95 protein-coding genes, 2 tRNA genes, 2 rRNA genes and 1 other RNA gene (1 of these 100 only partly in view) are annotated in these 115,343 nt (G+C 64.5%); 73 read left to right on the top strand and 27 right to left on the bottom strand.

What is annotated here, in order from left to right:
- The first annotated feature begins 132 nt into the window (after positions 1 to 132).
- From ACPEE1_RS04635 to ACPEE1_RS04695, 13 genes are all read left to right on the top strand, one after another.
- Positions 133 to 209, top strand: a tRNA-Ile gene (locus tag ACPEE1_RS04635).
- A gap of 148 nt (positions 210 to 357) precedes the next feature.
- Positions 358 to 433: transfer RNA gene (locus ACPEE1_RS04640), tRNA-Ala, on the top strand.
- Positions 434 to 819: 386 nt separating this feature from the next.
- Positions 820 to 3,698: ribosomal RNA gene (locus tag ACPEE1_RS04645) — 23S ribosomal RNA — on the top strand.
- 174 nt (positions 3,699 to 3,872) lie between these two features.
- Positions 3,873 to 3,985: ribosomal RNA gene (gene rrf, locus ACPEE1_RS04650) — 5S ribosomal RNA — on the top strand.
- A 190-nt stretch (positions 3,986 to 4,175) separates the two neighbouring features.
- Positions 4,176 to 4,895 (top strand): DUF4197 domain-containing protein, encoded by a 720-nt coding sequence (locus ACPEE1_RS04655; protein WP_312988728.1) that lies wholly within the window; start codon positions 4,176 to 4,178, stop codon positions 4,893 to 4,895.
- 3 nt (positions 4,896 to 4,898) lie between these two features.
- The gene (locus ACPEE1_RS04660; RefSeq protein WP_312988729.1) at positions 4,899 to 5,306 is read left to right on the top strand and encodes a YchJ family protein; all 408 of its coding nucleotides are present in this window, start codon (positions 4,899 to 4,901) and stop codon (positions 5,304 to 5,306) included.
- A gap of 31 nt (positions 5,307 to 5,337) precedes the next feature.
- The gene (locus ACPEE1_RS04665; RefSeq protein ID WP_312988730.1) at positions 5,338 to 6,033 is read left to right on the top strand and encodes an HAD family phosphatase; all 696 of its coding nucleotides are present in this window, start codon (positions 5,338 to 5,340) and stop codon (positions 6,031 to 6,033) included.
- A 102-nt stretch (positions 6,034 to 6,135) separates the two neighbouring features.
- On the top strand, positions 6,136 to 7,770 hold the full coding sequence (locus ACPEE1_RS04670) for a GMC family oxidoreductase (protein WP_423935385.1): 1,635 nt from the start codon (positions 6,136 to 6,138) through the stop codon (positions 7,768 to 7,770).
- Between the two features lie 141 nt (positions 7,771 to 7,911).
- Entirely contained in the window at positions 7,912 to 9,105 is a 1,194-nt protein-coding gene (locus ACPEE1_RS04675; protein ID WP_116926540.1) for an ABC transporter substrate-binding protein, read from the top strand.
- Positions 9,106 to 9,186: 81 nt separating this feature from the next.
- Complete coding sequence (locus tag ACPEE1_RS04680) at positions 9,187 to 10,107, top strand: branched-chain amino acid ABC transporter permease (RefSeq protein ID WP_116926539.1); 921 nt, start codon at positions 9,187 to 9,189, stop codon at positions 10,105 to 10,107.
- Positions 10,107 to 11,927 (top strand): ABC transporter permease subunit, encoded by a 1,821-nt coding sequence (locus tag ACPEE1_RS04685; RefSeq protein ID WP_116926538.1) that lies wholly within the window; start codon positions 10,107 to 10,109, stop codon positions 11,925 to 11,927. The genes ACPEE1_RS04680 and ACPEE1_RS04685 overlap by 1 nt, the downstream gene beginning before the upstream one ends.
- Positions 11,920 to 12,651 (top strand): ABC transporter ATP-binding protein, encoded by a 732-nt coding sequence (locus ACPEE1_RS04690; protein ID WP_182343634.1) that lies wholly within the window; start codon positions 11,920 to 11,922, stop codon positions 12,649 to 12,651. The genes ACPEE1_RS04685 and ACPEE1_RS04690 overlap by 8 nt, the downstream gene beginning before the upstream one ends.
- Complete coding sequence (locus tag ACPEE1_RS04695; RefSeq protein WP_116926536.1) at positions 12,648 to 14,264, top strand: GMC family oxidoreductase; 1,617 nt, start codon at positions 12,648 to 12,650, stop codon at positions 14,262 to 14,264. The genes ACPEE1_RS04690 and ACPEE1_RS04695 overlap by 4 nt, the downstream gene beginning before the upstream one ends.
- A gap of 43 nt (positions 14,265 to 14,307) precedes the next feature.
- Here ACPEE1_RS04695 and ACPEE1_RS04700 read toward each other — a convergent pair whose 3' ends face one another.
- From ACPEE1_RS04700 to ACPEE1_RS04710, 3 genes are all read right to left on the bottom strand, one after another.
- On the bottom strand, positions 14,308 to 15,936 hold the full coding sequence (locus ACPEE1_RS04700) for an AMP-binding protein (protein WP_182343630.1): 1,629 nt from the start codon (positions 15,934 to 15,936) through the stop codon (positions 14,308 to 14,310).
- Between the two features lie 22 nt (positions 15,937 to 15,958).
- Positions 15,959 to 16,639, bottom strand: a complete 681-nt coding sequence (locus ACPEE1_RS04705; protein WP_116926534.1) for a glutathione S-transferase family protein — start codon at positions 16,637 to 16,639, stop codon at positions 15,959 to 15,961.
- A gap of 118 nt (positions 16,640 to 16,757) precedes the next feature.
- Complete coding sequence (locus ACPEE1_RS04710) at positions 16,758 to 17,801, bottom strand: AraC family transcriptional regulator (RefSeq protein WP_230770387.1); 1,044 nt, start codon at positions 17,799 to 17,801, stop codon at positions 16,758 to 16,760.
- A 152-nt stretch (positions 17,802 to 17,953) separates the two neighbouring features.
- Between ACPEE1_RS04710 and ACPEE1_RS04715 the strand changes: the two genes are divergently transcribed.
- Complete coding sequence (locus ACPEE1_RS04715; RefSeq protein WP_182343626.1) at positions 17,954 to 19,666, top strand: AMP-binding protein; 1,713 nt, start codon at positions 17,954 to 17,956, stop codon at positions 19,664 to 19,666.
- Positions 19,667 to 19,705: 39 nt separating this feature from the next.
- Here the strand turns inward: ACPEE1_RS04715 and ACPEE1_RS04720 are convergent, their stop codons facing one another.
- Positions 19,706 to 21,433 carry a Na+/H+ antiporter gene (locus ACPEE1_RS04720; RefSeq protein WP_116926532.1) on the bottom strand — a complete coding sequence of 576 codons (1,728 nt, stop codon included), beginning with the start codon at positions 21,431 to 21,433 and terminating at the stop codon, positions 19,706 to 19,708.
- Between the two features lie 82 nt (positions 21,434 to 21,515).
- On the opposite strand from ACPEE1_RS04720, the gene ACPEE1_RS04725 reads away from it, so the two are divergent.
- The 16 genes from ACPEE1_RS04725 (at position 21,516) to ACPEE1_RS04800 (ending at position 44,588) form a co-directional block, all read left to right on the top strand.
- Positions 21,516 to 23,123: a carboxyl transferase domain-containing protein gene (locus ACPEE1_RS04725; protein ID WP_423935391.1), complete on the top strand. Its 1,608-nt coding sequence runs from the start codon at positions 21,516 to 21,518 to the stop codon at positions 23,121 to 23,123.
- Positions 23,124 to 23,146: 23 nt separating this feature from the next.
- Entirely contained in the window at positions 23,147 to 23,935 is a 789-nt protein-coding gene (locus ACPEE1_RS04730; RefSeq protein WP_116926530.1) for an enoyl-CoA hydratase/isomerase family protein, read from the top strand.
- A gap of 92 nt (positions 23,936 to 24,027) precedes the next feature.
- A complete protein-coding gene (locus ACPEE1_RS04735; protein ID WP_116926529.1) occupies positions 24,028 to 24,807 on the top strand; it encodes a DUF4126 domain-containing protein in 780 nt (259 codons plus the stop codon).
- 56 nt (positions 24,808 to 24,863) lie between these two features.
- A complete protein-coding gene (locus tag ACPEE1_RS04740) occupies positions 24,864 to 26,873 on the top strand; it encodes a biotin carboxylase N-terminal domain-containing protein (protein ID WP_423935394.1) in 2,010 nt (669 codons plus the stop codon).
- 60 nt (positions 26,874 to 26,933) lie between these two features.
- On the top strand, positions 26,934 to 27,857 hold the full coding sequence (locus ACPEE1_RS04745) for a 2-hydroxyacid dehydrogenase (RefSeq protein WP_116926568.1): 924 nt from the start codon (positions 26,934 to 26,936) through the stop codon (positions 27,855 to 27,857).
- A gap of 41 nt (positions 27,858 to 27,898) precedes the next feature.
- Entirely contained in the window at positions 27,899 to 28,810 is a 912-nt protein-coding gene (locus ACPEE1_RS04750; RefSeq protein ID WP_182343616.1) for a hydroxymethylglutaryl-CoA lyase, read from the top strand.
- A gap of 86 nt (positions 28,811 to 28,896) precedes the next feature.
- A complete protein-coding gene (locus ACPEE1_RS04755) occupies positions 28,897 to 29,397 on the top strand; it encodes a YbaK/EbsC family protein (protein WP_116926526.1) in 501 nt (166 codons plus the stop codon).
- Positions 29,394 to 29,702 (top strand): DUF1289 domain-containing protein, encoded by a 309-nt coding sequence (locus ACPEE1_RS04760; protein WP_232539448.1) that lies wholly within the window; start codon positions 29,394 to 29,396, stop codon positions 29,700 to 29,702. Before ACPEE1_RS04755 ends, ACPEE1_RS04760 begins: the two co-directional genes overlap by 4 nt.
- Positions 29,703 to 29,714: 12 nt before the next feature.
- Positions 29,715 to 30,362 carry a DsbA family protein gene (locus ACPEE1_RS04765; protein ID WP_116926524.1) on the top strand — a complete coding sequence of 216 codons (648 nt, stop codon included), beginning with the start codon at positions 29,715 to 29,717 and terminating at the stop codon, positions 30,360 to 30,362.
- Between the two features lie 256 nt (positions 30,363 to 30,618).
- Positions 30,619 to 32,277: an MFS transporter gene (locus tag ACPEE1_RS04770; protein ID WP_116926523.1), complete on the top strand. Its 1,659-nt coding sequence runs from the start codon at positions 30,619 to 30,621 to the stop codon at positions 32,275 to 32,277.
- A 302-nt stretch (positions 32,278 to 32,579) separates the two neighbouring features.
- Positions 32,580 to 33,557, top strand: a complete 978-nt coding sequence (locus ACPEE1_RS04775) for a porin (protein WP_116926522.1) — start codon at positions 32,580 to 32,582, stop codon at positions 33,555 to 33,557.
- A gap of 317 nt (positions 33,558 to 33,874) precedes the next feature.
- A complete protein-coding gene (gene uvrA / locus ACPEE1_RS04780) occupies positions 33,875 to 39,838 on the top strand; it encodes an excinuclease ABC subunit UvrA (RefSeq protein WP_423935398.1) in 5,964 nt (1,987 codons plus the stop codon).
- A gap of 272 nt (positions 39,839 to 40,110) precedes the next feature.
- On the top strand, positions 40,111 to 40,809 hold the full coding sequence (locus ACPEE1_RS04785) for a response regulator (RefSeq protein ID WP_260718215.1): 699 nt from the start codon (positions 40,111 to 40,113) through the stop codon (positions 40,807 to 40,809).
- 5 nt (positions 40,810 to 40,814) lie between these two features.
- A complete protein-coding gene (locus ACPEE1_RS04790; protein ID WP_423935401.1) occupies positions 40,815 to 42,350 on the top strand; it encodes a sensor histidine kinase in 1,536 nt (511 codons plus the stop codon).
- Positions 42,351 to 42,548: 198 nt separating this feature from the next.
- Positions 42,549 to 43,031: a tripartite tricarboxylate transporter TctB family protein gene (locus ACPEE1_RS04795; protein WP_243419366.1), complete on the top strand. Its 483-nt coding sequence runs from the start codon at positions 42,549 to 42,551 to the stop codon at positions 43,029 to 43,031.
- Between the two features lie 3 nt (positions 43,032 to 43,034).
- The gene (locus ACPEE1_RS04800) at positions 43,035 to 44,588 is read left to right on the top strand and encodes a tripartite tricarboxylate transporter permease (RefSeq protein ID WP_116926518.1); all 1,554 of its coding nucleotides are present in this window, start codon (positions 43,035 to 43,037) and stop codon (positions 44,586 to 44,588) included.
- A gap of 65 nt (positions 44,589 to 44,653) precedes the next feature.
- Here the strand turns inward: ACPEE1_RS04800 and putP are convergent, their stop codons facing one another.
- Positions 44,654 to 46,153: a sodium/proline symporter PutP gene (gene putP, locus ACPEE1_RS04805; protein WP_116926566.1), complete on the bottom strand. Its 1,500-nt coding sequence runs from the start codon at positions 46,151 to 46,153 to the stop codon at positions 44,654 to 44,656.
- A 264-nt stretch (positions 46,154 to 46,417) separates the two neighbouring features.
- Positions 46,418 to 47,335: a cysteine synthase A gene (cysK, locus tag ACPEE1_RS04810; protein WP_182343603.1), complete on the bottom strand. Its 918-nt coding sequence runs from the start codon at positions 47,333 to 47,335 to the stop codon at positions 46,418 to 46,420.
- A gap of 221 nt (positions 47,336 to 47,556) precedes the next feature.
- Between cysK and ACPEE1_RS04815 the strand changes: the two genes are divergently transcribed.
- Positions 47,557 to 47,727: a hypothetical protein gene (locus ACPEE1_RS04815; RefSeq protein WP_423935404.1), complete on the top strand. Its 171-nt coding sequence runs from the start codon at positions 47,557 to 47,559 to the stop codon at positions 47,725 to 47,727.
- Positions 47,728 to 47,731: 4 nt separating this feature from the next.
- Here the strand turns inward: ACPEE1_RS04815 and ACPEE1_RS04820 are convergent, their stop codons facing one another.
- Positions 47,732 to 48,634 (bottom strand): DMT family transporter, encoded by a 903-nt coding sequence (locus ACPEE1_RS04820; RefSeq protein ID WP_260718211.1) that lies wholly within the window; start codon positions 48,632 to 48,634, stop codon positions 47,732 to 47,734.
- 128 nt (positions 48,635 to 48,762) lie between these two features.
- Here ACPEE1_RS04820 and ACPEE1_RS04825 point away from each other — a divergent pair, with 128 nt between their 5' ends.
- Positions 48,763 to 49,560 (top strand): AraC family transcriptional regulator, encoded by a 798-nt coding sequence (locus ACPEE1_RS04825; protein ID WP_116926564.1) that lies wholly within the window; start codon positions 48,763 to 48,765, stop codon positions 49,558 to 49,560.
- 91 nt (positions 49,561 to 49,651) lie between these two features.
- Positions 49,652 to 49,991: RNase P RNA component class A (gene rnpB / locus ACPEE1_RS04830), an RNA gene on the top strand.
- 68 nt (positions 49,992 to 50,059) lie between these two features.
- Here rnpB and ACPEE1_RS04835 read toward each other — a convergent pair.
- From ACPEE1_RS04835 to dapF, 3 genes are all read right to left on the bottom strand, one after another.
- On the bottom strand, positions 50,060 to 50,989 hold the full coding sequence (locus tag ACPEE1_RS04835) for a tyrosine recombinase XerC (RefSeq protein ID WP_423935407.1): 930 nt from the start codon (positions 50,987 to 50,989) through the stop codon (positions 50,060 to 50,062).
- 4 nt (positions 50,990 to 50,993) lie between these two features.
- The gene (locus ACPEE1_RS04840) at positions 50,994 to 51,683 is read right to left on the bottom strand and encodes a DUF484 family protein (protein WP_260718210.1); all 690 of its coding nucleotides are present in this window, start codon (positions 51,681 to 51,683) and stop codon (positions 50,994 to 50,996) included.
- 65 nt (positions 51,684 to 51,748) lie between these two features.
- Positions 51,749 to 52,621, bottom strand: a complete 873-nt coding sequence (dapF, locus tag ACPEE1_RS04845) for a diaminopimelate epimerase (RefSeq protein WP_116926513.1) — start codon at positions 52,619 to 52,621, stop codon at positions 51,749 to 51,751.
- A 174-nt stretch (positions 52,622 to 52,795) separates the two neighbouring features.
- Here dapF and ACPEE1_RS04850 point away from each other — a divergent pair, with 174 nt between their 5' ends.
- A complete protein-coding gene (locus tag ACPEE1_RS04850; RefSeq protein WP_182343597.1) occupies positions 52,796 to 54,493 on the top strand; it encodes an MBL fold metallo-hydrolase in 1,698 nt (565 codons plus the stop codon).
- Positions 54,494 to 54,835: 342 nt separating this feature from the next.
- On the opposite strand, the gene pssA is transcribed toward ACPEE1_RS04850, so the two are convergent.
- Entirely contained in the window at positions 54,836 to 55,459 is a 624-nt protein-coding gene (pssA, locus tag ACPEE1_RS04855; RefSeq protein ID WP_182343595.1) for a CDP-diacylglycerol--serine O-phosphatidyltransferase, read from the bottom strand.
- A gap of 210 nt (positions 55,460 to 55,669) precedes the next feature.
- Here pssA and ACPEE1_RS04860 point away from each other — a divergent pair, with 210 nt between their 5' ends.
- Genes ACPEE1_RS04860 through ACPEE1_RS04870 form a run of 3 tightly spaced genes read left to right on the top strand, consistent with a single transcriptional unit; the run spans position 55,670 to position 59,033 of the window.
- Entirely contained in the window at positions 55,670 to 57,052 is a 1,383-nt protein-coding gene (locus ACPEE1_RS04860) for an aspartate aminotransferase family protein (protein ID WP_260718209.1), read from the top strand.
- A complete protein-coding gene (locus tag ACPEE1_RS04865; RefSeq protein ID WP_243419365.1) occupies positions 57,049 to 58,116 on the top strand; it encodes a GNAT family N-acetyltransferase in 1,068 nt (355 codons plus the stop codon). Before ACPEE1_RS04860 ends, ACPEE1_RS04865 begins: the two co-directional genes overlap by 4 nt.
- Positions 58,113 to 59,033, top strand: a complete 921-nt coding sequence (locus ACPEE1_RS04870) for a hypothetical protein (protein WP_423935410.1) — start codon at positions 58,113 to 58,115, stop codon at positions 59,031 to 59,033. The genes ACPEE1_RS04865 and ACPEE1_RS04870 overlap by 4 nt, the downstream gene beginning before the upstream one ends.
- Here the strand turns inward: ACPEE1_RS04870 and ACPEE1_RS04875 are convergent.
- From ACPEE1_RS04875 to ACPEE1_RS04915, 9 genes are read right to left on the bottom strand one after another with little or no spacing between them, the layout of a single operon-like run.
- The gene (locus tag ACPEE1_RS04875) at positions 58,957 to 60,201 is read right to left on the bottom strand and encodes a DegT/DnrJ/EryC1/StrS family aminotransferase (RefSeq protein ID WP_116926509.1); all 1,245 of its coding nucleotides are present in this window, start codon (positions 60,199 to 60,201) and stop codon (positions 58,957 to 58,959) included. The two genes, ACPEE1_RS04870 and ACPEE1_RS04875, sit on opposite strands and share 77 nt — an antisense overlap.
- 28 nt (positions 60,202 to 60,229) lie before the next feature.
- Positions 60,230 to 60,679, bottom strand: coding sequence for a DMT family transporter (locus tag ACPEE1_RS04880; protein WP_260718207.1), 450 nt, complete (start codon positions 60,677 to 60,679; stop codon positions 60,230 to 60,232).
- Between the two features lie 4 nt (positions 60,680 to 60,683).
- Positions 60,684 to 61,058 carry an EamA family transporter gene (locus ACPEE1_RS04885; protein ID WP_116926508.1) on the bottom strand — a complete coding sequence of 125 codons (375 nt, stop codon included), beginning with the start codon at positions 61,056 to 61,058 and terminating at the stop codon, positions 60,684 to 60,686.
- On the bottom strand, positions 61,048 to 61,983 hold the full coding sequence (locus ACPEE1_RS04890) for an alpha/beta hydrolase (protein WP_116926507.1): 936 nt from the start codon (positions 61,981 to 61,983) through the stop codon (positions 61,048 to 61,050). Before ACPEE1_RS04890 ends, ACPEE1_RS04885 begins: the two co-directional genes overlap by 11 nt.
- On the bottom strand, positions 61,980 to 62,690 hold the full coding sequence (locus ACPEE1_RS04895) for an MtnX-like HAD-IB family phosphatase (protein ID WP_243419363.1): 711 nt from the start codon (positions 62,688 to 62,690) through the stop codon (positions 61,980 to 61,982). The genes ACPEE1_RS04890 and ACPEE1_RS04895 overlap by 4 nt, the downstream gene beginning before the upstream one ends.
- The gene (locus ACPEE1_RS04900; RefSeq protein WP_260718206.1) at positions 62,683 to 63,612 is read right to left on the bottom strand and encodes an HlyD family secretion protein; all 930 of its coding nucleotides are present in this window, start codon (positions 63,610 to 63,612) and stop codon (positions 62,683 to 62,685) included. Before ACPEE1_RS04900 ends, ACPEE1_RS04895 begins: the two co-directional genes overlap by 8 nt.
- Positions 63,609 to 64,343 (bottom strand): ABC transporter ATP-binding protein, encoded by a 735-nt coding sequence (locus ACPEE1_RS04905; RefSeq protein ID WP_116926506.1) that lies wholly within the window; start codon positions 64,341 to 64,343, stop codon positions 63,609 to 63,611. Before ACPEE1_RS04905 ends, ACPEE1_RS04900 begins: the two co-directional genes overlap by 4 nt.
- An 11-nt stretch (positions 64,344 to 64,354) precedes the next feature.
- On the bottom strand, positions 64,355 to 65,500 hold the full coding sequence (locus tag ACPEE1_RS04910) for an ABC transporter permease (protein WP_182343580.1): 1,146 nt from the start codon (positions 65,498 to 65,500) through the stop codon (positions 64,355 to 64,357).
- Positions 65,497 to 66,921: a TolC family protein gene (locus ACPEE1_RS04915; protein WP_423935415.1), complete on the bottom strand. Its 1,425-nt coding sequence runs from the start codon at positions 66,919 to 66,921 to the stop codon at positions 65,497 to 65,499. The genes ACPEE1_RS04910 and ACPEE1_RS04915 overlap by 4 nt, the downstream gene beginning before the upstream one ends.
- Before the next feature lie 237 nt (positions 66,922 to 67,158).
- Here ACPEE1_RS04915 and ACPEE1_RS04920 point away from each other — a divergent pair, with 237 nt between their 5' ends.
- The 26 genes from ACPEE1_RS04920 to ACPEE1_RS05045 all read left to right on the top strand — a co-directional run bounded on the left by ACPEE1_RS04920 (position 67,159) and on the right by ACPEE1_RS05045 (position 96,404).
- Positions 67,159 to 67,884, top strand: coding sequence for a response regulator (locus ACPEE1_RS04920; protein ID WP_116926560.1), 726 nt, complete (start codon positions 67,159 to 67,161; stop codon positions 67,882 to 67,884).
- Positions 67,869 to 69,038: a HAMP domain-containing sensor histidine kinase gene (locus tag ACPEE1_RS04925; protein WP_423935417.1), complete on the top strand. Its 1,170-nt coding sequence runs from the start codon at positions 67,869 to 67,871 to the stop codon at positions 69,036 to 69,038. Before ACPEE1_RS04920 ends, ACPEE1_RS04925 begins: the two co-directional genes overlap by 16 nt.
- A 159-nt stretch (positions 69,039 to 69,197) precedes the next feature.
- The gene (locus ACPEE1_RS04930) at positions 69,198 to 69,953 is read left to right on the top strand and encodes an RNA pseudouridine synthase (RefSeq protein WP_423935419.1); all 756 of its coding nucleotides are present in this window, start codon (positions 69,198 to 69,200) and stop codon (positions 69,951 to 69,953) included.
- Positions 69,954 to 70,273: 320 nt separating this feature from the next.
- Complete coding sequence (locus tag ACPEE1_RS04935) at positions 70,274 to 71,383, top strand: CobW family GTP-binding protein (protein ID WP_116926502.1); 1,110 nt, start codon at positions 70,274 to 70,276, stop codon at positions 71,381 to 71,383.
- Between the two features lie 446 nt (positions 71,384 to 71,829).
- Positions 71,830 to 72,312: an RNA polymerase-binding protein DksA gene (gene dksA, locus ACPEE1_RS04940; RefSeq protein ID WP_027010726.1), complete on the top strand. Its 483-nt coding sequence runs from the start codon at positions 71,830 to 71,832 to the stop codon at positions 72,310 to 72,312.
- A gap of 42 nt (positions 72,313 to 72,354) precedes the next feature.
- A complete protein-coding gene (locus ACPEE1_RS04945; protein WP_423935421.1) occupies positions 72,355 to 74,031 on the top strand; it encodes a hypothetical protein in 1,677 nt (558 codons plus the stop codon).
- 108 nt (positions 74,032 to 74,139) lie between these two features.
- Positions 74,140 to 74,685: an ATP-dependent protease subunit HslV gene (gene hslV, locus ACPEE1_RS04950; RefSeq protein ID WP_116926500.1), complete on the top strand. Its 546-nt coding sequence runs from the start codon at positions 74,140 to 74,142 to the stop codon at positions 74,683 to 74,685.
- 94 nt (positions 74,686 to 74,779) lie between these two features.
- On the top strand, positions 74,780 to 76,096 hold the full coding sequence (hslU, locus tag ACPEE1_RS04955; protein WP_116926499.1) for an ATP-dependent protease ATPase subunit HslU: 1,317 nt from the start codon (positions 74,780 to 74,782) through the stop codon (positions 76,094 to 76,096).
- 386 nt (positions 76,097 to 76,482) lie between these two features.
- On the top strand, positions 76,483 to 76,908 hold the full coding sequence (gene mraZ / locus ACPEE1_RS04960; protein ID WP_021026157.1) for a division/cell wall cluster transcriptional repressor MraZ: 426 nt from the start codon (positions 76,483 to 76,485) through the stop codon (positions 76,906 to 76,908).
- Positions 76,909 to 76,915: 7 nt separating this feature from the next.
- Entirely contained in the window at positions 76,916 to 77,845 is a 930-nt protein-coding gene (gene rsmH, locus ACPEE1_RS04965; RefSeq protein ID WP_423936388.1) for a 16S rRNA (cytosine(1402)-N(4))-methyltransferase RsmH, read from the top strand.
- A 43-nt stretch (positions 77,846 to 77,888) separates the two neighbouring features.
- Entirely contained in the window at positions 77,889 to 78,173 is a 285-nt protein-coding gene (gene ftsL / locus ACPEE1_RS04970) for a cell division protein FtsL (protein WP_116926558.1), read from the top strand.
- Between the two features lie 8 nt (positions 78,174 to 78,181).
- Positions 78,182 to 79,915 (top strand): peptidoglycan D,D-transpeptidase FtsI family protein, encoded by a 1,734-nt coding sequence (locus ACPEE1_RS04975; protein ID WP_409935107.1) that lies wholly within the window; start codon positions 78,182 to 78,184, stop codon positions 79,913 to 79,915.
- Positions 79,912 to 81,447, top strand: a complete 1,536-nt coding sequence (locus ACPEE1_RS04980; RefSeq protein ID WP_182343570.1) for a UDP-N-acetylmuramoyl-L-alanyl-D-glutamate--2,6-diaminopimelate ligase — start codon at positions 79,912 to 79,914, stop codon at positions 81,445 to 81,447. The genes ACPEE1_RS04975 and ACPEE1_RS04980 overlap by 4 nt, the downstream gene beginning before the upstream one ends.
- A gap of 2 nt (positions 81,448 to 81,449) precedes the next feature.
- A complete protein-coding gene (locus tag ACPEE1_RS04985; RefSeq protein ID WP_182345856.1) occupies positions 81,450 to 82,865 on the top strand; it encodes a UDP-N-acetylmuramoyl-tripeptide--D-alanyl-D-alanine ligase in 1,416 nt (471 codons plus the stop codon).
- Positions 82,859 to 84,037: a phospho-N-acetylmuramoyl-pentapeptide-transferase gene (mraY, locus tag ACPEE1_RS04990; protein ID WP_116926496.1), complete on the top strand. Its 1,179-nt coding sequence runs from the start codon at positions 82,859 to 82,861 to the stop codon at positions 84,035 to 84,037. Before ACPEE1_RS04985 ends, mraY begins: the two co-directional genes overlap by 7 nt.
- Positions 84,038 to 84,099: 62 nt before the next feature.
- On the top strand, positions 84,100 to 86,031 hold the full coding sequence (murD, locus tag ACPEE1_RS04995) for a UDP-N-acetylmuramoyl-L-alanine--D-glutamate ligase (RefSeq protein ID WP_423936391.1): 1,932 nt from the start codon (positions 84,100 to 84,102) through the stop codon (positions 86,029 to 86,031).
- Complete coding sequence (gene ftsW, locus ACPEE1_RS05000; protein WP_423935425.1) at positions 86,028 to 87,296, top strand: putative lipid II flippase FtsW; 1,269 nt, start codon at positions 86,028 to 86,030, stop codon at positions 87,294 to 87,296. The genes murD and ftsW overlap by 4 nt, the downstream gene beginning before the upstream one ends.
- Entirely contained in the window at positions 87,293 to 88,357 is a 1,065-nt protein-coding gene (murG, locus tag ACPEE1_RS05005; protein ID WP_116926493.1) for an undecaprenyldiphospho-muramoylpentapeptide beta-N-acetylglucosaminyltransferase, read from the top strand. The genes ftsW and murG overlap by 4 nt, the downstream gene beginning before the upstream one ends.
- Complete coding sequence (gene murC / locus ACPEE1_RS05010; RefSeq protein ID WP_260718202.1) at positions 88,354 to 89,787, top strand: UDP-N-acetylmuramate--L-alanine ligase; 1,434 nt, start codon at positions 88,354 to 88,356, stop codon at positions 89,785 to 89,787. Before murG ends, murC begins: the two co-directional genes overlap by 4 nt.
- Before the next feature lie 8 nt (positions 89,788 to 89,795).
- A complete protein-coding gene (locus ACPEE1_RS05015; protein ID WP_232539439.1) occupies positions 89,796 to 90,758 on the top strand; it encodes a D-alanine--D-alanine ligase in 963 nt (320 codons plus the stop codon).
- A gap of 30 nt (positions 90,759 to 90,788) precedes the next feature.
- Positions 90,789 to 91,574 carry a cell division protein FtsQ/DivIB gene (locus tag ACPEE1_RS05020; RefSeq protein WP_243419361.1) on the top strand — a complete coding sequence of 262 codons (786 nt, stop codon included), beginning with the start codon at positions 90,789 to 90,791 and terminating at the stop codon, positions 91,572 to 91,574.
- A 59-nt stretch (positions 91,575 to 91,633) separates the two neighbouring features.
- Complete coding sequence (gene ftsA / locus ACPEE1_RS05025; protein WP_021026170.1) at positions 91,634 to 92,863, top strand: cell division protein FtsA; 1,230 nt, start codon at positions 91,634 to 91,636, stop codon at positions 92,861 to 92,863.
- 165 nt (positions 92,864 to 93,028) lie between these two features.
- Entirely contained in the window at positions 93,029 to 94,276 is a 1,248-nt protein-coding gene (gene ftsZ, locus ACPEE1_RS05030; protein WP_021026171.1) for a cell division protein FtsZ, read from the top strand.
- 277 nt (positions 94,277 to 94,553) lie between these two features.
- Complete coding sequence (gene lpxC / locus ACPEE1_RS05035) at positions 94,554 to 95,477, top strand: UDP-3-O-acyl-N-acetylglucosamine deacetylase (RefSeq protein ID WP_021026172.1); 924 nt, start codon at positions 94,554 to 94,556, stop codon at positions 95,475 to 95,477.
- 13 nt (positions 95,478 to 95,490) lie between these two features.
- Complete coding sequence (locus ACPEE1_RS05040; RefSeq protein WP_165841206.1) at positions 95,491 to 95,667, top strand: hypothetical protein; 177 nt, start codon at positions 95,491 to 95,493, stop codon at positions 95,665 to 95,667.
- A 251-nt stretch (positions 95,668 to 95,918) separates the two neighbouring features.
- Positions 95,919 to 96,404 (top strand): RcnB family protein, encoded by a 486-nt coding sequence (locus ACPEE1_RS05045; protein WP_243419360.1) that lies wholly within the window; start codon positions 95,919 to 95,921, stop codon positions 96,402 to 96,404.
- A 253-nt stretch (positions 96,405 to 96,657) separates the two neighbouring features.
- Here the strand turns inward: ACPEE1_RS05045 and ruvC are convergent, their stop codons facing one another.
- The 6 genes from ruvC to ACPEE1_RS05075 all read right to left on the bottom strand — a co-directional run bounded on the left by ruvC (position 96,658) and on the right by ACPEE1_RS05075 (position 102,710).
- Positions 96,658 to 97,206 (bottom strand): crossover junction endodeoxyribonuclease RuvC, encoded by a 549-nt coding sequence (ruvC, locus tag ACPEE1_RS05050; RefSeq protein WP_116926489.1) that lies wholly within the window; start codon positions 97,204 to 97,206, stop codon positions 96,658 to 96,660.
- A 33-nt stretch (positions 97,207 to 97,239) separates the two neighbouring features.
- Positions 97,240 to 98,028 (bottom strand): transglycosylase domain-containing protein, encoded by a 789-nt coding sequence (locus tag ACPEE1_RS05055; RefSeq protein ID WP_116926488.1) that lies wholly within the window; start codon positions 98,026 to 98,028, stop codon positions 97,240 to 97,242.
- A 56-nt stretch (positions 98,029 to 98,084) separates the two neighbouring features.
- Entirely contained in the window at positions 98,085 to 98,930 is an 846-nt protein-coding gene (aroE, locus tag ACPEE1_RS05060; RefSeq protein WP_182343566.1) for a shikimate dehydrogenase, read from the bottom strand.
- A gap of 135 nt (positions 98,931 to 99,065) precedes the next feature.
- On the bottom strand, positions 99,066 to 99,938 hold the full coding sequence (locus tag ACPEE1_RS05065; protein WP_423935431.1) for an energy transducer TonB: 873 nt from the start codon (positions 99,936 to 99,938) through the stop codon (positions 99,066 to 99,068).
- 9 nt (positions 99,939 to 99,947) lie between these two features.
- A complete protein-coding gene (locus ACPEE1_RS05070; RefSeq protein WP_116926485.1) occupies positions 99,948 to 102,014 on the bottom strand; it encodes a ribonuclease catalytic domain-containing protein in 2,067 nt (688 codons plus the stop codon).
- 105 nt (positions 102,015 to 102,119) lie between these two features.
- Positions 102,120 to 102,710 (bottom strand): YqiA/YcfP family alpha/beta fold hydrolase, encoded by a 591-nt coding sequence (locus tag ACPEE1_RS05075; RefSeq protein WP_116926484.1) that lies wholly within the window; start codon positions 102,708 to 102,710, stop codon positions 102,120 to 102,122.
- A 151-nt stretch (positions 102,711 to 102,861) separates the two neighbouring features.
- On the opposite strand from ACPEE1_RS05075, the gene rodA reads away from it, so the two are divergent.
- The 9 genes from rodA to ACPEE1_RS05120 all read left to right on the top strand — a co-directional run bounded on the left by rodA (position 102,862) and on the right by ACPEE1_RS05120 (position 113,270).
- Positions 102,862 to 104,034 (top strand): rod shape-determining protein RodA, encoded by a 1,173-nt coding sequence (gene rodA, locus ACPEE1_RS05080; protein ID WP_116926555.1) that lies wholly within the window; start codon positions 102,862 to 102,864, stop codon positions 104,032 to 104,034.
- Between the two features lie 146 nt (positions 104,035 to 104,180).
- Positions 104,181 to 105,671, top strand: coding sequence for a metalloprotease TldD (gene tldD, locus ACPEE1_RS05085; RefSeq protein ID WP_116926483.1), 1,491 nt, complete (start codon positions 104,181 to 104,183; stop codon positions 105,669 to 105,671).
- Between the two features lie 423 nt (positions 105,672 to 106,094).
- Positions 106,095 to 107,249, top strand: a complete 1,155-nt coding sequence (locus ACPEE1_RS05090; protein WP_182343560.1) for a 3-deoxy-7-phosphoheptulonate synthase — start codon at positions 106,095 to 106,097, stop codon at positions 107,247 to 107,249.
- A gap of 59 nt (positions 107,250 to 107,308) precedes the next feature.
- Positions 107,309 to 107,620, top strand: a complete 312-nt coding sequence (locus ACPEE1_RS05095) for a hypothetical protein (RefSeq protein ID WP_423935434.1) — start codon at positions 107,309 to 107,311, stop codon at positions 107,618 to 107,620.
- 196 nt (positions 107,621 to 107,816) lie between these two features.
- A complete protein-coding gene (locus ACPEE1_RS05100; protein WP_260718199.1) occupies positions 107,817 to 108,524 on the top strand; it encodes a response regulator in 708 nt (235 codons plus the stop codon).
- Positions 108,525 to 108,592: 68 nt separating this feature from the next.
- A complete protein-coding gene (locus ACPEE1_RS05105; RefSeq protein ID WP_116926480.1) occupies positions 108,593 to 110,029 on the top strand; it encodes a sensor histidine kinase in 1,437 nt (478 codons plus the stop codon).
- 234 nt (positions 110,030 to 110,263) lie between these two features.
- Positions 110,264 to 111,184 carry a Bug family tripartite tricarboxylate transporter substrate binding protein gene (locus ACPEE1_RS05110; protein WP_243419367.1) on the top strand — a complete coding sequence of 307 codons (921 nt, stop codon included), beginning with the start codon at positions 110,264 to 110,266 and terminating at the stop codon, positions 111,182 to 111,184.
- Between the two features lie 119 nt (positions 111,185 to 111,303).
- Positions 111,304 to 111,747, top strand: a complete 444-nt coding sequence (locus ACPEE1_RS05115) for a tripartite tricarboxylate transporter TctB family protein (RefSeq protein WP_260718197.1) — start codon at positions 111,304 to 111,306, stop codon at positions 111,745 to 111,747.
- A complete protein-coding gene (locus ACPEE1_RS05120) occupies positions 111,744 to 113,270 on the top strand; it encodes a tripartite tricarboxylate transporter permease (protein WP_423935437.1) in 1,527 nt (508 codons plus the stop codon). Before ACPEE1_RS05115 ends, ACPEE1_RS05120 begins: the two co-directional genes overlap by 4 nt.
- An 87-nt stretch (positions 113,271 to 113,357) precedes the next feature.
- On the opposite strand, the gene mpl is transcribed toward ACPEE1_RS05120, so the two are convergent.
- Positions 113,358 to 114,761 carry a UDP-N-acetylmuramate:L-alanyl-gamma-D-glutamyl-meso-diaminopimelate ligase gene (gene mpl, locus ACPEE1_RS05125; protein WP_116926477.1) on the bottom strand — a complete coding sequence of 468 codons (1,404 nt, stop codon included), beginning with the start codon at positions 114,759 to 114,761 and terminating at the stop codon, positions 113,358 to 113,360.
- A 103-nt stretch (positions 114,762 to 114,864) separates the two neighbouring features.
- Between mpl and ACPEE1_RS05130 the strand changes: the two genes are divergently transcribed.
- Positions 114,865 to 115,343 carry the 5' portion of a hypothetical protein gene (locus ACPEE1_RS05130; protein ID WP_116926476.1) on the top strand. It continues 118 nt past the right edge of the window, so the window shows 479 of its 597 coding nt (coding positions 1-479); the start codon lies at positions 114,865 to 114,867; the stop codon falls past the right edge of the window.

Raw genomic sequence — 115,343 nt, forward strand, 5'->3', positions numbered from 1 at the left:
CTTTGTGCAAACAAAGTTAAGTGCCATCGGCACGGCAGGAGCCAAAAAAGCAATCAAGATTGAACGCCCACACTTATCGGTTGTTGGAACACAAGCCAGGTGGCTAGCTCACAAGAGTTAGCTGCGTGGAATGGGTCTGTAGCTCAGCTGGTTAGAGCACTGTGTTGATAACGCAGGGGTCGTTGGTTCGAGCCCAACTAGACCCACCATAGATTCCAACGGATTAGAGGTTGAGCTTATGCCGCTTTAGTTAGTCGATGATTGACTAGAGCCAAGCAGTGCGAGGCGTCTGGTGCGAAGCACACTGATGTGTGTGAGCAGCGGGCAACGAAGCAATGCGCCGGCTATAGGCAATCAGGGGGATTAGCTCAGCTGGGAGAGCACCTGCTTTGCAAGCAGGGGGTCGTCGGTTCGATCCCGTCATCCTCCACCAATACTTTTACTGATAACTTATCACTCAACACCAAAGCGGTTTCGCAAGAGACTGTTTTGTTGTTGATTCCGGATTCCCGGATCAAACGGCTGTTCTTTAAAAATTCATAGAGTCGAAAATCAGCGTTGCTGGTGGAAACTGCACATTCGTAAAGGTTTAGTGCAGACCGTGCCACCAGCAACAATTTGATTGCGTCAAAACGAATGAAACTTTGCGAGAGCAATTTTATTCAGTAATGACGAATATTCTTCAAGAATGTGGATCTGGGCGACCAGGTCTACAGCAAAGATATTCACATTACGGCATAACGCGCGAGGTGAGAGACCTCGCAAAGCAGTTGCTTGGGTTCTTGGCTTGAGATCTAGAGATAGATGTCAAAGTTATAGGGTCAAGTGACTAAGAGCATGTGGTGGATGCCTTGGCGATGATAGGCGACGAAAGACGTGATAGCCTGCGATAAGCTTCGGGGAGTTGGCAAATAAACTTTGATCCGGAGATTTCTGAATGGGGGAACCCACCTAGCAATAGGTATCGGCAACTGAATACATAGGTTGTCGAAGCGAACCTGGAGAACTGAAACATCTAAGTACCCAGAGGAAAAGACATCAACCGAGATTCCGATAGTAGTGGCGAGCGAATTCGGAAGAGCCTTGCAGTGATAGTCAGTGTGTTAACAAAACGGAATGGAAAGTCCGGCCATAGTGGGTGATAGCCCCGTATGTGAAAACGCATTGGTGGTACTAGGCTGCAGACAAGTAGGGCGGGGCACGAGAAACCCTGTCTGAATATGGGGGGACCATCCTCCAAGGCTAAATACTCATCATCGACCGATAGTGAACAAGTACCGTGAGGGAAAGGCGAAAAGAACCCCGGGAGGGGAGTGAAATAGATCCTGAAACCGCATGCTTACAAAAAGTCGGAGCCCTTAGGGGTGACGGCGTACCTTTTGTATAATGGGTCAGCGACTTACATTCAGTGGCAAGCTTAACCGAATAGGGAAGGCGTAGAGAAATCGAGTCCGAATAGGGCGACAAGTCGCTGGGTGTAGACCCGAAACCAAGTGATCTATCCATGGCCAGGATGAAGGTGCCGTAACAGGTACTGGAGGTCCGAACCCACTAGTGTTGCAAAACTAGGGGATGAGCTGTGGATAGGGGTGAAAGGCTAAACAAACTTGGAAATAGCTGGTTCTCTCCGAAAACTATTTAGGTAGTGCCTCAAGTATTACCTGCGGGGGTAGAGCACTGTTTAGGCTAGGGGGTCATGGCGACTTACCAAACCTATGCAAACTCCGAATACCGCAGAGTACAGCTTGGGAGACAGAGCACCGGGTGCTAACGTCCGGACTCAAGAGGGAAACAACCCAGACCGCCAGCTAAGGTCCCTAAAACGGGCTAAGTGGGAAACGAAGTGGGAAGGCTAAAACAGTCAGGATGTTGGCTTAGAAGCAGCCATCATTTAAAGAAAGCGTAATAGCTCACTGATCGAGTCGTCCTGCGCGGAAGATGTAACGGGGCTAAGCCAGTTACCGAAGCTGCGGATGCACAGTTTTACTGTGCGTGGTAGGAGAGCGTTCTGTAAGCCTGTGAAGGTGTCTGGTAACGGATGCTGGAGGTATCAGAAGTGCGAATGCTGACATGAGTAGCGTTAAAGCGGGTGAAAAGCCCGCTCGCCGTAAGCGCAAGGTTTTCTACGCAACGTTCATCGGCGTAGAGTAAGTCGGCCCCTAAGGTGAGGCAGAGATGCGTAACTGATGGGAAACGGGTCAATATTCCCGTACCGATGTGTAGTGCGATGTGGGGACGAAGAAGGTTAGCTCAGCCAACTGTTGGATATGTTGGTTCAAGCCTGTAGTCGTGCTCGGTAGGCAAATCCGCCGGGCTAAGATGAGGGGTGATAACGGGTCTGCTTGCAGACGAAGTGAGTGATACCCAGCTTCCAGGAAAAGCCACTAAGCTTCAGCTACACACGACCGTACCGCAAACCGACACTGGTGCGCGAGATGAGTATTCTAAGGCGCTTGAGAGAACTCAGGAGAAGGAACTCGGCAAATTGACACCGTAACTTCGGGAGAAGGTGTGCCCTCAGTAAGTGAAGTTGTACAAACGGAGCTAAACGGGGTTGCAAAGAATAGGTGGCTGCGACTGTTTAATAAAAACACAGCACTCTGCAAACACGAAAGTGGACGTATAGGGTGTGACGCCTGCCCGGTGCTGGAAGATTAAATGATGGGGTGCAAGCTCTTGATTGAAGTCCCAGTAAACGGCGGCCGTAACTATAACGGTCCTAAGGTAGCGAAATTCCTTGTCGGGTAAGTTCCGACCTGCACGAATGGCGTAACGATGGCCACACTGTCTCCTCCTGAGACTCAGCGAAGTTGAAATGTTTGTGATGATGCAATCTCCCCGCGGAAAGACGGAAAGACCCCATGAACCTTTACTGTAGCTTTGTATTGGACTTTGAACAGATCTGTGTAGGATAGGTGGGAGGCTTTGAAGTGAGGATGCTAGTTCTCATGGAGCCAACGTTGAAATACCACCCTGGTGTGTTTGAGGTTCTAACCTTGGTCCATTATCTGGATCGGGGACAGTGCATGGTAGGCAGTTTGACTGGGGCGGTCTCCTCCCAAAGCGTAACGGAGGAGTTCGAAGGTACGCTAGTTACGGTCGGACATCGTGACGATAGTGCAATGGCATAAGCGTGCTTAACTGCGAGACTGACAAGTCGAGCAGATGCGAAAGCAGGACATAGTGATCCGGTGGTTCTGTATGGAAGGGCCATCGCTCAACGGATAAAAGGTACTCTGGGGATAACAGGCTGATACCGCCCAAGAGTTCATATCGACGGCGGTGTTTGGCACCTCGATGTCGGCTCATCTCATCCTGGGGCTGTAGTCGGTCCCAAGGGTATGGCTGTTCGCCATTTAAAGAGGTACGTGAGCTGGGTTTAAAACGTCGTGAGACAGTTTGGTCCCTATCTTCCGTGGGCGCTGCAGATTTGAGGAAGCCTGCTCCTAGTACGAGAGGACCGGAGTGGACACACCTCTGGTGTATCGGTTGTCACGCCAGTGGCATTGCCGAGTAGCTATGTGTGGAAGAGATAACCGCTGAAAGCATCTAAGCGGGAAACTCGTTCCAAGATGAGATCTGCCGGGGGCTTGACCCCCCTGAAGAGTCGTTCTAGACCAGGACGTTGATAGGTTGGGTGTGGAAGCGCAGCAATGCGTTAAGCTAACCAATACTAATTGCTCGTGCGGCTTGACCCTATAACTTTGATTGGCCCCGCCCTTAGATGGGGCCCAATGCAAAGAACACTGCAACTGCAGTTATGCCCAAAGCGCAATCAAATTTAGCTGATAAGACTCTATGAATTCGCTTCAAAAGCAGCAATGCCCTGATCGACCGATCAGCGCAAAGCCGCCAAGGAGCAAAAAGTTATGCCTGATGACCATAGCAAGTTGGTACCACTCCTTCCCATCCCGAACAGGACAGTGAAACGACTTCGCGCCGATGATAGTGCGGATTCCCGTGTGAAAGTAGGTCATCGTCAGGCTTTTATACTGATCAACCCCTCTACTCCTCCGAGTAGAGGGGTTTTTCTTTTGGCCGGCACCATCTGGTACCCTTCCCAAGCCTCCGGCTGACTATGTTTTGCGCTTCAGCGCTGCCCCGGCAAGCACCTTCGTGCACGGCTGGATGCCGGTGTTTGGCACAATAGCTGGTTTGTGTTTTCAAGGACTGCTATGACCGAGCAAAGCTGTCTGCGCCAGGCGCAGCGCCGCCGTTTGCTGCATCTATTGGCGCTGCTGGGCGGTGCCGGTGCGGTGTCTCCGGCTTTGGCGCTTTCGCTGGCCGATCTGAGCAATACCGATGCCAGCCAGGGCATCAAAGCCGCGCTGACCCAGGGCGCGCAGGTGGCGGTGTCCCAGCTGGGTCAAAGCGGGGGCTTTTTCAACAACCCGCAGTTGCGCATTGCGCTGCCAGGCTATATGGGTGAGGCGGCCAAGATGATGCGCCGCTTTGGCCAAGGCCGCTATGTGGATGAAGTGGAGCAGGGCATCAACCGCGCGGCCGAGCTGGCTGTGCCTATGGGCAAGGATGTGCTGCTGGATGCGGTGCAGCGCATGACGCTGGACGATGCCAAGCGGATCCTGAGTGGTGGTGACCACTCGGTGACCACCTTCTTTATGGAAAAAACACGCCAGCCTTTGACGCAGCGCTTTTTGCCCGTGGTGACCCAGGCGACCGGCCAGGTCGGTGTGGTGCAGCAGTACAACCAGCTGGTGGGCAAGGCATCGAGCTTTGGGGTGTCCAGCGGTGCGCTGGACCTGAACCAATATGTGACTGGCAAGACCCTCGACGGTTTATACGCCGTGATTGGTGAGCAGGAGCGCGCGATTCGCCAGAACCCGCTGGGCAGCGCCAATGCCGCCGTGCGCAAGGTTTTTGGAGCGCTGCGCTAAGCCATGGCGAAGAAACCCCCATCGCCCGCGCAGCCCCCCCTCTGCCCTTGTGAATCCGGTGCGGCCTACAGCGCCTGTTGCGGCCGCTTTATTGCCGATTTTGAGGGTACTCCGGCACCGGATGCCGAACATCTGATGCGATCGCGCTACAGCGCCTTTGTGCGGGAGGAGCGTGCCTACCTGCTGGCCACCTGGCATGCCTCGACCCGCCCATCGCAGCTCGATTTTGAGCCGCAGTGCCGCTGGCTGGGCTTGCAGGTCAAGGCCTTTGAGCTGCTAGATGACAGCCATGCCGAAGTGGAGTTTGTCGCCCGCTACAAGCTGCAAGGGCGCGCGGTGCGCCTGCATGAGCGCAGCCGCTTTGTGCAGGAGCAAGGCCGTTGGTTTTATCTGGATGGTGACCAATTTTGATCGCCACCTGCAATTTTTCGAGGATCCCAAAATGAACCCCAATGCAGGCTTTGAGGCCATGCTGTTTGATTGCGATGGTGTGTTGGTGGACAGCGAAGTCATCACCAACCGGGTGCTGTGCGCGATGCTCAACGAGGCGGGCTGGGTGCTGTCGTCCGAGGATTGCCTGCAGCTGTTCATCGGCAAAATGGTGCGCAGCCAGAAGGACTTGATCGAGGCGAACACCGGCAAGCCGCTGACCGATGCCTGGATGGAAGAGTTCTATGCGCGCCGCAATGTGGCGCTGGAGCAGGATGTCAAAGCCATCGAAGGCGCGGTGGAGGCCATCCAGGCCCTGCATGCCCAGTTCAATGGGCAGATTGCCTGCGCCTCGGGTGCCGACCGCAAGAAGATCGTGATGCAGCTGCGCATTGCCGGTTTGCTGCCCTATTTTGAAGGGCGCATTTTCAGCGGCCATGAGATGCCGCGTACCAAGCCTTTCCCGGATGTCTACCTGGCCGCGGCTGCCGCGCTGGGCGCCGATCCCCAGCGCTGCCTGGTGATTGAAGACAGTGTGACCGGCACCCAGGCCGGCGTGGCGGCCGGCGCTACCGTGTGGGCCTACCACCCGCCAGCGCATGCAGTCTGCTCGCAGGCCGATCTGGCGGCAGCCGGTGCCAGCGAGTTCTTTGAACACATGGCCGATCTGCCCCAGCGCGTGGCCCGCGCATCGGCGCTAGCTGCCTGAGCTTTAAGATCCGCCCCAGACGCAAAGGCGGACACTGAAGCGACAGGCCGGATGCCAGGCTGCACCTAGACTTTTCGTCTGGTTGTGCCACCTGGAGTTGTTATGGGGCCTGTGCATGAGTGGGATGCAGCGTTTGACTTCATCATTGTCGGTGCCGGCATGGCCGGCTGCATCCTCGCCAACCGCCTGAGCGCATCGGGCCGCTTCCAGGTCTGTCTGCTCGAAGCCGGCCCACCCGATCACCACCCCTACATCCATATCCCTGCCGGCTTTATCAAGGTTGGCTACAACCCGCGCTACACCTGGCCTTTCAAGACTGCGCCCGATGCCGCCACCATGGGCCGCCAGGTGGTCGCGCAGCTAGGCCGCACCTTGGGCGGCTCCAGCGCTGTCAACGGTTTCAACTATGTGCGTGGCCAGGCCCAGGACTATGACGACTGGGCGGCCCAGGGCGCCACCGGCTGGTCCTATGACGAGGTGCTGCCGTACTTCAAGCGCTCGGAGCGGCGCCTGGCCATCTGCGATGTGAACTACCGGGGGCTGGAAGGCGAGTTGCCGATCACCGACTGTGACTGGCGCCACCCGCTGTGCGATGCCTTTATCGCCGGTGCGGCCAGCCAGGGCATTCCCTCGGGTAAGGACTACAACGCCGGCAAGCAGGAGGGCGCTGGCTATTATCAGCGCTGGATCCACCGGGGCTGGCGGGTCAGTGCTGCCAAGGCTTTTTTGCGACCGGCCAAGGGGCGCGCCAATCTGCGGGTCATCCCCCGCGCCCAGGTCAGCCGCCTGGTGATGGAGGGCACGCGCGTTGCCGGTGTGGAATACGCGGCCGAGCCCGGCGGCCCGCTGCGGCGCCTGCAGGCCAGCCGCGAGGTGGTGGTGGCGGCCGGTGCCATCAATTCGCCCAAGCTGCTCAACCTGTCCGGCCTGGGCGATGCACAGCGTTTGCAGGACCTGGGCATTGCCGTACAGCAGCACCTGCCGGGTGTGGGCCAGGGCCTGCAGGACCATATGATGCTGCGCTCCATCTTGCGGGTGCAGAACGCGCCGACCTTGAACACCACCGCCCGGGGCTGGCGGCTCTGGGGCCAGGTGGCGCGCTGGCTGGCTGGTAAACCCAGCATTCTGGCCATCAGCCCTTCGGTGGCCTATGCGTTTTCATCGGCGCAAGCGCCAGGCGGCCGGGCCGATTTTCAGTTCCATTTCTCACCGGGCAGCTATGCCTCCGGCATTGCCGGCCAGCTCGATGATTTCCCCGGCATGACCCTGGGCTTTTACCAGCTGCGGCCGCAGAGCCGGGGCCATGTGCGCCTGGCCTCGGCCCATGCCTGGGACAGCCCGGTGATCCAGCCGCACTACCTGCACGATGAGGCCGACCAGCGCCTGGTCGTCGAAGGCCTGCGCCAGGCCCGTCGCCTGCTGCACAGTGCCGCCTTGGCGCCCTATGTGGCCAGTGACGAGGCGCCGTCCTCCCAGCTGCAATCGGACGAGGAACTGCTGCAGTTTGCCCGTGAGCGGGGCAGTACAGCCTGGCACTTCATGGGTACCTGCCGCATGGGCGCAGCCGGCGATGGCCAGTCCGTGGTCGACCCCCAACTGCGCGTGCATGGCATCACCGGTTTGCGGGTGGCCGATGCGTCCGTGATGCCGGCCATGCCCTCGGGCAATACCGGCGCGCCGACGATGATGATTGCCGAAAAGGCCGCCGATCTGCTGCTGGCCGAGCACTGCCACTAAGGGGTTGTAGTTACGAAATCTTACCTAGGAGAAACCCAGAAGAGCGTTTGCGGCATCCGCCGCTATATTGAAGAAGACAAGGGCCTCGTGCGTGCGGTGGAGGCTGACCAAGAGATTTGACAACAAAGCAAGGAGACAAACATGAACAAGCTCGTCTATCGTTTGACGAAGGCTGCGGCGCTGGTGGCTAGCACTTTGGCATTTTCGGCCCAGGCCCAGGACATCAAGATCGGCTACACCGCCGACCAATCGGCCAGCGGCGTGGCCGAGCTGGGCATCTCCGGCCGCTGGGGCTTTGAAGCCGCTATCGAGGACATCAACAAAGCCGGCGGCATCATGGGCCGCAAGCTGGTCGGGGTGGTGCGCGATGACCAGGGCACTCCGCCCAAGGCCATCCAGACCGTGCAGGAGCTGATCGACAGCGAAAAGGTCAGCGGCATCGTGGGCCCGGCCAACTCTGGCAATGCGCTGGCCTGGCTGCATATTCCGCAGCAAAAGAAGGTGCCGGTCATCGTGCCGATTGGTACCGCCACCGAGATCACCACGCGCTACGCCAAGGAGCCGCAGAACTACCTCTACCGCATCTCGATGGTGGACCGCGAGCAGGTCGCGCTGCTGGGCGCCTATGCCGTCAAGGCCTCGAAGGACAAGAAGATCGCCATCCTGGCCGATTCCACCGGCTACGGCCAGGGCGGCATCAAGGATGCGACCGAGATTCTGGCCTTGCACGGCATCAAGCCAGTGGCCGTCGAGAAGTACGGCCCCAAAGACACCGACATGACCTCGCAGCTCAACAAGATCAAGGCGGCAGGAGCTGACACCGTGATCATCTATGGCATTGCCGACGGCGCCGCTCAGGTGCTGCGCAGCATGGAGAAGATCAACTACATGCCCGTCACCTTGGGCACCTGGGGCAACCTGAGCTCTTTGCTGCCCAAGATGGCAGGCACCAAGCTGGCCGAGCACCTGATCATGGCGGCTTCGACGACCGAAGACACCTCGGCCAAGACCAAGGCCCTGGGCCAGCGCGTGCGTGTGAACTTCCCGACCCTGACCACCTTCCCCTGCGCCGCCCAGGCCTATGACTCGGTGATGCTGCTGGCCGCTGCGATGAAGCAGGCCAACAGCACCGATGGCGAGAAGGTCGCTGCTGCGCTGGAGAACCTGAACAGCACCGAAGGCGTGATCAAGACCTATGACAAGCCCTTTAGCAAGACCAACCACGAAGGCCTGAGCGTGGGCGACTTCTACCTCGCCCGCTGGAAGGGCAGCGACGTGGTGCGCTTTGAAGACAGTGTCTACAAGTCGCTCACGCCAGCGGATCTGAAGAAGTAAGGCATCGACTCGTCAGGCCTGCGCCCGCCCCATGCGGCGCGCAGGCCTGGTTTTTTTAGCGGCAATGTGTCTGGGGTGCGTATGCTGGATTCGATACTGCAGGCGGTCTTTAGCGGGCTGGCCTTGGGAAGTATTTATGCCTTGGTGGCGGTGGGTTTCAACATCACCTTCAACACCACCAAGACCTTGAATTTTGGCCAGGGCGAGTTCCTGGTCGCGGGCGCGTTTGTCGCGGTCTCGGCGCTGCTGCTGCTCGCCGGCAAGAACATCACCGACAGCCTGCTGCCCGCCGATGTCAGCCTGTGGCGCTATGTGCTCAGCCTGGTGGGCACGATGGCCGTCCTGGCGCTGCTGGGCCTGCTGCTCTATTACGCCGCCGTGCGGCCCTTTGTGGGGCGCGGCGGCATGGCCTGGGTGATGAGCACCATCGGCTTTGGCATCATCATCCAGAACACGGCGCTGGCCATCTGGGGCCCGGCGCCGCTGGTCATGCCCTCGCCGCTGGGTAGCGAGGTGCTGCGCATCGGCAATGCCGGTGTGCTGCCCCAAGAGGTGCTGGTGCTGGTCTGCAGCGTGGCCGTGCTGCTCGCGCTCGATTATGTGATGCGCCACACCCGCATCGGCAAGGCCGTGCGCGCGGTGGCGCAAAGCGGCAGTGCAGCCACCCTGATGGGCATCAATGTGACAGCCATCGTCGTGCTGGCCTTTGTCATCAGCTCCAGCCTGGCGGGCCTGGCCGGTTTGCTGATTGCGCCCATCACGACGGCATCGGTATTCATGGGCATGACCTTGGCGCTCAAAGCCTTCTCCTCGGCCATTCTGGGCGGTCTGACCAGCCCACGCGGCTGCATGCTGGGCGGCTTTGTGCTGGGCCTGATTGAGGCCCTGGTTGGCCTGTGGCAGGCGGAGATGCGCGAGATCAGCATCTTCTTGCTGATCATCGTGGTGCTGGTGGTGCGGCCCCAGGGCCTCTTGGGCCAGAAGATCGTGGAGAAAGTCTGATGAACAGCGAGATCAAGCACTACGGCTGGCTGGCCCTGGTGGCGGCGCTGGTGGCCGCCATCCCGCTGATGACCAGCAACGACTTCTACCTGCGCATCGTCTTTCTGATCGGGGTCAACTACATCGCCGCCTCGGGGCTGAATGTGCTGGTGAACTACACCGGCCAGAAATCACTGGGCCATGCCGGCCTGTTTGCCGTGGGCGCCTATGCGGTGGCCCTGCTCACCACCCGCTGGGGCTGGAACCCCTGGGCCGCCTTTGCAATGGCCGGTGTGCTGGCCGGGCTGTTTGGCGTGGTGATTGCGCTGCCGGCGCTGCGCGTCAAAGGGCCGGCGCTGGCGATGGTCACCATCGGCTTTGGCATCGTCGTCGAGAAGGTGGTCTCGGAATGGCAGGATGTATTTGCCGGCCAGCAGGGCATCTATGGCGTGGTGCCCTTGAAGCTGGGCGACCAGATGTTTGCCTCCTCGCACTGGGTCTGGTTTGTGCTGGCTCTGTGCGTGGTGCTGCATGTCATGTTCCGCCACCTGCTGGCGGGGCGTTTTGGCCGCGCCTTCATGGCCGTGAACACCGCCGAGGTGGCGGCCGAGAGCGTGGGCGTCAGCGTCTACAAGTTCAAGGTGCTGGCCTTTGTCATCAGTGCCTTCACCTGCGGCATTGCCGGCGCGCTGATCACGCAGCAGAACCAGTACATCAACTCGGACTTCATCACTTTCAATCTGTCGGTCTTCTTCCTGCTGGTGGTGCTGTTTGGTGGCAATTCCGTCTACGGGCCGCTGCTGGGCGCTGTGGTGTTGACCCTGCTCGATTCGCTGTTGTCGCGCTGGCCGGGTGTGCAGCATTTCACCTATGGTGCGCTGCTGCTGTTTGCGCTGTACGCCATGCCCAATGGCCTGGCCGGCACATTGCGCAGCCTGGCGCGCAAATACGCACCGGGCCTGCTGCCCACGCCGCAGCTGCCGCAGGATCTGCCGGCCTGGCAGCTCAAATCGGCCGCGCCGCTGGCCAGCACCGGCGCAGAAGGTTTGCTGGACGGTCGCGGCATCTACAAGGCTTACGGCGGCGTGGTGCCGACCAATGAGGTCGATCTATGCATCAAGCCCGGCCATGTGCATTCGCTGATCGGGCCCAATGGCGCGGGCAAGACCACCTTGCTCAATATCCTGTCGGGCATTGTGGTGCCCGAGCGCGGCTCCATCCAGTTTGCGGGCCAGAGCATCGTCGGTGTCTCGCCCAACCGGATTGCCCGCATGGGCCTGGGCCGTACCTTCCAGAACCTGCGCCTCTTCAGCGATATGACCGTGCTCGACAACGTCAAGGTCGGCTTGCATGCGCATATCCAGGCTGGGTTCTTTGCCAGCCTGATAGGGGTGGGCAAGGCCCGGCGCGCTGAGCTCGCTGCGCGGGATGAGGCGCTGCAGATCCTTGACCGCCTGCAGCTGCGTGACAAGGCGCTGCATACCGCCGGCAGCCTGCCCTATGGCCTGCAGCGCCGGCTGGAGCTGGCCCGCGCGCTGGCCACCCATCCGCGTTTGCTGCTGCTCGATGAGCCGGCCGCCGGCCTCAACCCGCAGGAGACGCAGGAGCTGATCCAGGTGATTGCACGCATCCGCGATCTGGGCATTACCGTGCTGCTGATCGAGCACCACATGGACCTGGTGATGGCTGTGTCCGACCACGTGATCGTGCTCGACTACGGCCAGAAGATTGCCGAGGGCACACCCCAGCAGGTGCAAAGCAACCCGCGCGTGATTGCCGCCTACCTGGGCAGCGATGATGAAACCGAGGACAACGCGATGAACGGAGGCCCCCATGCCTGAGCAAACACCATTGCTGCGTGTCGAGGCGCTGGAGCTGCACTACGGTGCCGTGCAGGCGCTCAAGGGGGTGTCGCTGCAGGTGCATGCCGGTGAGGTGGTCACCATCATCGGTGGCAATGGCGCAGGCAAGAGCACCCTGATGAAGGCCATCTCGGGCCTGGAGCCCACAGCGGCGGGCCGCATCGAGTTCCTGGGCCAGGACATCACCCGCATGCCCGGCCACCTGCGTGTGCCCTTTGGCATTGCCCAGTCGCCCGAAGGCCGCCAGGTGTTTGCCGACCAGAGCGTGCATGACAACCTGCTGCTGGGCGCCTACCACCGCAAGGATGGGTCCGCCGCGATTGCCGCCGATGTGGAGCAGCAGTTCAACACCTTCCCGCGGCTGCGTGAGCGCCGCGCGCAGATGGCCGGCACCATGTCGGGCGGCGAGCAGCAGATGCTGGCGATTGCGCGCGCGTTGATGTCGCGGCCCAAGCTGCTGCTGCTCGATGAGCCCTCGCTGGGCCTGGCGCCGCTGATCGTCAAGGAGATCTTTGCGATCGTGCGCCAGCTCAAGGCGCAGGGGGTGACCATCTTGCTGGTCGAGCAGATGGCCAACCAGGCGCTGGCGGTAGCTGACCGCGCCTATGTGCTGGAGACGGGCCACTTCACCCTGCAGGGCGCCGCGGCCGATCTGCGGCGCGACCCCAAGGTGCGTGCCGCGTACCTGGGAGCCCATGCATGAGCGCGCCGGCAGCCGACCATTTTGACTATGTGGTGGTCGGCAGCGGCGCGGCCGGCGCCATCGTCGCCGCCCGCTTGGGCGAGGATCCTGCGCTGCGCATCTGCGTGCTCGAAGCCGGCCCGCCCGACCACAGGCCCTACCTCAAGCTGCCGGCCGGCTTTATCAAGGTGATCTTCAATCCGGCGGTGGCCTGGCAGTTCAGCTCCGAGCCGACGGAGCGCACGGGAGGGCGGCGCATTCCGCTGCCCCAGGGCAAGACCTTGGGCGGCTCCACCTCCATCAACGGTCTGGTCTACAACCGGGGCCAGCGCGAGGATTTCGATGGCTGGGCGGCGCAGGGCAATGCGGGGTGGTCCTATGACGAGGTGCTGCCGTACTTCCAGCGCAGCGAGCATTTTGTCGATGGCGGCGATCCGGCACTGCGCGGCCACAACGGCCCGCTCAAGGTCAGCCTGCCGCACTGGCCGCACCCGATTTGCGAGGCCTTCCTGGAGGGCGCTGCCGAGCAGGGCCTCGCGCGCAACCCGGACTACAACGGCGCCTACCAGCAAGGCGTGGGCTATTTCCAGCGCAGCATCCACAACGGCTGGCGCATGAGCACGGCGGGCTGCTTTCTGCGCCCAGCGATGCGGCGCCGCAACCTGGATGTGCGGACCGGCGCGCAGGCGCTGCGCATTATGGTCGAGGACGGCCGCGCCTGTGGTGTGGAATACCTGCAAGATGGCGTGCGGCGCCAAGTGAGGGCGCGGCGCGAGGTGGTCGTCAGCGCCGGCGCCATCAACACGCCGAAGCTGCTGCAGCTGTCGGGCATTGGCGATGGCGAGCGGCTGCGCGCGCTGGGCATTGCCACCCAGGTGCATTTGCCGGGCGTGGGTCAGCACCTCAAGGACCATTTCTCGGTGCGGCTGGTCGCGTCGGTCAAGAACGCCACCACGATCAACGAGCTGGCGCGTGTGCCGCGCCTCTGGGGCCAGGCCTGGCAATGGCTGCGCGGCAAGCCCAATATTCTGCAGCTCAGCCCGTCCGTCGTGCACTGGTTCGCAGCCTCGCAGCCAGGGCTCGCGCGGCCCGATCTGCAAGGTGTGTTCTCCCCGGCCAGCTACCGCGAAGGCTATGTGGGCCAGCTCGATGTGTTCCCAGGCATGACCTGCGGCGTCTGGCAGCACCGGCCGCAGAGCATGGGCACGGTGCAGTTGGCCTCAAGCGATCCGCTGGCCGACCCGGTCGTGCAGCCGCGCTATCTGGACGACGAGGGCGACCGCCAGACCTTGATCCGAGGTGTGCGCCAGGCCCGGGCCTTGCTGCAGAGCCAGGCGCTCGCGCCCTACCGGGTGGACGAGGTCATGCCCGGGCCGCAGGTGCAGTCCGATGACGAGATCCTGGACTTTATCTACCGCTACGGTGTCTCGTCCTACCACCTCAACGGCACGGCGCGCATGGGGCCCCGCCCCGAGGCAGGTGCCGTCGTCGATGCCCAGCTGCGCGTGCATGGGCTGCAGGGGCTGCGGGTGATCGATGCCTCGGTGATGCCCGAGATCACCTCGGCCAACACCTGCGCGGCCACGATGATGATTGGCGAGAAGGGCGCCGACCTGCTGCGCCGCGCGGGCTAGGCAGCCGGCCCGCCTTCCAGCACTAGCAGCGGGCCGAGCGCCATTAGCGCTTTTTGTGCGCCCGCATGTCCAGCACCTGGGGCAGGCTGCGCACATCCTGGCCTGCCGCCAAGATCCGGTGCTTCTGGATCTTTTGCGTGCCGGTGGTGGGGATCTCATCGGTGAACCACCACCAGCCGGGCACCTTGTAGTAGGCCATCTCTTGCTGGCAGAACGCAAACAGCTCCTGGCAGATGGCGGTGCCGGGCGCCACGCCGTCCGTCAGCACAATGCTGGCCAGCACCTCCTCTTCGCGGATGTCATCGGGCGCGGCCAGCACGGCCACCTGGTGCACCTTGGGGTGGGACAGCAGCACGGCTTCCACCTCGGCCGCGGCAATGTTCTCGCCGGAGCGGCGGATGATGTTCTTGCGCCGGTCCATGAAGTGCAGCAGGCCATCGGGGTCCTGCAGCACCACATCCCCGGTGTGGAACCAGCCGCCTTCCCAGGCCTTGGCGGTGGCCTCGGGGTTGTCCAGGTACTCGCTGAAAAAATGCTTGCGCGGGGTCTCGGCCGAGTAGCGCACCAGCATCTCGCCAGGCGTGCCGGGCGGCACCGGCTGGCCGCTCTCATCGGCCACCAGTACCTCGAGCCCCGGCGCACCACGGCCAAAGGAGCGTGTGCCTACCTGGCGGTCGTCGCCATGGTCAGAGATGGTGCGCACCACCTCGGTCATGCCCCACAGCTCGATCAGCGGAAAGCCAAAGCGCTGCTCGAAGGCGGCATGCAGCTGCGGCTCCACCCCTGCGCCATAGCCAAAGCGCACGCAGTGCTGCTTTTCCCAGTCGGACGGCGGCTGCTTGAGCAAGAGCGGAATGATCACGCCCAGGTAGTGGACGATGGTGGCGCGGCTGCTGGCAACCTCTTCCCACCAGCGGCTGGGCTGAAAGCGGTCGGTCTGGACCTGGCAGCCGCCGGTGAGCAGCATGCAGTAGAACGACAGGATGGATGCGTTGACATGGAACAGCGGCAGCGGGTTGAACAGGCGCTCGCGGCCTTCCTGGATCGACACATGGCCGGGGTGGGATGCATACCACTTGCCAGCGGCCAGTTCATAGGCATGCGAGAGCACACAGCCCTTGGGCTGGCCGGTGGTGCCCGAGGTGTAGAGGATGCTTGCTGGCGTGTCGGCGCTCAGGCTGCCCGAGGGCTGCGAGCGGGCCGGCGGCAGCGTGATCGCACTGCCATCTTGCGGATCGGTGCAGACCAGGGCCGGCTGGTTGCGCGTGTCCTGCAGGGACTGCTGCAGTGCCTCCAGCCGCTCGGGCAGGCAGACGACCAGGTCCAGCTGTGCATGGTCGATCAGGTAGTTCAGCTCGCGGCGCTTGTAGTCGGGGTTGATGGGCACACAGCAGATGCCCAGGCTGTTCATCGCCAGCTTGTGCCAGAGGTGCTCGGGCCGGCTTTCCAGAAACAGCCCCACGCGGTGGCCCACGCCATAGCCCGCGGCCTGGTAGCGGGCCTGCAGCCGCGCGATATGGGCGCCGGCCTGCGTGTAGCTGAACTCGCAGCCCTCGGGCAGGTAGCTGCGCTTGGGATTGGCCGGCACCGCCAGCAGGCTGTGCTCGGGGTAGCGCGCAATGGCGGCCTGCAAGGCCTGGCCGATGGTGGTGTGGTCGGTGATGGCGATCATGTCGGAGGACTTCAAAGCAGGGTCAGGGCCGGATCAAGGGCGACGGAATGGGGTCGATCTGCTGGTCCAGCGCGGCCTGCTTTTCGACCTCCAGGCTGCGCAGAAAGGCGGCGCGCTGCTGCAGGTGCATCCAGTAGTGCTGGGTGGCCGGCCCCCATTGCGAGGACATGCCCAGGTAGTCCGACAGCATCAGCGCATAGCCCACGGCCACATCGGCCGCGGTAAAACGGCCTGCGCAGAGGTAGGGCAGTTCGGCTGGCATGGCCTGGGCGGCGGTCTCCAGCGCGCGCAGCCGGCCCAGAAACCAGCGCGCATAGTCTTCTGCGACCTGGGGCTGGCGCCGCACGGCAGGCTCAAAGAACTGGTAGCGCAGCACCAGGGTCTGCGGAAAGGTCAAGGTCGTATCGGACATGTACAGCCAGTTCAGGTAGCTGCCATAGGCGGGGTCGCTGGGCTGCACGTCCAGGCGCTGCGCCGGGTCGCGGCTGGCCAGGTACTGGCAGATGGCGGACGACTCGGTCATGCGCGTGTCGCCGTCGATCAGCAAGGGCACGGTGCCCAGGGGGTTGAGTGCCAGGTAGTGCTTGGCCAGTGCGCGGGGCGGAAAGGGCAGCATCTGCAGCTGGTAGGGCAGGCCAAGCTCTTCCAGCATCCATAGCGCGCGGAACGAGCGCGCGCTCACACAGTGGTACAGCTCGATCACGGCAAGTCTCCATCCGATGTTGTGCCGCCATCTTGGCACGAATGGATGTACGTGGCTGCCCTGCAGGTGTCAGCCAGGTTGCAAATCGGGCCGGTCTCAGGCCAGCATCGGCTGCGCCTCAGGCCGGCGGCCGGGTGCTCTTGCGGTATTCGGCCGGGGACATGCCCATCCAGGTGCGAAAGGCCCGGATAAAGCTCTTGTCGTTGCTGAAGCCTGCCAACTGCGCGATCTGCTTGATGGGCCGGTTGCTGCGGTGCAGCAGAGTCAGCGAGCGTTCGCGCCGCACCTCGTCCTTCAGGGCCTGCAGCGATGCGCCCTCGTCCTTGAGCTGGCGGTGCAGGGTGCGCAGTGACAGGTGCAGCTTGGCCGAGAGGCTGTCGGCGCTGTGCATCGCCGAGGGATCGGCAGCCAGCAGCTGGCGCACGCGCTGCACCATCAGCCGGTCGCGCCGGTAGGGGCGCACGGTCAGCGGCAGCGCGCGCTGCAGCATGCGCTGCAAGGCCGCCTCATCGCGGGCAATCGGCAAGGCGAGATAACGCGCATCAAACTGCATGCGCGTGACCGGCGCGCCAAACTGCACATCGCCGGGGAAGAGCAGCGCATACACATCGGCATGGGCGGGGGCCTCGAACGGAAAACTCACCTTGAACAGCGGCAGCGACGAGTCGACAAACCAGCTCGACAGCCCATGCATATTGCGCAGCATGGACACGAGGCAAAACTCGCGCAGCTCGCCCAGGCCCGTGTGCTCGATGATCTCGACCGTGGCCGTCTCGCCCTGCACCTGCAGGCTGAGCGCCAGGTCATCGGTGAGCAGGCCGTGGTGGCGGCACCAGCGCTTGAGCGCCACCCCCAGGTTGGGGCTGGTGAGCGAGGCGCGTGCCAGCATGCCATAGCTGCCCCAGGGCAGGCGCCGGCTGAACCAGCCCAGCGCCTCGTCATCTAGCTCCTGCATCGCCGCATCCGAGAGCGTTTCAAACTGCAGTGCGGTGATGCCGGGGCCGTCCTTTTCAACCGCCAAGGGATCGATTTGCGCCAACTGCAGCGCTCGGTCCGCACTCAGCCCCCGGTGCTGGTAGGCCCGCGCGATGGCCCGGACAAAGGCCATGGGCGTAACGGCGGGATGGTGCACGACGGCAGAGGAGGGCAGCGGTTTGGGCATGGAGGGTGGGGTTTAAAAAGCGCCAAGCATGGCCATTGTACTGGCGACATTTGCAACCATCCTGCCATCATTTGCGCGGCACGCTCGCGTATCCTGAAAGACAAGGAACAGGGCCGCCGACCCGGCTGGTTGAGCGGCGGACAGGAGACACCATGAGCGAGACCAGATTGACCAGCAGCTATGCACGGGGCGCCAGCGAGCCGCGCCTGCTCAACAAGACCATCGGCCAGCAGCTGAGCGAGACAGCAGCGCGCTTTGGCGCGCGCGATGCGCTCATCAGCCGCCACCAGGGCCTGCGCCTCACTTACCAGCAACTGCTGGAGCAATCGCAGCAACTGGCCAGCGCCTTGCTGCGCGCCGGCATTGCCAAGGGTGACCGGGTGGGGATCTGGTCGCACAACAATGTGGAATGGGTGCTGCTGCAGCTGGCCACCGCCCATGTCGGCATCATCCTCGTCAACATCAACCCGGCCTACCGCACCTCCGAGCTGGCCTATGCGCTCAACAAGGTGCAGTGCAAGGCGCTGTTTGTGATGGAGCGCTTCAAGACCAGCGATTACCTGGGTATGGTGCGCGCGCTGGCGCCTGAGCTGGAGACGCAAGCCAGCGCTGCGCTGCAGATTGAGGCCTTGCCCGATTTGCGCCTGGTGGTCTGGATCGATGTCGCAGGCCAGGGCCAGGAGCAGGCAGGCATGCAGCGCTTCTCGCGCTTTATCGCCAGCGGTGATGCGGCCGACCCGCAGGTCGCGCAGATAGGGGCCAGCTTGACGCCCTACGACCCGATCAATATCCAGTTCACCAGTGGCACCACAGGCTTTCCCAAGGGCGCCACCTTGACCCACCGCAATATCGTCAACAACGGCTATTTCATTGGCGAGGCGATGCGGCTCTCGGAAGAAGACCGGCTCTGCATTCCCGTGCCGCTCTACCACTGCTTTGGCATGGTGCTGGGCAATATGGCCTGCATGACGCATGGCGCGGCCATGGTCTACCCCAATGACGGCTTTGATGCGCTGACGGTGCTGGAGACGGTGCAGGCCGAGCGCTGCACCGGCCTGCATGGCGTGCCCACGATGTTCATTGCCGAGCTGGACCACCCACGTTTTGCCGAGTTCGACCTGTCGAGCCTGCGCACCGGCATCATGGCTGGCTCGCCCTGCCCGATCGAGGTGATGAAGCGCGTGGTCAGCCAGATGCATCTGTCCGAGATCACCATTGCCTACGGCATGACCGAGACCAGTCCGGTCAGCTGCCAAAGCTCGACCGACACGCCGCTGGACAAGCGCGTCTCCACCGTCGGCAAGGTGCATCCGCACCTGGAGGTCAAGATCGTCAGCCCCGAGACCGGCGAGACCGTGGCCCCCGGCCAATCGGGTGAGCTCTGCACGCGCGGTTATTCGGTCATGCATGGCTACTGGGGCGACGAGGCCAAGACGCGCGAGGCCATCGATGGCGATGGCTGGATGCACACCGGCGACCTGGCCACGATGGATGAAGAAGGCTATGTGAACATTGTCGGCCGCATCAAGGACATGGTGATCCGGGGCGGCGAGAACATCTACCCGCGCGAGATCGAGGAGTTTCTCTACACCCACCCGCAGGTGCAGGATGTGCAGGTGGTGGGCGTGCCCGACAGCCGCTTTGGCGAGGAGCTCTGTGCCTGGGTCATCGTCAAGGCCGGCCAAAGCCTGGATGCCGAGGCGCTGCGCAGCTACTGCAAGGGCCGGGTGGCCCATTACAAGGTGCCGCGCTACATCGAGTTTGTCGAGGCCTTCCCGATGACGGTGACCGGCAAGATCCAGAAGTTCAAGATCCGCGAGGCGATGATCGAATCGCTGAAGCTGGATGTGAGCAAGACGGCCTGAACCGCGCAGAGCGCCGCCATGCAGCACCCGCCTGAACGATCAATGCCCTTCCAGCTTGGCAGCTTGCTTGGCGGCGGCGCGGCGGGCCACTTCCAGGCGCTTGCGCAAGGTGATCTCGCTCAGGTCCAGCTCCTGGACCAGGCTGCGCAGCGATTCGTCGTTGATGCGGTTGTTGTGCCGCTCGGCGTAGATGGTGTGGCGCTCGACCTTGATGCAGTTGAGCCGCATCTCCAGCTCGGCCACATAGCGCAGGCGGCGCTCCTGCACCGCGTCGGGCGTGGCCAGGTCCTGCACCTCGGCGGTTTCGGGCGTGCGCTCCTCGTCCAGCAGGTCGATACGGTTGCGGTACTCGCGCGCAATCCGGCCTTCGATTTCATGCTGCTGGGCCTGCCATTCGGTGGGCTGCTGGGCGGCATCGTCGTCGCTCATCGCCAGGCTGTTGATCGCAGCGCGGCAGGCTGCAATGCGCGCCTGGCGCTCTTCGCGCACCGATTCGGGCTCGCTCACCGCCTGCACGCGGCGCAGCACCAGCGGCAGGCCGATGCTGCCGATCACCAGGGTGAACAAGATGGTGCCGGTGGCCAGAAAGATCAGCATGTCGCGTGCTGGAAACGGCTGGCCGTTGTTCAAGAGCAGCGGCACGGACAGCGCACCGGCCAAGGTGACCGCGCCTCGTATGCCCGCCAAGGTCGTGGCCAGGTTCAGCCACAGGTCGGGTTTTTTGACCAGCTTGCCGGCCTGGTGGGCCTTGTGCAGGCTGCGGCTGACGCCCAGCATCAGCCAGATCCAGCGCAGCGCCAAAAGTGCGATCGAGATGATGGCCACATAGCCCACCAGAATCCACCAGTCATGGCCGGCATCGCGCAAGGTTACGCCAATGATCGAGGGCAACTGCAGGCCCAGCAGCAGGAAGATCGCGCCGTTGAAGGCCGATTCCACCATCGCCCAGGTACCGGCGGTTTGCATGCGCTCGGAGATGTAGTCGGCGCGGTTCAGGTCGCCAAAATTCGTGGCCACGCCCGCGGCCACGGCGGCCAGAATGCCCGAGACACCAATCTTTTCGCCCAGCAGGTAGGCTGCAAAGGGCAGCAGCACCAAGAGCAGCACCATCTGCGTGGCGGCCACATCGCCCAGGCGGCGGGTGACGGTATCGCGCAGGTAGCTGAAACCCCAGCCCACCGCAGCGCCCACGCCCAGGCCACCCAGCGCAATCCACAGAAATTCCTGCGTGACCTGGGTCCAGGAGAACACACCGGTCAAGGTGGCGGCGATGGCAAATTTCAGCGCCACCAGGCCCGAGGCATCATTGAGCAGCGATTCGCCTTCGAGCACATGCATGGTGTGGGCCGGCATGCCCAGGTTGCGGGTGATGGCCGAGACGGCCACCGCATCGGTGGGCGATATCACGGCGGCCAGCGCAAAGGCCACGGTCAGCGGGATCTCCGGGATCATCCAGTGGATCAGGTAGCCCAGGCCAATCACGGTAAAAAGCACCAGGCCAAAGGCCAGCCGCAAAATAGGGCGGTACAGCGCAAAGAACTCGCGCTTGGGAATGCGCCAGCCGTCGGCAAACAGCAGCGGCGGAATGAACAGCAGCATGAACAGGCCGGGGTCGAAATCGATATGCAGGCCTTTTTGTGGCCAGGACAGCGCCGCGCCCAGCATGATCTGGATCAGCGGCAGCGGTATGGCCCGGATGTAGCGCGCAATGATGCCGGTGACGGCACCGATCATCAGGACGAGCAGGACGGTTTCGACGGTGTGCATGGTGCGGATTCGTTTGGCAGCAGACTATTTTTAAAGAAAACGCGTTTCTGAACGGAACGCTAGAACATTGAAGAGGACAAGCATGAGCAAACTCGCAACCCAGCTGAATGCCCGGTCGGCAGATTTTCAGACCAATGCGCAAGCCATGCGCAGCATTGTGGAGGACCTGCGCGCCCGGTCTGCCAAGGTGGCGCAAGGCGGTGGTGAAGCCGCCCGTGCCAAGCACCTGGGCCGGGGCAAGCTGCTGCCGCGTGACCGCGTGCAGATGCTGCTGGACCCGGGCACGCCCTTTTTGGAGCTGGCACCGCTGGCTGCGCTGAACATGTACAACAACGATGCACCCGGTGCGGGCCTGATCGCCGGCGTGGGCCGCGTCAGTGGGGTGGACTGCATGATCGTGTGCAATGATGCCACGGTCAAAGGCGGCACCTACTACCCGATGACGGTAAAAAAACATTTGCGCGCCCAGGAAGTGGCAGCGCAAAACCGACTGCCCTGCATTTACCTGGTTGATTCGGGCGGCGCCAACCTGCCCAACCAGGACGAGGTCTTCCCCGACCGCGAGCACTTTGGCCGCATCTTCTACAACCAGGCCAATATGTCGGCCCAGGGCATTGCGCAGATCGCCGTGGTCATGGGTTCCTGCACCGCTGGCGGCGCCTATGTGCCGGCGATGAGCGACGAGTCCATCATCGTGAAGAACCAGGGCACGATCTTTTTGGGTGGCCCACCGCTGGTGAAGGCTGCGACCGGCGAGGTGGTGAGTGCCGAAGACCTGGGTGGCGGCGATGTGCACACGCGCCTGTCGGGCGTGGCCGACCACCTGGCCGACAACGACACCCATGCACTGGCGCTGGCCCGCAAGGCCGTGAGCCACCTGAACAAGGCCAAACAGCCCAACTTGGCCGACAAGGCGCCGCAGGCACCGGCCTACCCGGCCGATGAGCTGTATGGCGTGATCCCGGTCGATACGCGCAAGCCTTTTGATGTGCGCGAAATCATCGCCCGCATTGTCGATGGCAGCGATTTTGACGAGTTCAAGGCCCGTTTTGGCGCCACCCTGGTCTGCGGCTTTGCCCGCGTCGAGGGCATGGAGGTGGGCATCATCGCCAACAACGGCATTTTGTTCAGCGAGTCGGCCGTCAAGGGTGCGCACTTCATCGAGCTGTGCTGCCAGCGCAAGATTCCGCTGGTCTTTTTGCAGAACATCACCGGCTTCATGGTCGGCCGCAAGTACGAGAACGAGGGCATTGCCCGCCACGGCGCCAAGCTGGTGACGGCGGTGGCCACGGCCAGCGTGCCCAAGTTCACCATCATCATCGGCGGCAGCTTTGGCGCCGGCAACTACGGCATGTGTGGCCGCGCCTACAGCCCCCGCTTTTTGTGGATGTGGCCGAACGCACGCATCAGCGTGATGGGCGGCGAGCAGGCGGCCAGCGTGCTGGCCACGGTCAAGCGCGATGGCATCGAAGGCCGGGGCGGCGCCTGGACGGCGGAAGAGGAGGAGGCCTTCAAGGCGCCCATCCGCCAGCAGTACGAGGACCAGGGCCACCCTTACTACGCCTCGGCACGGCTGTGGGATGACGGCGTCATCGACCCGGCCGATACCCGCCGCGTGCTGGCGCTGGGCCTGGCGGCCACGCGCAATGCACCGATCGAAGATACCCGATTCGGCGTCTTCCGCATGTAAGGCTCTGAGACAGAGAGGACACCATGAAAAGTACATTTCTGACCGTCGAAGCCGCTGGACCGGTGGCCACCATCACCCTGACCCAGCCCGATGTGCGCAATGCCTTCAGCGATGAGGTGATTGCCGACATCACCCGCGCCTTCAGCTGGGTGGGTGCGCAGGCCCAGGTCCGCGCCGTGGTGCTGGCCGCCGAAGGCCCGGCCTTCTGCGCTGGCGCCAACCTGAACTGGATGCGCGCGATGGCCGATTACACCCGCGAGGAAAACCTGGTCGACGCGGGCAAGCTCGCCGAGATGCTGCGCGTCATTTACACCTGCCCCAAGCCGACGATTGCGCGGGTGCAGGGCGATGTCTACGCCGGTGGCATGGGCCTGGTGGCCTGCTGCGACATGGCGGTGGCGGCCAGCCACGCCGGTTTTTGCCTCAGCGAGGTGAAGATCGGCCTGATCCCGGCCACGATCAGCCCCTATGTGATCCGCGCGATGGGCCCGCGTGCGGCGCACCGCTACTTTCTGACCGGTGAGCGCTTTGACGCCGCCGAAGCGCTACGCACCGGCTTTGTGCACCAGGTGGTGGAGGCTGAGGCGCTGGACAGCGCCGTGGACGGCCTGCTCAAGCACCTGCTGAGCGCCAGCCCGGCAGCGGTACAGGCCTGCAAAAAGCTGGTGCTCGATGTGGCCGGCCGTGAGGTGGACGAAGCGCTGATCGCCGAGACCGTGGCCGGCATCGCCGATATCCGCGCCAGCGCCGAAGGCAAGGAAGGCGTGCAGGCCTTCTTGAACAAACGCAAACCCAGCTGGCTGGGAGGCTGATGCAGCCCTAAAGCGGCCTTGGATGGCAGACAGCAAGCGGGCATTGGCGCTATAAACAGCGCGTTTGCTGACTGGCACTGAGGAGCACCACCATGGATATCTGGAACACCATCGTCAACTGGCTGCACGGCATGGGCCTGCATCTGGACAAGGACACCGCACACACGGTGGGGCAGGCGGCCGACCAGGTCGGCCAGGTGGCCGGCCAGATGGGCCAGGCCATGGCGCAGTGGGACTGGGGCCAGCTGATGGCGCTGGCAGCTGCGCTCGGTTGGGCCAGTGGCTTTCGGCTGTATGCGGTGGTGTTTGTGACGGGCATGCTGGGCGCCACCGGCGTGCTGCAGCTGCCCGGTGGGCTGACGGTGCTGCAGCAGCCGGTGATCCTGTTCATCAGTGGCGCGCTGCTGTTTGTTGAGTTCTTTGCCGACAAGATCCCCGGCGTGGATTCGGTCTGGGATGTGGTGCAAAGCGTGGTGCGGGTGCCAGCGGGTGCGGCCTTGGCGGCCAGCGTGTTTGGCACCGACAACGCGACGATGGCGACAGCTGCGGCCCTGATGGGCGGCACCTTGGCGCTGAGCAGCCAGGTGGCCAAGACCACGACGCGCGCGGCCATCAACACCAGCCCGGAGCCGTTCTCCAACTGGGGCGCGAGCCTGGTCGAAGACGGGGTCTCGATCGGCGCGGTGTGGCTGGCCATCCACCACCCGCTGGTGTTTGCGCTGGCGCTGGCCGTGGTGCTGGTGCTGATGTGGGTGATGACCTGGGTGTTGTGGAAGTTTTTGCGGGCCGTGGTGCGCCGGATTCGCCGGTGGCTGGGCCATGAAGAGCCGGTGGCCCTGGCCGCCACGGGCGCGGATCACCAACGATATTGACCGGGGGCTTGCGAAGGCGGGCTGGGGTCAGGGAAGAAGACTGAGGAGATTGTTCTATGTTCTCGAAAATTTTGATCGCCAACCGTGGTGAGATTGCCTGCCGCGTCGCCGCTACCGCCCGCCGCATGGGCGTCAAGACCGTGGCCGTCTACTCCGACGCGGACGCCCATGCCAAGCATGTGGCCGCCTGCGACGAGTCCGTGCATATCGGTGGAAGCGCCCCCAAGGACAGCTACCTGCGCTGGGAACGCATCATCGAGGCGGCCAAGGCCACCGGCGCGCAAGCCATCCACCCCGGCTACGGTTTCTTGAGCGAGAACGAAGACTTTGCCGTCGCCTGCGCCGCTGCGGGCCTGGTGTTCATCGGCCCGCCGGCCAATGCCATCCGCGCGATGGGCCTGAAGGCCGAATCTAAACAGCTGATGGAAAAGGCCGGCGTGCCGCTGGTGCCCGGCTACCACGGCGCGGGCCAGGACCCGGCCATGCTGCACGCGGAGGCCGACCGCATCGGTTACCCGGTGCTGATCAAGGCCAGCGCCGGCGGCGGTGGCAAGGGCATGCGCCTGGTGGAAAAGAGCGAAGACTTTGCTGCCGCGCTGGAGTCCTGTAAGCGCGAGGCCATCAACAGCTTCAGCAACGATGCGGTGCTGATCGAGAAATACGTGCTGCGCCCCCGCCATATCGAGATCCAGGTGTTTGGCGACACGCAAGGCAACTGCGTGTATCTCTTCGAGCGCGACTGCTCGGTGCAGCGCCGCCACCAGAAGGTGCTGGAAGAAGCCCCAGCGCCGGGCATGACCGCCGCGCTGCGCCAGCAGATGGGCGAGGCGGCGGTGGCCGCTGCCAAGGCCGTGGGCTATGTGGGCGCGGGCACGGTGGAATTCATCGTCGAGCAGCCCGGCGGCTACGACCAGCCCGAGGCGATGAAGTTCTACTTCATGGAGATGAACACGCGCCTGCAGGTGGAGCACCCGGTGACCGAGGCCATCACCGGCGAAGACCTGGTGCAGTGGCAACTGCTGGTGGCCAACGGCCAGCCGCTGCCCAAGCAGCAGGCCGAGCTCAAGATCAGCGGCCACGCGATCGAAGCGCGCATCTGCGCCGAGAACCCGGACAACAACTTCCTGCCCGCCACCGGCACCTTGCATGTCTACCGCAAGCCCGACTGCAGCAGTTTTGCAATCAGCGATGTGCGCATTGACGATGGCGTGCGCGAAGGCGATGCCATCAGCCCCTTCTACGACAGCATGATTGCCAAGCTCATCGTCCACGGCGCAGACCGTGCCCAGGCGCTGGCGCGGCTGGATGCGGCGCTGGCTGCGGTGCGCATTGTCGGCCTGCAGACCAATGTGCAGTTCCTGCGCCATATCCTGGCCACGCCCTCGTTTGGCCAGGCCAAGCTCGATACGGCGCTGATCCAGCGCGAAGAGGCACGGCTCTTCAAGCAGCGCGGCCTGGGCCTGGACACCGCTGCGGCCGCTGCCGTGGTGGCCGAGCTGCTGCAGGAGCGCGCAACCGAGAGCCACGACCCCTTCAGCCGCCGCGATGGCTGGCAATCGCATGGCGTGACCGAGCGCCGCTTTGACTTTGAGTTTGGCGGCGATAAGCTGCAGGCCGCGCTGCGCTATGAGGCCTCTGGCCTGGTGCTGACGGTGGGCGATGCCACGGGCCCGCTGCAGTTCAGCCCCAACGGCGAGCTCGTGGAGCTGCAGTTCAACGGCCAGCGTGACCGGGTGCAGACCTGGCAGCAGGGCGAGGTGGTGCATGTGTTCGCCCCGCGCGGCGCGGCCGAGATCACCGCCATTGATGCGCTGGCCCATGCCGGTGACGCTGGCAGCGAAGGCGGGCGCCTGACGGCCCCGATGCCGGGCAAGGTGGTGTCGTTTGCGGTCAAGGCCGGTGACAAGGTCAGCAAGGGCCAGCCGTTGGCGGTGATGGAGGCGATGAAGATGGAGCACACCATTGCCGCCCCGGCCGATGGCGAGGTGCTGGAGCTGCTGTTTACGCCCGGTGACCACGTCACCGAAGGCGCAGAACTGCTGAAGTTGCAGGTCGCTGCGTCCTAAAGGGTGCCGCTGCGCTGTCTGTGACGGCGCGGCACCCTTTTCTGTGCTGAAATGCCGGCCATGAAAATTCTCGTCTACACCGACAGCGACGACCTGCAGCACTGGCTGGATGCGATTCGCCTGCACCTCCCCCAGGCCGAGGCTCGTGGCTGGACGCCCGGCATGGTGCAGGCCGATTACGCGCTGGTCTGGAAGCCGCCGCAGCAGCTGTTCGACGAGCAAGGCGCCGGCCTCAAGGCGATCTTCAACATGGGCGCCGGCGTCGATGCGCTGTTTGCGCGCCAGCTGCCCGCCGGTGTGCCGGTGCTGCGTCTGGAAGACGCCGGCATGGCCGTGCAGATGGCCGAGTATGTCTGCCATGCGGTGATCGACCATTTCCGTGACCTGGCGCCGTACCGGGCCCAGCAAAGCGCGGGCGTCTGGGCACAGCAGCCCTTGCGTTTGCGCAGCGATTTTCCCGTCGGCGTGATGGGCCTGGGTGTGCTGGGCGAGCGCGTGGCCCAGGCGGTGGCGCAGTTTGATTTTCCGGTGCGCGGCTGGAGCCGCTCGCCCAAGCAGATCGCCGGTGTGCAGTGTTTTGCCGGCAGCGCGCAGCTGCCGGACTTTCTGCGTGCCACGCGTATCCTCGTCAACCTGCTGCCGCTAACGGCGCAGACCGAGAACATCATCAATGCCGGCCTGCTGGCGCAGCTGCAGCCGGGCGCCTATGTGATCAATGTGGCGCGCGGCGCGCACCTGGTCGACGCCGACCTGCTGGCCGCGCTGGACAGCGGCCAGGTGGCAGGCGCCACCTTGGATGTGTTTCGCACCGAGCCCCTTCCCGCCGAGCACCCGTTCTGGCAGCAGCCGCAGATCCGCATCACGCCGCACAGCTCCGCCCGCACCTTGCCCGAAGAGACCTTGCAGCAGATCCTGCACAAGCTGCGGGCCTTTGCTGCCGGAGAGAAGCCTGGCGGCATGGTCTATGCCGATCGCGGATACTGATTCCGCCCCCCGTTTTTAAGAAATACCCCAGGAGACGCCCCATGGCCCGCTACCCCCAACGTGTCCAATTGATTGATGTCGGCCCGCGCGATGGCCTGCAGAACGAGAAATCGCCGGTGCCGGCTGCCGTCAAGATCGAGCTCACCCACCGCCTGCAGGATGCGGGCCTGACCGAGATCGAGGTGACCAGCTTTGTCAGCCCCAAGTGGGTGCCGCAGATGGGCGACAACGCCGAGGTGATGGCGGGGCTGGCGCGCAAGGCCGGGGTGCGCTATTCGGTGCTGACCCCGAACATGAAGGGCTATGAAGCGGCCGTGGCCTCCCAGCCCGATGAGATCGTGGTGTTTGGCGCGGCCAGCGAAGCCTTCAGCCAGCGCAATATCAACTGCTCGATTGCCGAGAGCATCGAGCGCTTTGCGCCGGTGGTGGAAGCGGCCAAGGCCGCCGGCATTGCGGTGCGTGGCGCGATGAGCTGCACCGTGGGCTGCCCGTATGAGGGCGAGATTGCGCCTTCGCGCGTGGCCTACCTCGCCGAGCTGATGAAGGGCATTGGCGTCGAGCGCGTCGATGTCGCCGACACCATCGGCGTGGGCACGCCGATCAAGGTGCAAAAGGCGCTGGAAGCGACCTTGCAGTATTTCAACCTGGACCAGGTGAGCGGGCATTTCCACGACACCTACGGCCAGGCGCTGCCCAATACGCTCGCGTCGCTGGAGCTGGGTATCTGGAACTTCCAGTCATCCATCGCCGGTCTGGGCGGCTGCCCCTATGCCAAGGGCGCGACCGGCAATGTCGCCACCGAAGACCTGGTCTACATGCTGCATGGCATGGGCATCGAGACCGGCATTGACCTGGACAAGCTGGTCGATGCGGGCGTCTACATCAGCGACTTTTTGCAGCGCAAGCCCAATTCGCGCGTGGCCGTAGCGCTGATGAACAAGCGCGCGGGTTGATCGCCCAGCGCGGGCTCGCGAATGCCCGCTGCGCTGCAGCGGAGCCTGCTAAACGGCACAATCGTCGCTTAACAAGGAGTTGAACCATGTGTGGAGCGGAGTTGCTGAGCCTGCCCGAAGGGGTGCAGCGGGTAGCCAGGGTGCTGCAGGACAAGGGCCATCCGCATGGGCCGCAGATGCTGGAAGTCTCGGCGCGCACGGCCCAGGAGGCGGCCGATGCGCTGGGTATTGCGCTGGGCCAGATTGCCAAGAGCATTATTTTCCGCCGCAAGAGCGATGACGCCTGCGTGCTGGTCATCACCTCGGGCGACTGCCGCGTGGACGAGGCCAAGGTGGCGGCGCTGGTCGGCCCGGTGGGCCGCGCGGATGCGGAGTTTGTCAAGGGCCGTACCGGCTTTGCAATTGGCGGTGTATCGCCCGTCGGCCATGTGAGCCAGCCCGTTACGCTGATTGACCGCGAGCTGTTCCGTTTTGAACAGATCTGGGCAGCGGCCGGCCACCCCAATGGCGTGTTTGCGCTGGCCCCGGCCGATCTGGAAGCGCTGACCGGCGCGCCGGTGGCCGATGTGGTCAAGGAGGCGGCATGACGGAACAAATGGATAAGCCGGTGGAGCTGCCTGTGGCCTCGCCCGCGCCGCTGGCAGCCCGCACCAAGCAGGTGCGGGTGACTGGCGCCTTTGCCGCCGATTACAACGATGTCGTGCCATCGCCCTGCGTGTCGCTGTGCAAGATGAATGCGGACCGCAGCCACTGCATCGGCTGCTACCGCTCGATCGATGAGATCCGTGCCTGGTCCAAGGCTGACACCGCAGAGCGCCAGCAGATCTGGCTGCAGGCGCTGGGCCGTGCGGGCCTGGGCAGCAATGGCCGGCCACTGGTGCCGACGCCCTAACAGGAGCCGGGTATGAAAAGCATCGATTTCTACCTGGACTTTGTCTCTCCCTACGCCTGGCTGGCTTTCCATGCGCTGCCGCAGGCGTTGCAGGGCCATAGCGTGCATGTGCGCTACCGGCCCGTCTTGCTGGGGGCGCTGCTGCAGCAGCATGCCAACCCGGGGCCAGCCGGCATTGCCGGCAAGCGCGAATGGACCTACCGCCATGCCAGCTGGCTGGGCCACAGCCTGGGCTGTGGGCTGCAGATGCCCGCCCAGCACCCCTTCAACCCCTTGCCCTTGCTGCGCCTGGCCTTGCGCACGGGCCAGGGCGGCTGCATCAACCGCTTCACGGCCGATGCCATCTTTCGCCATGTCTGGCTGGGTGGCGCCGATGCGCTCGATGCCCAGCGCCTGCCGGCCTTGGAGCAAGCCCTGGCTGAGCAGCTGCGCCATGGCGACGCGGCCGAGCAGGAGGCCAAGCGGGCCTTGCGCAGCAATACCGATGCGGCGGCCGCAGCCGGCGTGTTTGGCGTGCCCAGCATGGTGCTGGACGGCAAGCTGTTCTGGGGCCTGGATGGGCTGCCGATGCTGAGCGCCTACCTGAATGGCGACGCCTGGTTTGCCGATGGCCAATGGGATGCGGCAGCAGACCGCCCCTCCGGTTTGGCCAAGCGCTGATTTCCGGCTTCTGCGCTGCTGAAAATGCCCCTTCCAGCGGTTTTGCCCGCCCTGGGACTTTCCCTTGGTCGCTGCTGCAGTGCAGCGATATTCCGCATCGCAAAACGCTTTGTGCGGGTTGCGCTGGATTTTGTCAGCGAATTGTCAGCAGATTGCAAGCTTGTGTTGGAAAACCGTCAGACTTGGGTCAGCGCTTGCTTGAAGAATGCAGTGTCCGCCAAACAAAAGAGCGGCAACACTACAAGGAGACAACAGCATGGCAACCAGTGCAGCAGCACGGCCGATGACCAAGGAGGAGCGCAAGGTCATCTTCGCCTCGTCACTCGGCACCGTTTTTGAGTGGTACGACTTCTATCTCTACGGCTCGCTGGCGGCCATCATCGCCAAACAGTTCTTCTCCGGACTGGACCCAACCTCCGCCTTCATCTTTGCGCTGCTGGCCTTTGCTGCCGGCTTTATCGTGCGCCCCTTCGGCGCGCTGGTGTTTGGCCGGCTGGGCGACATGATCGGGCGCAAGTACACGTTCCTGGTCACCATCTTGCTGATGGGCGCATCGACCTTCATCGTAGGTATCTTGCCCAACTACGCCAGCATTGGCGTGGCAGCGCCCATCATCCTGATCGTACTGCGCATGCTGCAAGGTCTGGCCTTGGGTGGTGAATACGGCGGTGCGGCCACCTATGTGGCCGAGCATGCGCCGCATGGCAAGCGCGGTGCCTACACCTCCTGGATCCAGACTACGGCGACCCTGGGCCTGTTCCTGTCGCTGCTGGTGATTCTGGGCACGCGTACCGCCATGGGCGAGCCTGCCTTCAATGACTGGGGCTGGCGCATTCCGTTCCTGGTGTCGATTCTGCTGTTGGGCGTGTCGGTGTGGATCCGCATGACCTTGTCCGAGTCGCCTGCGTTCCAGCGCATGAAGGCCGAAGGCAAAACCTCCAAGGCACCGCTGCGCGAATCGTTTGGCCAGTGGAAGAACCTGAAGATCGTGATCCTCGCGCTGATCGGCCTGACCGCTGGCCAGGCCGTGGTCTGGTACACCGGCCAGTTCTATGCGCTGTTCTTCCTGACCCAGCAGCTCAAGGTCGATGCCGTCAGTGCCAATCTGATGATTGCCGTGGCCCTGCTGATCGCCACCCCGTTCTTCGTGATCTTTGGTGCACTGTCCGACAAGATCGGCCGCAAGCCCATCATCATGGCCGGCTGCCTGCTGGCCGTGCTGACCTACTTCCCCGTGTTCAAGATGCTGACCGAAGCGGCCAACCCCGATCTGGCAGCGGCGCAAGCCAAGAACAAGGTCGTGGTCGTGGCCAACCCGGCCGAGTGCTCCTTCCAGTTTAACCCGACGGGCACCTCCAAGTTCACCAGCTCCTGCGACGTGGCCAAGCAACTGCTGGCGGCCAATTCGGTGAGCTATGAAACCGAGGCGGCGCCTGCCGGCACGACGGCCATCATCAAGATCGGCAACGACACCATCCCCAGCTACTCGGCTGCGGGCCTCAGTGGCGACGATCTGAAGGCCAAGGACGGTGCGTTCAAGAAGGCTGTCGCCGAGACCCTGGCCAAGGACGGCTACCCAGCCAAGGCCGACCCCGCCAAGACCAACAAGGTCTTGACTGTGGTGCTGCTGACCTACCTGGTGCTGCTGGTGACCATGGTGTACGGACCGATTGCCGCGATGCTGGTGGAAATGTTCCCGACCCGCATCCGCTACACCTCCATGTCGCTGCCCTATCACATCGGCAATGGGTGGTTCGGTGGTCTGCTGCCCACGACGGCCTTCGCGATCGTCGCGCAGACCGGCAACATGTACAACGGCTTGTGGTACCCCATCATCATCGCCGGTATCACCTTCGTGATCGGTACATTGTTCGTGCGTGAAACCAAGGATGTGGATATTTACGCGAACGACTGAACCGCATGACTGCGAGATGGCCCCGGGTATGCAGATGGCCTGATACCCCTGGCCTTCACCTCCCAACAGCACCTTCGGGTGCTGTTTTTTTCTGGGCGGTTTGGTATCTCATGGTTAATACCAGGGTGTGTCACATAAGTGTGGTAGCGATGCGTCACTCTCGCAAAAACTGCAAGATATTCAGCGCGTTTTCCGGAGTCTGCCGCCTAGAATTAACATTATGTGACGGGCTGAAACCTGCCCCGTGCGGACCCCAACAGCACCGTCCAACCATTTTTAATGACTACATCCCCGAGGACACTATGCGTTCACTGAATCGTTTGATGATTGCCACCTTGGCCGTTGCTGGCTCTACTGCTGCACTGGCTCAAAGCAGCGTGCAGGTTTATGGCCGTGTGAACACCTCGGTGGAACGCCAGAAGGTGGGCGATGTCTCCACCACCGGTTTGTTCAACAACGCATCGCGTATCGGTTTCCGTGGCACGGAAGACCTGGGTGGCGGCCTGAAGGCTGGCTTCGTGCTGGAATCGGGTTTCAACTCGGACGACGGCTCGGGCACCGGCTCCGCTGGTGGCCTGACCTTCCGCCGCCAAAGCGAAGTGAACCTGGCGGGCAACTTCGGTATGCTGCGTCTGGGTACCTTCACCGCTGAGTCCTACTATGCAGTGGCTGACTACGGCGTGCTGGACCAGCCTAACCACGACACTGGTTCGCTGTCGGACGCGCTGTACAGCTACGTGATGCGCGACTCCAACAAGATCGCCTACCGCACTCCCGTGTTCCTGGGCGGCCTGACCATTGAAGGCGCTGCCTCGTTCCACGAAAAGGCTGCTGGCACCAACGACAAGCACGGCTACGACCTGGCTGCCAACTGGGAAAGCGGTCCTCTGGCCCTGGGTGCAGGCTTCACCAAGGTCGGTGGCGACAAGCAACTGGGCCTGCGCGCGCACTACACCATCAACGCCTTCCAACTGGGCGCTTACTACCAACGCTCTGACGAAGAGCTGCGCGGCAAGCGCAATGCAGCGCGCGTGACCGGTATGTACACCATGGGCGCTTCCGAGTTTGTCGCTGGCTTCGGCTGGGCTGGCAAGTGGGACGACGTCAGCAACAGCGGCGCACGCCAGCTGATCCTGGGCTACAACTACAACCTGAGCAAGCGCTCCAAGCTGTACGCTGGCTACACCAAGGTCGACAACAAGGCCAACGCCAGCTACGCCACCGGCATCTCCGGCGCCGACTTCAGCACCTTCGCTGCGGGTATCCGCCACAACTTCTAAGCAAGCCTTGGGCGCCCGGCGCGCCCCTGCTTCCCAACCCGCCTTCGAGAGATGGCGGGTTTTTTTGTGCCGCCCAAGCCTGCGGCTCGGATACATCGCCATTTGCTAATATCTGTAAATATGTACAGTGTTTTGCAGGGCTTTGCCGCGAGCTGATTCAGCCGAGGAATGAACTCCCTAGAATGGTTGCTCACGATCATTTTGCCCCCACGCAGTCGTGTCGGCCTTCCGAGTTTGGGCATCCCTGGCACTGCGCATGGGGGCTTGCTTATCCGGCGGCTGGACTGCGCCAACGAATTACTGGATAGCTCATCGGTATGTCTCAGGAAATCATTCGCATCCGTGGTGCGCGTCAGCACAACCTCAAGAATCTGGATCTGGATATCCGCACGGGGGAGTTGACCGTGGTGACCGGGCCCAGCGGCTCGGGCAAGTCCAGCCTGGTGTTCGACACCTTGTATGCCGAGGGTCAGCGCCGCTATGTTGAAACTTTCAGCGCCTATGCGCGCCAGTTTCTGGACCGCATGGACAAGCCGGCCGTGGACAAGGTCGAAGGCGTGCCGCCCGCCATTGCGATTGACCAGACCAACCCGGTGCGCAGCTCGCGCTCCACGGTGGGCACGATGACCGAGCTCAACGACCACCTGAAGCTGCTGGTGGCACGCGCCGGCCATCTGTTTGACCAGCAGGCCGCCTTGCCGGTGCAGCATGACACGCCCGAGAGCATTTACGAGCAGTTGCTGCAGCGCAGCCAGGCCGATGACCCGCGCATCGTGATCACCTTTCCGGTCGAGCTGCCGGCCAACACCAGCGCTGAGCAGGTCGAGCAGTGGCTGTCGGCCAGCGGCTTTACCAAGGTGCAGGCCGAGCGCGAGGTCGATGTGGTGCGGCAGGCAGCGGCCGTGGACAGCAGCAAGAAAAAGCCCAAGGCCGGCAAGCAGGCCGCGGCCGAGGCGCCCCAGCGGGTCAAGCTGCTCGATGTGGTGGCGGATCGCTTTCGCCTCAGCAAGGCCGAGAAGGCGCGCGTGATCGAGGCCATCGAGGTGGCCCTGAAGCGCGGCAGCGGCCAGATGACGGTGTATGCCGTCGCCGAGGCCGATGCCGACGGCAACACCGCCGAGCCCGCGCTGTGGAAGTTCTCCGCTGGCCTGCACTGCCCGGAAAGCGGCCTGCGCTACCGCGAGCCGACGCCGTCGATGTTCTCGTTCAACTCGGCCGTGGGCGCCTGCGATGCCTGCCGGGGTTTTGGCCGGGTCATTGGCGTGGACTGGGGCCTGGTGATTCCCAACGAAAAGCTGACCTTGCGCACCGGCGTGATCAAGCCGATCCAGACGCCGGCCTGGAAGGAGATCCAGGACGATCTGATGCGCCATGCCGAGGCGCAGGGCATTCCCCGCGACACCGCCTGGGCCAAGCTGACCGAGGCGCAGAAGGACTGGGTCATCCATGGCGAAGAGGGCTACAAGGACGGTAACTGGAGCCGCCAGTGGTACGGCATCCGCCGCTATTTCGAGTACCTGGAAACCAAGTCCTACAAGATGCATATCCGCGTCTTGCTGTCCAAGTACCGCAGCTACACGCCGTGCCCGGTCTGTGGCGGTGCACGCCTCAAGACCGAGAGCCTGCTGTGGCGCGTGGGATCGAAGGCCGATGCCGATGCGGCCTTGCCGCCGGCCCAGCGCTTCATGCCGCGCGGTGTGGCCTGGAGCCGCGAGCAGCTGGAGGCCTTGCCCGGCCTGAGCCTGCACGACCTGATGCTGCTGCCCATCGTGCGGCTGCGCCAGTTCTTTGCCAGCATGGATATCCGCCGCAGCAACGATGGCGACGCGCAGGCGCTGCGCCTGCTGCATGAGGAAATCAGCAACCGCCTGCTCTACCTCTGCGATGTCGGCATTGGCTACCTGACCCTGGACCGCCAGAGCCGCACGCTGAGTGGCGGCGAGGTGCAGCGCATCAACCTGACCACGGCCCTGGGCACCTCGCTGGTCAACACCTTGTTCGTGCTGGACGAGCCCTCGATCGGCCTGCACCCGCGCGATATGGAGCGCATCACCGTCGCGATGAAGCGGCTGCGTGATGCCGGCAACACCCTGGTGGTGGTGGAACACGACCCGGCGGTGATGTTTGCCGCCGACCGCATGATCGACATGGGCCCAGGCCCGGGCGAGAAGGGCGGCCAGATCGTGTTTGACGGCACCCCGGCCGAGCTGCGCCATGCCGACACGCTGACTGGTGCCTACCTGGGCGGCCGCAAGCAGGTGGGCATGGGCGCCAAGCGCATGGTGACCGAGAGCACGCCGCGCCTGATTCTGGAAGGCGCGACCGAGCACAACCTGCAGAACGTGTCGGTGGATTTTCCGCTCCAGCGCCTGGTGGTGGTCACCGGCGTGTCGGGTTCGGGCAAGTCCACACTGATTCAGGACGTGCTGGCCCCTGCCTTGATGCGCCATTTTGGCAAGCCCACCGAGCTGGCTGGCGCGCACCAGCGCCTGCTGGGCGCTGACCACCTGTCCGATATCGTCTTTGTTGACCAGTCACCGATTGGCAAGACCGCGCGCTCCAACCCGGTCAGCTATGTGGGCGCCTGGGATGCGGTGCGCGAGCTGTTTGCGACCGCGCCGCTGTCCTTGCAGCGCGGCTATACCGCCGGCAAGTTCAGCTTCAACAGCGGTGATGGCCGCTGCCCGACCTGTGGCGGCTCGGGCTTTGAGCATGTGGAGATGCAGTTCCTCTCCGACGTCTACCTGCGCTGCCCAGATTGCGACGGCAAGCGCTACCGCGCCGAGATTCTGGAGGTACGCATCGAGCGCGATGGCCGCTTGATGAACGTGGCCGATGTGCTGGAACTGACTGTCAGCGAGGCGGCCGCGCTGTTCGCCAAGGACCGCGAGGTGATCCGCGCGCTGCAGCCCATCGTCGATGTGGGGCTGGAATATGTGAAGCTGGGCCAGCCGGTGCCGACCTTGTCGGGTGGCGAGGCCCAGCGCCTCAAGCTCGCCGGCTTTCTGGCCGAGGCCGCCAAGAGCGCCTCCAAATCCAAGCAAACGCTGGCGCGTAAGGGCACCTTGTTCCTGTTTGACGAGCCCACCACCGGCCTGCATTTTGAAGACATTGCCAAGCTGATGCGCGCACTGCGCAAGCTGCTCGAAGCCGGCCATTCGCTGATCGTCATCGAGCACAACCTCGATGTGATCCGTGCCAGCGACTGGCTGATCGACCTGGGCCCCGATGCTGGCGAAGACGGCGGCAAGGTGGTGGAAGAGGGCACGCCCGAGGAGGTGCGCAAGTCCGGCCGCTCCTACACCGCGCAGGCGCTGCGCGACTACGAGCTGGCCATGCTGGGTGAGCGCGGCGATGGCCAGCCCCACGAAGTGCGCGAGCAGCGGCCGGCCTATGCGCTGGCGCCTGCAGCGCAAGCTGCGGCGCTGCCCGGGCCGGGCAACAGCATTCAGATCATCAATGCCAAGGAGCACAACCTGAAGAACCTGAGCGTGGACATTCCGCGTGGCAAGTTCAACGTCGTCACCGGCGTGTCGGGCTCGGGAAAATCGACCCTGGCGTTTGACATCCTGTTCAACGAAGGCCAGCGCCGCTACCTCGAATCGCTCAACGCCTATGCGCGTTCCATCGTGCAACCGGCGGGCCGCCCCGAGGTCGATGCGGTCTACGGCATCCCGCCGACGGTGGCGATCGAGCAGCGCCTCTCGCGCGGCGGGCGCAAATCCACGGTGGGCACCACGACCGAGGTCTGGCATTTTCTGCGCCTGCTCTACGTGAAGCTGGGCGTGCAGCATTGCACCAAGGATGGCGCAGCGGTCCAGCCGCAAACCCCCGAGAGCATTGCCGCGCAGCTGATGACGCAGTACCGCGGCCAGCTCATTGGCCTGATGGCCCCGCTGGTGGTCGCGCGCAAGGGCGTCTACACCGAGCTGGCGGACTGGGCGCGGCCGCGTGGCTACACCCATCTGCGCGTCGATGGCCAGTTCCTGCCGACCACCGGCTTTCCGCGCCTGGACCGCTTCAAGGAGCACACGGTCGAGCTGCCGGTGGCCAGCATCGAGATCAGGCCCGAGAACGAGGCCCTGCTGCGCGACAAGCTCGCCACGGCGCTGGAGCTGGGCAAGGGCGTGCTGCATGTGCTCTCGGCCATCGGCACCCTGGAAGCGGCGATGCAGACGGGCAGCGACACATCCGCCATTGGCCAGCTGCAGGTGTTCTCCACCAAGCGCGCCTGCCCGGTCTGCGCCACCAGCTATGCCGAGCTGGACCCGCGTTTGTTCTCCTACAACAGCAAGCATGGCTGGTGCCCCGACTGCGTGGGCACCGGCGTCAAGCTGACTAAGGACCAGCGCAAGGTCTATGACGATTCGGTGATGAGCCAGGACAACCGGGGCCGCGAGCAGAGCTTTGAAGAGCCCGAGGCCGAGGATGTGGGCGAAACCACCTGCCCGACCTGCCAGGGCACGCGCCTCAATGCCACCGCCCGTGCGGTGCTGTTCCACGGCCAGTCGATCTCGTCGATCGCCCGCCTGTCGGTCACCGATGTGCGGCTCTGGATCGAGGGCCTGGTGCTGTCGGGCCGCGAAAGCGATATCGCCCGCGACCTGGTGCCCGAGATCCACAGCCGCCTGGCCTTTCTGGAAGAGGTGGGCCTGGGCTATCTGACGCTGGACCGGGGCGCGCCCACCTTGTCGGGCGGCGAGGCGCAGCGCATTCGCCTGGCCGCGCAGCTGGGCAGCAATCTGCAAGGCGTCTGCTATGTGCTCGACGAGCCCACGATTGGCCTGCATGCGCGCGACAACCATATCCTGCTCAACGCGCTGCACAAGCTGGGCGCCAAGGGCAATACGCTGGTGGTGGTTGAGCATGACGAGGACACGATCCGCCGCGCCGACCATGTGATCGACATCGGCCCTAGCGCCGGCAAGCGCGGCGGCCGCCTGGTGGCCCAAGGCACGACGCAGGATGTGATGGATGCGGCCGACTCGCAGACCGGCCGCTACCTGCTGCATGCGATGCGCCACCCCTTCCAGCCGCGCCGCCTGGTGCATGGCGTGGCCGATGCGGTGTTGTCATCGCCCGCAGACGACGCAGCGCCCGTCGCCAAAAAGCGCACCAAGAAGCAGATCGCCGCCGACGCCGCTGCCGCGCTGGCCGCCGACAGCGCCCAGGCCAATGCCGCGCTGGCCGCGCCGGCCCGCGCCGATGCGATGGCGCCGCTGCACTGGCTGTCCGTGCTGGGCGCCCACCTGCACAACCTGCAGAACGTGGATGTGCGCGTACCGCTCAAGCGCCTGGTGGCCGTGACGGGGGTGTCGGGCTCGGGCAAATCCACGCTGGCGCGCGATGTGCTTCTCACCAATGTGGCCGCCTGGGTCGGCCAGCGCGCCACCAAGGCGGGGCGCGATGACATGGATGCCGGCAAGGCGCCGGCGCTCTTGGGCTGCAAGGGCCTGCAGGGCTTTGAGCGCATCGACCGGGTGCTGGAAGTGGACCAGACGCCGATTGGCAAGACGCCGCGCTCCTGCCCTGCGACCTATATCGGTTTTTGGGACACGATCCGCAAGCTGTTTGCTGAGACGCTGGAGGCCAAGGCGCGCGGCTATGCGGCCGGGCGTTTCTCCTTCAACACCGGCGAAGGCCGCTGCCCGGCCTGCGAGGGCCAGGGCATGCGCACCATCGAGATGAGCTTTCTGCCCGATGTGAAGGTGCCTTGCGAGGTCTGCCATGGCGCCCGCTTCAGCCCCGAAACGCTGGCGGTCACCTGGCGCGGCAAGAGCATTGGCGAAGTGCTGCAGATGGAGGTCGACGAGGCGGTGCTGTTCTTTGCCAGCATGCCCAGCATCGCCCATCCGCTGCAGCTGCTGCAGGATGTGGGCCTGGGTTATCTGACCCTGGGTCAGCCGTCGCCCACCTTGTCGGGTGGCGAGGCGCAGCGCATCAAGCTGGTGACCGAGCTGACCAAGGTGCGCGATGACATCACGCGCCGGGGCAACAAGGCGCCCCACACCTTGTATGTGCTCGATGAGCCCACCGTGGGCCTGCACATGGCCGATGTTGACAAGCTGATCCATGTGCTGCACCGCCTGGTCGATGCCGGCCACAGTGTGGTGGTCATCGAGCATGACCTGGATGTGATTGCCGAGGCCGACTGGGTGATCGACCTGGGGCCCGAGGGCGGCAATGCCGGTGGCCGCATTGTTGCTACTGGTACGCCCGAGGACCTGGTCCACGCGGGCACGCATACCGGCAAGGCGCTGGCGCCGGTGCTGGCGCGCTGACTGCGGCGTGGCGGCAGGGCGTTTGCTGACAGCGCGCCCTGCCGGGCCTGGGCACAATCGCAACATCACCTGCAAGGAGCCCTTGATGCATATTGACCCCCGGCACCCGGAAGCCCCGCCTGTCAAAGACCCCGCCCCGGTACAACCACCACCAGTGCCCACGCCCGGCATTCCATCGCCTATCCAGGAGTAGAGATCAAGGGGCGCTGGATACCGCTGCCCAGCGGCGTATGATCGCGGTTTTCTGAGCCCCTGAATTCTGGCGAGCAAGCATGCGCATATTGCTGATTGAAGACGAGCTGGAGATGGCCGCCTGGCTGGTGCGCGCCCTCAAGCAATCGAACATCGAGGCGGTGCATGCCGCGCATGCGGCGATGGCCACGCGCCTGCTGCCCGACGGCCCCTTTGATGTGGTGGTGCTCGATTTGCAACTGCCCGACCAGCATGGCTTTGACTGGCTCTCGGCCATGCGCGGCCAGGGCCGGCGTGAGCCGGTGCTGGTGCTGACCGCGCAAGGGGCGGTGCAGGACCGCGTCGAAGGCCTGCACCGGGGAGCCGATGACTACCTGACCAAGCCTTTCGATGTGGCCGAGCTGGAGGCGCGCCTGGCGGCGCTGCACCGGCGCAGCCAGGGCCGGGTGCAGGCCATGCAGCAATGCGGCTCGCTGCGCTACGACAGCAACCACCGCACCTTCTGGCTGGCCGAGCAGATGCTGGCGCTGACGCCGCGTGAGCATGCAGCGCTCGAAGCGCTGATGGCGCGCACCGGCGCGCCGGTGGGCAAGTCCAAGCTGACGGCCAAGGTCTTCCCGCAGGACAGCAGCGTCAGCCCCGATGCCATCGAGCAGGTGCTGCACCGGGTGCGGCGCAAGCTCGCGGGCGGCGATGTGCATATCGTGACCGTGCGGGGCTTGGGCTACATGCTCGAAACCCTGGTGCCCAAGGGCCCGGGCAATCCACTTTCCTCCTGACCACCATGGGCTGGCGCCTGCGTTCTTCCCCGGGCCTGCGTTTGCGCCTGCTGTGGGTGCTGGTGCCCGTGCTGATGGCCCTGCTGGTGCTAGACAGCTGGCGCGACAGCGTCAGCCTGGCACGCGAGCTCGAGCGCGCCTATGACCAGAGTCTGTTGGAGCCGGCCCAGGCGCTGTCGGACAACCTGCGTTGGGACAGTGACGGCCAGCTGAGCCTGGACGAGCCCCTGCACATCATCTCGATGTTCGAGGTGCTCAGCAGCCGGCGCAAGTTTTTGCGGGTGCAGATGCAAACCCCCGACGGGGCCCAGCAGCGCCTGTTGCTGGGCGCCGCCCAGTTCCCTGAACCCGCGCATGACCCGGCCGACCCCAGCCGCCCATTCCGCGCGGCAGACGATGACACGCGGGTGTCGTACGCCGCTGAAGTGGACCACCAGCCGGTGCGGGTGCTGGCGCTGCTGCGGGTGCTGCATGACCAGTCGGGCCAGGAGTGGCGCGTGCTGATCCAGACCGCGCAGACCAGCGCCGGCATTGAGCGCACGGTGCGCAGCCTGATGTGGGACAGCCTGCTGCGCGATGGGCGCACCTTGCTGGTGCTGGTTCTGGTGGTGTGGCTGGGCGTGGCCTGGGGCCTGCGCCCGCTCCAGGCCTTGCGCCGCGCCGTGCAGCAGCGCCGCAGCGATGACCTGCAGCCGCTGGCCACCGAGGCCGTGCCCGGTGAGGTGCGGCCGCTGGTTGATGCGATGAACCTGCACCTGGCGCAGCAGCGCGATGCGCTGGCCCAGCAGCGCCAGTTTCTGGCCGATGCCTCGCACCAGCTGCGCACGCCGCTGGCCATTCTGAGCACGCAGGCCGCCTATGCGCTGCGCGAGACCGATCCCGAGGCCGTGCGGGCGAGCTTGCGCAGCATGCTCCAGCAACTGCAGCGCGGCCGTCGCGTGTCCGAGCAGCTGCTGGCCCTGGCCCATGCCAGCCAGCCTGCCGTGCAGCAGGCCCGGGAGGGCGAGGTCTGCGACGCCAATGCGGTGGCGCGCGAGGTGGTGCTGGCCTATCTGCCGCTGGCGCTGGACAAGCAGCAGGACCTGGGCTGGATCGATGTGCGCGGCCAGGATTTTGAGGGGGATGCCGAGGGCGAGGCCGACCCGGGCGCCGCGATGGCCGCAGCGGTGCAGGCCCCCGCCACCGCCGTCTATGAGCTGCTGGCCAACCTGGTGCACAACGCGATTGCCTACACGCCGGCCCAGGGCCGCATCAATGTCTCGGTGCAGCGTGACGGGGCCTGGGTGCAGATCCGCGTGCAGGACAATGGCCCCGGCATTGCACCCGAGGACCGCGAGCGCGCCTTTGCGCGCTTTAGCCGCTTGCAGCCTGATGCTGCGCAGGCGCCGGGCGGATCGGGCCTGGGCCTGGCCATTGCCCGGGCCTATGTGCAGCGCTTCTACGGTGAACTGCTGCTGGACGATGGCGAGGCCCGTGATGGCGTTGCCGGCCGGGGGCTGACCGCCCTGGTGCGCCTGCCTGTGGCCCACGACCGAGCCTGAGCGCGCTGTCCTTTGCGGGACTGTTTTCGCTAAGTAGATTTACGTATTTTGCGGCCCCCTCTGACATTTGGCAGGTGTTTGGCAGCTTCGTTTTCTAGACTTTCCGCGCAAGTTGTAAGAAAAGGAGACGAACATGGGTCAACACAGGTCCACCCTTGCGGGTGTGCAGGGGCGCCGGGCGCCCGCCAAGGAGCGGCCATGAGCGCCGGCGGCAAGAACTACAACAAGGATTACTACGGCGGCGCGCTGATGATCCTGCTCGGTGGCAGCGCGGCCTATGCGGCGCAAAGCTACAACATTGGCTCGCTGGCCCACATGGGTCCGGGCTACTTCCCGTTTGCGGTCGGCATTTTGCTGGCGCTCACGGGCGTGCTGATCGCGCTGAACGCCAAGAAAACAGGCCCCGGCGACGAGGCGGCGCTGGTGGGACACAAGCATGAGATTCCCGATTTCCGGGGCGCTGCTTGCATCATCCTGGGCACCATTGCCTTCTACTTCTGTGGCGAATACCTGGGCCTGCTGCCCGCGACCTTTGCCATCGTGTTTATCTGCGCTTTGGGTGACCGCAGCAACAGCGTGATGGCCTGCTTCGTGCTGGCCATGTCGATGATGATCGTCGCCGTGGTGATTTTCTGGTGGGCGCTGCAGGTGCAGATGCCGCTGGTCAGGTGGGGGATGTAAGCCATGGGACAAGCATTGCAAGACCTCTGGTACGGCTTTGGCATCGCCTTCCAGGGCCATAACCTGATGTGGTCGTTTTTCGGCGTGCTGGTGGGCAACCTGATCGGCGTATTGCCGGGCATGGGCGCGCTGTCGGCGATCTCCATTCTGCTGCCACTGACCTACACCATGCATCCGGTGCCTGCGATCCTGATGCTGGCCGGTATCTTCTACGGCTCCCAGTACGGCGGCGCCATCGGCGCAATCTTGCTGAACCTGCCATCGCACCCGCCCCATGCAGTGACCTGCCTGGACGGCTACCCGATGACCAAGAAGGGCAAGGGCGGAACGGCGCTGGGGATCACGATGATCTGCTCGTTCTTTGCGGCCTCGGTTGGCATCATCGTGATGATCTTCGCCTCGCCACTGCTGACCACGATCGCGTTCAAGTTTGGCCCGGCCGAGCTGTTCTCCATCATGCTGCTGGGCCTGCTGGCGGGCTCGACCATGTCGCGCGGCTCGCCGCTCAAGGGCGTGGCGATGACCTTGTTCGGCCTGCTCTGCGGCATCGTTGGCACCGACGTGAACAGCGGCACCTTCCGCTTTGCGTTCGACATCCCGGACCTGAGCGATGGCCTGGAGATGGTGGCGGTGGCGATGGGCTTGTTCGGTATTGCCGACTTCCTGCTCAACGTCAACAAGATGAAGGCGATCACCAGCAACACCAAGATGCGCATCCGTGACATGCGCCCTTCGATGGCTGAGCTCAAGGAAGCCTTCTGGCCGATGGTGCGCGGCACCGCGGTGGGCACCTTGTTTGGCGCCATGCCCGGCACGGGCCCGACCATCACCACCTTCATCGCCTATGCGCTGGAGCAAAAGGTGGCCAAGGACCCGAGCCGTTTTGGTACCGGCATGATCGCTGGCGTGGCAGCCCCCGAGGCCTCCGCGCACTCGAAGACCCAGGTGGACTTCATCCCGACCATGAGCCTGGGCATTCCCGGTGATGCGGTGATGGCGCTGCTGCTGGGCGCGCTGCTGATCCAGGGCATTCAGCCCGGTCCTCAGCTGATCACCGAGCATCCGGACATTTTCTGGGGCCTGATCGCCAGCTTCTGGATCGGTAATGTGATCTTGATGATTCTGAACGTGCCGCTGATCGGCGTCTGGGTCAAGATGCTGGCCGTGCCGTACAAGTACCTGTTCCCTTCGGCGATGTTCTTCATTGCAGTGGGTGTGTTCACCACGCAAAACAGCCTGTTCCATATCTGGGAGGTGCTGGCCTTCGGCATCATCGGCGCCGTCTTGATGGTGCTGGACTTCTCTGTCGCCCCCATCATGCTGGGCTTTGTGCTGGGGCCGATGATGGAAGAGAACTTCCGCCGTGCGCTTCTGCTGTCCCGTGGCGACATGATGGTCTTCATGCAGCGCCCCATCAGCGCGACCTTTGTCTGCATCAGCCTGTTCCTGCTCGCTGCCGTGACCTGGTCGGCCTGGCGCAAGCGCTCGGGCGTGAGTAAGGTGGCCCAGGCCATCGCGCAGGAGACCTCGGACGCTGGCGTGGTGGTGGCCAAGTAAGGCTCGCTGCCCCAAGCAAAAGCCGCTCCTCGGAGCGGCCTTTGCTTTGGGGTACTAAGAGGCGATCAGCGCTGCAGTTGGGAGAACTCGCGCTCTACATCGGCATGGGCCTGCTGCATGGTGGTCGAAGGCGGCGGGCCCATGCGGCTCACGACCACAGCGGCGATCCAGGCGAAGGCAAAACCGGGGATGATCTCGTACAGGCCCAGCCAGCCAAACTGCTTCCAGACCAGCACGGTGACGGCCCCGACGATGATGCCGGCCAGTGCGCCGCCACGCGTCATGCGGCTCCAGAACAAGGACAGGATGATGACCGGGCCAAAGGCTGCACCAAAACCCGCCCAGGCGTAGCTCACCATGCCCAGCACCTTGGCCTCGGGGTTGCTCGCAATGGCAATGGCAATCAGCGCTACCAGCAGCACCATCGCGCGGCCCACCCAGACCAGCTCGGTCTGGCTCGCCTGCTTGCGCACAAAGACGCGGTAGATGTCTTCGGTCAGCGCGCTGGAGCAGACCAGCAGCTGGCAGGACAAGGTGCTCATCACCGCAGCCAGGATGGCGGCCAGCAAGGCGCCGGCAATCCAGGGGTTGAACAGCTGCTTGGTGATCTCCATGAATACGGTCTCGGCATTGGCGTTCACCGCGGCAGCGCCTTCCGGGTGGGCGGCGAAATACGGAATGCCGATAAAGCCCACCGCCACGGCACCGCCCAGGCACAGCACCATCCAGGCCATGCTGATGCGGCGTGCGGCCGGAATGGTCTGCACCGATGAGGCGGCCATGAAGCGCACCAGGATATGCGGCTGGCCAAAGTAGCCCAGGCCCCAGGCCAGCAGCGAGGCGATGCCCGCTACGCTGGCGCCGCGCAGCAGATCGAACTTTTCTGCCGCGACGATGGCATGCAGGTCCTGGCCGGGCTGCAGCTGGCCCTGCACGGCCAGCCAGGCAATCACCGGTGCCAGCAGCAGCGCGGTGATCATCAGCGAGGCCTGGATGGTGTCGGTCCAGCTCACGGCCAGAAAGCCGCCAATCAGCACATAGGCGATGGTGCAAGCTGCGCCCACCCACAGCGCTGTGGTGTAGGGCATGCCGAACATGTTCTCGAACAGGCGCGCGCCTGCGACGACGCCCGATGCGCAGTACAGCGTGAAGAACACCAGGATGACCAGCGCGGTAACGATGCGCAGCACGTTGCTGCGGTCCTCAAAGCGGTTGGCCAGGTAGTCGGGCAAGGTCAGCGCATTGCCGGCACGCTCGGTGTAGAGGCGCAGGCGGCCAGCTACAAAGAACCAGTTGAGGTAGGCGCCGAAGACCAGCCCGATCGCAATCCAGGATTCGGACAGACCGGTGGCGTAGATGGCCCCGGGCAGGCCCATCAGCAGCCAGCCGCTCATGTCCGAGGCCCCGGCCGAGAGTGCAGTCACAAAACTGCCCAGACTGCGGCCGCCCAGGATGTAGTCGGACAGGTTCTTCGTGCCTAGGTAGCCGAGCCAGCCGATGGCGAGCATGGCCACCAGGTAGATGGCGAACATGATCGCCGTGGGATCGTTCCAGGAAAATTGCATCACTGAGCCTCCTTGGTGTTGTGGTATTTCGGGGTGGAAGAGCGGGTGCGTAGCCTTGGCCAGGGGCCGGGTATGAACCCATCGGAATGGCGGCAGAAGAGAGCCGGCAAAGACCCGGGGTGAAAAACGCGCCCGGCCTGCAATATGGCACGGCTGCTCCCCGAAATTAACCAGCCTTATCTATTTTGATGTGACGATAGGTAATAAAAAAGCCCCTGGCCAGGAGGCCAGGGGCAGCAGTGGGCGGAGCGCCGTGGGCGGTGATCAGGCCGGCAGAAAGCCTTCCACCGACAGGTAGCGCTCGCCGGTGTCATAGGCAAAGCCCAGCACTTTGGCGTTGGGGGGCAGATCGGGCAGCTTTTGTGCAATGGCGGCCAGCGTGGCACCCGACGAGATGCCGACCAGCAGGCCTTCTTCGCGGGCCGCGCGGCGCGCGTATTCACGGGCGGGCTCGGCATCGACCTGGATCACGCCGTCGAGCACGCTGGTATCGAGGTTGCGCGGGATAAAGCCGGCGCCAATGCCCTGGATCGGGTGGGGGGCTGGTTGGCCGCCCGAAATGACGGGCGATGCGGTGGGCTCGACGGCATAGACCTTGAGCTGCGGGAACTTGGCCTTGAGCACATGGGCCACGCCCGACAAATGGCCACCAGTGCCGACACCGGTGATCAGCACATCGATGCCATCGGGGAAATCGGCCAGCAGCTCTTGGGCGGTGGTGCGCTCATGCACGGCCGTGTTGGCCGGGTTTTCGAACTGCTGCGGAATCCACGAGCCTGGGGTTTGGGCGGCCAGCTCTTCGGCGCGGGCGATCGCGCCCTTCATGCCTTTTTCCTTGGGGGTCAGGTCAAAGCTGGCGCCATAGGCCAGCATCAGGCGGCGGCGCTCGATGGACATGCTCTCGGGCATCACCAGGATGAGCTTGTAGCCCTTGACGGCGGCGACGAGCGCCAGGCCCACGCCGGTGTTGCCGCTGGTGGGCTCGATGATGGTGCCGCCGGGCTTGAGCGCGCCGGTCTTTTCGGCATCTTCGATCATCGCCAGCGCGATGCGGTCCTTGATGGAGCCGCCGGGATTGCTGCGCTCGGACTTGATCCAGACCTGGGCGCCAGCGCCGAACAAGCGGTTGATATGGACCACCGGCGTATTGCCAATGGTGTGCAGAATATTCTCAACTTTCATGGTGCCTCCAGCGGATCAGGATGAACAAAGGGGTGGAAATAGCTGAACCATTGTGACGCAGTTGATCATTCCGGCTGGAATATCAATATGTCCAAGATGTTCTTAACGACATGGGACTACAGACACCCGCCCACCGGTCTTTCCTTGATGGCTGTCAATACCGCCAGCAGCCCATCGACCGAAGATGGGCACTGAACATCATCGCCGTGCAAGGAGGCCGTTTGCTGAGTTTCAACACCACCCTGGTTCTGCTGGGCGTCTGCTGCGTCAGCCTGCTGCTGGGCTTTTCCTGGCGCGACAAGGTCTGGGCGCCCTGGCTGATGCTGGTATCGGTCTGTGGCCTGCTGGCGCTGATGGCCAGGATCATCTACGACCTTTTGTCGATGGGCTGAAAGGTCAGACCACGCTGCTGGCCGCGTCCCTGGCGCGGCGCAGTGGCGTTTTCCACAGCTCGGCCAGCAGCACGCCCAAAATGGTCATCGCTCCGCCGATCCACAGGTAGCTGTGCAGCTGCTCCTTGGCCCAGGCCGAGGCGATCAGCGCGGTCAGCAGCGGGGTCAGGTTGAAGAACATGATCGAGCGGCTGGGCCCGAGCTTGGCGACAGCCGTCATCCACATCCAGGTGGCCACAATCGAGGCCATGGTGCCGGCATACGCGACCAGGTACCAGTTGTCGGCGTTGAGGCCGACCTTGGGCGAGGCCAGGTAGAACGGCAGTTGGGCGAACATGGCCACCACCATCTGCAGGTACAGCAGCTGCCAGCTGGGCACGCGCGGCATGGCCCAGCGCTTGAGCAGGATGTTGTAGGCCGCATAGGCCAGGCAGGCCAGCAGCATCAGCAAATCGCCCCGGTTGATGCCCTGGTCCAGCAGCGATGCGGGATGCCCTTCGCTGATCACCAGCACCACGCCGGCAAAGGCCAGGACCGAGCCGATGGCGCCGCCGGCCGTCAGCACCTGGCCGAGCAGGCCCACACAGATGCCCAGCACCACCAGCGGCGACAGGGTCAGGATGATGCCCATGTGCGTGGCCGTGGTGTAGGCAGCGGCAAAGTAGGCGCAGCTTTGGTAGACCACCATGCCCAGCACGCCCAGCACCAGGATCTGGCCGGCATGGCCCCGGATGGCCTCGCGGTTGCGCCAGACCGCCGGCAGCAGCACGGGGGTGACCAGCAGCACCGCCAGCACCCAGCGCAAAAAGCCGATTTCAATGGGGGCGATGGCGCCAGCGGCTTGTTTGCTGACGACGGTGTTGCCCGACCAGATCAGGACCGCGAGCAGCGGATACAGGTATTGCATGGGAGTAGAACTTAAAAACGTCTGGCTGCTATCATCGCTGTGGCAGGTTTAAAGCCTATAGCTGTAATCAGACATTTGATGCACCAAGCCAGACATGTTGCGCTGGCCGGATGCTGCAAGGAGCCACGATGGCGACAGGCCAGGCACTGAAGATCTACGACGTGGACCAGGAGACCGCACCCTATCTGGTGCGCTACGACGAGTTTGCCGCCGGCAGTTTTGCCGATGCGCACCGCCACCGGCTGGGCCATCTGAACTACACCTCGCATGGCACGATGACCATCGTCACCCAGGGCCGGCAGCTGGTGGCGCCGCCGCAGTACGGCATCTGGATACCGCCGGCGGTGGAGCACAACTGCTATGTGCCGCAGGCTGCCGTCTACCGCTCGTTTTATGTGCAGCCAGCGCTGTGCACGGGCCTGCCCCAGCAGGCCTGCATCCTGCGCATCAGCGCCATCGTGCGCAGCATCCTGGCCGATCTGGCCCAGCGCGACATACGCCGGCCCGCGGCGCCCGAGGACCTGCGCCTGGCCGAAGTGATGGTGGACCAGCTGCGGCTGGCGCCCTCGGAGCACAGTTTTTTGCCCGCCGCCCAGACCCGGGCGCTCGTCAGCGTGCTCGATGCCCTCAAGGCCGAGCCCGGCAGCCGCCGCACGATGGCCGAGTGGGCGGCCTCGGTGCATATGACCGAGCGCACCTTGGCGCGCCACTGCCACCAGGAGCTGGGCATGGGCCTGGCCGAATGGCGCCAGCGCCTGCGCCACCTTTGCGCGGTGGATGCGCTGGGCCAGGGCCGGACGGTGCAGGAGATTGCCTTTGACCTGGGCTACAGCACGGCCTCGGCCTTTATCGCGATGTTCCAGCGCGCAGCGGGCATGCCGCCCGAGCAGTTCCGGCGTGAGTTCAGCAGCGCGGTGGCGGAGTAGGGCGGCAACACTGCATTTACCCCGGCGGCGGCCTGCAGTTTTTGTGCGGCTCGCGCGGGCAGGCGCCATTCGGTGGAATAATCACGCCTGTGAAGCCTGCCAGACCGCCGCTGGTGCTAGTGCCGAAAGGCCGCACTGGAGGAACGTCCGGACTGCACAGGACAGCGTAGCAGCTAACGGCTGCCCACCGTGAGGTGAGGATCAGAGCAACAGAGACGAGTCCGGGGGGCGTACCGCAAGGTAAACCACTCGGGGTGAAACGGGCAATCTCTACGCGCAGCAATACCAAGTAGGCCAGCGTTGATGTGGTTCCGCAGAGTTGGCGGGTAGGTAGCGTCGAGCCGTGGTGGCGACACCCGGCCCAGAGTAATGGCGGTCACGCCTGGGGCAACCCAGGTGCACAGAATCCGGCTTATCGGCAGACTTCACACTTTGATCTTGAATAAAACGGCCTCCGATGTAGATCGGTGGCCGTTTTGTCTTTTTGAGCTCGGCGGACTCAGTCCTTTTTACGGGCGCGCGGATGGGCCTGGTCGTAGACCTGGGCCAAGTGCTGAAAATCCAGCCGGGTATAGACCTGGGTGGTGGTGATGCTGGCGTGGCCCAGCAGCTCCTGCACGGCGCGCAAATCCTGGCTGGACTGCAGCACATGGCTGGCAAAGGAGTGGCGCAGCATGTGCGGGTGCACGGGGGTGGTTATGCCGGCAACCAGGCTGCGCTCGCGCAGGCGCTGCCAGACGCTGGCGGCCGACAGGCGGGCGCCGCGCACGCCGATGAACAGCGCCGCATCGCAGGGCGCCACCTGGTCGCGCACGGCCAGCCAAGCCTGCAGCGCGGCCAGCGCGGCCTTGCCCACCGGCACCACGCGGCGCTTGCTGCCCTTGCCCAGCACATGGGCCTCGGCTGCGTCCCTATCGATCCAGCCCAGCGCCTGCACGCTGGCGGCGGTATCCAGGCCCACCAGCTCGCCCACACGCAGGCCACTGCCGTAGAGCAGCTCAACCATCGCGCTGTCGCGCGCCTGCACCCAGGGGTCGCCCTGGGCCTGGCTGGATTCGGCAAAGCGCACGGCATCGTCGACCGACAAGGCCTTGGGCAGCGGCTTGGGGGATTTGGGGGCGCGCACATCCTGCACCGGGTTGCGCTCGACCAGGCCTTCGCGGCCGGCCCAGGTAAAAAAGCCACGCCAGCCGCTCAGGATCAGCGCAATGCCCCGGCCGCTGCGGCCAGCGGCATGCATCTGCGCGACAAAGCGGCGGATGTGCTGGGGGCCGAGCTGCAGCACCTCGGTATGGGCCTCGGCGGCCATGGCCGACAGGCGCTGCAAATCCAGCGTGTAGAGCGTGTGCGTGCGTGGTGCCAGCCGCTTTTGCACGCGCACATGCTCCAGGTACTGGAGCATGGGAGCGCTGAGCGCGGCGGTGTCCATGGGACTAGCGCAGGCGGCAGAGCACGCTGGCGGCAATCTCGCCAATGCGCTCGAGCAGGTCGGTGTCCATGTCGGCCTCGAAGCGGGCCGGATCGGGCGAGCCCAGTACCAGCAGGCCCCAGGCAGGCGTGTCGCCCAGGATGGCGCCATCGCGCAGCGGCAGCAGCACCACCGACTGCACCTGGGCGCTGTCGGGCAGCCAGCCGGCCGGCTCGACGCCAACATTGGGGCCGCAGTAGGGGGTGGACAGCGAGCTGGCAAAGCTGCGGGCATCGGCGCTCACGCCCTGGGCAAAGGGCTCGTTCAGGTAGGTCTCGGCCACATCCCACAGACGCAGCGCCACCTGGGGCACCTCGAAGTGCTGCATCAAGCTCTCGGCAATCACCTCGGGCAGCTGCAGCGGGTTGCGGGTCTTGACCACATCGCAGGTCCAGTGGTGGATGCGGTCGATGGTGTGGTGGTTCTGGCTGCCGTTGCGCATCATGTCCATGATGCGGTGCTCCAGGCCCTTGATCTTGTCGCGCAGCATCTCGGCCTGGCGCTCCTGCAGGCTGACGGTGCGGTTGCCGTAGGGGCTGACCATGTGCACGCCGGTCAGTACCTGGGCCTGGCGCTCGAAGAAATCCGGTGTCTGCACCAGGAACTCGGCGATGTCTTCTTCGGTAATGGGGGGAACCTGGTTGTTTGCGCTCATCGGTCTCTCTCGTATCGGCTGTTCGCCGTCTCCTCGTTCGGTCACCGCAGTATGCCGCGCTAAGACTAGTCCGGAATGCTGATCTCACCTTCGAACACCGTCGTGGCCGGGCCGGTCATCATCACCGGGTCGGCGGCCTGGCCGCTCCAGGCAATGGTCAGCAGGCCGCCCCGGGTCTGCACATCCACCGGGCTTTGCAGCAGGCCCAGCTCAATGCCGGCCACCACCGCCGCGCAGGCGCCGGTGCCGCAGGCCAGGGTCTCGCCGGTGCCGCGCTCGAACACCCGCAGCCGCACCTGATGCGCCGTTTGCACCTGCAAAAAGCCGACATTCACGCGCTCGGGAAAGCGCGGGTGGGATTCCAGTACCGGGCCTTGGGATTCGACCGGCGCGGTATCCACATCGTCGACCAGCATCACCGCATGCGGGTTGCCCATGGACACGGGCACGATGAACACGGTAGTTGGATCGACCGGCACCTGCAGCGCCAACGGCCATTTCTGCGTGTGGTGCTGGGCCACCGGCGTGAGGCCGCTGGTGTTGAAGGGGACGTCTTCTGGCACCAGGCGTGGCTGGCCCATGTTGACGGTGACGCGGCCATCGGCCATCAACTCGGGGGCGATCACGCCTTTTTGGGTCTGGACCCGGATCGCCTGCTTGTCGGTCAGGCCCTTGTCATACACAAAACGGGCAAAACAGCGCGCGCCATTGCCGCATTGCTCCACCTCGCCGCCATCGGCGTTGTGGATCAGGTATTCGAAATCGATCCCAGGGGCGGGCGAGGGCCGCACCGTCAGGATCTGGTCGGCGCCCACGCCAAAATGGCGGTCGGCCAGAAAGCGGTACTGGTCGGCACGCAGACCCAGCGGGCCGGCGGTCTCGTCGAGCACGACAAAATCATTGCCGGCGCCTTGCATCTTGGTAAAACGGATGTCCATCTGGCTATTATCGCTTTTTGGGCCCGGTCCGATGCGCAACGGGGCAGAGGGCGCAAGAAGCTGTCAACCGTGGCGTGCGCCGAGGTTGCAGATGCGGACAGTCTGGGGCCTGCGCCAGCCCCGCCCGCCCTGCCGGTGACACAGCCCGGCCATGCAAGTGTTGATAATGGCCCCATGACCCGTTCCAGCCAGCTTCTCCATGCGCAACGCGAGCCCGCACCGGCCCGCGCAGCCGCCACGGCCTTGTTCCTGCGCGATGCGCCAGACCCCCAAGGCGGGCCGGGTGCGACGCGGCTGGAGGTGCTGATGTCGCGCCGCTCCGACCAGGCCCGCTTTGCGGCGGGGCACTATGTGTTCCCCGGTGGCGCCGTCGATGCCAGCGATGCCCTGCACCACGACCTGCTGGCGCGCCGAACGGCGCAGACCACCGAGGAGCTGACCTATGCCCAGGCCGCGATCCGCGAGAGCCTGGAGGAGATGGGCGTGCTGCTGGCCCGCCACGCCGATGGCCGCTGGGCCAGCCAGGCCGAGGTGGCGGGCATGGACCGCAGCCAGCCGCTGCTGCCCCAGTGCGCGGCGCTGGGGCTGACCTTGGCGGCCGATATGCTGTGGCCGCTGGCACGATGGACGGCCGCGCAGGAAATACCGATCCGCTTTGATGTGCCCTTCTTCGTGGCACGCATGCCCGAGGGCCAGGAACCGGTCACCGACGACACCGAACAGTTCGAGGCGCTGTGGGTGCACCCCGCGCAGGCCTTGCAGCGCGCAGCCGATGGGCAGATGACGGTGATGTTCCCCACCCGGGTCACCCTGGAGCGCCTGGCCGCCTACCCCACGGTGCAGGCGCTGCTTGATGTGCTGCAGGCGCTGCAGCAGGTGCAGCCGGGCCAATGGCTGTGGCAGTCGATGCCGCGTGGCGCGATGGTCGATGGCGAGGTGCGGCGTTTTATGGAGCATGAGACTGCCTATGGCGAGCTGGCCCTGGTCTGCCCCGATGGCCAGCTGCACCATGCGCTGGGCTGGCAGAGCGCTCAGCCGGTGCCGCTGTTGAAGAACGTGCAGCGCCTGACGGCCGACAACGGCGGCACGATGACCGGCCCGGGCACCAACACCTATCTGGTCGGTGATGCCGAGACCGGCTACATCGTGGTCGACCCCGGCCCCAAGCCGCAGCCGCAGGACGACCCGCACCTGGCGCGCATCCTGGCCGCCACCGGGGGCGATATCCGCGCCATCGTCTGCACCCATTCGCATCCCGACCACTCACCGGGCGCGGCGCCGCTGCAGGCGCTGGTGGCCCAGGCAGGGCGCAGCAAACCGGTGATCTGGGGGCTGGCTTCTGCCTGCACTGCAAGGGCCGGCAGCCAGTTCACGCCGGACCAGGCGCTGCAGGACGGCCAGGTGCTGCAGCTGGCACACCCTAGCGACCCGGCGCGCAGCCACAGCCTGCGCGTGCTGCACACGCCAGGCCATGCGGCTAACCATGTCTGCCTGGTGCTGGAAGAAGACGGCCTGCTGTTCAGCGGCGACCATATCCTGAACGGCAGCACGACGGTGGTGGACCCGCCCGACGGCAATATGCGCCTCTACCTGGCATCGCTCGCCAAGCTGGCCAGCGCCTGCGAGCAAGGGCAGATCGGCTTTATCCTGCCGGCCCATGGCTATGTGCTGGCCCAGCCGCTGCAGGTGATTGCCAAGCTGCATGCGCACCGCATGGCGCGCGAGGAGAAGGTGCGCGATGCAATGGCCCAGGCGCCCGATGGCACGCCGGAAGACTGGGTGGCGATCGCCTATGCCGACACGCCCGAGCGGCTGTGGCCGGTGGCCAAGCGCTCACTGCTGGCGCATGTGGAGCATATTCGCGGGATGTGAGGCAGGCTTGGGCATTGCGCCCAAGTGCATAGAACCCCTCGCGCCGCGACAGTGTCTTTGTGGGAGGGGATGCTAGGGGGGGCGCCCAGCCGCGCAACACCGCAGCAATAGCCCAGCTATTGCGAGGATTTGCAACAATGCAGACCGCCCCTGCCCGGGCGGCCCTAGTCGGGCACCCCTTGCCGGGCGCCCACAAAGCCACTGTCCCTACGGGTTGGAGTGAAATCGGGCGATTTCTGCGCGCTGGCTCTTGCTTGCACCCCGGTGCAAGCTGCGTTCCACCCCTTCGAACTCATCCCGATTGCACTCCAACGCGGCTGCGTAGGGACTTTGAACAGGTTCTTACAGCTTGGGGATCTTGATACGGCTGATCATCAGCGAGCCCGAGACTGCAAACAGCAGCACCAGCGGGTGCAGGGTAAAGCCGCCGATCAGCACTTTGCCAAACCACAGATCGGCGCGCACCGCGTTCATCACGGCGGCCAGCGCGAGCAGGGCCACCAGCACGATCGAGGTGGGGATGGGGGTGCCTTCGAAATACTTCACCTTGCCCGATGGCCCCTCTGACAGTGATTCTGCGGTCACGTTGTAGCGCGCCAGGCGCGAGACGCCGCAGGCCACAAAGTAGCCCAGCACAATGCGGTCCCACAGGCCTTGCATGCCGCAGGCATAGGCAATGATGGCTGGCGCCACACCGAACGAGATCACATCGGCGAGCGAATCGAGCTCGCGCCCCATCGCCGATGACTTTTGCCGCCAGCGCGCAATGCGGCCATCAAAGATGTCGAAGACCAGCGCGGCCAGCACCAGGGCGGCGGCAAAGTAGATGTGCCGGCGGTCCGAGGTCTCCAGAAAGGTCATCGCCGAGAACAGCGCGCCCACGCCGCAGACGGCATTGCCCAAGGTGAACCAGTCAGCGAGGTGGAACTCGCGAATCATCGAAAAACGTTTGTGTGGACTATTCATGGATAGGATGTCTGCGGCTCAAATGCACGGGCCGCCTCTGGGGGCGCCCTGGTTGCGACCATGGTACACCCAGTATCGGCCAGCGCCAAACCGGGCGCAGGCCGTGCTCCATCAAGCGGGCAAGATCTCCATCAATCCTACAAACAATGTAGGCGGAGCCACAACATTGCAGGGCCAGACTGGCGGCACTCAAAACTGGAGCCCTGTGCCGTGACTTTCAATACCGAACAACTGCTGGCTGACGAAGCCCAATACTGCTCTTTTGGCGACACCGTTCACTACGTCAACCCCCCCAAGATCTTCAGCGGCTGCGAGGGCAGCTACATGTTTGACCAGGCCGGCACGCCTTACCTGGATTTGCAGATGTGGTACTCGGCCGTCAACTTCGGCTACAAGAACAAGCGCCTGGAAGACAAGATGATCGAGCAGTTGCGCGAGCTGCCCCAGGTGGCCAGCCAGTACCTGCACCCGACCAAGATCGAGCTGGCCAAGTTCATTGCGCAAGATGCCGAGAAAAAATGGGGCATGCCAGGCCGCGTGCACTTCAATGTGGGCGGTGCCCAGGCGATTGAGGATTCGCTCAAGGTCGTGCGCAATGCCACCCATGGCAAAAGCCTGATGTTCGCGTTTGAAGGTGGCTACCATGGCCGCACCCTGGGGGCGTCGAGCATCACCTCCAGCTACCGCTACCGCCGCCGCTTTGGCCACTTCAGCGACCGCGCGCAGTTCATTCCCTTCCCCTACCCCTTCCGCCGCCCCAAGGGCATGACCTCCGAAGAATATGCGGAGTCCATCGTGCAGGAGTTTGCGCGCAAGTTCGAGAACGAATACCACGCCGTCTGGGATCCCAAGACCCAGCAGTGCGAGTACGCGGCCTTCTATGTGGAGCCGATCCAGGGCACCGGCGGCTACGTCGTGCCACCGCCCAATTTCTTCAAGGGCCTCAAGAAGGTGCTCGACGACCATGGCGTGCTGATGGTGGTCGACGAAATCCAGATGGGCTTCTGGCGCACCGGCACGCTGTGGTCGGTGGAGAACTTTGGCGTCAAGCCCGATGTGCTGGTGTTTGCCAAGGCGCTGACCAATGGCTTGAACGCGCTGTCGGGCCTGTGGGCCCGTGAAGAGCTGATCAACCCCACGGTGTTCCCGCCAGGCTCGACCCATTCGACCTTTGCCTCCAACCCGCTGGGCACGGCGCTGGGCCTGGAAGTGATGAAGATGACGCACGAGATGGACTTTGGCCGCCAGGTGCGCGAGTCGGGGGCCTATTTCCTCGATGGTCTGCGCCAGCTGCAAAAGCGCCACCCGGAAATCGGCGATGTCGACGGCATGGGCCTGGCGCTGCGCGCCGAGATCTGCACGGCAGACGGCTTTACCCCCAACAAGGCGCTGCTCGACAAGATGGTGGACCTGGGCCTCGAAGGCAAGCTCGAATACCAGGGCCAACGACGCGGCCTGGTGCTGGACGTGGGCGGCTACTACAAGAACGTGATCACCTTCGCGCCATCGCTGATGATCAGCCGCAGCGAGATCGACGAAGCGCTGGTGCTGCTCGACCAGCTGATCAGCCTGGCCAAGCGGTCCTGCGCTTGAGCGAGCCACTGCGCCCTGCGCGCAACCAGTTGGAGCCCTCGGCACTGATCGGGCAGTTTGCCGCGCATCCGCCCGAGGGCTTTGTGGTGCGCTCGGACCGGCCGTTTCCGGCCTTTCGCGCGCCCTTCGATCTGCTGACCACGGCCGACGCGGCCGTCAAGCGCTGGGTGCTACGGCTGCCCGGCGGTGCCTGGCTGGCGCAGCGCTTGCGGCTGCGCACCGATTTTGTCGGCTCGACACTGAGCGAGTACCTGGTGCTGCCCCCGGAGGTGGCGATGGACAAGCTCGCTGGTGAGCTGCGCCGCCACGCGGGGCGCTGCATGCTGACCGTCGTCAAGGACCTGCCGCAGGACTCGCCGCTGCTGCCCCCGGCCGACAATGCCGATGCCCGCCGGCTGGCCCAGGCGCTCCAGCACCAGGGCTTCATCCTGGTCGAAGGCCAGGCGCTGGCCTATGTCCCTATCGATTTCGAGCGCATCGATGCCTACCTGGCGCGGCTGTCGAAGAACCGGCGCTCCGACCTGCGCCGCAAGCTCAAGAGCCGCAGCCAGCTGCAGATCCGCCGCATTCCCACCGGCCCGGCCTTTGCCGACGAGCAGCTGGTCGATGCCTACTACGCGCTGTTCGAGGCCGTGTATGCACAAAGCACGCTGCATTTCGACAAGCTCACACGCAGCTTTTTTGCCGCGGTGCTGCGCGACGCCAGCAACCAGGGCCTGGTGTTCGAGTACCGCGATGCGCAGGATGGTGCCCTGCTGGGCTGGAACCTGTGCTTTGCCCATGATGGGCGCCTGGTCGACAAATACATCGGCCTGTCCTACCCGCGTGCGCGCCAGACCAACCTGTACTTCGTCAGCTGGATGGTGAACCTGGAATATGCGCTCGAATGCGGCCTGTCACACTATGTGGCCGGCTGGACCGATCCCGAGGTCAAGGCGCAATTGGGCGCCAGCTTCACGTTTACCCAGCATGCGGTCTACATCCGCAACCCGCTGCTTCGGGCCTTGGGGCGGCGGTTTTCCCGGCATTTTGAAAGTGACCGCGCATGGCAGGAGCAGCGATGACCCCCTTGGTGCTCGATGTCGATGGCTCTGTCGGCCCCTTGGCCGGCGAGCTGCGGCTGCCGCTGGGCGACTGGCAGGAGGCGATCCGTTTTGGGTCATCGCTGGGCCGCTACCAGCAGTTCCGCCGCCATGTGCAGGCGCAACTGCCCGCGCAGCATGGCACGGCCTGGATGGGCAGTGGCGATTTCCACCACCTGTCCTGGCTGCTGATCGAGCACTGCATCGCGCGCCAGGGCTACACAGCGGCGCGCCCGCTGCGCGTGGTGGTGCTGGACAACCACCCCGACAACATGCGCTTTCCCTGGGGCGTGCATTGCGGCTCCTGGGTACGGCGCATTGCCATGCACCCGGCGGTAGCGCATGTGCATGTGGCGGGCATCACCTCCGCTGACATTGGCGCCGGCCACGCCTGGGAGAACTACCTGGGCCCGCTGCGTGGCGGCAAGCTCAGCTACTGGAGCTGCGGCGTGGACACGGGCTGGGCGCGGCGCCTGGGCCTGTCGGCCGCCTTTCGCGCGTTCCCCAGCCTCGATGCATTGACCGATGCCTTGGCGGCAACCCTGGCGCGCGAGCGCCAAAGCACCTACCTGAGCATCGACAAGGATGTGTTTGCCACCGACGTGGTCACCACCAACTGGGACCAGGGCCAGATGCGCGCGGCGCAGGCGCTGGGCATCATTGCAGCGCTGGAGGGCCAGCTCGTGGGCAGCGATATCACCGGCGATGTGTCTTCGTGGCGCTATGCCACCTGGTGGAAGCGCTGGCTGAGTGCCGGTGATGGGCAGGACACGGCCATGGATGCACAGGCGCTGGCGCAGGCCCAGGCAGGGCAGCATGCGCTCAACCAGCGGCTGCTGGCGGCCTTGTCAGCGTCCGCGTCAGCGCCGCCAGCAGCTGGGCAAACAGCGCATCGCTGAGCCAGGCGCTGTTGCTGATGGCCAGCAGGCGCTGCGCCCAGTCGCGGGCCTGCGGCACCGGGTCGTGCAGGGCCTCGCCCAGCAGGGGCGCGTAGCGCGCGTAGTCGGGCAGCACCTGGCTGAAGGGCAGCGACAGGCCCCAGCCGCTCGCCCAGTGCGCCTGCATCAGCGCATCGCGCTGGGCGGCGCTGGGCAGGCGCAGCAGAATCACCGGCCAGATGCCCTGCGCCTGGGGCGCGGCATCGTCCACCACCTCCAAACCCGGCAGGGCGCGCAGCTGAGTGATGCGCTGCTGCGCCTGCTGCTGGGCCTGCTCCCAGTGCCCACGCAGCCGCACCAGTGCGCGCAGGGCTACGCGCTGGCGCCCGGCGCCCAGGCTGTGCTGCGGGATCTGGCTGTCAAAATCATCGCCGGCCGCCTCCACCCAGTCGCCCCGCGCCAGGCTGCGCCGCAAGGGGGCGCCGTAGACGGCGTCCAGCAGCGCCGGCCGATAGGCTGCGGTGTATCCGAGCAGCGCCAGGCTGCGGCGCAGCTCCCAGGCGAGGTGGGGCCGTATGGATTGCTGGTGCTGCGCGCGCAGCGCTGCCATCAGCACCGGCTCGCGTGCCAGCAGCACGCCGCCTTCATAGGTGCTCAGGCCTTTGCCCACCGCCAGGCTGAACAGCGCGATATCGCCCTGCAAGCCCACGCTGCGGCCGTGCACGCGGGCGCCCAGGGCCTGGGCGGCGTCTTCGATCACATAGGCGCCGCAGGCCTGGGCGCGGGGCAGCAGGCTCGCGACATCGGCCACCCGGCCGCCCAGGTGGGTGGGTACCACGGCCAGGGTGCGGTGGCTGAGCAGCGCGTCGAGCGCGTTGCCATCCAGGTCCAGGCGGTCGGGCGACAGATCACACAGCCGCAGCTGCAGGCCGCACTGCGCCACAGCCATGGCCACCAGCGGGCAGGTGTAGGCGGGCACCACGACTTCGCAGCGCTCGGGGGCCCGCTGCTGCAGGGTTCGCAATGCCAGCATCAGCGCGGAGGTGCCCGAGCACTCCAGCAGCACCTCGTCCACGCCCAGCCAGGTGGCCAGCGCCCGGTCTAGCCGCGGGTCCCCCCAGGGGCGCAGATCGCCCAGCTGCAGTGGCAGGCCGGCGGTGGGCGGTACCGTGATGCGGCGCGCAGTCATCGCTGGGGGCCCTGGCGGTTGCCTGCCATCAGCGGGCGGCCGCGCTGGCGCCTGCCGCGCTGTCCGCCGGGCCCTGTGCCAACTTCTCTGCCGGCTCGGCGGCGCCATGGTCCTGGGCTTCGCTCACCGCCAGGCAGGCAATGCCGGCGATGATGAACGCGCAGCCCAGAATCTGGGGCAGGCCGATGGTCTCCTGGAACAGATAGTGCGACAGCAGCAGCACCGAGATGATCTCCAGGTGCGAGGCGGCAAAAGCCGGGCCGACCGGCGCGCGCCGCAGCAGATGCATCCAGGTGAAGAAGGCGCCGATATAGCCGACCAGCGCGCCATAGATCCAGGGCTGGGCAAACACGCGCCAGAGCCAGGAGGGGCTGAACTCCAGCGGCAGCGCGGCATCGCCCGCCTTCTTGAAGCTCAGCTGGGCCAGCGTGTCAAAGGCCATCAGCACCAGAAAGCCGACCAGGTAGAAGCGCTTCATGCCATCACCCCTTGAGGCCCACGACGGCCACGCCAATGGAGACGAGCACAATGCCCGCGACCCGCATCGGTGCGAGCTTTTCCTTGAACAGAATGCGCCCGGCCACCATGATGGCCACGATGTTGATGCTGCCCAGCAGCACGCCATCGGACAGGGGCACCAGCGACAAAAAGGCCAGCCAGGCGACAAACTCGATCACATAGCAGGCGCCGCCGATCCAGATCCAGGGGCGCACGAGCATGAAGCGCCAGTGCGCCATGCCGGTGGCCGTGCCCGGGGTCTGGCTGGCGGCGGCCTTGAAAGCCAGCTGCCCGCCGCTGTCGACCAGCACATTGACCAGCCACAGGCTGATGACTAGGGGGTTGATCTCAGTGCCCATGGGTGGCGGCCTGTGTTGGTATGCCACCAAGGCGGGCTACAAAGTCATGCACCTTGGCGATCACCGTGCGGCGCTCGCGGTCGATGGTGATCATGTGGTAGCAGTTGTCGAGCAGCACGACCTCGACCTGCGCATGGACGGCGCCAGCGGCGATGTCCTCGGCATTGGAGCGGTGGGAGATGTCGTCTTCCTTGGCGTGGATGGCCAGGCATGGCGCGCGCAAATCCCGCAGGTGGCTGCGGACATGGGCCGAGAGCCTGCGCAGCTCGATGATGGACCACCAGGGATTGCCGGGCAGGCCCGCGGCAGCGCTGTCGCCACCGTGCATTTGCGCGACAACCCTGGCGCGCAAGGCCTCGTCCTTGATGCCGTAGGGCGGTGCTTCCATGAACACGCGGTGGCGGCCAATGCCCAGCAGGCGGAACAGCGGCAGCAAAAAGGCCAGCTTGGTGTAGCTGGGAATGCTCCAGCCGTCATAGCGGAACGTGGTGGACAGCGCAGCCACCCCCGCCACCTGGCGCGGGTGGGAGGTGGCTACCGCCAGCGACAGCAAGGCGCCCATCGACAGGCCGCCGACGACGACCCGGTCGACATGGGGCCCAAAGCGCAGCAGCGCCGACTGCACGCTGGCGAGCCAGTCGGTCCAGCGCGTCTGCACCAGGTCCTGCATGCTGCCGCAGTGGCCGGCCAGTTGCACCGCATAGACGGTAAAGCCTTCGCGGTGAAGGCCCTTGGCCAGCAGGCGCATCTCGGCGGGGGTGCCGGTCAGGCCGTGCACCAACAGCACGCCGGTGCGCGCGGCAGCGCCGGAGCCGGGCATGACGAATTCATGGGGCGTCAGGCACAGCGTCTGCAAGGCCGCTTCTGCCGCTCTTTCCTGGGGTTGGCTGGCCAGATGGCGGGCGAGTGCGTCATTGGCCTTCATGCGAGGGCCTCCTGCTGCTGCATGAACTGCAGGAGCCAGGGCGTGGCATCGCTGAAACCCTGGAACGGTGCATGGGCGATGCCATGGCGCTCGCAGTGACCGATCAGCCGGTACTTGGCCAGCACATAGTCGGCCTCGTGCGAGACGCAGAAGTCCGAGCTGCTGTCGCCCACATACAGCACCCGGCCGGCCAGCGCTTTCTGCGTGGCCAGGCGCTCGCATTTGCAGTTGCCACTGGCACGCTTGCAGTGCGGGCTGGCCCAGGGGGATTCCAGCGACCAGCGGCGGGTGTCCTGCTGCAGCAGGCGGTTGGCGATCACCTCCAGATGGCCCAGGCCGTGGCGTGCCAGCACATGTTCGATGGCGTAGTCGATGCCGTCGCTGACCACTTGCACGCGCAGGCCCAGCGCCTGCGCTGCCTGTACAAAGCCGGGGAAGCCGGGGTCGATCGCAATGCTGTCCAGGTGCGCGTCCAGCTGCTGCTGGCTCATGTCCAGCAGCGCGACCTGGCCTTGCATGCAGGCGCGCGAGCCGATCTCGCCGCGCTCCCAGGCGTCTTCCAGGTCAGTCCAGCCGGGCCGGCCAAAGCGCTGCAGCAGGCTGTCAGTGACATCGACCAGGCTGATCGTGCCGTCAAAGTCGGACTGGACCATCCAGCCCGTGGTGTTGTGGCAAGCGGGCGCCTGCGCAAGCATGTATTTATTCATGGAAGCTCACTCTCACGTTCTGGCCTACACGCACATGGATGGGGGCGGTCTCGAACTCGAGCACGCACTCGACCACGCGCAGCGGGCCGCGCTGGGCGTCGTCCTGCAAGGTCGACGGCCCGTACATGGGGTTGATGCGCAGCACCCGGGCCTCGGGCAGCGCGGTGGCGCTGTCGTTGTCCAGCACCACGCTGGCGCGCATGCCCTTTTGCACCGTGCCGGCAAAGCTCTCGTTGAGCTCGGCGCGGATGCGCAGCGGGCGCAGCGGCAGCAGGCGCATTGCCGCCTGGCTGGTATGTACCTGGCTGCCGACCTGGGCGCGCAGATGCACCACGGTGGCCGCTTCCGGCGCATGCAGCGCATAGAGGCGCTGGCGCTCGCGCAGCTGCTGGGTCTTGGTCTGCATCAGCTGCACCTCGGCCTGTGCCACCTCGGTCTCGGACTGCGCATTGCGCAGCGCGGCCTGGGCGTTGTCCACGTCCTGCAGATCGGCTGCGCCATCGCGGGCGGCGGCCTGCAGGCGCTGGAGCTGGGTCTGCAGCAGCGGCAGCTTGGCGGCCAGGGCCTTGTGCTTGGCCTGGGCCAGGCGGTACGAGGACTGGGCGACGGCCAGCTCGGCGCGCAGGTCTTCGTCATGGACCTTGAGCAGCAGCTGGCCGGCCTGCACCTGCTGGCCCTCGCGCACGGCGATCTGCTGGACGGTGCCATCGATGGCGGTGGCCAGCTCCAGCAGGCCACCGTCGACCTCAATCTTGCCCCGGGCTACGGCGACCGGGCTTTGGTGCTGCTGGCTGGTGCTGGGCGCGGGGGGGCTGTCCGATGCCGGTGAGCAGCCGGCGAGCCCGCCTGCAGCCAGGCAGAGCAGGCCCAGCACCTGCCAGGCCTGCGGCAAGGGCCAGGGGGTTGCGGGAATCTTGGTCACGCGGGGTTCTCCATCAGGGTGTTTTGGCGCCGGTCGCTGTAGACGGCACCGTCTTCCATATTCAGTACGCGGTCGGCGTGCCCGACCAGGCGCGGGTCGTGGCTGACGCACAGCACCGTGGTGCCATGGCTGCGCGCGACGCGGTGAAGGATGTCGATCACCCGTTGTCCGCTCTCGGCATCCAGCGCACTGGTGGGCTCATCGGCGAACAAGAGCTGGGGCGCCTTGGCCAGCGCCCGGGCAATGGCCACACGCTGCTTTTCGCCACCCGAAAGCTCGGCTGGCCGCATGTGGGCGCGGTGGGACAGGCCGACTTCATCGAGCGCATCCTGGGCCCGCTTCAACGTTTCGGCGCGCCGCATGCCCAGGTAGCCCAGCGGCAGCTGCACCTGCTCGAGCGCCGTCAGCGCCGGGAACAGGTTGAAGCCCTGGAACACAAAGCCGGTGTGCAGCAGCCGAAAGCGCTCCATCTCGCGCACGGGCATGGTCGTCAGGTTCTGGCCCAGCGCAAAGGTCTGGCCGTCATCGGGGGTGAGCAGGCCCGACATCAGCGACAGCAAGGTGCTTTTGCCGCAGCCCGAGGGGCCGGATATCAGGGTCAGCTCGCCGGCGTACAAATCTACCGACAGATCCTGCAGGACCTGGATGCGGATGGCGCCCGAGACATAGGTCTTGCGCAATCCGACGGCCTGCAGGCTGGGTGTTGGAGGGGCGGGGATAGGGGAGGGCATGGCGATGTCCTTCAGCGCAGCAAGGTGGCCGGGTCGGTGCGCAGCAGCACGCGCATCGCGCCCAGGCCGGACAGCAGCGCCAACGTGGCCACCAGGGCAGCGCAGGCCAGCACGGCTTGCAGGTTGAGCGCAACGGGCACCCGGTAGACCTGGGCGAGCGAGACCAGGGCCACGCTGGCGATGGTGGTGAGCAGCAGGCCGGCAGCGCCGATCCAGCAGGCCTGCTCCACCACCACCCGGCCCAGCGCCGCGCGGCTGACGCCCAGCGCATTGAGTACCGCGTATTCGCGCACCGAGCCCGCGACCACGCTCTTGAGCGACTGGCTGGTGACGACCGCGCCGACCAGGCAGACGACGATGGCCATGAACAGCACGCCAGCACCCGCGCCGGTATCGAGCATCCAGTAGCGCTGGGAGCGGTGCGCAAAGCTGTCGGCAGTCCAGACCTCGTGCGGGCCAAAGCTGCGCGCTTCGCTGCCCAGGCGCCGCTGCACAGCCTGGTTGTCCACACCTTTGCGCACCCGGGCCAGCAGGTAGGTGCTGCCCTGGCTGGGCGAGCTGCCAGCGATCTGGTGCGCGCTCTCCAGCGATGCCAGCACGTTGACACCGCCCAGGCCGCGCAAGCCATCGACGGCGGCGACCACGCGCACACGGTGGTTGTTGATCCAGGCGGTACCGCCTTCCTGGGTGGCCAGGCTGCCCAGATCGGCGCGGTCGACGATGACGGCGCCGGGCTCGCGCAGTAGCTTGCGCTGCCAGGGCGCAATGACCCGATCGAACACCATGGCCGTGCCGGCGGTGGAAATGCCCGAGAGGTAGACCGACACCGCGCCGGCGCCCTGGCCTGCCTCTTGGTTGGAACGCCAGTCGCCATCGACCCAGACAAAGGGCTCGACGGCTCGGATGTCCGGGTCCATGCGCAGGCGCATTTCCACATCGGGGCCGATGTTGCGGCCAAAGTTCACGCTCTGCGTGCCGGGGTAGCCCACCCAGAGGTCAGCCGAGCTGGCGGTGATGTAGATGGCAGCCGAGCTGAAAATGCCCAGCACCAGGGCGGCCTGCATCACCAGCAGCACACCGGCAAAGCCCACCGCGAAGACCGAGGGGACAAAGCGGCGCCATTCGTAGACCAGGGTTTTGCGGGCCAGCGCAATCATGGCGTGGCCCCTGCGGTGCCGGGTGGGGTTTGCGGCGGCAGTGGGGCGCCGCCCAGCGCCTGGAACAGCGCCACCCAGGCCAGCGCCTGAGCAGCTTGCGCCACGCTCTGCTGGCTTGCGTGCAGCAGCAGCTGGCGGCGGGGCTCCAGCGTATCGAGCTCGCTGGCCAGGCCCAGCTGCTGGCGGCGCTGCCGCTGTTGGGCGCGGCTGCGCAGCAGCGGTGTTTGGGTATCGAGCGATTGCTGGCGTTGCTGCTGGGCAGTGAGGCCGGCCAGCGCGGTTTCCACATCGGCAACGCCGTCGAGCACGCTTTGCCGGTAGGCCTTGACGGCGTTGTTCATCTCCAGCTCGTCGGCATCGGCCTGCGCGCGCCGTCGACCCCAGTCGAACAGCGGAATGTCGATCACCGGGCCCAGCGAGGGCACCTGGTTGGAGCTGGAGCGGCGGTTCTGCGTCAGGTTGTAGGAGTACAGCAATGAGCCCCCCAGCGCAAAGCGGGGGTAGAGCGCCGAGTTCGACAGGCCCGCTGCGGCGGCGGCGCGCTGCACCGCGGCTTCGGCCGCCAGGATGGCCGGGCGGCTGCGCAGCAGCTCGGCGGGCAGTACTTGCAGGCGCAGCGCAGTGGCGCTGGGGATGTGGGGGGTGCTGGAAGTGGCCAGCCAGGCGGCTTCGGGCTCGCTGCGGCCCAGCAGTGCAGCCAGCGCATGCGCTGCGCGTGCCTGGTGCTGCAGCAGATCGGCCTCCTGCGCGCGGCTGCGGTTGAGCTCCAGATGGGCTTGCTGCACTTGCTCGGCGCTGCCCATGCGCTGCTGCACACGCACCTGCTGCAGCTGCAGCCGGCGCGCATCGAGTTGCAGCTGCTGGTCCAGCACAAAGCGTTGCTGCTGCGCCACGCAGATGTCCAGATAGCGCTGCACCACATGGGCGACCAGCTGGACCCTGGCAGCCTGCAACTGCGCCTGGGCATCGAGCAGTTGCGCCTGGCCATCGAGCGCACTGGATTCATAGGCCCCAAACAAGCCGAGGTTCCAGCCCATGTCCAGGCTGGCGTGGAAGTAGGAGTCGAGGGCGGCCACATCCTGCAAGGTGCGCACGCCGGCGCTGAACGCTGGCTTGTAGGCGGCGGTGGCCGTGCCCAGCAAAATGCGCTGGGCCTCAAGCCGGCCTTGCGCCTGGGCAAAATCGAGGTTCTGGGCCAGTGCTTGCTCCACCAGCTTGTCCAGTGCCGGGTCGCCCAGGAGCGTCCACCAGGCGCTCAGGTCGGCGGCCTTGACGGCATGCGCATGGGGTGCGCTGCCGCCCGCCTGGCGCCACTGCGCCGGGGTGTCGGGGTTGAGCGGGGGTTGCGCAGGCGTCATGCAACCGGCCAGCAAAGCGGCAGGTGCCAGCGCCAGCAGTGTTTTGCAGAACAAGGGTTTCACGTGCAATGGAGTCGGTTCTTGGCCGGTGCAGACCGGGGCGGCCTGACCGCAGAGGCAGGACAAATATGCGGCCCATTCAACCCTGCCAAGCTTGCGTAAGCTTGCACAAATGATGGAGAAAACATGGAGGCCGCCAAGGCGTGCAGCGGGTGGGCGGGACGGTCATAATGGCTTGCTTCAACCGCTTTTGGGCGCCCTGTGAGGCGCCGCTGGAACCTACTTGCGATGGTGTCTGCCATGAAACTACCTACGCCACCTGTGGCCGCTCCGCTGGTGCTCGTCGTGGAGGATGAGCCAGGCATTGCCACGATTTTGGTCGCCTACCTGGAGCGCGACGGTCTGCGTACGCTGTTTGCACGCGATGGTGAGCAGGCCTTGCAGCTTTTTCGCCAAAACCAGCCCGACCTGGTGCTGCTCGACATCCACCTGCCCGGCATCGACGGGGTCGATGTGCTGCGCTTCATCCGCGACCAGGGCCAGACCCCGGTGATCATGGTGACGGCGCTGGCCGATGACGTGGACAAGCTCGTGGCGTTGCGCCTGGGGGCCGATGACTATGTGGTCAAGCCATTCAACCCCGCTGAAGTGGTGGCGCGCGTGCGCGCCGTGTTGCGCCGCAGCCAGCCCAAGGCCGCCGCTGCACCGATGGCGCCCATCCGGGTGGGCGCGCTGGAGATCAACCCCGCCGAGCACAGTGCCCGGGTCTACGACGCGCAAGGCCAGGCAACACCGCTGCCGCTGACCCTGACCGAGTTCCGGCTGCTGGCCCTGCTGGCCTCCCAGCCGCGGCGCTGTTTCTCACGCGCGCAGCTGATCGAGCAGTGCCTGCCCGAGAGCGACGCACTGGAGCGGGTGATCGACTCGCACCTGTCCAAGCTGCGCCGCAAATTGCAGCTGGCCGGCCAGGAGGAGCTGATCGAGACCGTGCGCAGCATTGGATACCGCCTATGGCCCGGGGACTGAACCGCATCTGGGTCCGCTTTGGCTTCTGGATTGCCGGCACGCTGCTCAGCACCATTGCGCTGCTCAGCGCCTGTGCCTGGGCCTTCAATGCGGTGCAGTACAACCAGTTCTACCAAAGCCTGCCCAGCGCGGTGCGGGCGGAGCTGGACGACCTGATCGAGCGCGACCTGGACAACAGCCCGCGTGCCATGCAGATCTATGGCGAATACTGGCGTGGCGAGGTGTTCTTTGGCGAGCAGGTGTCGCTGTTCATCGGTCTGCTGGTCTGCCTGCCGTTTGGCCTGGCCATGGGTTTTTTCGTCTCGCGCTATATCACCCGGCCGCTGGCGTCGATGGTGGAGGTGGCGCAGCGCGTGGCGCACGGTGATTTCAGCTCGACACGCGTGGTGGAAGAGGGCGCGCACGGTGAGTTGAAGGAAGTGGTGCACACCTTCAACGCGATGATCGACGCGCTGCAAAAGCTCAATGCCGAGCGCCAGGCGTCGGCCGCCTCCATCTCGCATGAGCTGCGCACGCCGCTGTCGGTGCTCAAGACCCATTTGCATGCCATGTGCGATGGCGTCATTGCGCCCAGCGATCAGGAGTTTCGGCTGCTGCTGGCGCAGACCGAGCACCTGGGCCGCTTGATTGACGACCTGCATACGCTGGCGATGGCCGAGGCCGGTGAGATGTCGCTGCGCAAGGAGCGCCTGAGCCTGGGGGCACTGGTGCGCGAAAGTCTTCAGGAATTGCAGCCCCAACTGCAGCACGCTCAGATGGTGCTGTCGCAAGTGCTGCCCGAGGACGATGCGGTCAGCACCATCCGTGCCGACCCGTTGCGCATGCGCCAGATCATTGCCAACCTGGTGGGCAATGCCGTGCGCCACGCGGCCAGCGGGCACTGGTTGGAGGTGGAGGTGCGCAACCTGCGCGATGCACAGGGGCATATCTGGATCGAGCTGCTGGTCAGCGATGCCGGGCCGGGGCTGCCGCAGGAGCTGCGCACGCATCCCTTCCGGCGCTTTGCGATGGCCCCGGGCCGGCGCAAGCGGGAGGGCTCGGGCCTGGGGCTGTCCATCGTGCAGGCGCTGACCGAGCTGCAAGGCGGGGTGGCGCTGGCCGAGAGCTCGTCGCGGGGCGGCGCGCGGTTTCGCCTGCGTTTTGCGCCGGCCTGAAGTCCCCACCAGGTCAAAGGCAAGGCCGCAAAGCGCCGATCGGGCGCTGGCGATGGGCGGCGATTAAAATGGCGTTTGCGCTCTGTGATTGCAGAGCTTTTGCTATTTTTTAAGGAGCGGATCGCGCGTTGCCGCGCCACGCCGCACAGTTGCTGCCCCATGCAAGCCCAAGACCCCCAAGCCATCCGCCTGTCCAAACGCCTGGCCAGCGACATCGGTTGCTCGCGCGCCGAAGCCGAGCACTATATCGATGCTGGCTTTGTGACGGTGGATGGCCAGATCCAGGACACTCCGGGCGCCCGTGTGCTGCCCAGCCAGACCGTGCTGCTGCAGCGCGGCGCCGATCTGCGCCCGATCCAGCCGGTCACCTTGCTGCTGCACAAGCCTGCGGGCTACAGCCTGCGCGCGCTCGAGCCCGGGCGCCAGGGCCTCAGTGCGCTGGACCTGCTGACGCCCGATAACCTGGCCGATGTCGATACCCCCCAGCCTGCCCGGCCCGTGGCGCGCCATTTTCGCCACCAGCAGTTTTTGCTGCCCATCCCGCGCGCTGCCAGTGGCCTGGTGGTCTACAGCCAGGACCCGCGCATCATCCGCCATCTGAGCGAAGAAGCGGATTTGCTCGAGCAGGAATGCCTGGTGGAGGTGCAGGGGCAGATAGTCGACGATGGCCTGGCCTTGCTGGCCCAGGGGCTGTATGTGGATGGCGAGCGCCTGCCGCCCCTCAAGGCCAGCTGGCAGAACGAAACCCATCTGCGGTTCGCGCTCAAGCGGGTCGCGCCCGAATGGCTGCCGACCATTTGTTCAGCGCTGGGCCTGGAGCTGCTGTCCATGAAGCGTTTGCGCATCGGCCGGATTTCGCTGAGCAAGCTGCCCCAGGGGCAGTGGCGCTACCTGCAAGGCTACGAGCGGTTCTGACGCGCTCGGGGGCGGGACGGTGGCCACAGGCAGCAGCCTGGCAGCGATCTGTTATAGATTTGATAGCAGATTTCTGTTTTGCGGCTTGGGATTGAACCGGTGCATGCCTGAATGTGATCGGCTTGCAAAACATGCCACAATAGCCCGCTGTCGGCATCGCCACAGAAATTACCTGTGGCTGTCTTGATATTGCCTGCCATGGCCCCATATAACGGTGTTTGATACAAAGGCCTGAGCTTGTGCGCTGGGCCGTGGGCGGGCAAGCCTGGCGCGGGGCGCGGCTTGTGATCGCTGCCTTTTGTGTAACTATCAGGGGTCCTATGTCACTCATTCCAGTCACCATCCTCACGGGCTTCTTGGGCTCGGGCAAAACCACGCTGCTCAAGCGCGTGCTGCATGAGTCGCACGGCATGAAGATCGCCGTGATCGAGAACGAGTTCGGCGAAGAGAACATCGATACCGACATCCTCAAGACCGAATCGAAGGAACAGATTCTGCAGATGAGCAATGGCTGCATCTGCTGCACCATCCGTGAGGACTTGCGCGAAGCGCTGCAGCTGCTGGCAGCCAAGCGCCGCAAGGGGCTGGTGGATTTCGAGCGCATCGTGATCGAAACCACGGGCCTGGCCGACCCCGGCCCGGTGGCGCAAACCTTCTTCATGGACGAAGAAATCGCCGAAACCTATCTGATCGACTCCATCATCACGCTGGTGGATGCCAAGCACGCCGGCCAGCAGCTCGACACCCGCCAGGAGGCGCGCCGCCAGGTGGGCTTTGCCGACCAGATCTTCCTGTCCAAGACCGACCTGGTGACCGAGGCCGACAAGGACGCGCTGGTCCACCGCCTCAAGCACATGAACCCGCGCGCACCGATCCGTGCCGTGCATTTTGGCGATGTGCCGCTCAAGGACGTGTTCGATCTGCGCGGCTTCAACCTCAATGCCACGCTCAACATCGACCCGGACTTCCTCAAGGAAGAGGGCCACGACCACGGCCATGTGCATGACGAGCATTGCGGCCACGACCATGACCACGGCGATAGCCACGGCCATGTGCACGACGAGAACTGCGGGCACGACCACGCGCATGGCGAGCACTGCAACCACCCGCACCACCACCACCATGACGATGATGTGAAAAGCTTTGTCTACCGTGTGGACAAGGCCTTTGATCCCGCCAAGCTGGAAGACTTCCTGGGCGCCATTGTGAACATTTATGGCCCGCGCATGCTGCGTTACAAGGGGGTCCTGGCGATGAAGGGCACCGACCGCAAGGTGATTTTCCAGGGCGTGCACCAGCTGATGGGCAGCGATCTGGGCCCCGAGTGGGCTGCCGACGAGCGCCGCCAGAGCAAGATGGTCTTCATCGGAATTGATCTGCCGCAGGACATCCTGCGCCAGGGCCTGGACCAGTGCGTGGTGGAGGCCTGATCGCCCGCGAGGGGCGGCCCGGGGATGAGACCCCGGGGAAACCCCCCGTTGCATCCGGGCTGCATCCACTTGTTGCTGTGCAGCGATGCCATATACAATCGCGGCCCGAAATGCAGCAAAGCAGGCATGCGGCGAGATACGGTTTCCGTGGTTCGTCCTGAAGATTTCGATGAGAGAGCGCAGTGTTTGAGGGGCTTTGGCCTGTTGGACACGGCGCTGAAGGAGAAGGAGGCTTGTGCAAGCGAGCTTTACCCTGCCAGGTGCTGGCCGGGGTGGCCTGCAAGATGACGGAGTTGCGGGCACCGGCCCGACTTCATAGATGTGCCTGGGTCCCTGTGGGACGCGGGCAAGTTGATCAGGGGGCGGAGCCTGCCGGGCTTTGCACCTTTTGTAACGAGACGGACATCCGTCGCATGTAAGAACTGCGCTAGCCAGTCGAGAGAACTATGCCTACCACTACGCAAACCATCCCTAAACGCGACGCCAAGCTGGCCAATGCTTGGAAGTCCAAGACGGTAGACACCCTCACTGACGATGAGGTGCTGTCGATGCCGGAGAGCGAATACATGAACGACATCCAACTGGCGTTCTTTCGCAAGAAGCTGGTGGAGCTGAAGACCGGCATCCACCTCAATGCCGATGCCACGACGGAAAACCTGCGTGAAGACACCGTGGTCGTGCCCGATCCAGCAGACCGCGCTACCATTGAGGAAGAGCATGCGCTTGTCTTGCGCACGCGCGACCGTGAGCGTAAGCTCTTGAAGAAGATCGACCAGTCGATCAGCCGCATCGATGCGGGCGACTATGGCTACTGCGACGAGACGGGCGAGCCCATCGGGGTGGGCCGTCTGCTGGCGCGTCCTACGGCCACTTTGTCGCTGGAAGCGCAGCAGCGCCGTGAATTGAAACAAAAAATGTTTGGTGATTGAGGCTGGGGCAGCGCACCGGACACACAAGGGGAGGGAGTAACCATGAGTGAGGCTCAAAAGCCAACCAAGGGTTTGTTGTCCAAGGTGGTGCGCTTTGTAACCAAACCCACCACGCAGTGGTCGGAGCTGGACAAGACGCCGGAGCCGGAGAACCCTGAAGCGCAGTTTTCCAAGCAGGCGCTCAAGGAGATCATGGAGCGCAAGCGCCGCAATGATTTTGTGCGCAAGCTGGAGTTCGACCAGCTGCGCAAGATCCGGCGCGAAGCCAACAAGTCCAGCAGCGCTGGCGCCGATGGGGCCGCCAGCTCGGCGGCCATGCTCGAAGGCGGGGTGGCGCCCGACGCCGCAGCCGCTGCGGCGGGCAAGCATGCCCATCCCTCGCACACCATCGAGAAAATCAACCAGATCGAGCGGCAGATGTCCAAGCAGTGGTGGTCCGGCGACAACGCCGCTGCGGCTGCGGCCGATCCTGCCGCTGCTGCCCCTGCCGAGGCCACGCCGGTCAGTGCGCCGGTGCCCGCTGCATCTGCTGCGGCGCCCTTATTGGCCGAAGCCGTGCCTGTGGTGCCCGCCGCTGCACCGGTGGCGCTGCCGCCAGCCGCCCCTGCGGCCTTGCCCGCGGCCGCCTTTGATGCCCAGGTCGAGTCGGGCAGGTTCATCCACGATACCGATCTGGAAGAAGCAGCCGTGTTGTTTGCCAACGGCGATGCAGCCGGGGCCGAGGCCTCGCTGCTGGCCCTGGTACAGCAGCGCCGTGGCGATCTGATGGGGCAGCTGACGATCTGGCTGACCTTGTTTGACCTGTACCGCGCTACCGGTGACCAGACCAGGTTTGATTTCCACGCGATTGAATTTGCCAGCAAATATGGGCGCTCAGCACCCGTGTGGTTCTCGATGCCGCAAGAGCTGGGTGCCAAGGCGCTGCAGGCGGGCGACACCTCCGCGCAAGAGGTGCGGCTGCTCAACTGGCAGGCGCCTCCGGTGCTCAGCAGCGCGGCACTCAGCGGCCTGCAAGGCAATCTCAAGCGCTATGCGCCCCCTTGGACGCTGAACTGGTCCCGCGTGACCGAGGTGCGTGATGAGGTGGTCACCGCGCTGCTGGCCCAGTTCCGTGCATGGGCGGACCAGCCCGATGCGCGCCTGGTCTTTGTCGGGGCAGACCATCTGCTCTCGGTGCTGGAGGCGCAAACGCCGGTGGGCGACAACGCGGTGGCCCAGGAGCGCTGGTCGCTGCGCATGGCCTTTTTGCGTTTGCTGCAGCTGGAGCAGGATTTTGAAGCGGCCGCGCTCGATTACTGCATCACCTACGAGGTATCGCCGCCATCCTGGGTCGCGCCCCGGGCCGAAACCAGCAGCGACAGCACACGCTCTGGTGCTCCCGCTGCGCCGGATCTGTCGCTGGGCTTTGATCTGCCCGAGAGAAAGCCGGTGGTCGCCGACAGCCCGCAGGCCGTGCTCGAAGGGATTGTCGAAGGGGATGTCTCCCGGCAGCTCGACACCTTCACGCCGATGGTGGAGCCGGGCATGCCGTTCACGGTACGCTGCGACCGCCTGATGCGCATCGACTTTGTCGCGGCCGGCTCGGTGCTCAACTGGGTGGCCGAATGCCAACAGAAAAACGTGCTGGTGCGTTTTGGCAACCTGCACCGCTTGAATGCCGTGTTCTTCAACCTGATCGGCATCAACGAGCACTCCATCGTCAACCAGCGGGAAAACTGATGGGGCAGCGCGAGTGGGCAACAAACGCACCTGCGGGTGCGTTTTTTTCTGCCTGCTGCGCCGCCTCCGCCTTGGAAAACCCGGGCCAGGCTCCATATAGGCAAGACTATGGAACAGTATCACGGCACAACCATTCTCAGCGTTCGGCGCGAAACGCCGCAAGGCATCCAGGTCGCTATTGGCGGCGACGGCCAGGTCACCCTGGGCAACATCGTCGTCAAGGGCACCGCACGCAAGGTGCGCAAGCTCTATGGCGGCAAGGTGCTGGCCGGCTTTGCCGGCGCGACGGCCGATGCCTTCACCTTGTTTGAGCGCTTCGAGGCCAAACTGGACAAGCACCAGGGCCAGCTGACCCGCGCAGCGATCGAGCTGACCAAGGACTGGCGCACCGACCGCGTGTTGCGCCGCCTCGAAGCCATGCTGGCAGTGGCTGACCATTCGGCATCGCTGATCATCACTGGCAATGGCGATGTGCTGGAGCCCGAGCAGGGCATTGTGGCCATTGGATCGGGCGGCGCCTATGCGCATTCGGCGGCCAAGGCGCTGTTGAACAACACCGATCTGTCGGCCGAAGAGGTGGTGCGCAAATCGCTGGGCATCGCCGGCGAGCTGTGCATCTACACCAATATGCACCACACGATTGAGACCTTGTGAGCGTCTGGCAGGCCGGCGCGCCACCTGCCGCCCCATCTCCCATTGATCGACTGCTGTACCCGTTGCCCGGCGGGTGCCAACCGGATTTTGCACTATGTCCTCGATGACACCCCAGGAAATCGTTTCCGAACTCGACAACCACATCGTTGGCCAGGCCAATGCCAAGCGCGCCGTCGCTATCGCGCTGCGCAACCGCTGGCGCCGCCAGCAGGTCGCTGACGGCCTGCGCCAGGAGATCACGCCCAAGAACATCCTGATGATTGGCCCCACGGGTGTGGGCAAGACCGAGATTGCCCGGCGCCTGGCCAAGCTGGCCGATGCGCCCTTCATCAAGGTCGAGGCGACCAAGTTCACCGAGGTGGGCTATGTGGGCAAGGATGTGGATGCCATCATCCGCGATCTGGCCGAGGTGGCCGTCAAACAGACCCGCGCATCGGACGTGAAGAAGCTGCGCGTGCGTGCCGAGGACGCCGCCGAAGAGCGCATTCTGGATGCGCTGCTGCCGCCCGCCCGGACCGGTGAAGCCGCGCCCGATACCAGCACGCGCCAGGTGTTTCGCAAGAAGCTGCGCCAGGGTGAGCTCAATGACAAGGAGATCGACATTGAGGTGGCCGAGGCCAAGCCCCAGCTCGAGATCATGGGCCCCCAGGGTATGGAGGAGATGGCCGAGCAGCTGCGCGGCATGTTCAGCCAGATGGGCCAGGACAAGCGCAAGGTGCGCAAGCTCAAGATCAGCGAAGCGCTGCAGCTGATCACCGATGAGGAGGCGGCCAAGCTGGTGAACGAGGAAGATGTCAAATCCCGGGCCATCGAGAACCTCGAGCAAAACGGCATCGTCTTCATCGACGAGATCGACAAGGTCGCCACGCGCCAGGAAACCAGCGGCAGCGATGTCTCGCGCCAGGGCGTGCAGCGCGATCTGTTGCCTCTGGTTGAAGGCACGGCCGTCTCGACCAAGTACGGCATTGTGAAGACCGACCACATCCTGTTCATTGCCTCGGGCGCCTTTCACCTGGCCAAGCCCAGCGACCTGATCCCCGAGCTGCAAGGGCGTTTTCCGATCCGCGTCGAGCTCGGCTCGCTGTCGGTGCAGGATTTCGAGGCCATTCTGACGCAGACCCATGCGTCGCTGATCAAGCAGTACGAAGCGCTGCTGGCCACCGAGGGCGTGAAGCTGCAGTTTGAAGCCGACGGCATCACGCGCCTGGCGCGCATCGCTTTTGACGTCAACGAGCGCACCGAGAACATCGGCGCGCGCCGCCTGGCGACGGTGATGGAGCGCCTGCTCGAAGAGATCAGCTTTGGGGCCACCAAGCTGGGCGGACAGACGGTGGTGATTGACGCCGCCTATGTGGACCAGCGCCTGGGCTCGTTGAGCCAAAACGAAGATTTATCGCGTTATATCCTCTAGCCATAAGGTGCGCGGCAGCGCGCATTCTGAACCGCGTGCCCGCCTATGTTGGCGGGCACTTGCTTTTCGGCCAGCCGCCGCATGTGGGCTTGTAGGAGAACATCTAGTTTTGTAACAAAAGACGATCAGATGGTAATCCCTGATGGCGTCAATTTTGCTAAGAGTCTGGATATAGAGGCGATTGTAAGTGCCTATCAAATAAGAAGAATTTCATAGCGGTTTTTGCTTGAAGTGCGTTATAAGTTATTGATTTACTTGTATTTTCATTGCAAATCATTGTGTTGAAGTGTGGCGCGATCTGGAATTCCTGATACAGTGGGGAAAAGTGCAGTTTTGTGGGAAAAAGTGCACTTACTCCCTCCGAAACCCCAACCAGAGTCCACACCGTGTTTCAAGGAGCTTCCTCACTCAGTCTTGATGCGAAAGGTCGGTTATCGATACCGACCCGGCATCGCGACGCGCTGACGAAGCCCGGACCCACGCTCACCATTACCCGCCATCCCCATGGTTGCCTGATGATCTTCCCGCAGGATGCCTGGGCGGTTTTCAGCGCGCGCATGGCGCAGGTCAAGATGGGCGAGCAGGTGCTCAAGCGGATTTTTCTGGGTAGCGCGATGGATGTGGAGATGGATGGCACCGGCCGTGTGCTGGTGTCCCCCGAGCTGCGTGCTGCGGCCAACATCACCAAGGACGCGATCCTGATGGGGATGGGCAGCCATTTTGAATTGTGGGACAAGGCGACGTACGAGAAGCAGGAGGCCGAAGCCCTGCAGAATCTGCCGCCCGACGCCCTGGATAACTTTGCATTCTGAGGTGCATGTGGAAACCAAGAACTACCTGCACACCACCGTCTTGCTCAACGAGGCCGTGGACGCCTTGTTGGAGGCCAGGGTCGAGATGGACCCGGTCTTTGTCGATGGGACTTTTGGCAGAGGCGGGCATTCCCGCCTGGTGCTGTCCAAGCTGCCGGCCCAGGGCCGGCTCATTGCTTTTGACAAGGACGTGGAGGCGATTGCCGAGGCTGGCAAGATTGCCGACGCCCGGTTTGCCATTCGCCATGAGGGCTTCAGCCACATGGCGCAGCTGCCTGCCGCTTCGGTGGCGGGTGTGCTGCTGGATCTGGGGGTCAGCTCCCCGCAGATCGACAGTCCCGAGCGCGGCTTCAGTTTCCGCTTCGATGGCCCGCTCGACATGCGCATGGACACCACCCGAGGCCAGAGTGTGGCCGAGTGGTTGCAAGAGGCGGAAACACAGCAAATAGCGGAGGTGATTCGTGACTTCGGTGAAGAACGGTTTGCTGGGCCCATTGCAAAGGCGATTGTTGCGCGGCGGGAGGCTGGCTCGCCAGTCGCCACCACTGCCGATCTGGCCGAGCTCGTGGCTGGCGCAGTCAAGACCCGCGAGGCTGGGCAAAATCCAGCTACGCGGACATTCCAGGCTCTTCGGATTTTCATTAATGCCGAGCTTGAAGAGCTCGAACAGGCGCTAGAGGCCAGTCTGCGGGTGCTCGCTCCCGGCGGCCGTCTGGTGGTGATCAGCTTCCACTCACTGGAAGACCGCATCGTCAAGCAGTTCATTGCCAAGCATTCCAAAGAGGTGTTCGACCGTCGCGCACCCTTTGCCACGCCCAAGCCGATGCTGCTCAAGGCGCTCGAGCGCATCAAACCCAGTGAGGCAGAAGTCTCGGCCAACCCACGCGCCCGCAGTGCGGTGATGCGGGTGGCCGAACGCACCGAGGTGGCGGCATGATGCGCCGCGGCCTTCCCGGACCATGCAACAGGGGGTGGCTGTGCTGCTGCGCCTGAACATTCTGCTGCTCATGGTGACGATCATCAGCGCGATGGCGCTGGTGCAGTCGCAGTATGAATCGCGCAAGCTGTTCACCGAACTCGACCGCGCACTGGCCGAGTCGCGCCAGCTGGAGACGGACCACCAGCGCCTGCAGGTGGAAAAGCGCGCCCAGGCCACGCCGCTGCGGCTGGAGCAGCTCGCCCGCGAAAAGTGGGGTATGCAGACAGCCACGCCAGCCGTCACGGTGTATGTGCCTGAGCCAGGCAACGGATCGGTGGCCCCATGAGCAAGGACATGCGCTACTCCACTAGCCCCTTGCTGGCCGAGCGCACGCCGATGTGGCGCAGCCGCTTCATCATGATTGGTCTGGCACTGGCCTTTACCGGCCTGATTGGCCGCGCCGCCTATGTGCAGGTCATTGGCAATGATTTCTTCCTGCGCCAGGGCGAAGTGCGCTTTGCCCGCACGATCGAGCTGCCGGCCAACCGGGGCCGCATCCTCGACCGCAATGGCCTGATTCTGGCGTCCAGCGTGCCCGCTGCCAGCATCTGGGCGATTCCCGAAGATGTGGACCAGGCCGATCCGGCGATCAAGGCCAAGATTGGCGAGATCGCCAAGCTGATGGGCATGCCGCTGGCGCAACTCGATGCCAAGCTGGCCGATGAGGACAAGTCCTTTGTCTGGATCAAGCGGCAGCTCGATTGGGACATCGGGCAGAAGATCAAGGCGCTGGATGTCAAGGGCATCTACCTGCGCAAGGAATACAAGCGCCAGTACCCCGAAGGTGAATCTGCAGCCCACGTCGTGGGCTTTACCAATGTGGAAGACCAGGGCCAGGAAGGCATGGAGCTGGCCTTCAACACCGAGCTGGGCGGCAAGGCCGGCTCGCGCCGCGTGATCAAGGACCGCCTGGGCCGCATCGTCGAAGGCGTGGGCGTGGAGACGCCGCCGCAAGAGGGCCAGGACATCCAGCTGTCCATCGACAGCAAGGTGCAGTTCTTCGCCTACCAGAAGCTGCGCGACCAGGTGGCCGCCTTCAAGGCCAAGGCCGGCAGTGTCGTGGTGATGGATGCCCACACCGGCGAAGTGCTGGCGCTGGCCAACTACCCCAGCTACGACCCGAACAACCGCTCGCGCCTGACCGGTGAGCAGCTGCGCAACCGCGCGATTACCGATACCTTCGAGCCCGGCTCGACGATGAAGCCCATCACCGTGGGCACGGCGCTGGAGCTGGGCCGGGTCAAGAACACCACGATCATCGACACCACCCCCGGGCGTTACGCGATTGGCGGCTTCACGATCAGCGACACCCACAACTATGGTGCGCTGACGGTGGATGGCGTGATCCAGAAGTCCTCCAACGTGGGCGCGCTCAAGGTGGCGCAGAAGATGTCGCCGCAAGAGATGTGGAATGTGCACTCGGCGCTGGGCTATGGGCAAAAGCCCCAGATTGCCTTCCCGGGCGCGGCCAGTGGCCGCCTGCGTCCCTGGAAGAGCTGGAAGCCGGTCGAGCAGGCCACCATCTCTTACGGCTACGGCCTGTCGGCTTCGCTGTTCCAGATGGCGCGCTCCTACACCGTGTTCTCGAACGACGGCAATGTGATCCCGGCGACCATGCTCAAGCGCAGTGGCCGCCCTGCGGGCACGCCGGTGTTCTCGAAGAAGACCGCCGAGCTGGTGCGCCACATGCTGTGGATGGCCGCCGGCCCGGGTGGTACCGGCCAGAAGGCGCAGACCGTGGGCTACTCCATCGGCGGCAAGTCGGGTACGGCCCGCAAGCAGCAGGGCCGGGGCTATGCCGCAGGCAAGTACCGCGCCTGGTTCACCGGCATTGCACCGATCGAGAACCCGCGCATCATCGTGGCCGTGATGGTCGACGAGCCCAGCCAGGGCAGCTTTTACGGCGGTACCGTCGCTGGCCCGGTGTTCAGCGAAGTGGTGCAGCAGACCTTGCGCCTGATGGGCGTGCAGCCCGATATGTCGGTCAAGCCGCAGATTGTGGCCAACGATGTGGAGGAGCCGCTATGAGCGCCACCACCACCGTGACCACTGTCACAAGCACCGCCGCCGCCGTTGAATGGCTGCGCGAGCGCGTGCGCGGCGGCACCTTGCACACCGACAGCCGCCAGGTGCACGCGGGCGACGCCTTTATCGCCTGGCCCGGTGGCGTCAATGACGGCCGGGCCTATGTGGCGCAGGCCGTGCAGCGCGGCGCGGCCGCCTGCCTGGTGGAGCAGGCCGGCCTGGAGCAGTTTGATCTGCAAGGCATGCCCGTCGCTGCGATGGCCGATTTGAAGGCCGCCACCGGCCCGATGGCCAGCGCCTGGTTTGGCCAGCCCAGCGAGCAGCTCGATGTGCTGGCCGTCACCGGCACCAATGGCAAGACCAGCATCAGCTGGTGGCTGGCCCAGGCGGTGAGCCATCTGTGCGAATCCGGTGTGCTGCCGCACCGGGGCTGCGCGATGGTCGGCACCTTGGGCGTGGGCATTCCGCCGCACCAGCTCGATGTGACCGGCATGACCACCCCCGATCCGGTGCTGCTGCAGCGCGCCTTCCGCAGCTTTGCCGATGCCGGCTACGGCGCATGCGCGATCGAGGCCTCGTCCATCGGCATTGCCGAGCACCGCCTGGCCGGCACCCGTATCCGGCTGGCCATCTTCACGAATTTCACCCAGGACCACCTGGACTACCACGGCAGCATGGATGCCTACTGGGCCGCTAAAGAGGCTCTGTTCCACTGGTCCGGCCTGCAGTCGGCCGTGGTCAACCTGGACGACGCGCGGGGCGCGGCGCTGGCGGCCTCCTTGGCCGGCGGCGCACTCGATCTGTGGACCGTCTCCGTGGATAACCCCAGCCAGGCCCGTCTGTCTGCCCAGGCCATCCGCGCGGGCGAGCGCGGTTTGGTGTTCGAGGTCGTAGAGGCCGGCGCCGAAGGCGCTGCCGTGACCCTGCACAGCCAGGTGATTGGCCAGTACAACGTGCTCAACCTCTTGCAGGTGATGGCCAGCCTGCGCGTGCTGGGGGCGAGCTTGCAGCAGGCTGCACAGGCCTGCGCGGGGCTGGCTGCAGTGCCGGGCCGCATGGAACAGGTCAGCCAGGCCGGTGCGCCCCTGGTGGCCATTGATTACGCCCACACCCCCGATGCGCTGGACAAGGCCTTGCAGGCGCTGCGCCCGCTGGCTGTGCAGCGCGGCGGCCAGCTGTGGTGCGTGTTTGGCTGTGGTGGCAACCGCGATGCCGGCAAGCGCCCGCTGATGGGCCGCATTGCCCAGGCCGGTGCCGACGAGGTGGTGGTGACCAGCGACAACCCGCGCGGCGAGCAGCCCCAGGCCATCATCGACGACATTCTGCGCGGCATGACGCCCAGCGCGCATTGGTATGTACAGGCCGACCGCGCAGCCGCCATCGACGAGGTGCTGCTGCGTGCCGCCAGCCAGGATGTGGTGCTGCTGGCCGGCAAAGGCCATGAAGATTACCAGGAAGTGGCCGGCGTGAAGCTGCCCTTTCTCGATGCCGCGCAGGCCCATGCTGCGCTGGCCAAGCGGAAAGAATCCCTATGAGCATGATGACCCTGCAGCAGGCGCTGGGCTTCATTGAGCCCCTTGTCCCCCAGGCCCGGCTGGTGGGGGATGGTGCTGTGCCGCTGCTGCGCGTCCACTCGGACTCGCGCAGCCTGCAGGCGGGCGATTTGTTTGTGGCGCTCAAGGGTGAACGCTTTGATGCCAACCAGTTTCTGGCCCAGGCCCAGGCCGCAGGTGCAGCGGCCGCGCTGTGCCATGCCGACCCGGCCGAGGCTGGCCTGCCCGGCATTGTGGTGCCCGATACCCTGGCGGCGCTGGGCGCGCTGGCCACCGGCTGGCGTGCGCAGTTTCCGCTGCCGCTGATTGCAGTGACGGGCAGCAATGGCAAGACCACGGTAACCCAGATGCTGGCCTCGATCCTGCGCGCGCATGCCGGCGATGCCGCATGGGCCACGCGTGGCAACCTGAACAACGAGATCGGCGTGCCGCTGACGCTGCTGGGCCTGACGGCTGCGCACCGCGCTGCTGTGGTCGAGCTGGGCATGAACCACCCCGGCGAAATCGCCGTGCTCGCCGCAATGGCGCAACCCCAGGTGGCCCTGGTCAACAACGCGCAGCGCGAACACCAGGAGTTCATGCACACGGTCGAAGCCGTGGCCCGCGAAAACGGCAGCGTGCTGGCCGCGCTGCCAGCCGATGGCGTGGCGGTGTTCCCTGCTGGCGATACCTATACCCCCTTGTGGCAAGCGCTGGCTGCCGGCCGGGCCACCTGCCTCTTTGGTGAGCAGGCCGATGGCGCCCAGGCTTTTGCCAGCGATGTGCAGTGGCAAGAGGGCGCCTGGCATTTGCAACTGCACCTGCCCGGTGGCGCTGCGCCCGTGGTGCTGCAGATTGCCGGCCGCCACAACGTGCGCAATGCGCTGGCTGCGGCCGCATCGGCCCATGCCGCCGGTGTGCCGCTGGCCGCCATTGCCCAGGGCCTGTCGGTGTTCGAGCCGGTCAAGGGCCGCTCGCGTGCGCTGGCCCTGCCCATCGCCGGCCGCAGCCTGACGGTGGTCGATGACAGCTACAACGCCAACCCGGATTCGGTGCAGGCCGCGATCGAGGTGCTGGCCGAGCTGCCCGCGGCCCAGCTCTTGGTGCTGGGTGATATGGGCGAGGTGGGTGACCAAGGGCCCCGGTTCCATGCCGAGGCCGGTGCGCTGGCCAAGCAGCATGGCATCGCCCAGTTGTTTACTTTGGGTGCCCAAAGCCAGTCGGCCGCCCAGGCCTTTGGTGCTGGTGCTCAGCATTTCGAGAGCATGCCTGCCTTGCAGGATGCGGTGTGCAAGTTGATGCCTCAGTTGGGCAGTGTGTTGGTCAAAGGTTCGCGGTTCATGAAGATGGAGCAAGTGGTGCAGGCGATGCAGTCGTGCGCAGACAAGGGCCTGAACGCCCATGAGGAGGCCGCATGCTGATTGTGCTCGCCAGCTGGTTGCAAAGCCTCTCGCCCGAGTTCGGCTTTTTGCGCATCTTCCAGTACCTGACCTTCCGCGCGGTGATGGCGGCGATGACGGCGCTGGTGATCGGCCTGGTGGCCGGCCCCAAGGTCATCCGTACCTTGTCGGCGCTGAAGATCGGCCAGCCCATCCGGGGCTATGCGATGCAAAGCCATTTGAGCAAGAGCGGCACCCCGACGATGGGCGGCGTGCTGATCTTGCTGGCGATCACCATCTCGACCGTGCTGTGGTTTGACCTGTCCAACCGCTTTGTCTGGATCGTGCTGATCGTCACCTGGGGCTTTGGTGCCATTGGCTGGGTCGACGACTGGCGCAAGGTGGTCAACAAGGACCCCGAAGGCATGCGCTCGCGCGAGAAGTATTTCTGGCAGTCGATGGTCGGACTGGCCGCCGCGCTGGCCCTGGTTTTCTGTATCTCGGAAAACACCAATGCCGAGGTCTGGAGCCTGTTCGTCAACTGGGTGCAGTCGGGCTTTTCGCTGGATCTGCCGCCCAACGCCGGCCTGATGGTGCCCTTCTTCAAGCAGGTGAACTACCCGCTGGGCGTGCTGGGCTTTGTGATCATGACCTACCTGGTCATCGTGGGCGCGAGCAATGCCGTCAACCTGACCGACGGGCTCGATGGCCTGGCCATCATGCCGGTGGTGATGGTGGGCTCGGCGCTGGGCGTGTTCGCCTATGTGACCGGCAGCGTCAATTTCTCGCGCTACCTGCTGTTCCCGCACATTGGCGGCACCGGCGAGCTGCTGGTGTTCTGCTGCGCAATGACGGGCGCGGGCCTGGCCTTCCTGTGGTTCAACACCCACCCGGCCCAGGTTTTCATGGGCGATGTGGGCGCGCTGGCACTGGGCGGTGCGCTGGGCACGATCGCGGTGATCGTTCGGCAGGAGATCGTGCTGGCCATCATGGGCGGCATCTTTGTGGCCGAAGCGGTGTCGGTGATGATGCAGGTGGTCTGGTTCAAGTACACCAAGAAGCGCTATGGCGAAGGCCGGCGTTTGTTGAAGATGGCCCCCTTGCACCACCATTTTGAAAAGAGCGGCTGGCGCGAAACCCAGGTCGTTGTGCGTTTCTGGATCATCACGATGCTGCTGTGTCTGATCGGTCTGTCTACCTTGAAGCTGCGGTGAGCACCATGTCAACCGAGCACCTCCACCCCCTTGATCCCTCGGCAGAGGCCGCTGCTGCGCCCATGGCGCCAGCGGTAGCGCCGGTGGCTGCGAATGAGCTGGCGCAGCCTGCCGAGTTGCAGCCTGAGGTGGCAGCAGCTGGCGATGATGTCCAGGCACAAGCGCTTGCGACCACGGATGCGGCCTTGCCCACCGATGAGGCCGCAGCGGATGGTGCAGCCGCTGCGGCCACCGATGCTGCGGACGCTGCAGTAAATCAACCCGCCGACGCCTCGGCGGTGGACATGGCCCCGGTGCCCGATGTGTCGACCCTGACGGCCGCCAAGGATGCGGCGGCCTTTGTCGCGCAGATCTTTGCCGACCCCGGTGTGTCGGACGCGGCCAGCAGCGAGGTGACCGCGGTGGATGTGCAGCCCCAGGAGGCCGAGGTGGTCTATGCGCCGGTGCCCGCACAGTGGCCCCAAGGGCAGGAGCACCCGCTGAAGGGCCAGCAGGTGCTGGTGCTGGGTTTGGGTATCTCGGGCCTGGCGATGGCGCGCTGGTGCGCGCGTTGCGGCGCCCAGGTGACGGTTGCGGATACGCGTGAGGAGCCGCCCCATTTGGCGCAGCTGCGCAGCGAGCTGCCGGAGGTGCGTTTTGTCGCCGGTGTGTTGTCCGCTGCGCTGGTCGATGGCCAGCCGGTGCGTGTGGTCTACCGCTCGCCCGGCCTGAGCCCCGAGACCGTGGCCCCGGTCGTTGATGCGGCGCGCGCCATTGGTTTGCCTGTCAGCGGCGAGCTGGATCTTTTCAGCCTGGCGCTGCAGTCGCTGGCCCAGGCCCATGGCTATGCACCCAAGGTGCTGGCGATCACGGGCACGAATGGCAAGACCACTGTCACGTCGCTCACGGGGCAATTGCTCGCGCATGCCGGCATGACCACGGCGGTGGCCGGCAATATCGGCCCCAGCCTGCTCGATACGCTGTCGCAGCACATTGACTCCGAGAGCCTGCCCCAGGCCTGGGTGCTGGAGCTGTCGAGCTTCCAGCTCGAAGATGCGCATGCCTTCAACCCGACGGCAGCGACCGTGCTCAATATCAGCCAGGACCACCTGGACTGGCATGGCAGCATGGAGGCCTATGCGGGCGCCAAGGCCAAGATTTTTGGCAGCGATGCGCTGATGGTGCTCAACCGCGACGACCCGGCCGTGATGGCCATGCTGCCGCCACCGGTGCGGGTCAAGCTGCAGCGCCCCCAGCTGCGCCCGCACATCAGCTTTGGCCTGGATCTGCCGACCCAGGTGGGCGACTATGGCCTGGACGTGGTCAACGGCATGGCCTGGCTGGTGCGTGCGCAGGACGATGGCAACAGCGCCAGCAACAAGCGCAACCAGACAGCTGCTGACGATGTGTTCCTGCAGCGGCTGATGCCTGCCGATGCGCTGCGTATCCGGGGCCGCCACAACGCGATGAATGCGCTGGCAGCGCTGGCGCTGGGCCATGCGGCGGGCGCTGGTTTTGCGCAGATGCTGTTTGGCCTGCGCGAGTACCGCGGTGAGCGCCACCGGGTCGAGCCCATCGGCATCGTCAGCGATGTGGAATATTTTGACGACAGCAAGGGCACCAATGTGGGCGCCACGGTGGCCGCGCTGATGGGCCTGGGTGCCGAGCGCCGTATCGTGCTGATCCTGGGCGGCGAGGGCAAGGGCCAGGACTTCTCGCCACTGGCAGCGCCCGTGCTGCGCTATGCGCGCGCCGTGGTGCTGATTGGCCGCGATGCGCCGCTGATCGAGGCCGCACTGGCAGACACCGGTGTGCCGCTGCTGCACGCGCCCAGCATGGATGAGGCCGTGCTGCTGGCCAGCCAGAAGGCGGTCGCGGGCGACGCGGTGCTGATGTCACCGGCCTGCGCCAGCTTTGACATGTTCAAGAACTACGGCCACCGCGCCGAGGTCTTCTGCCAAGCCGTTGCGGCGCTGGCCGAGGAACGCGGCACCAGTTTGGAGGTGCAGCCATGAGCACCGAGACCGGACTGCGCAGCAGGTTCTCGGGCTGGTTCAAGCCGGCCGGGGAAAAGCCTGTCGATATCCTGCCGGTGCGCGTGGGCGGCAATGAATACCGCCAGACGCCATCGAGTGCCACCAATATCTTTGGTGCCGACCAGGTGCTGATCTGGCTGGTGGTGGCCATCCTGTCCTGGGGCATCGTCATGGTGTTCTCGGCCTCGATCGCGATGCCGGACAACCCGCGCTTTGGCAAGATCGCGCATTACTACTTCTTCCAGCGCCACCTGATGAGCGTGGGGTTGGGCTTTGTGGCAGCGGTGCTCACTTTCCAGATTCCGATGAAGGTCTGGGAGCACTGGGCGCCCTGGCTGTTCATTGCCTCGATCCTGCTGCTCATTGCGGTGCTGATCCCGCATGTGGGCACGGTGGTCAACGGCGCGCGCCGCTGGCTGTCGCTGGGCATCATGAACTTCCAGCCCTCCGAGCTGGCCAAGATCGCGGTCATCATGTATGCCGCCGATTACATGGTGCGCAAGATGGAGGTCAAGGAGCGCTTCTTCCGCGCGGTGCTGCCGATGGGGCTGGCCGTGGGCATCGTCGGCGCGCTGCTGCTGGCCGAGCCCGACATGGGTGCCTTCATGGTGATCGCCGTGATCGCGATGGGCATCCTGTTCCTGGGTGGCGTCAATGCCCGCATGTTCTTCCTGATCGCGCTGGTGCTGGTGGCTGCCTTTGCGCTGATCGTGATGACCTCCGAATGGCGGCGCGAGCGGATTTTTGCCTACCTCGACCCCTGGAGCGAAAAGCATGCGCTGGGCAAGGGCTACCAGCTGTCGCATTCGCTGATTGCGATTGGCCGGGGCGAGATCTTTGGCGTGGGCCTGGGTGGCAGCGTCGAGAAGCTGCACTGGCTGCCCGAGGCGCATACCGACTTCTTGCTGGCGGTGATCGGCGAGGAACTGGGCCTGGTCGGCATCATTGCGCTCTTGGGTCTGTTCTTCTTCATGATCCGCCGCATTGTCGAGATCGGCCGCCAGGCGATCCGCATGGACCGTATCTTCTCCGGCCTGGTGGCGCAGGGTATTGCGATCTGGCTGGGCTTTCAGACCTTCATCAATGCCGGTGTGAACCTGGGCGCCTTGCCCACCAAGGGCCTGACCTTGCCGCTGATGAGTTTCGGGGGCTCGGCGATCTTGATGAACCTGGTGGCGATTGCCATCGTGCTGCGCATCGATTGCGAAAACAAGGCCATGGGTGCCGGGGGGGCGCGATCATGAGCGGCAAGACGGCACTGATCATGGCGGGCGGCACCGGCGGCCATATCTTCCCCGGCCTGGCCGTGGCCCAGGAGCTGCGCAGCCGTGGCTGGACCGTGCACTGGCTGGGCGCACCCGACAGCATGGAAGAGCGCCTGGTGCCGCCCCAGGGCTTTGCGCTGGAGCGGGTGGCGTTCTCGGGCGTGCGTGGCAAGGGGCTCATGTCGCTGGTCGGCATGCCGCTGCGCCTGTTGAAGGCCTTGCAGCAGGCACGCGCCGTGCTGCGCAAGGTCCGCCCCGATGTGGTCGTTGGCATGGGTGGCTATATCACCGTGCCCGGCGGTCTGGCGGCCAAGCTGGCCGGCGTGCCCATCGTGCTGCATGAGCAGAACTCGGTGCCGGGCATGGCCAACAAGCTGCTGGCCCGCATGGCCCAGCGCGTGTTTAGCGCCTTCCCCCATGCGATTGCAGGCGGCCAGTGGGTGGGCAACCCGCTGCGCGCCGAGTTCCTGCAGCAGCCAGAACCTGCTGAGCGCTTTGCCGGCCGCAGTGGCCCGCTGCAGCTGCTGGTGGTGGGTGGCAGCCTGGGTGCCAAGGCCTTGAACGAGGTGGTCCCTAGGGCGCTGGCGCTGATGGCGCCCGAGGCGCGCCCGGTGGTCACGCACCAAAGCGGCGCCAAGCAGATCGACGCGCTGCAGGCCAACTACGCAGCCGCTGGCGTGCAAGCCAGCCTCACCCCCTTTATCGACGATGCGGCCAAGGCCTATGCGGATGCCGATGTCATCGTCTGCCGCGCCGGTGCCAGCACGGTGACCGAGCTGGCCGCCGTGGGCGCGGCAGCGGTGTTTGTGCCGTTCCCGGCGGCGGTGGATGACCACCAGACGGCCAATGCGCGCTTCCTGGTGGATGCCGGCGCCGGCTGGTTGGTGCAACAAAGCGTGTTGACCCCGGAAAACCTGGCTCAGATGCTAGAGAATATGCAGCGAGCGGGCCTGGTGGACATGGCCCAAAAGGCAAAGAAAATGCAGAAATTGGAAGCCGCCCAAGCAGTGGCGGATGCCTGCGTGGAGGTGGCACGATGAAACACGCCATCCAACGCATTCATTTTGTAGGTATCGGCGGTGCCGGCATGAGCGGCATTGCCGAAGTGCTGCACAACCTGGGCTATATGGTCTCGGGCTCGGACCTGTCGGACAGCAGCACCATGGCGCATCTGCGCGATGCCGGTATCACCACCTTTGTGGGCCATGATGCGGCGCATATCGCCCAGGCCCAGGCGGTGGTGACATCGACGGCGGTGCAGGCCGACAACCCCGAAGTCGTGGCCGCCCGGGCCATGGGCATTCCGGTGGTGCCGCGCGCGCTGATGCTCGCTGAGCTGATGCGCCTGCGCAAGGGCATCGCCATTGCCGGCACCCATGGCAAGACGACGACCACCAGCCTGGTGACCAGCGTGCTGGCCGAGGCGGGGCTGGACCCCACCTTTGTCATTGGCGGCAAGCTCAACAGCGCCGGCGCCAATGCACGCCTGGGCAGTGGTGAGTACATCGTGGTCGAGGCGGACGAGTCCGATGCCTCGTTCCTGAACCTGCTGCCGGTAATGGCGGTGGTGACGAACATCGATGCCGACCACATGGACACCTATGGCCATGACTTTGGCCGGCTCAAGACGGCCTTTGTCGATTTTTTGAACCGCATGCCGTTTTATGGCAATGCTGTGGTCTGCATCGACAGCCCGGCCGTTGGCGACATCATCGAGCGCGTGGCCTGCAAGGTCACGACCTACGGCCTGGGCGAAAACGCCCAGATCCGCGCGGTGAACCTGCAGGCCGACAACGGCCAGATGCGCTTTACCGTGCAGCGCCGCCTGGCCCAGGCCTTGCCCGATCTGGAGGTGGTGCTGAACCTGCCCGGCGAGCACAACGTGCTCAATGCACTGGCCGTGGTCGGTGTGGCGGCTGCCATCGGTATCGATGACGCAGCGCTGCAGCGGGCGCTGCAAGGCTTCAAGGGTGTGGGGCGCCGTTTTCAGCGTTATGGCCAGGCCCAGCTGCCCAACGGCGGCGAGTTGACGGTTATTGACGATTACGGACATCACCCTGTCGAAATGGCTGCCACCATTGCGGCCGCGCGCGGCGCGTTTCCAGGCCGCCGGCTGGTGCTGGCCTTCCAGCCGCACCGCTACACCCGCACGCGGGATTGCTTTGAGGACTTTGTCCAGGTGCTGGGCGGCGCCGATGCGGTGCTGCTGGCCGAGGTCTATGCCGCCGGTGAGGCGCCCATCGTGGCGGCCGACAGCCGTGCGCTGGCCCGCGCGGTGCGGGTGGCTGGCAAGGTCGAGCCGGTGTTTGTCGAGCAGATCAGCAGCCTGCCCCAGCAGATTCTGGACCAGGCGCAGGACGGCGACGTGCTGCTGTGCATGGGCGCGGGATCGATTGGTGCGGTGGCCGCCAAGGTGATGGCATTGGCGGGTGGGCAAGAGCGTGTAGCGCCGCAGGGGAGCGCGGTATGAGTGAAACCATGAACAATATTGATGTGAAGGCCTTGGGCAAGGTCGCGGTGCTGATGGGCGGGAGCTCGGCAGAGCGCGAGGTGTCGCTGATGTCCGGCAAGGGCGTGCTCGCTGCGCTGCAGTCCAAGGGTGTGGACGCGCATGCGTTTGATCCCTCGCAGCAGGACCTGGGCGAGCTGCGCAAGCAAGGCTTTGCGCGCTGCTTCATCGCGCTGCATGGCCGCCATGGCGAAGACGGCACGGTGCAAGGCGCGCTGGAGCTGCTGGGCATTCCCTACACCGGCCCGGGCGTGATGGCCTCGAGCATCGCGATGGACAAGATCATGACCAAGCGCATCTGGCGCTTTGAGGGCCTGTCCACCCCCGAGTGGCGCATGGCCGCCAGCGAACAGGACACGCGCGATGCGCTGGCCGCACTGGGCGCGCCGATGATCGTCAAGCCCGCACGCGAGGGCTCGACCATTGGCCTGTCCAAGATCAGCAGCCCCGAAGAATGCGCCCAGGCCTATGCGCTGGCCTCCCGCTATGACCCCGAAGTGCTGTGCGAGCAGTTCATCGAGGGCATGGAGACCACCTGCGCGGTGCTGGGCCAGGGCCGCAGCGCCCAGGCGCTGCCGGTGATCAAGATCGTCGCGCCCGAAGGCAACTACGACTACCAGAACAAGTACTTCACCGACACCACCCAGTATTTCTGCCCCAGCGAGCTGCCAGACGAGATGGAAGCGGCGATCCGCGACCTGGCGGAAAAGGCCTTCCGCACCCTGGGCTGCCGGGGCTGGTCGCGTGCCGATGTGATGGTGCGTGCCTCGGACCAGCAGCTGTTCCTGCTGGAGATCAATACCTCGCCGGGCATGACCAGCCATTCGCTGGTGCCGATGGCGGCCCGTGCCACCGGCATGAGCTATGAAGACCTGTGTTTGCACCTGCTGGCCAATGCATCGAGCGATGCGGCCCAGGGTGCGGAGCTGTAAGACAAGGAGATGAGATCCATGGAGCAGACCATGCCAGTCCCCTTCGACGTCAAGCTGATGAACATGCTGGCCACGGCATTGTTCCTCGGCTGCGGCGCGTTGCTGGTGCTGGCTGGGGTGCGCTGGGCCATCCACCATCCGGCGCTGAGCATTGCGCGCATCGTGGTGCAGGGCGAGCTCGAACACAACAGCGCCGTGTCGCTGCAGGCCAATGTGATGCCGTCCTTGAAAGGCAACTTCTTCACGATGGACCTCGATGAGACGCGGCGGATCTTCGAGCAGGCGCCCTGGGTGCGCCAGGCGCGCATCAAGCGCGAGTTCCCCAGCACCTTGGCGGTGACGATCACCGAGCAGGATGCGACGGCGATCTGGGGCGCGGAGGGCGAGTCCCGCCTGCTCAACAGCGAAGGCCAGATGTTTGAAGGTGACTCGGCCGACCCCGATCTGCTGCACCTGCCGCACCTGTCGGGCCCGGCTGGGCGTTCCCAAGAGGTACTGGCCATGTTCCGCGCGCTCGCGCCCATCTACGCCAAGCTCGACAACGCGCTGGTGGCGCTGGCCGAGTCGAACAGCGGCAGCTGGAAGGCCACCTTGCAGTCTGGCGCGGTCATCGAGATGGGCCAGGGCCGGGAGGATGTCGTGAGCGAGCGGGTACGTAAATTTGTTGAATCTTTGCCTGAAGTCACCGGTACCTACAGACGCAGCGTGGCATCGCTGACGTCGGCGGATCTGCGCCATGCCGGGGGCTATGCGGTGCGCATGCAAGGGGTGACCACGGGCACCTCGGCAGCGGGCCGGGCGCCAGTCAAAAAATAAAACACAGAGATGCGAAACATGAACCATACCAATCACTTGATCAGCGAGGGCTACTGACTATGGCGCGAGATAGCAAAGACGTGGTCGTCGGCCTGGACATCGGCACCGCCAAGATCATGGTGGTCGTCGCCGAGGTGCTGGGCAATGGCGAGCTCAAGCTGGCAGGGCTGGGCGTGGCGCCCAGCAACGGGCTCAAGCGCGGTGTGGTGGTGAACATCGATGCGACGGTGCAGAGCATCCAGCAGGCGCTTAAGGAGGCCGAGCTGATGGCCGACCTGAACATCCAGCGCGTCTACACTGGCATCACCGGCAGCCATATCCGCGGCATCAACTCCAGCGGCATGGTGGCGGTCAAGGACAAGGAAGTCTCGGCCGCCGATGTGGCGCGCGTGCTCGATACTGCCAAGGCGATCAATATTCCGTCGGACCAGCGCCTGCTGCTGGTCGAGCCCCAGGAGTTTGCGATCGACGGCCAGGATGTGCGCGAGCCCATCGGCATGAGCGGCCTGCGCCTGGAGTCCAAGATCCATATCGTGACCGGGGCGCAAAGCGCGGCCGAGAACATCATCAAATGCGTGCGCCGCTGCGGGCTGGAAGTCGAGCAGCTGCTGCTCAACCCGCTCGCCTCCAGCCAGGCCGTGCTGACCGATGACGAGCGCGAGCTGGGCGTGTGCGTGGTCGATATCGGCGCGGGCACCACCGATGTGTCGATCTTCACCGGCGGCGCGATCCGCCACACGGCAGTGATCCCGATTGCCGGTGATTTGATCACCAGCGACATCGCGATGGCGCTGCGCACGCCGACCAAGGACGCCGAGGACATCAAGGTCGAGAGCGGCTGCGCCAAGCAGCTGCTGGCCGATCCCGACACGCAGGTCGATGTGCCCGGTCTGGGTGACCGGGGCCCGCGCCTGTTGAGCAAGCAAGCGCTGGCCGGCGTGATCGAGCCACGCGTCGAAGAAATTTTCTCGCTGGTGCAGCAAGTCATCCGCGAGTCTGGTTATGAGGAGGTGCTGTCGTCGGGCATTGTGCTGACGGGCGGCAGCGCGGTGATGCCAGGCATGGTGGAGCTGGGGGAAGACATCTTCCTCAAGCCCGTGCGACGCGGCATTCCCAAGTATTCCGGCACCCTGGCCGAGATGGTTGCGCAGCCCCGTGCTGCCACCGTCATGGGCCTGCTGGAAGAGGCCCGCATGGCCCGCATGCGTGGCTACAAGGTGGCCCAGAAGTCCGGTTCGGTGAAATCGGCATTTGGGCGTTTGAAGGACTTTATTGTGGGGAACTTTTAACCATGCATGACACCACTTGTTGGCTGGCGCAAAGCAGCCCTTCAAGGCTCAAAGGGTATGACCCTTGGAGACCTAAAGGGCCACCAGCAATCCATTGTTCATTAAAGAGTGAATTATTCGTAACCCATTTTTCTCATGTTGACGCGAGAGCGAGAGGAGCAGGCAATGACCATCGAAATGTATGAAGGCAACACATTCAACCAAGGCACCCAGATCAAGGTGATCGGCGTCGGGGGCGGTGGTGGCAATGCGGTCGAGCACATGATCGCCAACAGCGTGCAAGGTGTCGAATTCATTTCGGCCAACACCGATGCGCAAGCGCTGGAGCGTTGCCATGCCCACCGCGTGATCCAGCTGGGAGAGACCGGCCTGGGCGCGGGCAGCAAGCCTGAGAACGGCCGCGAGGCTGCCGAATCCGCGATCGAAGACATCCGCGCTGCGATCGTGGGCTCGCACATGCTGTTCATCACCGCCGGTATGGGCGGTGGTACCGGCACCGGTGCTGCCCCCGTGATCGCTCGCGTCGCCAAGGAAATGGGCATCCTGACCGTGGGCGTAGTGACCAAGCCTTTTGAGTGGGAAGGCAAGCGCCGCATGTCCAACGCTGATGGCGGCCTGAGCGAGCTCGAAGCGAATGTCGACTCGCTGATCGTGGTGCTCAACGAGAAGCTGCTCGACGTGCTGGGCGACGACATCACCCAGGACCAGGCCTTTGCCCATGCCAACGATGTGCTGAAGAACGCCGTGGGCGGCATCTCCGAGATCATCAACGACCACGGCTACATCAACGTCGACTTTGCTGACGTGAAGACCGTGATGAGCGAGCCGGGCAAGGCGATGATGGGTACGGCCACGGCCAGCGGCCCGGACCGTGCACGCATCGCTGCGGAACAAGCGGTTGCTTGCCCGCTGCTGGAAGGCATCGACCTGTCGGGCGCCAAGGGCATTCTGGTGCTGGTGACCGCGACCAAGGGCAGCCTGAAGCTGGCCGAATCGCGCCAGGCCATGAGCACCATCAATGCCTACGCCTCGCCAGAGTCGCATGTCATCTTTGGCGCGGCCTATGACGAGACGCTGGGCGACGAGATCCGCGTGACCGTGCTGGCCACGGGCCTGTCCCGTCCCGTGGCCAAGCGCCAGCCCATCTCGGTCATCCAGGGCAGCGCAGGTCTGCGTACCGGTACCGACGACATCGCCTACACGCCCCAGTCGGTCAACAGCCCCGTCTCGGGTCTGGGTGTGCAAAACGCGGTGCCCATGGGCAATGCCTTTGCTAACGACTTTGCCGACAAGAAGACCCCCTCGGTCTGGCGCACCGGCCGCAACGCGGCTTCGGCCCGCGTCGATGCGATGTCGTCGAGCGGCATGGAAGACCTGGAGATCCCCGCCTTCCTGCGCAAGCAGGCAGACTGATTGCCTTGCGGGGCTTTCGTTGAAGCCAGTCCAGCCTTTGGGGTGGACTGGGCTTTGAATACAACGCGCTGAAACCTTTCGGGGACTCAGCGCGTTGTTATTAGAGGGCTGCGTCGTTGTTCGCTGTCCGCTCCGCCTGCCAACGCAGTAGTTGGGCAGCGGCTTTGTGCACAGATTGGCCGGCAAGGCAAGTGTTTGTCCTACAAGGCTTGCACTATCTGGGTGATTGGCATTTTTGCGCGTCCCAAGCGGGCGTACGGCGTAAAATCAACGAGTTATGCTCCAGCAACGAACCATCAAGTCTTTAACCCGTGCCGTGGGCGTGGGCCTGCACAGCGGCCAGCGGGTCGAGCTCACCTTGCGTCCTGCACAACCCAATACGGGCATTGTGTTTCGCCGGGTGGACCTGCCCGAGCCGGTCGATATCCCCGTCAACGCCGAAGCGGTGGTGGACACCCGCATGGCCTCGACCCTGGGCAAGGGCGATGTGCGCATCCATACGGTGGAGCATGTGATGTCGGCCTGCGCGGGCCTGGGCATCGACAACCTCTATATCGACGTGACAGCCGAGGAAATCCCGATTCTCGACGGCTCATCCGCGTCCTTTGTGTTTTTGCTGCAAAGCGCCGGTATCGAGCTGCAAAACGCACCCAAGCGCTTTTTGCGTCTGACCAAGCCGGTCGAAATCCGCCAGGGCGAAGGCGCTGCGCAAAAGTGGGCGCGTCTGGACCCCTACCACGGCTACAAGCTGCGTTTCGAGATCGACTTCTCGCACCCGGCTGTCGATTCCACCGGCCAGACCTATGAGTTCGACCTGGGCATCGGCAACTACAGCCGCGATATCGCCCGCGCCCGCACCTTTGGCTTTACCAAGGATGTCGAGATGCTGCGCTCCAACGGCCTGGCGCTGGGCGGCGGTCTGGACAATGCCATCGTCATGGACGACTACAAGGTGCTCAACAGCGACGGCTTGCGCTATGACGACGAGTTCGTCAAACACAAGATCCTCGATGCCATCGGTGACCTCTACATCGTGGGCTATCCCTTGCTGGCCGCCTACAGCGCGTTCCGCTCGGGCCATGGCCTCAACAACCTGCTGCTGCGCGAGCTGATGCAGCGCCAGGACGCCTGGGACATCGTCACCTTTGACCATGTGCGTGAAGCCCCGCAGGGCTTTGCACAGTCGGCCCTCGCCTGGTAAGGCCGCGCCCGGGATGCTGCTGTTTCGCTGGATCTTCATGCTGCTGGTGCTGATGGCGGCCCTCAGCTTTTGCTTTTACCTGGGCACCGGCCAGCGCCGCTACCGCCAGTGGTCCCTGCTGCTGATCAAATGGACCGTGGTCGCAGGCCTGGCGTTCTTTGCGGTGCTCTTTGTGGGCCGCATGGTCTAAAACCGGTCTTTGGCATTCTGCGCGGCAGGTAAAGTGCGGTAAACCCCGGCCTGCGCCCGGCCGGTCCGTTACCGGTCCCGCCCACTGTCCATGCGGCTTTGCCGCCTCTTCCCCCACTTTACAAATGACACATCCCAGCCCGGTGATCCCGCTGCGGGTAAACGGTGGCGCGCCGACAGGCGTTAAATCTGCATGGGGGCATGCTTGCCGCTCGCACCAGCAGCCGCTGGTTCATCAGAAAGGATTCCGTCATGAACAAGCACCGAAGCCGTTTTAGCCGCCTGGCCAGCATGGGCAGCTTGGCCCTGGCATTGGCCGGCGCCCTGGCTTTTAGCGCGCCTGCACAGGCCCAGCCCGATGGACGCCATGGTGACCGCCATTACCAGCGCGATGACCGGCGCGACCATGCCGACCACCGCCGCTGGGAGCGCGAACGCGAGCGGGACCGCCGCTACCGCGAGCAGCAGCGCCGTGAGTACCGCCATGACCACCGTCCACCTCCCCGTGTCGTGGTTGTGCCGGACCGGGGCCGTGGCATCGGCCCGCGCAATGACTGGTACCGGGGCGGCTATGTGCCAGCACCGTACCGTGGCTACAGCTATGTGGTCGGCGATTGGCGCGGCCACCGGCTCAGCGCGCCACCCCGGGGCTACCAATGGATCCAGTATGGCGGTGACTACCTGCTGATCGCCATTGGCACAGGCCTGATCGCCAATATTGTCATCAATGGTTATTGAGCCGCCGCGAAGTCGCGATAATTGAGGGTTTGCATGGCGCCCACAACGAACCTTTGTGTGGCGCCTCGCTCCAAAGCTTACTTTGGTGGTTGCACCTTGTGCCGAGCGCTGCTTCACGGAGCGCACGGATCCACGCATAAGGAGCCTGTAGCCGGCCAGACCTGTGCACGCTAGCGATGCACAGGTTTTTTTTTGCCTGCGTGCTGCAGGCGGGGTGGCTCACCAGGCCGCAGAGGCACCGGTTGGTTCTTGCCTAGTAGCTGCGCCCGGCCTTGTACATCGCGTGCTGGCGGCGTTGCAAGGGGCTGGCCTCGGCCATGCGCGCCATCGCCAGGCCCGCATGGGCGTGGGTGATCGCCAGGCCCAGCGCGTCCGCAGCATCGGTACCGGGCAGGCCGGGCAGCTGCAGCAGGCGGCGCACCATCTCCTGGATCTGGTTCTTGGCAGCGCGCCCATGGCCGACCACGGCTTTTTTCATCTGCAGTGCGGTGTACTCGGCAACTGGCAGGTTCTGCGACACCAGCGCCGTCAGCGCGCAGCCCCGGGCCTGGCCCAGCAGCAAGGTGGACTGGGGGTTGACGTTGACGAACACGATTTCCACCGAGGCCATGTCGGGCTGGTAGCGCTGGCCGACTTCGCAGATACCGTCAAAGATCATCTTCAGGCGGCCGGGCAGGTCACCCAGGTTCAGCGTGGTGGTGCGGATGGTGCCGCTGGCCACATAGGACAGACGCTGGCCATCGACGTCGATGACGCCAAAGCCGGTGGTCTGCAGGCCAGGGTCGATGCCAAGGATTCTCATGCGGTTTAAAACGGGTGGCGGAGGGGTTGCCGGTCAGGGGAGCTCAGCATAGCGCATGCGTGCCGCGATGGTGGTTGTGCGGCGGTTGAGGTAGGCAGAGTTGGGGTTCTTGTCGGCGCCCTTGGGGTTGGGCAGCATGACGGCCAGGCGCGCCGCTTCATAGGCGCTCAGCTGGGCGGCCGGTTTGCCAAAGTAGCGCTGGGCGGCGGCCTCGGCGCCAAACACGCCATCGCCCCATTCGGCATGGTTCAGGTACAGCTCCAGAATGCGCTGCTTGCTCAGCAGGAACTCCAGGGTGTAGGTCAGCAGCAGCTCCTGGCCTTTGCGCAGCAGGCTGCGCTCCGACGACAGCAACAGGTTCTTGGCCAGCTGCTGGGTGATGGTGGAGCCGCCCATGATCTTGGCGGGCGGGCCGGCTTGCACTGCGCTGGGGTCAAAGGCCTCGCCACGCCGCTCGGCCTGGGCCTGGGCGCGTGCCAGGGCCTTTTCCCGGCGCTGCTCGGCGCGCTCTATGGCCTTGGCATTGCGCGCGCGGGCCTTTTCAATTGCATCCCAGAGCACGCCATCGTGGTTGACAAAGTCGTCGTCCTCGGAGGCGATCACCGCGCGCTGCAGGTTGACCGATATCTGCGACAAGGGCTGCCATTGCTGGCGCCAGTGCAAGCGCCCGTCCTGGCGCAGCTGGCGCCAGGCTTCGCTGCGCTCAAAGGCGGTCGACGCCGGGTCCACACTGGCCATCATCGCGATGCGGGCGACAAAGAACAGCTGCAGCGCGATGCCCAGCAGCAGTGCCCAGCCGATCCAGCGCGCAATCGCTTTCATCGGCGGGTCCTGCGGGCTAAGGCGGGGAGAGGGCTGGAGACCATCAGCGCTTGCGCTCAGTGGGCGGCCAGTTCGCTGCGCAGCTGCGCCAGCACCGGCTGGGAGGGGGGGCGCACGCCGCGCCACAGCGCAAAGGCCTCGGCCGCTTGCTCGACCAGCATGCCCAGGCCATCGCGGCCCTGGGCGCCGTGCTGCGCGGCCCACTGCAAAAAGGGCTGGGCAGCGGGGCCGTACATCATGTCGTAGGCCAGTGCGCCAGCGCGCAGCAGCGCGCCGGGCACCGGGATGGCCGCGCCTTGGAGGCTGCTGGCGGTGGCGTTGATGACGACATCGAAGAGGCCATCGAGTGCGCCCGCCTCGACTGCTTGCAACTGGGTGGCCGAGCCCTGGACCAGGTCGGCATGCTGGTCCACCAAATCCTGCGCCTTGGCGTGGGTGCGGTTGCAGACCACGAGCAGCGCCGGTGCCTGGGCCATGAGCGGCGCCAGCGCGCCGGCAGCAGCGCCGCCGGCGCCCAGCAGCAGCACGCGCTGGCCGGCCAGTGCAACGCCAGCATTGCGCACGATATCGGCCACCAGGCCCAGGCCATCGGTGTTGTCGGCGTGAATGCCGCCATCGGCGCCTACCACCAAGGTGTTGGCCGCACCCGCACGCAGCACGCGCTCGCTGCGGCTGTCGGCCAGGCGCGCGGCGTCGAGCTTGAAGGGCACGGTCACATTCATGCCCCGGGTACCGGCCTGCACCAGGTGGCGCAGGGCCGCGTCAAAACCATCCAGTGCCACCAGCTCAGCCTCATAGACCAGCGCCTGGTCGGTCAGCTGCGCAAACAGCGTGTGGATGCGGGGTGAGCGGCTGTGGGCAATCGGGTTGCCCATCACGCAATAGCGGTCTGGAAGGGACATGGTCGTAAGGGCCTGGGCCGTGGCGGCTGCGCGCTGAAGGCGCTGACCGCGCATGGCAGAAAAAAGGGCATGCGCTGGGCACCCGGTGGCGGCGCAACGGGGGCCCGCCAGCATGGCGCTCAAGCGCCTGCCACTTTACTGCAAATTGGCCGTTTCCAATGTCTGCTCGCGGGTGAAGCGGAATTTGGAGACGACGGCAATCTGGTCGGCCTTGGCGCGCAGCGCGGGGCCAAAGTGGCCAAAGGGGCCACTGCTGACGGCGATGGCCTCGGCCCGGCGGTCGAGTTGCTGGTTGCCCGAGCTTTTGTAGACCTCGGTGCCCAGCACCCGGCCGTCGTGGTTGACGGTCATGATCATCACCAGCTCACCATAGAGCTTGCGGCCACCGGCTTCGGGGAAGTTGCTGGTGCCCCGGTCCTCGACCTTGCGGCGCAGCTGGTCGTAGTAGATGGCGAACACCTCTTCGCGTGTGGCGGGGCTGATGTAGCGCTTCTTGGGGCGGGCGTTTTCTTCGTGGATGCGCTTTTCGATCTCGGCGAGCATCTTGAGCAGCTGCTGGTGCTTTTCTTCCTGCTCGACCTCTGCCTGCGAGGCGCTGGCCTTGCGCGTATCGGGCGGCTGGTACTGGGCCAGCTGGTTGCGCAGGTCGGCCAGCAGTTGCATCTGCTGGGCCTGCATGGCATCGAGCTGGCGCTGGCGCTCTTCAAAGTCATCCCCCATGTTGGTGATGGCCGAGTAGGGCATGGGGCTTGTGGCGCGCTCCTGGATGTTGGCCGATTCACCACCACCGGCCAGGTTGGCCTGGGCGACGGCCTGGGCCTTGTCAGGCGGGGCGTCGTTGGACTTGGCGTTGACCAGAATCACTTCGAGCGGGGTGTCCTCGAACACCCGGTCAAAGGCCTGGGGGTCGACAAAGCGGATGCTCAAGATGGCAGCGTGCACCAGCACAGACACAGCCAGCGCCAGTTGCAGCGTGGACAGCGATCGAAGAAATTGGAAAAACTTCACGGTTCCGGGTTAATCGGTTTTTGTAGTCGCCGCGTCCTCACCGTCGCCCATGTCCACCGCGATTGCGATGGGCCCAGCCACAGCCTCCTCCTCGTCTTCTGGCGACTCTGTCTCGGCCTGGTTGGCCTGTTCGTCGTCCAGTCTCTCCAGCACGGTTCCGGTCACATCCAGCGTGATCTCGTCGATCTCGCCGAGCTTGACCCGGACCTGGGCACCACGCGGCAAACTCTGCGCGCCCAGCACCGGAAACACCAATGGTAGTTCATCTGCACGCACGAGCATGCTGCCTGCCGGGCCTTCCTTCATAACTGTTGCAGTGAGGTCACTGATGCTGTTCTGCGCCAGGTATTTCAAGGTCCAGTAGCGCTCCATGCCGGCCTGGTAGCCGTTGTAGGCGCTGTAGGCGGCATCAAAGCCGCTGATGATGGAGAACAGCTCCGCATCCTTGGGCTTGAACGGGGCTACCAGGGCGGCGGTGGCGCCATGGCGCGCGCAGGCGATGATCTGCCACTGGTTGACCAGGTCGGTGTAGCGGCGCAGCGGCGACGTGGCCCAGACATAGCTTTTGACGCCGATGCCGGCATGTGGCAAGGCCTTGGTGGACATGCGCACCTTGATGCCGGGTGCCAGGCTTGCCTGGCTGCGGTAGATGCCGGGCACGCCATAGTCGGCCAGCAACTGGCCCCAGCTGCTGTTGGCGACGATGGCCGCCTCGGCCACGATCAGATCGAGCGGTGCGCCGCGCTTGCGCACGGAGATCTGCACGGTCTCGCTGCCGTTGGGCACCTGGTCGCCATTGCCTTGCAGGCGGAAGTTGTAGTCCGGGCGGTTGAAGTTCTCGGGCTTGCCGCGCACCACTTCGCGGCCGGCCTTGAGGTGGCGCGAGAGGCGGTAGAGAAAGCTCAGCTCGTCGCGCTTGTCCAGCAGCGGCTGGGGCGTGTCCTCGACCTGCAGCGCCGGGTCGGTCAGCCAGGCCTCGGTGGCGATGTGGTCGAGCTTGTCGTAGCGGAAGTTGCTAACCACCGGCACGCGCTCCAGGCGGGTTTCCTTGTTCAGCACTTCCAGCGTGGCTTCGTCGTAGGTGACGTATAGCGAGACGGCCGGGTTGGCGCGGCCCTCATCCAGGGTGTAGATCTGCACCACTTCGTCGGGCAGCATCGTGACCTTGTAGCCCGGCATGTAGACGGTGGAGTAGCGGCTGCGGCCCAGATGGTCGAGCGCCGAGCCCGGCTCAATCGCGAGACCTGGCGCGGCAATGTGCACGCCAACAATCACCTGGCCGGTGCCCAGGCCCTGTACCGACAGCGCATCGTCGATTTCGGTCGTGGCCGAGTCGTCGATGGAGTAGGCCTCCACCGTGGCCAGCGGCAGATCGGCTGGCGGCAGTGGCGCCGTGACGGCCGGAAAGCCCGTGCCCTTGGGGAAGTTGTCGAACAAAAAGCGCTGCCAGTGGAACTGGTAGGACGAGTCGATAGCGCCGGCCTGTTGCAGCAGCGCCAGCGGCGCGAGCTGCGCCTTGCGGCTGGCTTCGACCACGGCCTTGTACTCGGGCGCGTTCTTGTCCGGGCGAAACAAGATCTTGTAGAGCTGCTGCTGCACAGGCGCGGGGCACTCGCCGTTGACGAGCTCGGCTGCCCAGCCGTCGATCTGCGCCTGGATCTGGGCTTTTTTCTCGATGGCGGCCAGCGCTTGCTGCACGATCTCGGCCGGTGCCTTCTTGAAGCGGCCCTTGCCGGCGCGGCGGAAGTAGTGCGGGGCTTCGAACAAGGTGAAGAGCGCTGCCACCTGTTCGGCGATCGAGGCGTTCTCCGAGAAGTAGTCGCGCGCCAGGTCGGCAAAGCCAAACTCCTGCTCGGGCGCAAACTCCCAGGCCAGCTGGGGGTCGATGTCCGCCGACAGGGTTTGCGCCTGCGCGATCAGCTCAGCAGGTGTGGGCTTGTCAAATTTAAGAAGCAGGTTCGCTGCTTTGACCTTGACCCGTTTGCCGGAGTCCAATTCAATTTGGGCGGAGCTCTCAGCTTCGGAGAGGATACGGCCGGCCAGAAATTTGCCAGCGTCGTCAAACAGTGCATACATAGCCGCGCATTTTCCCATGCTGGGTGGTGCCGGGGCGCGGCTACAGGGTTTTTTGCGTGGGGGTTCTGGCTGGCCCATCGCGGGCGGGCCAGCCGGCGCTGGTTTTTACCAGCCCAGAAACTTGTCGATCTGCGGCAGATAGCTCTCGAAGTTGGACAGCGCATGGTCGCTGCCCTCGTCCAGCAGCAGCTGAGCGGCGGGGTAGCGCGCGACCATGTCCTGCCAGTGCAGTACCTCGTCGCCCATGGCGGCAATCAGCAGCTGTGCGGCGGCAGGGGGCTGACCGTTGACGTTCAGCGCCTGCAGCTCGTCCAGGTATTCCGGGCGGAAGTAAAAGGATTCTTCCGGGTTGTGCCAGGCCGTTTGCTCGCCCAGGTGCTGCGCCAAGGTGACCCAGGGCGTTGTCGAGGGGTTGATCATCACGCTCTTGCAGCGCAGCTGCTGGGCCACCCAGCTGGCATAAAAGCCGCCCAGCGAGGAGCCGACAACCGCCAGGCTCTCGGGTGGCAGGCCGGCCCAGCTGCGGGTGGTTTGCAGCAGCAGATCGGCCGCTTGCCGGGGCGAGGCGGGCAACTGGGGGGCTGACCACACCACGTGCGGGTGGTTGTCTTCGATATGGCGCTGCAGGCGCTGGGCCTTGGCCGATTGGGGGGAGGAGCGAAAGCCGTGCAGGTAGAGCAAGTGGGTGGTCGTCATGCACAAATGATAGCGCCGAGGCCACCACTGCTAAGGCGTTGACAACCTTAGTTGTTTTGTTGAATTGATTTGGTTCGGGTGACACAGGTAAAACCGGTCTTTACCGCTAGCGCTGGCGGCCATTCTGTGCCAAGCAGAGATAATGGCGGCCATGTCCGAAGTTCTTGATAAACCGAATCTGTTCCAGCGTCTCATGCCGATGCTGCGCGGTTATGACTGGCCGCTGATCTTCATCATCGGCGCCCTGGCAGCCATCGGACTGACGGCCATGTATTCCGCCGGTTTCGACCATGGCACCCGCTTCTCCGACCATGGCCGCAATATGCTGCTGGCGCTGGGCATCTTGCTGGTGGTGTCGCAGATCCCGCCGCACCGGTTGGCCAGCTTTGCGCTGCCGCTGTATGGCTTGGGCGTTGCGTTGTTGATCGCCGTGGCGCTGTTTGGCATCACGAAGAAGGGTGCGCAGCGCTGGGTGAATCTGGGCATAGTCATCCAGCCCAGTGAGCTGCTGAAGATTGCGATGCCGCTGATGCTGGCCTGGTGGTTCCAGCGCCGCGAAGGCGCCTTGCGCCCGGCCGATTTTGTCGTCGCGTTTGCGATTCTCGTCATCCCGGTCGGCCTCATCATGAAGCAGCCCGACCTGGGAACATCGCTGCTGGTGATGGCTGCGGGCCTGGCGGTAATCTATTTTGCCGGCCTGTCCTGGAAACTGATCATCCCGCCGGTGCTGATTGGCGTCATCGGCCTGCTGCTGATTGCCATCTATGGCCACCACCTTTGCGAAGACGGCATGGATCTGGTGGTGTTGCATGAGTACCAGCGCCAACGCGTCTGCACCTTGCTCGACCCGACCCGGGACCCGCTGGGCAAAGGCTTTCACATCATCCAGGGAATGATTGCCATCGGTTCGGGCGGCTTCATGGGCAAGGGCTTCATGGCCGGCACGCAGACCCATCTGGAGTTCATCCCCGAGCGCACCACGGACTTTATCTTTGCCGCGTTTTCCGAAGAGTTCGGCCTGGCCGGCAACCTGCTGCTGATCTTTTTCTTCCTGCTGCTGGTCTGGCGCGGCCTGGCCATTGCGATGCGCGCGCCCACCTTGTTTGGCCGCCTGATGGCCGGAGCGGTGGCGATGATCTTTTTCACCTACGCCTTCGTCAACATGGGCATGGTCAGCGGCATCCTGCCGGTGGTGGGTGTGCCCCTGCCCTTTGTCAGCTATGGGGGCACGGCCATGGTCACCCTGGGGCTGGCGCTGGGGATCTTGATGTCGGTCGCCCGATCGCAGCGCCAGCTGGCGCGGGAGCAGGCGCCGCGCCTATGAGCCCCGTTGCGGCGGGCTTTAATGGGCTCTGCCATTGAAAACACCCCCGCCAGCCGCAGATACGGGATAGGTGGCTGCTGGCTTGCTGGCCGCCGCAAATCAACGCATGGGCCCACGGCCATTGCGCAAGCCCTAAAATCGCCTCTATGAATGCACCTTTTGACCTTGCTGTGGCCAAGCCGCTGGCGGCTTCTACCGAACAACGACTGGATATAGCGCGCAGCCTGCTGCTGACGCCTTTTGGTCTGGATGACAGCCATCTGGCGCGCGCGCTGGCGGATATCCGCGCCCACAAGGTGGACGATGCAGACCTGTACTTCCAGTACACCCGGGCCGAAGGCTGGAGCCTGGAAGAGGGCATCGTCAAGACGGGCTCCTTCTCGATCGACCAGGGCGTGGGCGTGCGCGCGGTGTCCGGCGAGAAGACGGCTTTTGCCTATTCGGACGACATCTCGCTGGCATCGCTGCTGGATGCCGCCCATACGGTGCGCAGCATTGGCGCGCAAAGCCAGTCGCGCCAGGTCAAGGTGCCTGCCAAGAAGATTGCGCTGAGCCGCTCGCTCTACCCCGATCTGGACCCGATCTCCACGCTCGACAGCACCGCCAAGGTCGCCTTGCTGGAGAAGGTCGAAAAGCTGGCCCGCGCCAAGGACCCGCGCGTCAAGCAGGTGATGGCAGGTCTCGCCGCTGAACACGATGTGGTGCTGGTCGCCCGTGCCGATGGCACCTTGGCTGCAGACGTGCGTCCGCTGGTGCGCCTGTCGGTCACGGTGATTGCCGAGAGCAAGAGCCGCCGCGAAGTGGGTTCGGCCGGCGGCGGTGGCCGCTTCGGTCTGGCCTATTTTGACGATGCACTGGTGCAGCAATATGTGGACGAGGCCGTTAAGGCGGCCCTGGTCAACCTGGAATCTCGCCCCGCGCCTGCTGGGGTGATGACCGTGGTTCTGGGCCCGGGCTGGCCCGGTGTGCTGCTGCATGAGGCGGTGGGCCACGGCCTGGAAGGCGACTTCAACCGCAAGGGCTCGAGCGCGTTCAGCGGCATGATAGGCCAGCGCGTGGCGGCCAAGGGCGTGACGGTGCTGGACGACGGCACCATTGCCGACCGCCGCGGCTCGCTCAATGTGGACGACGAGGGCCAGCCGACCCAGCGCAATGTGCTGATCGAAGACGGCATTTTGAAGGGCTATATCCAGGATGCGATGAATGCGCGGCTGATGAAGGTCAAGCCCACCGGCAATGGCCGGCGCGAGAGCTATGCCCACATCCCCATGCCACGCATGACCAACACCTACATGCTGGGGGGTGACAAGGATCCGCAGGAGATCATTGCCTCGATCAAGAAGGGCTTGTACGCGACCAACTTTGGTGGCGGCCAGGTCGATATCACCAGCGGCAAGTTCGTGTTCTCGGCCAGCGAGGCCTACTGGGTGGAAAACGGCAAGATCCAGTACCCCGTCAAGGGCGCCACCATCGTGGGCAGCGGCCCTGAGTGCCTCAAGCACGTCAGCATGATCGGCAACGACATGCGCCTGGACAGCGGCGTGGGCACCTGTGGCAAGGAAGGCCAGAGCGTGCCAGTGGGCGTGGGCCAGCCGACCATGCGGATTGATGGTTTGACGGTCGGCGGTACCGCCTGAGCATCCCAAATAGCCGCTGCTTAGGCGGCGGCTAACGCCAGAATCAACCAAACGCCTGCGCGGTTTCTGCCGCGCAGGCGTTCGTTTTTTGACATCTTTCTGCAGTGTGCCTTTCTCTGTTGCGCAATAAAAATGCGTATAGAAACAAATTGACAAGGTAATGGTGTGATTTCAACTTTGAAATCTTATTTTTTGCAATTTTTGTGCGTTTTATACAGAATGATGAATTCCGCCGCCCGCAGATGTGGTACATTGAAAAACATGCAAGCACGTAGCGCTTTTACCTTTTACTTTTGGTTCTCTGTCCAAGGCGGACGAGAGGTCTAAAAGCGCGCGAGCACCTAAACCTCCAGACAACCGCCGAAGCTGAAAAGCCCGGCGGTTTTTTGTTGCATAAACCACCCACACATTCAGGATCCTCAGATGACTCAGCAAGCCCAACCCACAAGCGATGCTTGGTATCGCGGTGTCGAGAAAACAAGCCAAACCGACGACCAACGTATCAAGGACATTACTGTGCTGCCGCCACCCGAGCATCTGATTCGCTTTTTCCCCATCAACGGCACGCCCGTTGAAGCGCTGATCAGCAACACCCGCCAAAACATCCACAACATCATGTCCGGCACGGATGACCGCCTGCTGGTCATCATCGGCCCCTGCTCGATCCATGATCCGCAAGCCGCGCTGGAATATGCCCGCCGCCTCAAGGCTGTGCGCAAGCAGTACGAAGGCTCCTTGGAGATCGTCATGCGCGTCTACTTCGAAAAACCGCGCACCACGGTGGGCTGGAAGGGCCTGATCAACGACCCCTACCTCGATGAGAGCTACCGCATCGACGAAGGCCTGCGCATTGCCCGCCAGCTGCTGATCGAGATCAACCGCCAGGGTGTGCCCGCTGGCAGCGAGTTCCTGGACATGATCTCGCCCCAGTACATTGGCGACCTGATCAGCTGGGGCGCGATTGGCGCGCGCACGACGGAGAGCCAGGTGCACCGCGAACTGGCCTCGGGCATCTCGGCGCCGGTGGGCTTCAAGAACGGCACCGATGGCAATATCCGCATCGCCACTGACGCGATCCAGTCGGCCAGCCGCCCGCACCATTTCCTGTCGGTGCACAAGAACGGCCAGGTCGCCATCGTGCACACCAAGGGCAATACCAACTGCCACGTGATTCTGCGCGGCGGCAAGACCCCCAACTACGACGCCGCCCATGTGGCCGCTGCCTGCAAGGACCTGGAGGCCGCGCACCTGCCCGCCACCTTGATGGTGGACTGCAGCCATGCCAACAGCAGCAAGCAGCACGAGAAGCAAAAAGAGGTGGCGCGCGATATCGCCCAGCAGATCGAAGGCGGCTCGCGCAGTGTCTTCGGCGTGATGATCGAGAGCCACTTGCAAGCCGGTGCGCAAAAGTTCACCCCGGGCAAGAACGACCCGGACAGCCTGGAGTACGGCAAGAGCATCACCGATGCCTGCCTGGGCTGGGACGACTCGCTGGAGACGCTGGCCGAGCTGTCCGACGCGGTGCAGGCCCGCCGCGTGCGCGCAAATACCGAGGAGACCGCCGCTGCAACGGTGTAAGCTGGCGGCTTTGGGGCGGCCGCTGCCTGCCCCGTTTGCACCACCAATAAGGGATTGTCATGCGCAATGAAGTACGGGTTCTGCTCGAGGATGGCCAAGAGTTTGTCCATGGCTTTGACAGTGCGGAGGCCATGTCCAACGAGGACGGGCGCCGCTGGCTGGACCAGGAATTTCTGCGCATGGACTGCGAGCCGCTGCGCGCCAGCGGCAAGGTGCTGATTGTCGACAAGGTCGTCGTCGTTGCTAAGGCCGCTGGCGCCCCGCTGCTGGGCGATTCCCAATGGCTGGCGCAGTTTGCCCGTGCCAGCGTAGGCGCGGTGGGCCGGCCCACGGTGGTGGTGAACACCAAGGCCATGACGGCTTCGTTCTAAGCGCCTTTCTCACTGCCTGCCTGACCTCGAAGCGCGAACCGCTGGGTTCGCACACCACGCCAAAAACCCGCTCGCCAATGAGTGGGTTTTTCTATTGTGGAGAATATATTGTTAACCAGTGGCTATGAATGCAGGCTGAATAGGATGTTTCTCCAACCGTGGGTGCATCTGGCAGATATCTCGGGAGGGAGGGTGGATGCGAATCCTGTTGGTGGAGGATGAACAAGATCTGGCGCACTGGATGGCCCGAACGTTGGCGCAGCAGTCGGGCATCGTCGTGGACTGGGTGGGCGATGGGCAGATGGCAGATCTGCGCCTGCAGCAGGAAGACTTTGATGCGGTAGTGCTGGACCTGGGTCTGCCTGGCATCGATGGCCGCACCGTGCTGGAGCGCATGCGCGAGCGCGATGACCGCACACCCGTCCTGGTGCTGACCGCGCAGGACTCCCTGGCTGAGCGCGTCGGCACGCTCAAAAATGGTGCTGACGACTTTCTGGCCAAACCCTTCTTGCTCGATGAGTTGGAGGCGCGCCTGCAGGCCCTGGTTCGCCGCAGCCGCGGGCGTGAACACCCTCGGCTGTCCTGCGGGCCGCTGCAGTTTGATGTCGCTGCGCAGCGCTTTTCGATGGCGGGCGATGCCTTGCCGGTGACACCCCGAGAGCATGCGGTGTTGCTGGCGCTCATCCAGCGCAGCGGAGAGCCAGTGAACAAGCAAAGTATTTTGGACCGGGTCTTCCTGGGAGACCGGGATGTGAACCTTCAGGTCATTGAGGTACTGGTGTTTCGCCTGCGCAAGAAGCTCTTGGGCCGTGGCGTGCAGATTGTCACCTTGCGCGGTCTGGGCTACTGCCTGGAAGAAGCGCAGGACAGTGGCGTGACCAGCGCTGCATTGCAAGACCCATGATCTGGCGGAGCGCCGCTCTGAATGGCCGCGCTGTGTGGCGCCACTGCTGGCGTGATCGCGCCCGCTCTTTGAAGGCTGCGCTGCTGGTGTGGCTGGTGCCGGGTTTGCTGCTGGGCATGGGCAGCAGCTTGCTGTGGTCCACCTACAGCCTGCGTTCCCAGGTAGACGAGGCCTATGACCGGGCACTGGCGGGTGCGTTGCGCGCCATCCACTACAACATCGCCACGGCCAGCGGCGGCTTGAGTGTGGAGCAGCCGTATCTGCTGCTGGAATTCTTCGAGTTGACGGTCAACGGCCGGGTCTACTTCCGGGTCGCGACCGAGGACGGACTGGTTGAAATCGGAAACCCGGGGCTTCCTTTGCCCGAGGGCGAGTTCGAACTCGGCGTGCCGCAGTTCTATGACGCGGTGTACCTGAACGAGCCCATCCGAGTGGCCGCTTGGGCGCGGCTGGCGGACCCGCCCGTTGCGGGCAATCCGCACAGCCGCATCGTGGTGCAGGTGGCAGAGAATCTTCAGGAGCGTGCGCTGGTGCAGCGGCACATGGTCACGCGCGCCATCTTGCGCGATGTGCTGCTGGTCGGTATCAGCGTGGTGTTGCTGGTGGCGGGCGTGGTGCGTGCGCTCAGGCCATTGAAGCGGCTGCGCCAGCACCTGGATGCGCGCGCCTGGGATGACCTCTCGCCCATCGATGCGGCTAGCCTGCCTGCAGAAGTGCAGCCACTGGTGCAGTCGTTGAACCACTTGGTGGAACGCTATGCCCACAGCGCCCAGGCCCAGCGGCAGTTTCTTGATGACGCCTCCCACCAACTGCGCACGCCGCTGGCCTTGCTGCGTACCCAGATAGGCTATGCATTGCGTGAGCGGGACCCGGCCCAGATGCGGGCTGCACTGCATGCGATGCAAGACGGTCTGGGGCGGGCCGAGCGCCTGACCCAGCAGATGCTGGCACTGGCCCGCGCCCGAGATGCCGGGGCCGCTGCCAGTATCCGATCGCAATTTGCCGAGGTCGATCTGCGGGCGCTGGCGGAGCAGGTGGTCACCACTTTGTGGCCGCTGGCGCGCGCCAAGCAAATTGACCTGGGGCTGGATGTGGTGGGGTTGGGCGATGACTCCCGAGCGTGGCAGGTGCAGGCCCTGGGGTGGCTGCTGCGCGAGGCGATCAGCAACCTGGTGGACAACGCCATCCGCTATACGCCTGCCGGTGGCCAGGTCACCGTGCAGCTGCGGGCCAGCGTGTCGTCCATCGCGCTGGTGGTGATCGACAGCGGCGGGGGCATGAGCGAGCACGACATGGCACAGGCGGGCAGCCGGTTTCGGCGTGGTGCTGCGGGCAAGCGCCAGCAGGGCGCGGGCCTGGGCCTGGCCATTGTGCAGACCATTGCCCAGATGCATGGTGCCGAGTTCAAGCTGGCCAATGGCCGTGATGCGCAGGGGCAACTGGGTTTGCACGGCAGCTTCCGCATGCCGCATACCACCGCTGACCTGGGAATAACCCCGAATTGAAAGGCTATTGAAAGCCGCAAACGTTTAGTCTTTGCCTACCTTGGTGGCAATCCTTCGCCCGACCAGGTTCCACGCTTGGCCAGCGCTGCCAGCCAGGTTCTGGCCAGCAGCCCCTTGGCCAAAGCGCCCATGCCCAAAAAGGAGACAAAGCCTATGTTTGCAAGCCGTTTATCAAGCCAGGCCTCAGGCCTTTTCATCAGCACGGTCATCGCAGCGAGCACCTGGGTGCCAGCGATGGCGCAGGCAGAGCCCCGCCGCCCGGAGTGCATTGCCCCGGCCCAGCCTGGCGGCGGGTTTGACCTGACCTGCCGCCTGGCCCAGACGGGCATGCGCGAGTCCAAGGCGCTCGAGAAACCCATGCGCATCGTCTACATGCCTGGCGGCATTGGTGCGGTGGCCTACAACAGCATCATCACCCAGCGCCCGGCAGATGGCAGCGCCATTGCTGCCTTCTCCAGTGGCTCGCTGCTCAATCTGGCCCAGGGTAAGTTTGGCAAGTACAGCGCCGATGATGTGCGCTGGCTGGCCACCGTGGGTGCGGATTACGGTGTGGCCGTGGTGCGGGCGGATTCGCCCCACCAGGATCTCAAGGGCCTGATGGCGGCGTTCAAGGAAGATCCGAGCCAGGTGGTGCTGGGCGCGGGCGGCTCCATTGGCAGCCAGGACTGGATGAAGGCAGCGCTGACCGCGCGCGCCGCCGGCGTGGACTACAAGAAAATGCGCTTCGTTGCCTTTGAGGGCGGTGGCGAAGCCGTCACGGCGCTGCGCGGCGGCCATGTCCAGGCTTTCATGGGGGATGCGGCCGAGGCGGTCACCATGCTCGAAGGCGGTGCGCCCATCCGCGTGCTGGCGGTCTTCCACTCCGAACGCTTGCCGGGCAAGCTGGCCGACGTGCCGACCGCTGCCGAGCAGGGCTTCAATATCGAATGGCCGATCATCCGGGGTTTCTACGTGGGGCCCAAGGTATCGGATGCCGACTACCGCTGGTGGCAGCAGGCGTTTGACAAAGCCATGGCCACGCCGGAGTTCCGCAAGGCCCAGGCGCAACTGGGTCTCATGCCCTTCAACAAGACGGGGCCCGAGCTCGACCACTACATCAAGGCCCGTACCCGGCACTACACCGAGCTGGCCACGTCCTTTGACCTGGTCAAGTAGGACCTGGTCAAGTAAGGCCTGCCTGGGCATGGCACCTGCCAGCCATGGCCCATGGGGCTTGAACAAGGCGGCCAGATACCCTGGTCCGCCGCACTCGCACATCTTGCGGAAAGATATCTATGGTTCTCAATGATCGCACCCTGGGCGTGGCGGCGCTGCTGCTATCGGCCTTTCTGGCGTGGTTTGGACACGGGCTGGAGGCAGCATTTACCTACGAGCCGGTGGGTCCGCGCGCCTTTCCTTTGTTGCTGGCCACGGTGATTGGCTTGTGTGGCCTGCGCCTTGTCGTGAAAGGCGGCAACCCGGCTGCGCCCAACCCGCCCGGGGCCAACAGCCGCATTGCGCTGATGGTGGCGCTGGTGCTGGTGTACGCCGGGCTGTTCCAGTGGGCCGGCTTTGTGCTAGCCACGGCCGTGGTTGCCGCCTGCGTGGGCCGGCTCTTTGGTGGCAGCTGGCTGCAGTGCGGGATTGGCGGCACCAGCCTGAGCGTGCTGTTTTATGTTCTTTTTGACCGCTTGCTGGACGTGGTGCTGCCATTGGGCTGGCTGGAGGGGCTGCTATGAGCGCGATGCTGGATAACCTCTCCCTGGGTTTTGGTGTTGCCTTCTCGGGCACCAACTTGCTCGTGGCGCTGATTGGCTCGTTCTTTGGCACCATCGTCGGTGTGCTGCCGGGGCTGGGCCCGACGAACGGGGTCGCCATGCTGGTGCCGATCGCATTTGCGATGGGCTTGCCGCCCGATACCGCCTTGATCTTGCTGGCCGCTGTCTATGTCGGTGCGGAATATGGAGGCCGGATCACCTCGATCCTGATCAATGTGCCCGGCGAGGCAGCTGCGGTCATGACCACGCTGGATGGCTACCCGCTGGCGCGCCAGGGGTTGGGGAGCGTGGCGCTGTCCCTGTCGGCCTGGTCCTCCTTTGTCGGCTCCCTCATCGCCATTGTCGGTATCGCCGCGTTTGCGCCCTTTCTGGCGCAGTGGGCCTTGGCGTTTGGCCCGGCGGAATACTTTGTGCTGATGGTGTTTGCCTTCTGTGCGCTCACCAGCTTGTTGGGGGAGCAACCCATTAAAGGGGTTCTGGCGGCGGCCATCGGGCTGTCGATTGCGACAATCGGGGTGGATGCCAACTCCGGCGTTTACCGCTATACCTTCGATATCCCACACTTGGCCGATGGTCTGGATTTTGTCGTCGTTGTCATTGGCTTGTTTGCCGTCGCGGAAATGCTGCAAATGCTGGAGAACAAGCTCTCGGGCCAAAGCGTGGAAGTGCCGCCCAGCCAACGCAAGCTCTTCAATCTGCGCGAGCTGCGCTTAACCTCCGGCAGCACCATCCGTGGCAGCCTGCTCGGGTTTGTGATGGGCGTATTGCCAGGGGCGGGCGCCAGCGTGGCGTCGGCCATGGCCTATGCCAACGAGAAGCGCTATATAGAAGACAAAGACCCGGATGCCAAATTTGGCCAGGGAGACATGCGTGGCTTGGCCGCGCCTGAGGCGGCGAACAACAGTGCCGCTACCGGCTCGTTCATCCCCATGCTGACCTTGGGCATCCCTGGCTCGGGGACGACGGCCGTGATGATGGGCGCGCTCACGCTCTACAACATCACTCCCGGCCCGGTGCTGTTTGAGCAGCAACCCGCGCTGGTCTGGGGCTTGATCGCCTCGCTGCTGATTGCCAATGTGATGCTGCTGGTGATGAACATCCCGATGGTGCGGGTGTTTGCCTCGATGCTGTCCATCCCGGGCTGGCTGCTGGTGCCGGGTATCCTGGCCATCAGCTTTATCGGTGTCTATGCCATCAGTGCCACGACCTTTGACCTGATGGCGGTCGTCGCCATCGGCGTGATCGGCTACCTGCTGCGCAAACTCCAGATGCCCATGGCGCCGATGGTGCTGGGCGTTGTGCTGGGCACGATGATGGAGCAAAACCTGCGGCGTGCGCTGTCCATCACCAATGGCGATGTCACCATCCTCTGGGCCAGCACGGTCTGCACCATCCTATGGGTGCTGGCAGCTGCCGTGGTGCTGGGACCCATGGGTTACCGTCAGCTGGCCAAACGCAGGCGTGCGCAGGAAACGGCTCCATGATGCTGGTGCCGCTGGCCTAATGTTGAGGTCTCTGTCAGCAAAAAGGCGAGCTGGGGGCTCGCCTTTTTCTTGATGTTGGCGGGCCTATCAACCCCGGACCGCAAGCGCCTGCAGCAATTTGTCGTGGATACCACCAAAGCCGCCATTGCTCATGCAGACAATCACGTCTCCGGCCATGGCCGCCTGCAGCACCTGGGCGATCAGGCTGTCGATATTGCCTGCGGTCTGGGCGCGGGCACCCATGGGGGCCAGCGCCTGGGCGGCGTCCCAGTCCAGGCCGGCCGTGTGGCAAAAGGCCAGGTCGGCCGATTCCAGCGACCAGGGCAGCTGTGACTTCATCGTGCCCAGCTTCATCGTGTTGCTGCGCGGCTCAAACACTGCAAGGATGCGGGTTTGCGCGCCCACCTGCTGGCGCAGGCCATCTAGGGTAGTGCGGATGGCAGTGGGGTGGTGGGCAAAATCGTCGTAGACCTGGATGCCGGCAGCGGTGCCGCGCAATTCCATGCGGCGTTTGACGTTCTGAAAGCGCGACAAGGCTTGGGCCGCTTCTGCGGGCGCCACACCCACATGCTGGGCCGCAGCGATGGCAGCGAGCGCATTCATCTGGTTGTGCACGCCGCTCAGGCCCCATTGCACCTTGCCGGCGGGCGCATCTTTATAGAACACTTCAAAGTTCGACGGGTCGCCTTCGGCGCGCATGTCGTCGATGGCAGCGCCAAAGCGCACCACTTCGCTCCAGCAGCCTTGGTGCAGCACACGGGTCAGGCTCTCTTCAACACCATTGGCCACCACGCGGCCGCTGGCGGGCACGGTGCGCACCAGGTGGTGGAACTGGCGCTCAATCGCTGCCAGGTCATCAAAGATGTCGGCGTGGTCAAACTCCAGGTTGTTCAGCACGGCGGTGCGGGGGCGGTAGTGCACAAACTTGCTGCGCTTGTCGAAAAAGGCGGTGTCGTATTCGTCGGCCTCGATCACAAAGACGGGGCGTGGGTCGCCACCGCCGGGCCGGGTGGGCGCACCCAGGCGGGCGGAGACGCCAAAATCGAGTGGCACGCCACCGACCAGAAAGCCCGGCTGCAGGCCGGCGGCCTCCAGAATCCAGGTCAGCATCGAGGTCGTCGTGGTTTTGCCATGGGTGCCGGCCACGGCCAGCACATGGCGGCCCTGCAGCACATGCTCGGCCAGCCATTGGGGGCCGCTGGTGTAGGGAGCGCCGGTGTCGAGGATGGCCTCCATCAGCGGAAACTTGGGCGAGCCATCGTCCAGGCGCGCACGGCTTACGACGTTGCCGACCACGTACATATCGGGCTGCAGCGCGAGCTGGTCGGCCCCAAAGCCTTCGATCAGCTCGATGCCCAGCGCGCGGAGCTGGTCGCTCATCGGCGGGTAGACGCCGCTGTCGCAGCCCGTCACCTTGTGCCCAGCCTCGCGTGCCAGTGCGGCCACGCCACCCATAAAGGTGCCACAGATACCCAGAATATGAATGTGCATGGACGTCGATTCTACGGCGCGTCCGGATATAAGCCGCGCTCTGGGCGGCTGTAATTGCAAGCAAGTGCCGCAGGGGCCATGCAAATCCGACACAATGGAATGCATGAAGACTGATGCAAGCTGGGAAATCGCCAACACCGCCGCACGCATGGTGGTGGAGGAAGGCCTGGAGTGGGGGCCGGCCAAGAAGCGCGCCGTCAAGCAGCTGGGGCTGCCGGGCCGCACCGCTCTGCCCGATAACGAGGTACTGGAAGCGGCGGTGCGCGAGTACCTGGAGCTGTTCTGCGCCGACACCCAGCCCGCCGAGTTGCGGGCATTGCGCGAGATGGCCGTGCTGTGGATGGAGCGCATGGAGGCTTTCCGGCCCTATCTGGTAGGTGCCGTCTGGAATGGTACGGCCACGCGCCTGTCTGATATATACATTCAGTTGTTCTGCGATGACTCCAAATCGGCTGAGATTGCGCTGATTGACCATGGCGTGCGCTATGAGGTATCGTCGATCAACGGTTTCCACGGTGAGACGGTGGATGCCTTGTCGATCAGCAGCTTTTGCAAACCGCTCAATGAGAGCATTGGTGTGCA

Origin of the sequence: Comamonas sp. 23 (assembly GCF_049601575.1) — a bacterium.
In the GTDB taxonomy this organism is placed as follows: Bacteria; Pseudomonadota; Gammaproteobacteria; order Burkholderiales; family Burkholderiaceae_C; genus Comamonas; species Comamonas squillarum.

Bases quoted from the DNA above. Each gene is read 5' to 3' on its own strand.
- ACPEE1_RS04675 (WP_116926540.1), top strand. From the start codon at position 7,912: ATGAACAAGCTCGTCTATCGTTTGACGAAGGCTGCGGCGCTGGTGGCT.
- ftsA (WP_021026170.1), top strand. From the start codon at position 91,634: ATGGCGCGAGATAGCAAAGACGTGGTCGTCGGCCTGGACATCGGCACC.
- ACPEE1_RS04715 (WP_182343626.1), top strand. From the start codon at position 17,954: ATGAGCGAGACCAGATTGACCAGCAGCTATGCACGGGGCGCCAGCGAG.
- dksA (WP_027010726.1), top strand. From the start codon at position 71,830: ATGCCTACCACTACGCAAACCATCCCTAAACGCGACGCCAAGCTGGCC.
- ACPEE1_RS04655 (WP_312988728.1), top strand. From the start codon at position 4,176: ATGACCGAGCAAAGCTGTCTGCGCCAGGCGCAGCGCCGCCGTTTGCTG.
- ACPEE1_RS05090 (WP_182343560.1), top strand. From the start codon at position 106,095: ATGACTCAGCAAGCCCAACCCACAAGCGATGCTTGGTATCGCGGTGTC.
- ACPEE1_RS04985 (WP_182345856.1), top strand. From the start codon at position 81,450: ATGATGACCCTGCAGCAGGCGCTGGGCTTCATTGAGCCCCTTGTCCCC.
- murD (WP_423936391.1), top strand. From the start codon at position 84,100: ATGGCGCCAGCGGTAGCGCCGGTGGCTGCGAATGAGCTGGCGCAGCCT.
- ACPEE1_RS04730 (WP_116926530.1), top strand. From the start codon at position 23,147: ATGAAAAGTACATTTCTGACCGTCGAAGCCGCTGGACCGGTGGCCACC.
- ACPEE1_RS04775 (WP_116926522.1), top strand. From the start codon at position 32,580: ATGCGTTCACTGAATCGTTTGATGATTGCCACCTTGGCCGTTGCTGGC.
- ACPEE1_RS04840 (WP_260718210.1), bottom strand. From the start codon at position 51,683: ATGAGCGCAAACAACCAGGTTCCCCCCATTACCGAAGAAGACATCGCC.
- ACPEE1_RS04880 (WP_260718207.1), bottom strand. From the start codon at position 60,679: ATGAAGCGCTTCTACCTGGTCGGCTTTCTGGTGCTGATGGCCTTTGAC.
- ACPEE1_RS04710 (WP_230770387.1), bottom strand. From the start codon at position 17,801: ATGCCCAAACCGCTGCCCTCCTCTGCCGTCGTGCACCATCCCGCCGTT.
- hslU (WP_116926499.1), top strand. From the start codon at position 74,780: ATGTCCTCGATGACACCCCAGGAAATCGTTTCCGAACTCGACAACCAC.
- hslV (WP_116926500.1), top strand. From the start codon at position 74,140: ATGGAACAGTATCACGGCACAACCATTCTCAGCGTTCGGCGCGAAACG.
- ACPEE1_RS05070 (WP_116926485.1), bottom strand. From the start codon at position 102,014: ATGTATGCACTGTTTGACGACGCTGGCAAATTTCTGGCCGGCCGTATC.
- mpl (WP_116926477.1), bottom strand. From the start codon at position 114,761: ATGCACATTCATATTCTGGGTATCTGTGGCACCTTTATGGGTGGCGTG.
- ACPEE1_RS04825 (WP_116926564.1), top strand. From the start codon at position 48,763: ATGGCGACAGGCCAGGCACTGAAGATCTACGACGTGGACCAGGAGACC.
- ACPEE1_RS04690 (WP_182343634.1), top strand. From the start codon at position 11,920: ATGCCTGAGCAAACACCATTGCTGCGTGTCGAGGCGCTGGAGCTGCAC.
- ACPEE1_RS05120 (WP_423935437.1), top strand. From the start codon at position 111,744: ATGAGCGCGATGCTGGATAACCTCTCCCTGGGTTTTGGTGTTGCCTTC.
- ftsW (WP_423935425.1), top strand. From the start codon at position 86,028: ATGAGCACCGAGACCGGACTGCGCAGCAGGTTCTCGGGCTGGTTCAAG.
- ACPEE1_RS04930 (WP_423935419.1), top strand. From the start codon at position 69,198: ATGCAAGCCCAAGACCCCCAAGCCATCCGCCTGTCCAAACGCCTGGCC.
- ACPEE1_RS04680 (WP_116926539.1), top strand. From the start codon at position 9,187: ATGCTGGATTCGATACTGCAGGCGGTCTTTAGCGGGCTGGCCTTGGGA.
- ACPEE1_RS04910 (WP_182343580.1), bottom strand. From the start codon at position 65,500: ATGATTGCGCTGGCCCGCAAAACCCTGGTCTACGAATGGCGCCGCTTT.
- ACPEE1_RS04895 (WP_243419363.1), bottom strand. From the start codon at position 62,690: ATGAATAAATACATGCTTGCGCAGGCGCCCGCTTGCCACAACACCACG.
- ACPEE1_RS04745 (WP_116926568.1), top strand. From the start codon at position 26,934: ATGAAAATTCTCGTCTACACCGACAGCGACGACCTGCAGCACTGGCTG.
- ACPEE1_RS04740 (WP_423935394.1), top strand. From the start codon at position 24,864: ATGTTCTCGAAAATTTTGATCGCCAACCGTGGTGAGATTGCCTGCCGC.
- ACPEE1_RS04905 (WP_116926506.1), bottom strand. From the start codon at position 64,343: ATGCCCTCCCCTATCCCCGCCCCTCCAACACCCAGCCTGCAGGCCGTC.
- ACPEE1_RS04770 (WP_116926523.1), top strand. From the start codon at position 30,619: ATGGCAACCAGTGCAGCAGCACGGCCGATGACCAAGGAGGAGCGCAAG.
- ACPEE1_RS04795 (WP_243419366.1), top strand. From the start codon at position 42,549: ATGAGCGCCGGCGGCAAGAACTACAACAAGGATTACTACGGCGGCGCG.
- rodA (WP_116926555.1), top strand. From the start codon at position 102,862: ATGTCCGAAGTTCTTGATAAACCGAATCTGTTCCAGCGTCTCATGCCG.
- ACPEE1_RS04870 (WP_423935410.1), top strand. From the start codon at position 58,113: ATGACCCCCTTGGTGCTCGATGTCGATGGCTCTGTCGGCCCCTTGGCC.
- tldD (WP_116926483.1), top strand. From the start codon at position 104,181: ATGAATGCACCTTTTGACCTTGCTGTGGCCAAGCCGCTGGCGGCTTCT.
- ACPEE1_RS05055 (WP_116926488.1), bottom strand. From the start codon at position 98,028: ATGAAAGCGATTGCGCGCTGGATCGGCTGGGCACTGCTGCTGGGCATC.
- ACPEE1_RS04920 (WP_116926560.1), top strand. From the start codon at position 67,159: ATGAAACTACCTACGCCACCTGTGGCCGCTCCGCTGGTGCTCGTCGTG.
- ACPEE1_RS04790 (WP_423935401.1), top strand. From the start codon at position 40,815: ATGGGCTGGCGCCTGCGTTCTTCCCCGGGCCTGCGTTTGCGCCTGCTG.
- ACPEE1_RS05110 (WP_243419367.1), top strand. From the start codon at position 110,264: ATGGCGCAGGCAGAGCCCCGCCGCCCGGAGTGCATTGCCCCGGCCCAG.
- ACPEE1_RS04735 (WP_116926529.1), top strand. From the start codon at position 24,028: ATGGATATCTGGAACACCATCGTCAACTGGCTGCACGGCATGGGCCTG.
- ruvC (WP_116926489.1), bottom strand. From the start codon at position 97,206: ATGAGAATCCTTGGCATCGACCCTGGCCTGCAGACCACCGGCTTTGGC.
- ACPEE1_RS05040 (WP_165841206.1), top strand. From the start codon at position 95,491: ATGCTGCTGTTTCGCTGGATCTTCATGCTGCTGGTGCTGATGGCGGCC.
- ACPEE1_RS05095 (WP_423935434.1), top strand. From the start codon at position 107,309: ATGCGCAATGAAGTACGGGTTCTGCTCGAGGATGGCCAAGAGTTTGTC.
- uvrA (WP_423935398.1), top strand. From the start codon at position 33,875: ATGTCTCAGGAAATCATTCGCATCCGTGGTGCGCGTCAGCACAACCTC.
- ACPEE1_RS04975 (WP_409935107.1), top strand. From the start codon at position 78,182: ATGCGCTACTCCACTAGCCCCTTGCTGGCCGAGCGCACGCCGATGTGG.
- ACPEE1_RS04820 (WP_260718211.1), bottom strand. From the start codon at position 48,634: ATGCAATACCTGTATCCGCTGCTCGCGGTCCTGATCTGGTCGGGCAAC.
- ACPEE1_RS05020 (WP_243419361.1), top strand. From the start codon at position 90,789: ATGCCAGTCCCCTTCGACGTCAAGCTGATGAACATGCTGGCCACGGCA.
- ACPEE1_RS04785 (WP_260718215.1), top strand. From the start codon at position 40,111: ATGCGCATATTGCTGATTGAAGACGAGCTGGAGATGGCCGCCTGGCTG.
- ACPEE1_RS04665 (WP_312988730.1), top strand. From the start codon at position 5,338: ATGAACCCCAATGCAGGCTTTGAGGCCATGCTGTTTGATTGCGATGGT.
- ACPEE1_RS05015 (WP_232539439.1), top strand. From the start codon at position 89,796: ATGAACAATATTGATGTGAAGGCCTTGGGCAAGGTCGCGGTGCTGATG.
- murC (WP_260718202.1), top strand. From the start codon at position 88,354: ATGAAACACGCCATCCAACGCATTCATTTTGTAGGTATCGGCGGTGCC.
- ACPEE1_RS04725 (WP_423935391.1), top strand. From the start codon at position 21,516: ATGAGCAAACTCGCAACCCAGCTGAATGCCCGGTCGGCAGATTTTCAG.
- ACPEE1_RS05100 (WP_260718199.1), top strand. From the start codon at position 107,817: ATGCGAATCCTGTTGGTGGAGGATGAACAAGATCTGGCGCACTGGATG.
- aroE (WP_182343566.1), bottom strand. From the start codon at position 98,930: ATGTCCCTTCCAGACCGCTATTGCGTGATGGGCAACCCGATTGCCCAC.
- ACPEE1_RS04835 (WP_423935407.1), bottom strand. From the start codon at position 50,989: ATGGACACCGCCGCGCTCAGCGCTCCCATGCTCCAGTACCTGGAGCAT.
- pssA (WP_182343595.1), bottom strand. From the start codon at position 55,459: ATGAATAGTCCACACAAACGTTTTTCGATGATTCGCGAGTTCCACCTC.
- ACPEE1_RS04945 (WP_423935421.1), top strand. From the start codon at position 72,355: ATGAGTGAGGCTCAAAAGCCAACCAAGGGTTTGTTGTCCAAGGTGGTG.
- ACPEE1_RS04660 (WP_312988729.1), top strand. From the start codon at position 4,899: ATGGCGAAGAAACCCCCATCGCCCGCGCAGCCCCCCCTCTGCCCTTGT.
- lpxC (WP_021026172.1), top strand. From the start codon at position 94,554: ATGCTCCAGCAACGAACCATCAAGTCTTTAACCCGTGCCGTGGGCGTG.
- ACPEE1_RS04935 (WP_116926502.1), top strand. From the start codon at position 70,274: ATGTCACTCATTCCAGTCACCATCCTCACGGGCTTCTTGGGCTCGGGC.
- ACPEE1_RS04685 (WP_116926538.1), top strand. From the start codon at position 10,107: ATGAACAGCGAGATCAAGCACTACGGCTGGCTGGCCCTGGTGGCGGCG.
- ACPEE1_RS04700 (WP_182343630.1), bottom strand. From the start codon at position 15,936: ATGATCGCCATCACCGACCACACCACCATCGGCCAGGCCTTGCAGGCC.
- ACPEE1_RS04755 (WP_116926526.1), top strand. From the start codon at position 28,897: ATGTGTGGAGCGGAGTTGCTGAGCCTGCCCGAAGGGGTGCAGCGGGTA.
- ACPEE1_RS04885 (WP_116926508.1), bottom strand. From the start codon at position 61,058: ATGGGCACTGAGATCAACCCCCTAGTCATCAGCCTGTGGCTGGTCAAT.
- ACPEE1_RS04925 (WP_423935417.1), top strand. From the start codon at position 67,869: ATGGCCCGGGGACTGAACCGCATCTGGGTCCGCTTTGGCTTCTGGATT.
- ACPEE1_RS04875 (WP_116926509.1), bottom strand. From the start codon at position 60,201: ATGACTGCGCGCCGCATCACGGTACCGCCCACCGCCGGCCTGCCACTG.
- ftsZ (WP_021026171.1), top strand. From the start codon at position 93,029: ATGACCATCGAAATGTATGAAGGCAACACATTCAACCAAGGCACCCAG.
- ACPEE1_RS04850 (WP_182343597.1), top strand. From the start codon at position 52,796: ATGACCCGTTCCAGCCAGCTTCTCCATGCGCAACGCGAGCCCGCACCG.
- ACPEE1_RS04750 (WP_182343616.1), top strand. From the start codon at position 27,899: ATGGCCCGCTACCCCCAACGTGTCCAATTGATTGATGTCGGCCCGCGC.
- dapF (WP_116926513.1), bottom strand. From the start codon at position 52,621: ATGGACATCCGTTTTACCAAGATGCAAGGCGCCGGCAATGATTTTGTC.
- ACPEE1_RS04720 (WP_116926532.1), bottom strand. From the start codon at position 21,433: ATGCACACCGTCGAAACCGTCCTGCTCGTCCTGATGATCGGTGCCGTC.
- cysK (WP_182343603.1), bottom strand. From the start codon at position 47,335: ATGAAAGTTGAGAATATTCTGCACACCATTGGCAATACGCCGGTGGTC.
- murG (WP_116926493.1), top strand. From the start codon at position 87,293: ATGAGCGGCAAGACGGCACTGATCATGGCGGGCGGCACCGGCGGCCAT.
- ACPEE1_RS05045 (WP_243419360.1), top strand. From the start codon at position 95,919: ATGAACAAGCACCGAAGCCGTTTTAGCCGCCTGGCCAGCATGGGCAGC.
- ACPEE1_RS04890 (WP_116926507.1), bottom strand. From the start codon at position 61,983: ATGAAGGCCAATGACGCACTCGCCCGCCATCTGGCCAGCCAACCCCAG.
- ACPEE1_RS04980 (WP_182343570.1), top strand. From the start codon at position 79,912: ATGAGCGCCACCACCACCGTGACCACTGTCACAAGCACCGCCGCCGCC.
- ACPEE1_RS05075 (WP_116926484.1), bottom strand. From the start codon at position 102,710: ATGACGACCACCCACTTGCTCTACCTGCACGGCTTTCGCTCCTCCCCC.
- ACPEE1_RS04760 (WP_232539448.1), top strand. From the start codon at position 29,394: ATGACGGAACAAATGGATAAGCCGGTGGAGCTGCCTGTGGCCTCGCCC.
- ACPEE1_RS04765 (WP_116926524.1), top strand. From the start codon at position 29,715: ATGAAAAGCATCGATTTCTACCTGGACTTTGTCTCTCCCTACGCCTGG.
- ACPEE1_RS04695 (WP_116926536.1), top strand. From the start codon at position 12,648: ATGAGCGCGCCGGCAGCCGACCATTTTGACTATGTGGTGGTCGGCAGC.
- ACPEE1_RS04670 (WP_423935385.1), top strand. From the start codon at position 6,136: ATGGGGCCTGTGCATGAGTGGGATGCAGCGTTTGACTTCATCATTGTC.
- ACPEE1_RS05115 (WP_260718197.1), top strand. From the start codon at position 111,304: ATGGTTCTCAATGATCGCACCCTGGGCGTGGCGGCGCTGCTGCTATCG.
- putP (WP_116926566.1), bottom strand. From the start codon at position 46,153: ATGCAATTTTCCTGGAACGATCCCACGGCGATCATGTTCGCCATCTAC.
- mraY (WP_116926496.1), top strand. From the start codon at position 82,859: ATGCTGATTGTGCTCGCCAGCTGGTTGCAAAGCCTCTCGCCCGAGTTC.
- ACPEE1_RS04800 (WP_116926518.1), top strand. From the start codon at position 43,035: ATGGGACAAGCATTGCAAGACCTCTGGTACGGCTTTGGCATCGCCTTC.